The sequence below is a fragment of the Citrobacter sp. Cpo015 genome, assembly GCF_030333035.1.
Taxonomy (GTDB): Bacteria; Pseudomonadota; Gammaproteobacteria; order Enterobacterales; family Enterobacteriaceae; genus Citrobacter; species Citrobacter portucalensis.
In genome coordinates this window covers 690,988-806,330 of record NZ_JAOWGS010000019.1, presented here as the reverse complement: position 1 = coordinate 806,330, position 115,343 = coordinate 690,988, and the positions used below count along the sequence as shown (strand labels likewise).

Below are 115,343 nucleotides of genomic sequence, written 5' to 3'. Positions count from 1 at the left end.
GCCAGAGACATGGCGGCCAAAAGACCACCTACATACATCCTCATCAAACTGGCTAACGGCTATCTCTTCCACTAAGCCAAATTCAACGCTGAGTTTGCAAAGGTGGATTGTCAGGAGAGTTTCTTAATGATGGCCAGTATCGTGGTATGAACGCCGGTATTTGGTTTCTTCACGCTGAGTAAAAAAACATCATCTGCAGAAGGATGTGGACGCGCTGGCAGCTGTTAGTGCTGCTGACTGAGTCGTTGAAACACGAGCTAATTCGTTGTACAACCGGGCTTACCCATTGATTTCATAGTGACAAGGGGCTAATTTGTATCTCATTAAACATGATTATGACCCTCATTAAAGCCAGACTATGAACATCAGCGAAAAAACATATCATCAATTGAAGGCCAAAATCATCGCCAATGAGTTGGTGGGGGCTATCTCAGAAAATGAGCTATGTCAGGAACTTAATGTCAGCCGTACGCCGCTGCGCGAAGCTTTGTTTCGCCTGATGACTGAAGGCTGGATTGAGCCTTCCAAAAATAAAACGAAAACCATTAAACCCATTACGCTCAGTGAAATACGTGATATTTTCCAGATCCGAAAAGACATTGAAATTATGGTATTGAATTTGTCATGGGAGAACCAGGACCCGCAACGCTACCAGACAATTAAAGATAAAATTGAAGTCGGTTTTCATGATTCGAATGTGTCTTTATTACTCGAAGCTGATAACGAGCTACATGAACAAATGCTATCCGATTGCCACAACGCTATTGTGACTAAAACGCTGACCTTCATGTATGACCGGTTACGCATGCTGCGTTCAGACAAAATGAAAAATGATTCAATTATTGATTCATCCAAAGAACATTTGAAAATTTGCGCCGGTATTATTGCCCGCGATATAGAACAAACCCGTGAGGCCATTGCCCATCACGTCAACAACTCCTACAACCGCCTGTTCTCCAGCTTTAAATAGGCTATGCATATAACATGACCGGTATTTCTACCGGTCATGTGGAAAGTTAAAAATTAGTAGAGTTGTCGGTACAACGCCTTAATCTCTTCAATACAAGTATCTCGAGGGTTTCCACCTGTACAGACGTCCGCCATTGCCGCGGCTGCCAGAGCATCGATATCTTCATATTTCATGCCGATATCGCGCAGTCGGGCGGGAATATTTACGTCTCGGTTAAGCTGTGCCACGGCTTCAACGGCCGCCTGACGCGCCTCTTCGATCGGCATCACCATGGCCTGAGTATTGCCCAAAGCCTGTGCAATTTGGCGATATTTGTCTCCTGTAAACTCGGCGTTGTATGCCATGATATGCGGCAATAGCACTGCATTGGCGACGCCGTGTGGCGTACCATAGAATGCACCCAGAGGATGGGCCATCCCATGCACCAGGCCCAATCCGACATTAGAAAAGCCCATCCCGGCAATATACTGCCCCACCGCCATGCCTTCAGCGTCCTGGGCGATTCCCTGTATCGAACCGCGTAGCGAACGCCCTATCATCTCAATCGCCTTTAAATGAAGCGTATCGGTTAATTCCCATGCCCCTTTCGTAATATATCCTTCGATTGCATGAGTCAGTGCGTCAACACCGGTTGCCGCTTTTAAACTGGGCGGCATGCTGGCCATCATGTCAGCATCAATAATGGCAACGACCGGAATAGCATGAGGATCGTAGCAAACGAACTTACGTCGGTTCTCTACATCGGTAATCACATAGTTAATAGTCACCTCAGCTGCCGTACCCGCGGTCGTTGGAATGGCAATCATCGGTACAGCGGCATTTTTAGTGTCAGCCCCACCTTCGAGGCTGCGGACATCGGCAAACTCAGGGTTGTTAATGATTATCCCTACCGCTTTGCACGTATCCTGCGGTGAACCGCCACCAATAGCGACCAGGTAATCTGCCCCCGCCTGACGAAATGCCTCAACACCTTGCTGCACGACGTCAATCGTAGGGTTAGGTATGACCTTATCAAAAATTTGGTAAGGCAACCCTGCGCTATCAAGAATATCAAGTACCTTGGTCGCTACATTAAACTGGATAAGATCGTGGTCAGTAACTACCAGCGCTTTTTTAAAACCTCGCTTTTTAACTTCATCAACGATAGCGTTAATTGAACCCACGCCAAAATATGAGGTTTCATTTAATATCATTCTATAAGACATATTCTATACCTTATAACAGAGAGATATAACAGCAATACAGCATTGCCGTGGCATAATGTGTGCTGTTATTGATTTTTGATTATTGGATACTGAACATTATGTCAATCTGTTGCGATTCCTGACGAGTTAGTTCCCCCGCAAAGCTTCTTGATTTCTCTCCAGAATACTGAAACTTATGAGCCACCGCGGTTTTAATTGTAGTAACAAAATCATTACCAATATTATAAATAGCAGAAAGTCGGCTTATCTCACGCTGTATGCCAGTAAGCTGGGTAAGATCATTTTCATCCCAGGCTTTAATTGCCTGCACAAAAAGTTCGGGGCAAATATTATTTAATCCTGAAATAACTCCCGCGCCACCCGCGAGAAGATTTGGGATAAGATATTCATCATAACCGGACAGAACAACAAAATCGTCTCTAACGGACGCGACTTTCTGAATAATTGCGCGAGTATGAGAGAGACAATCAACAGTATCTTTAACACCCACAAAATTGGGAAATTCTGCCGCTAATTGCGCTACCAGTACCGCGTCCAGGTCGCATCCAGTTCGGGCAGGAAAGTTGTATGCGAACCATTTTCCATTCAGGCGCTGCCCCAGACCGCGGTAGTATGCCAATAGTTGGGCCGGCGTTTGTTGAAAATAGTAGTGAGGTAGAATCATCACTGCTTGATACCCGCAATGCCAGGCCTCTTCTGACAGACGTATCATATCCGCCATACAAGTAGCTGAGATATTTGCCACCAGCGGCAGCGATGACATTTTCCGTGCCTCACGGATAAGCATCAGTCGTTCATCCAGCGTTAATGCGGTGAACTCCCCAATACTTCCCATTAGCAATACGACATGAGTCCCAGCCTCTTCCAAACGTCGCAAATGCTGCTGCAGTGCCGATAAATCAATATTTCCTTGTTGATCAAAAGGCGTAATTGATGGGCACCATGCACCGTGAAATTGAGCATGATTTTCAGACATAATATATTCCTGAGAAAATAAAAATTGTTTTATTCAATGACATGGTAAACAACAGTATCAGCTTGTATTTTCTGCCAGTCCCACTGAATACCCAAACCAGGTTCTTCTGGTGGGAAAGCATATCCCTCGCTAATATTCACCTTATTCAGAGTAACACTATCGAGCTGTGGAATATATTCCAACCAACGGCTATTAGTAATGGCGCAACATAATGATATATGCAATTCCATCAAGAAATGCGGACAGACAATTTTATTAAAGCATTCCGCCATATGTGCAACTTTAAGCCATGGTGTAATACCACCAATACGAGCCACATCAACCTGAATAATATCTGCGGCATTATTCTGTAAATACTCTTTGAAGTGCTGGATAGAATAAATGGACTCACCCACCGCGACAGGAATGGTGGTTGACTCACACAATTTTTGATGAGAATCAACATCATGCGCCAGAAACGGCTCTTCAATCCATGAAAGATTAATATGCTCCAACAACGCTGCGCGCTGTTTGGCTTCCGAGAATTTAAACGCCTGGTTGCAATCAGTCATGATCACGTACTCATCACCCACCGCTTCACGTACAGCAGTCAAACGCTCGATATCACGCACCGGACTTTCAGAACCAATTTTGATTTTAGAACCGCAGAATCCCTGCGCCTTAACAGCCAGCGCATCATCAACTAATTCCTGAGTGCTTAAATGCAGCCAGCCCCCTTCGGTGGTGTATAACTTCATGCGCGACTTCGCACCACCTGCGACTTTATACAGCGGCAAATTCATGCGCTTACACTTCAAATCCCATAATGCGGTATCAATGGCTGCCAGTGCCAGAGACGTAATGGCGCCAACCGAGGTCGCGTGAGTTGAGAACAGCAATGATTCCCAGATGCCCTCAATCATCGTCGCATCCTGACCAATCAATTTCGGTAACAGGTGATCTCGTAACAGCGCAACCACAGATGAGCCGCCGGTGCCAATTGTGTAGGTATAGCCCTCACCAATTTCTCCACTCGATGTTGTTAAACGAATAATCGGCGTCTCTTGTGAGACAAAAGACTGAATCGCATCGACACGTTTTACTTTAGGTTTCAAATCAACCATAAAGATTTCGGCTTTAACTATTTTCATTACATCCTCAATATCTGTTAATTTTTTCGCAAAGTTACAAATGATGCTTACTGAATACCAATGCTGGCCAGTTCATCCCACAATTCCTGCGGAATATCCCAGTTAGCCCAGGCAAAATTAGTCAACGCTTGTTCTACGGATTGAACGCCGCAGGTTACAGTGACCACATTTTGGTTTCTTAATGGGAATTGCAGCGCCGCAGCACCAATCGGTACGGCATGTTTTGCGCATAGCGCTTCTATCGCATTTACTTTTTCAATAACCTGCGCTGGCGCGGAACCGTATTCATACAACGCCTTCGATTTATCTTTCGCGACTAAAACTCCGGTAGCGAAAGGTGCGGCAACTGCCACCGAAACATTGTTGCTTTCACATTTAGCAAAGAACGCCTGGCGGTCTGTTTCCAGCAGGTTGTAGCGGTTGGCGAGCATTAAGATATCCGGGGCAGCGTTATCCATCACCTCCATCAGGATTGCCTCTTCATTCGCGCCTGCGCCCCAGGCTTTGATATCACCATTGCGCTTAAGCTCTTCTAGTGCTTTCTGCCCTGACTCACAGAAGGTTTTAAAATGTTGGCGTTCCAGTTCCGTATTGCCGTAGGTATAAGTACCGAGATCGTGTACATAGAGAATGTCGATATAACGGGTTCCCAGCCGCTGGATAGAGTTTTCGTATGAGCGCATGATGCCCTCATAGGAGTAATCAGCCTGTCGGTTAAAAGGGTTCTCATCATAAAAAAATTCCCCTGCTTCAAGGCCTGGCTCTTGTTTCCGGGATTGCAGCAGGCGACCAACCTTGGTGGACAAAACATATTCGCTACGCTCCAGTCCACGTAATCCCAGACCTAAACGCAGTTCAGAAAGTCCGCTGCCATAATGTGGTGCTGTATCAAAGTAGCGCCAGCCAACCTGAATGGCCTTATCAACAATGTCCATGGCTTCGTTATTGCTCAGCGTTCTGAATAAATTAGCCAGGCTGGCTGCGCCGAAGGTTAAAGAAGGTACACTAAGCTCTACACTTTTAATTGTATTTTGAGTAATCATAATATTCCCCTGATGTTTATCAGTATTCTTAGTCAACTTTGTTAGCAGTTAATGAGGCCGCAGTCGTTGATTTATTATTAATATTGAAAATCAACTTCAGCACATAAATAATAATCCCGGTCACTACGATAGAAAAAAGACACAATAGTGCAGGATTCATCCCTTTTAACAGTTCGAACATTTTGTAGAAGATATAAGATATAGCGTGTGAGCCACCATCAATTGATGAGGCCATCATCTCTTTTGGCACATTCAGTTGCGCCTTTTCGGCCAAAGCCTGCGACACAACAGCGAGATCCGAACCAAACCACAGGATCCCGCACACGATGACAATGCCATTAATTAATCCACGGAACATGTTTCCGTTGCATGCAACCGTGCCAAAGACAACAAATATCGGCAGATAAGGAATATCGGCGAATGGCATCATGGTATTAAAAGGCAAAATAGTACTAATTAGGATCGTGAGTGGCACCATCAAAATACCTACAGACAATACCGCAGGATTTTTAAAAGCAATTTCACCACTGATACCAAAATAAAGTGACTTTGTTGGAAAACGTTTCTTTACCCATTCAGAAGCAATTTCAGTAATCGGTACCAGACCACTGACCAGCACTCCCGCCATCGTCGGTAATAACACCATGACCGCAGCAAAATTCATCCCACTCTTAATAATATCGCTGAACGGTAGCGCGCCAAGCATACCGATGATCACCCCCAGAATGGCCCCCATCGCTAACGGACTACCAAAAAACCCTAGTTTGGCTTCAATTTTGCTGAGATTAAGGTCAATTTTGTTAATCAACGGAATGCGATCAATTACACGGTCCATTAAAAATGCCAGCGGGGCCCATGCGACGATCTCCGCCTGAGTAATGGTCACGTTTGGCGTGTCACAGAATTTCTGCACATGTGGGGCAATGTAATCGGCGATTTTTAGCGTAATAATAAATGTGATCCAACTTGCAAAAATCCCCATCCAAAATGAACCCGTCACCTGTTCAACGATGATTCCGGCAAATACAAAGTGCCAGTAATTCCAAAAATCAACGTTAAGGGTTTTGGTGGTATTGGTTGAAATCATCAACAAATTAGTGGCAAAACATAACGCATAAACAATCGGCAGAGAAAGCGCAGCCAGACTGAAGGCGCTAATTAACGGCCAGCCCAGATCCAATACTTCATAATGAAGATTGAGGTTTTTTACCATCGCTTCTGTCGAACTGCTGAGTGATGTCACCATAAAACCGATCAGCAACGAAAGACCGAGAAAACCAATACCTACCGTCATTGCATTTTTCGCCGCATCGGCAAGTTTCGCGCCAAATAGCACGGCAAATAAAAACATAATCATTGGAATGACCACTGCCGGGCCAAATCCGAGGATATATTGAACGACTTCCATAAGTGTCCCCCTGTTACTTTAATGAGTAAACCTTCTCTGCCACGCGATAAAAAAAGTTATCGCTGGAAAGAGCCTGGTGAGATTGCAGGTAGTTCAGATAAAGCCCTAAAGTGTCGGCGTACGGTAATGCCAGTAGAGAAACAGGCCAGTCAGATCCATACATCACTCGCTCATCACCAAATGCGGCAAAAACCGAGCTAAAATAAGGTTCAAGCTCCTGGCTCGCCTGCTCAGGTCCCGTCCAGCGGGCATAATCTGCTTCCGTGACCAGGCCTGATAGTTTGCAAAAAACATTGCTGTAAGCCTCACCAATCAACATTAACTGTTCACGCCAGCGGGTAATTTCCCCATCGCGAACTGCGGGTTTTGCCGCATGTTCGATAACAAAGGTCACTTCCGGACAAGCAGAGATAAGCTGGCTTGCCGCCTCCAGCTGTTGGTGCGTAACCAGCAGTTCATACACCAGCCCCTGCTCTCCAACGCACCGTACCCCCTGGATAAATTGCGGGGTCACTAAATGGCTCTCAGGCAAGCCCTGAGACATATAGCGGATCCCTTTCAGATAGCGGGATTTTCTCTGCAGTCTCTGCAAATCCTCTGCGATCCCAGCCCCGCGGTTTATATCCACCCATCCCACAACACCTTTTACTTCATCGTGATGCTCAGCTATTTCCAGCAGCCATTCGGTCTCCTCAATTGAAGGGATGGCTTGTACTAAAATGGCGCCTTCGATGTGGTTTTCAGCCAATACGGTCTGCAAATCGTCAATAAGAAAATCACGGCGAATTGCCTCCAGATCGTCTGTGATCCAGGCAAAATGTTCTCCCTGGCAATGCCAAACATGGTTATGGGTATCAATCACTTTCATACTCACTCTCTTGTATTTTAATTGTATACAATGAGAATACAATAAAAGTCTATGGTTAAAAGGCAACCACGGAATGCACTATCTGAGTACGGGATCACAATTTTCACGGTTTATCTGTAGGCTAAAAAAGGGACGTAAAAGCCTATAACCGCCGTAGAATCCGATGTCACTGGCTGAACTATTGCATGTGGTTAATGTGGTGGACGCTTGTACGTCCCGCTGAAGTTACAGAAGCAGAATGAGCAGAGAAGAGCTATGGATGGGTAAGTACGAACTAAAATCTAAACGTTTCGTAAGTTACGATGTATTGATACGTTAACATTAATAAATAACGGTTATTTTTTGAAACCCTAAATTACGACGAGAGTTTAATACACGCCGCAGCTTTGAGCCTTGCGCGCTAAACAGTGACTTAACAGTCCCCCCACGTTTCAGTTTTGTAACATCCACCAGAAAATTAGCGATACCCCCACATAATTCACACATTCTTCCGGTTGATGAAACGAAGCAGTTAGGTTAATCATATTGAGGCGCGCGGAAGCCAGGGGCTGTCTACCCGCACGGTATCCCGGTGATCGAGCCCCTGGATAAGATGCAGCGCGCTAAGACGACCGATTTCATAGTGCGGCAGCTGTACCGTTGAGAGCGGCGGCAAAAAAAGCTCGCCGGTGCCCACCATATTGTCATAGCCCAGCACAGCGACGTCCTGCGGAATGCGCAGCCCTCGCCCCAGCAAGAGCTGGTAGATAACAAAAGCCACGCGGTCGTTACCACACACCACCGCATCGAACATCGGGCGCGCGGCGCTCAGGTAATGCCCTGCAATCTCCGCCGCATCAATATGGTGGCGCTCGCCCGGCGGAAGATAGTGGTGGAACATTGCATCAGGGTCGACACCCGCTTCACGACAAGCCCTCTCCATTCCCGCCCGACGGCGATCGGTCGCCACAATTCCTTTCGGCAGGTGGATGCACAGCAGTCGGCGATAGCCTGCGGCCAACAGCGCTTTCACACCAAGATATTGCCCTTGTTCATCATCCGGAATATAGGTGGGAAAAGGGCCGCTTGTGCTTTCACAGTTCGCCAGCACGCAGCGATACTTATGCAGCTTTTCCGGTACCGGTACCTGGCGCAGTCCCATCGCGGTGTAGATAATACCGTCCGGGCGATGCGCCAACAGCAGATCAACCATTTTCTCTGGCTTGTCATTGCTGAACATATTCACCACAAAGCTATTCCAACCATGTGCCCGCGCGGTCTCTTCGATAGAGAGCGTTATCTCCACGGAAAATGGCGTAGTCATGGTGTCCAGCGCCAGCACCCCAATCGTGTTAGCTGTGGTTTTCGCACCACGAATTTTTTTAGCGGAGAGATCGGAGACATACCCCAGCGCATCTACCGCTTCCATCACCTTTTTATAGGTTTCAGGCCGTAGTCGTTCGGGCTCGTTAATCGCCCGCGATACGGTCATTAACGAGACGTTAGCCCGCTGCGCCACATCCTTTAAAGATGCCATACCCTCTCCTTCGCCGATGTTCACTTTGCCGGGGTCTGAAAATGCGATCTCGATAACGCCCGCAAAATGTTAACGTTAACTTTTGTGATTAACATCGATATTACCATCAAATCTGCGAGAAAACCGAGAATGTTAACGTTATCTTTTGATCAATTCACTTACAGGGACAAGCAAATGACGTCACTACTTTCCAAAGCCAACGAAGCCTTAAGCCAGCAGAAAGACCTTGTAAACCCGCGCTGGTATCCACGCTATCACCTGGCGCCACCAGCGGGTTGGATGAACGATCCCAACGGTCTGTCCTGGTTCGATGGTTACTACCATGCGTTCTATCAGCACTATCCGTGGCAGCCGGTCTGGGGACCAATGCACTGGGGCCATGCGCGCAGCCGCGATATGGTGAACTGGGAGCACTTAGCCATCGCACTGGCACCAGAAGGGCCGGAAGATAAAGACGGCTGTTTTTCCGGTTCAGCGGTGGTTGAAGGCAATAAGCTGGCTCTGATCTACACCGGACATAAGTTTGACGGCGAGGCGAAAGAGGAAAACCTGTATCAGGTACAGTGCCTGGCCACCAGCACCGACGGGATTCACTTTGAACGCCAGGGCATGATTCTGGATACCCCGCGAGGCGTACACCATTTTCGCGATCCGAAAGTCTGGCAAGAGGGAGACAACTGGTACATGGTGGTGGGCGCCCGGGTCGATGACGTGGGCGAAGTGCAGCTCTATCGCTCGCAAGATCTACAGCACTGGCAGTTTGCCAGCACGCTCGGCAGGGCCGATGACGGCATGGGCTACATGTGGGAGTGCCCAGACCTCTTCCCACTCAACGATAAGCTCGTCTTCATGTTCTCGCCGCAGGGCATCGCCGCAGACGGATACGATTGCCGTAACCTGTTCCAGAGCGGCTATATGGTCGGCGAATGGCAGGATAATCTCCATTTTCACGTCACCCACGCCTTCCAGGAGATGGATCACGGGCATGATTTTTACGCCCCCCAGTCATTTACCACCCCGGATGGGCGCCGCATCGTGATTGGCTGGCTGTCGATGTGGGAATCGCCAATGCCAGAACAAGCCGACGGCTGGGCGGGCATGCTTACCCTCCCCCGCGAGGTGACGCTCGATACCGATCAGCGGCTGCGTTTGAACCCGGTGAAAGAGCTGGAATTATTACGCGGTGAGCTTCATGTCTGGCCGGTCAGCGAACTACACAATCGCACCCTGATGGTAGAGGAGCAGGCGCACGCTATTGAAGTCGAACTGAGCCTCGATATCGCCCGCAGCAGTGCTGAAGAATATGGTATCGCGCTGGGTGATGGACTACGGGTCTACGTCGATGCTCAGGCACAGCGTCTGGTGCTGGATCGTCGCTACCCGCAGCATGGTCTCTCTGGTTATCGCAGCGTGCCGCTGCCAGTTGGTGACCGGCTGGATCTGCGCTTATTTATCGACAGCTCCTCGGTAGAGGTATTTGTCAATCACGGTGAATATACCCTTAGCAGTCGTATTTATCCTGAACCGGACGATCGCCAACTGACCTTATTCAGCCTGAACGGACACGCCATTTTTAATCAAGGGCATGCCTGGCCGCTCAGCGCCAAATAAACACCCGTCTTACTGCTTTGGGGAAAAATAATGACTATCTGGACGCTCGGAGACGCTGTGGTGGATTTATTGCCGCGCGACAATATGCAGTTTGAAGCCTGCGCGGGAGGCGCTCCCTTCAATGTGGCAATCGGCGTGGCTCGCCTTGGCCACGCCAGCGGTTTTATTGGCCGTGTGGGCAATGACACTTTTGGTCGCTTTCTGCATCAGACGCTGGAAACAGCGCAGGTGGATACAGGAAGTCTGGAGTTTGATGCACATCAGCACACCAGTACCGTACTGGTTTCACTGGCTCCCAACGGCGAGCGGCAGTTTGAGTTTTTGGTCAATCCGTCTGCCGATCAATTTCTCAGCCCGGCGAGCCTGCCCGACTTTGGCGCCGATATTCTGCACTTCTGCTCGCTGGCGCTGGTTGCCCCTGACTGCCGCGCCACCCTCGCCCAGGCTATGGCCGCATTGCGACAGACCGGCGGTACTCTGAGCTTTGACATCAATCTGCGTCCGCAGATGTGGAGCAACGAGATGCAGATGTTTGACCTTGTCAACGAGTTTGCCCGGCAGAGCGACATTCTGAAGATGTCGGAAGAAGAACTGCTGTGGCTAACGCAGACCAACTGTCTCAGTAGCGCCTGCGAACGTCTGGTTGATTTTCCTGCACGCCTGAAAATCGTCACCCGCGGTGCCGACGGCGCTATCGCTTTCTGGCAAAACAGCAGGCTAACTTTAAGCGGCTATAACGTCGAAAGTATCGATACCACTGGCGCCGGTGATGCCTTTATGGCCGGGTTGCTGGCGGCACTCGCCGAGGAAGGCTGGCCCAAATCGACGTCAACGCTACTTCCACTTATCGAGCAGGCCAGCGCTTGTGGTGCTCTGGCGACCACCCGGCGTGGCGCGCTAAGCGCGTTTCCCGACAACCAACACCTGAGCAGCTTTATTCAGTCACAACCGTCGCTACGGAGGACGATTACCCCGTAATAAAGCGCACTCGTTACGTCGTATCAGAAAGACCTTACAATGACCTGATCTGGATTGGAAAAATCATGAAGATAAATATGCCGTTCAGTAATGACAAATATCGGTACTCGTCCGGGTATCTGCTTTTTTTCTTTGCCGCCTGGTCGTTGTGGTGGTCTTTTTATGCGATATGGCTAAAAAATAAACTTGGCCTGTCCGGAACGGAGCTGGGAATGCTGTATGCCGTAAACCAGTTCTTTAGCATGCTGTTTATGCTGGTCTACGGTTTTCTGCAGGATAAGCTCGGCACCCGTAAACACCTTATCTGGCTGATGGGGATAGTCATCACGCTCAGTGGCCCGTTCCTGATTTATGTTTACGAACCGCTGCTGACCTCCAACTTCAAACTTGGTATGGCGCTGGGAGCCATTTTCTTTGGCCTTGGCTACCTCGCGGGTTGTGGTCTGGTAGAAAGCTTCGTCGAAAAAGTGAGCCGCAAATTCAACTTTGAATTCGGCACCGCCCGCTTGTGGGGATCGCTTGGCTACGCCGCAGGGACATTTGTTGGCGGTATCTTCTTCAGCATCAACCCACACATTAACTTCTGGTGCGTATCGGTAATGGGGGTGTTATTCCTGTTGATTAACGTGTTGTTCAAAACCAACTCACCCGCCCCATCTTCTGTAAAAACGCGCGCTCCTGAACCCAACGCGCTGACCCGAAATGATTTTCTCACTATCTTTAAAGATACGCAGTTCTGGTTTTTCGTTATCTTTGTCGTCGGCACCTGGTCGTTCTATAGCATCTACGATCAGCAGATGTTCCCGGTGTTTTACGCCAGCTTATTTGACGATCCCGAACTGGCACCACGCGTATACGGCTATCTCAACTCGGTACAGGTCTTTATGGAAGCCGTCGGTATGGCGCTGGTTCCATTCCTGATTAACCGCATCGGGCCTAAATCCGCATTGCTGCTGGGTGGCACAATCATGACCTGTCGAATCCTGGGTTCAGCACTGTTCACCGATATCTATATTATCTCCTTGATTAAAATGCTTCATGCGCTGGAAGTTCCACTGTTTGTTATTTCAGTGTTTAAATTCAGCGTAGCGAATTTTGACAAACGCCTGTCATCAACGATATATCTCATTGGCTTCAATATCGCCAGTTCCATTGGCATTATCGTGCTGTCACTGCCTGTCGGTAAGTTGTTTGATAAAGTGGGCTATCAGGAAATCTTCCTGATTATGGCCAGCATTGTGGTAATAACGCTAATATTTGGCTATTTCTCGTTGAGCAAAAAGCATCATCAGCAGAAGATGGGAAATGAACTGGTGACAGAGTAGCGAAGTTTAAAATATATCGGACAGGGCCATTGGCCCTGTCGTATCCCCCAACAGTAAGTACGAACTGTCGATTTATTCAGGCATGTTCCAGCCAGTTGCGGAATATTTTCGCTCGCAGTATTCCCTGAAAATCAATCAGCCCAGAACAACCAAGCTTCTTGATCAGATTCTGCCTGGCCTGGTAAATCGTTTTTAAATGTAGATTTAACAAAGCGGATATCTCAAAAATAGTTCGCCCCTCCCCTAACTGCGTTAAAATATATTTATCTCACGCAGTCAGAGAAATATTTAGTTCCGACTGATTGTCGTGTATACCGCCAGAACGAGTAATATCAATAATAAATTGCTTGAATGTGGCAACGCTAACATCTATTGGCAGTCTGTAAAGTGATAAATCATTGAGATATCTGTACAGATGACCATCAATCAGCAGTACCAGACGATGCGTTTTCAGATCGTAATTTTGCCTTTTTACCGCCTCAAAGTGATTGGCGGTGAAAAAAACCAGATGCGTCTTATCATCTTCGAAAACAATATCTGCAAGAATATTCTTTAGCCCTTGCCTGATAAAAATATCATCAATCCATAACTCTGCGTTTCCAGTGTGTTCCTGAACGATGTTCATCATTATGGCCTCAATGAAAAATCACAATTGTTCTAGAGAGGGTGCTATGTATAGTCTTAATCAAAAAAATGCTCAGCATGAGTGCTTTCAGCATATAACAAAGGTACTGTACATATTATATTAACATGAAGACTTTTTAGACGTCGTCAGCTGTGTAGCGCAGCACTATTTCCAGGGTTTTTCTGATAACATCTGCCTGGACAACGTCAACTGTTGATTCCAGAGAACTAATCAGGCTTAAAATGATGTTTTTATTATTAACATTATCACCTGCCAGAATTACATTTGTTACCGCCTGTCCCAATACCACAGACTCATCTGCTAATAGCTCACCTGCATTATGGAAGTAACTTGATAAAGCTTTATCCGTCATTACACTGTGGACATTAATTTCATGAAGCATGGTAACCTCGCTTGTATAGTCTGGAAGATTATCTTTAATGTAATTTAGGGTTTTTGCTGGCACTGAAAGCACTCTCATCTCTGGTTTTATCCGGTTTTCTACTTATCTTCCCCGGATTAATGTTTGTAAAATCATTGATAACGCTGTCAATTAATTGCTTGCGTGTGCCATCTATTTCACTGGCCTGCATAAGTCGCAATTGCTTAATCACTGCGGCTAACGAAACGTCTGTATGCATTCGCAAAATTTCTAGCACAGCCAAACCTGTAATTTTATGTTTCAGGCGTTCACTATCAGTTTTCTTCATAACTCCTTCACTACTTACCCCTATAAGTAAGGGGTTTATTTTATTCAAAAAGCAGACCAATTAACGCATTGTAATGTTTCTGTTCTTTCTCCCCGGATGCTTTTTCAAGACGGCACAGAAGCTTGGTGCAAAGTGATTTGCGGTTCAGATTTCGTCCATCCTTGAGTATCTCAGTGACGATTTCTCCCAATGTTTCCTGTTGAGTTGGCAGATGCGCCTTCGCAAAGTAACGAGAAATCGCGCTTGCAGTATCAGTGCGAACGGTATGCTGCTGCATGTCATGCTCCTGTAACAAAATGCTGGTGAATATTAAGTTTTATAACAGTAGCAAAGTTGTACCAAAAATGTGTACAACACGAACCATCAATTTTTATCAAAAAGTGCTAAATCAATACAATCAGTAAGTTAGATAAATATCAATTTACATAAAATCAAATTCAGTTGTACAATTCACTTCGTTTAACGAATGAATTCGATCTGTTTGAGGGTCTTTGTTTGTAAAAATAAAGTTAGAATAATGTATTAAAATCAGGACATAAGCTGGTTTGTTTGATACTGTCCATATCTCTTCCCTTCCCTTGATCCCGGACTGTCCATGCTCACGACCATTATTTACCGTAGCCATCTACGTGATGACGCCCCCCTCAGAGCGCTTGAGGATATGGTGACAGCCGCAAATCTAAAAAACCGGCGATCCGATGTTACGGGGATTTTACTCTTTAATGGCCGCCACTTTTTCCAACTGCTTGAAGGACCTGAGGAGCAGGTAAAAGAGATTTATCGTTGTATATGTAACGATCCACGGCACCACAATATCGTTGAGCTGATGTGTGATTACGCGCCTGCGAGAAGATTCGGAAAGGTGGGAATGGAGTTATTTGATTTACAAAAACATGAACGCAATGACGTCCTGCAAGCGGTACTTAACAAGGGAACATCAAAATTTCAGCTCACCTATGATGACCGGGCATTACAGTTTTTCCGCACATTTGTCCTTGCGACGGAAAAATCGAGTTATTTTGAAATACCTGCGCCTGATTACTGGAGTTTTATTACCGACAACTCTTGTACTCTCCTGGATGAAAGCACACTCCAGTCCAGTATCGATTTCAGCTTTGCTTTTCAACCCATTATCGATCCTATGTCGCAGCGCGTCATTGCTCTGGAAGCACTTATTCGTGGTAGAGACGGTGAAACGCCCGCAACTTATTTTGGCAACTTAAATCCTGAAGAACTGTATACCGCGGATCTGCAGAGCAAAAAGACTGCTTTTGCAATGGCAAGCGCGCTGGGACTTAACGACAAAATGCTGTCAGTCAACCTGCTCCCCATGACCCTGGTAAACAAACCCGATGCAGTCAGCTTTCTGATAAACGAAATCGCGGCGCACGGACTGGTGCCTGAACAAATCATTGTAGAGTTTACCGAAAGCGAAGTTATATCGCGCTTTGATACGTTCGCGCAGGCCGTAAAGTCACTCAAGGCTGCGGGGATCTGTGTGGCGATAGATCATTTTGGGGCAGGTTTTGCCGGGCTTCAGCTTCTGTCTCGTTTTCAACCCGACCGAATTAAGATAAGCCGCGAGCTGATCACGGATGTGCATAAAAGTGGACCAAGACAGGCCATCATTCAGGCAATTATAAAATGTTGCACTTCACTGGAAATCATGATTTCCGCAGTCGGCGTTGAAAAACCTGAAGAGTGGATGTGGCTTGAGTCCGCAGGTATTGAAATCTTCCAGGGTAACCTTTTTGCACAAGCCTGCCTGAATGGTATTCCGTCTGTTGCATGGCCAGAGAAAAATGATTTCTCAGCGTCAAAATAACTAACACATTGTTATAAATAAACAATCACAACAACCGCCCTCATGCTGAACATAAAAATTCAGCATTTACTCCCTGCGTGATAGTAAAGTAAATCTTAATTTTGCTAGAATCCTCTGTATGTTTTGTACAATTTGATGCATGTTGTACAAAGTAACAGGAACCGCATATCGGTGACGGAGAATCAGGAGTGTCCGGGGGAACTATGGCTTATTACAGCATTGGGGATGTCGCAGAACGTTGCGGGATAAATCCTGTCACCCTTCGGGCATGGCAACGACGTTACGGTTTACTCAAACCTCAACGCAGTGAAGGTGGCCACCGACTCTTTGATGAAGAAGATATTCAGCGTATTGAAGAAATAAAACGTTGGATTAGCAATGGCATACCTGTTGGGAAAGTTAAGGCATTGCTGGAAACCAGTACCCGTCAAGCTGACGACGACTGGAATCAATTACAAGAAGAGATGATGAGCATTCTTCGCATGGCGCATCCACCGAAGCTGCGAGCCAAAATTACCGCACTCGGTCGCGTTCACCCCGTAGATGCGCTGATCGATCACGTTTATCTTCCCGTACGTCAACGGCTGATACTTGACCATAATACATCCCGCATAATGAACAGCATGCTTGATGGCGCATTGATTGAATATGTTGCCACACTGCTGTCTGAAACGCGGCGCAAGTCAGGAAAGGATGCCCTCCTGATGGCCTGGGATGTTGAAGACAGAACCCGTCTGTGGCTCGAAGCCTGGCGCTTATCGCAATCTGGTTGGCATATTGCCGTTCTGGCTGAACCCATTGAATCGCCAAGACCTGAACTTTTCCCTGGGCAAACCCTTTTTGTCTGGACCGGTATTACGCCAACCCGCAGACAAAATGAACTGCTCCAACACTGGAATGAACAAGGTTATAAGGTCATTTTCCACAGCCCGTAACCTACACGTAATACGTGTAAGATAAATCATACAACTCTCATTTTTTGGCTGGTTATTTTGAGTACCACCCAAGGAATATGTTGCCCTCTATCCTCCTGACTTAACCCCGGCCATAGCATAAAAATAAAACAATATACTAACTCATTGGTATTATTTTTTTGCAGACGACATCACCTTTTTCCTAAGTAAAATTCATTAGTTCAACTGGCGTACGTCTAATACTTATTCTAGGGTTAAATTATGTCTTCTTGTGCCACATTATTGTTTTTCTAAAGTAATAAATGTGGTTATTTGAAATAAGGTAAAGGATATGGCTCTAGTCTTAGACAAACGCTTAATTCTTTGTTGCTGCGCCTTTTCCATTATTTCTGTGGCAAATGCAGCAACCGTTAACGGAACATTTCAGGTGCTGATGACGATTCAAAAGGCCTGTACCGTAACTGCCGGTTCGGCTTCAAATATTACACTTGGTCCGGTGAATACCACGGCGACAAATACCAGTGCAAGCAACACTATTTCAATTAATTGCTCAAAAACCACGCCCTATTTTATCGGTCTGGCACCGTCGGCTGCCAATGGAGGGACGACAACGGGATCTGGCGCCATGTCCTCCGTAGCTAACGCTGCCACCAATACCGATAAAGTGCCCTATCAGCTAAATCGTACATCAGCAACAGGTCCGGTGTGGGGGAATACCGCCACCGACACCGCACCTGGAAATGGGGTAGCGGCGACGGGTACAGGTCTGGCGCAAACGTATACTGTTTATGCCACCGCACCGAGCGCCAACTTCACTCCTGACGACTATGCCGACACGGTAACGGTTAACGTTAACTACTAACTTCAGGAAGCCATATGAGAGTAAAACTGCCTGTAAAGCAGTGTGCCTGCGCATGCCTGCTAGGGATGGTTGCGAGCGTCAATCTTGCCACCGCCAGCGGACTGCAAATAGCCCCGGTCACGTTAACGTTGCAAGCGACGCAAAATGCCGATGGTATCTGGCTGAGTAACGCGGGTGAAAATGTGCTCAATGCCCAGGTTCGGGTTTTTCGCTGGAGTCAAAGCGCTTATGACGACAAACTCTCCCCCTCTCAGGGGCTGGTGATTAGCCCGCCGATGTTAGCATTAGCCCCTGGAGAACGACAGCTGATACGCGTTATTCGTACAAGCCCTCCCTCGGCACATGCCGAAGACGCTTATCGTTTGTCGATAGATGAGTTACCGCCTGCAAAAGTAGAAAAAAACAAGCTTCAGTTTGTGCTGCATTATTCTGTTCCCGTTTTCATTCAACCAACATCAGCGGCACAAACGCAGGCAAAACTGCAATGGAAATTACAGCAGCTGGATGGCAAAAAATTTATTGAAGTCAGTAATCAGGGAAATGGGCATGCACAGTTATCTGCTGCAACATTTATAAGCCCTGACGGTACTAAAAAAGTCATTACACCCGGACTATTAGGCTACGTTTTACCCGGATCAACAATGCGCTGGATAGTTTCCCCGTCAGCCAGGAATAATCATTACGGCGGGAAAGTTGAAGTCACAATCAATGGCCAAAAAACAGTACAAGATCTGTAACAGATCCTGGCTTCTGGTGAAATATTGCTTTCTCAATGGAGTATTAATATCGGGAATGGTTTGCGCACAAACGCTGAATAATAACCAGAACGAAAATGGTGTTATTAATAGCGCCTCGCAGATTAAGGGAGTCGATTTGTATCTCGACGTCACGTTAAATGGGAATCCCGTTGGGCTGGTTCATTTTGGCTACGATAATGGAAAGCTTTATGCAGGAGCAGATACTCTGCGTAAAATGGGCTTTCGCTTTGCTCCAGACGCCACTAACGCCGTCTGCCTGAACGATATCCCCCAGCTAACTATTGACTACAACGTTCAGTTGCAAACGCTCTCGCTTACTGCGCCACTCAGTTCACTCGATCTTGCGACAACGCAGCTTAACTCGCCCACCGAAACCGTGCCAACGGCAACAACATCACCCGGGGCGCTGCTCAATTATGATATCTATACGCAACAGGGGGATGAAAGCGCAATCAATACCTTCAGCGAAATTCGCGCCTTCAATGCGGCCGGCGTGCTCAGCACCACCCAGTTGACGCAGTACTCTACCGAGGAATATGCCGATAACAGCGTTGAGCGCCTCGACACCAGCTGGCGTACGTCATTTCCTGATTCGATGTTGGCGTTAACCGTGGGCGATACCCTGACTAGTTCACTCATCTGGTCCCGACCGACGCGAATCGGCGGCATTCAGATAGGCACCGATTTTGGGTTGCAGCCCTATATGCCAACCACCCCGCTTCCAGCATATCTGGGATCCGCGACGTTACCGTCAAACGTTGAGCTGTACGTCGACGGCGTCAGGTACTACAACGGAGAAGTCCCCGCAGGTAGCTTTCAGATCAACACAATGCCTAACATCAGCGGCGCGGGAACGGGTCAGGTGATGATGACAGATGCGTTGGGCAGAACGAGCGTACAAAATTTCTCGTTCTACAACGATCAGCAACTCCTGCGGGAAGGATTAACCGCCTGGTCGGCAGAATTAGGCACGGTACGCGAAAATTATGGTTACTCCTCTTTTGATTATGCCAGCGTACCGGTATTGAGCGCTACGTGGCGTCGCGGGTTTAGCAATACGTTCACCGCCGGGACTCACGCGGAAACCAGCGATGGACTGATTAACGCGGGCTTCAGTAACGACTGGATCCCCGGAACCCGCAGCGGCACGTTTTCGACCTCACTTGCCGCAAGTACCGACTCAGGAAAGAACGGGTTTTTGTACAGTTTTGGTTACCGTTGGTCCGGCGAACGGTTTAATTTCAGTACCAGTACCACGGCAACTTCCGGCGATTATCGCGATGTCGCCACCCATTACGGTGAGCCGCCCCCCACGCTTAACAGCAACACTGTCATTGGCTATTCGCTGGAAGCAGCTGGAAATGTCAGCCTGAGCTATTTGCAGTTTCGTTATCCACACGAAAATGCGGTGCGCTACGCCAATGCCAGTTGGTTTAAGTCTGTTACAGACAACATCTCACTGAATGCCGGATTCAACCAGAACATTGACGATAACCGCGATCGCAGTCTCTATTTGATGGTGACGATCACGACCGACAACAATCTGAGCGCCAGCAGCACCCTACAACGTACCAACGACGAAACCGGTTACCAGCTCAACGCCAGCCTGACGCCCCCTGCCGACGGCGGCTGGGGCTGGAATCTGGCTGCCAGTCAGCAGGCTTCCCGGCAAAGTGGCCAAGGAGAAGTGGGATATCTGGGACGTTATGGTAAAGCGTACGCGGGATTCAGCCGTTTACCGGATAACCATTACGGTTATGCAGGCGCAACCGGATCGCTGGTGACTATGGGAGGCGGCCTGTTTGCAGCAAGAGAAATCAATAATGGTTTTGCCGTCGTCTCAACTGACGGCGTGCCTGATGTTCCGGTCAAATTGCAAAATAATCTGATCGGTCGCAGCGATGACCAGGGACTACTGTTGGTCACCCCGTTGAACAGTTATCAAAAAAACCTGATCAGTATTGACCCGATGGATCTCCCTGCCAATATGCGGATCGCACGCGTTGAGACGAATGCCACGCCAGCCGATCGTTCCGGTACTTTGATTAGCTTTGGCATCACCCCCGTCCGCGCTGCGCAGATTATCCTCGTCGACAATCAGGGTAAGCCAATTTCTGAAGGTAGCATGGCTTACGCCATCAACGAAAAAGGACAATCGTCTGTCGTTGGCTTTGATGGAATGACATGGTTCGACACCCTTGAGCAGCACAACACGCTGCGCGTTGATACGGACACCGGTAGTTGTCGCGTGCAATTTGACTATCCCACGTCAGCAAAGGGGATTGTGCAAATAGGCCCACTGGTTTGTCGCCCACATTAACAGGAGTGCGCTCATGAGGTTAAGACATCTGCTACTCATCGCTGCCGTACTTTTTTGTCCGGCAATTAGCCATGCGGTAACCTGTTCGGTGAGCAATGTGCAAGCCATAAATTTAGGTTCGGTCAATCCACTGTCTGCGACAGGCGCTACGTCATCAATGACGTTCAGTTACACTTGCGCCAAAGAGCTTGGTGACACGTTGGCTGGGATCAATCTCTGTTTTAATATTGGCGCCTCGGCCGTCAGTGGCCAGGTGACACCGCGAAATATGTCATTAAGCGGAAACCCCGCCAGAACGCTGGCATACCAGCTTTACCAGGATAGCGGGCGCACCAAAGTCTGGGGCAGCCAGTATCAGTCGGGAACCACTTTTCCCATGGTACAGCTTAACCTGCTGAATTTGACGCCAGTGACAGGTTCACTCACGGTATCGGCGCAGATCGTCACGCCACAAACTTCAGCCGTCCCTGGAAACTATCAGGATAGCTATACGACGGCAACAGCCCTTGTCACCCTCAACCCCGGATTACTTTTCCCGCCGACCACCTGTGGTGATACCGTTGCCGCCAGGTTTCCTTTCACCGTCACAGCTGCTGTCAGCAAACAGTGTAATATCACCTCCGCGACTAACATCAGCTTTGCTCCCACCAGCGGAACGGGTCGTAATCTCACGGCGTCAAATAACGTAGGCGTAGCCTGCTCTAATAACACCCCTTACACCATCGGACTTCAACCCTCCAACGGCAATACGGCAGGCAGCGGCGTGATGGCAGGCACGGGGTCAAATACGGATAAAGTCCCCTACCAGCTTAGTTCGACGCCAGGTCCTTCCGGTACGATCTGGGGCAATACTGCGCTTAATACCGTTGCGGGCAACGGCACCGGGACAACGACTACCTACCCGGTTTACGCCACCGTCCCCAGCGCGAACTACACGCCAGACAACTATGCCGATACTGTCACCATCGCCGTGACCTACTGACGCCCAGCTTAACAGCAATAAAGCAAACACATTTTATTATCATATTATTTACTTTTAGAGGTGCGTCATAAATCTGACAAATTGCGATTTTTACAAGTTATGCATATTAAACTACATAAATCGCAAAAAAAACCGCGATGAAAGCCAAAATAAAGAATAACTATTCACCACCAAGCCAAAACCCACACTACTCATACCGATAATCCGTGTTAGCCAGGCAGGCTGTTCTATGAAAAAAATGTTAAATTTAGGTTTATATGGTGAGATTCACTGTATACCACGGCCAAATTAAGAACATATTACTTTTATAACTAAGGTTTATCATGGATAAGTTATCTTACGCTTCAGATAGCAGCACATCTGCCTGGAATACCTACCTGCAACAAATCGAGCGTGTGGCCCCTTACCTGGGCGAACTTTCCCATTGGGTGGACACCCTGCGCCACCCAAAACGCGCGCTGATTGTCGATATCCCGGTGCAGATGGATGACGGCACTATCCGTCATTTTGAAGGGTATCGCGTGCAACATAACCTTTCCCGCGGTCCGGGCAAAGGCGGTGTGCGTTATCATCCTGATGTTGATCTTAATGAAGTGATGGCCCTGTCTGCATGGATGACCATCAAATGCGCAGCGTTGAACCTGCCGTACGGCGGAGCCAAAGGCGGTGTGCGCGTCGATCCGTTCTCACTTTCTGAAGGTGAACTGGAGCGTTTAACCCGCCGTTATACCAGCGAAATCGGCATTATCATTGGGCCGCAGAAAGACATTCCTGCGCCGGATGTAGGTACTAACGGAAAAGTCATGGCCTGGATGATGGATACCTACTCCATGAACCACGGCACCACCGTGACCAGTGTGGTCACCGGTAAACCTATTCACCTCGGCGGCTCGTTAGGCCGTGATAAAGCCACCGGTCGCGGCGTTTTCGTCAGTGGTCTGGAAGTCGCGCGTCGTGCGAACATTGAAGTTGAAGGCGCTCGCGTGGCGGTACAAGGTTTCGGTAACGTCGGCAGCGAAGCCGCCCGCCTGTTCGCCGCAGCGGGTGCGCGTGTCGTCGCTATTCAGGATCACACCGCAACGCTGTTTAACTCCACGGGTATCGACATGACCGCGCTGTCTGCCTGGCAGTTAGAGCACAAACAGATTGCCGGTTTCCCAGGCGCTGAAACCATCGCCAGCGAAGCCTTCTGGAGCGTGGAGATGGATATCCTGATCCCTGCCGCGCTGGAAGGACAGATTACCCGTCAGCGTGCAGAAATGCTGACCTGCAAACTGGTACTTGAGGGCGCTAACGGCCCGACTTACCCGGATGCCGATGATATGCTGGCAAGCCGCGGTATCATCGTGGTACCTGACGTCGTATGTAACGCAGGCGGCGTAACCGTCAGCTACTTCGAATGGGTCCAGGACATGGCAAGCTTCTTCTGGAGTGAAGAAGAGATCAACAATCGCATGGACAAAATCATGACTGATGCGATGGTGCACGTATGGGAAAAAGCAGCTGAGAAATCCTGCTCCCTGCGTACCGCAGCCTACATTGTTGCCTGCGAACGCATTCTGCTGGCACGTAAAGATCGCGGAATTTATCCGGGCTAATACCGATAATTTTCCCTCGCATAAACCACCTGCCTGGCAGGTGGTTTTTTTTAGCAAAATCCTGCACGTAGTCTTTCCCCATTAAATACTGCCCGATCTCTCATTTTCGCTGTTTTATGCGCCACTACGTTTCAATATGGAACGTTATAAAATGATGGTGTTCCGTATTGAAACGCCCTTCACAGCAATTTTCTTTTGCGTACCCGTGTGCAAAATTACCTTATCGGCAGCGAGCGGTCGCCGTGACGTTGAACCAACCGATACCCTACATCAGATGCCTGCCCGAATTTGGCAGCCATCCAGGACTGTCTGCGGAGCATAAATAATGAAAAAATTGATCAACCGTGTTGAAGACGTACTGAATGAACAACTCGCCGGACTGGCGAAAGCGTATCCTTCCCTGGCACTGCATCAGGATCCGGTATATGTCACCCGCGCAGATGCGCCGGTGATGGGCAAAGTGGCTCTGCTTTCCGGTGGCGGCAGCGGACACGAACCTATGCACTGCGGCTACATTGGTCAGGGCATGCTCTCTGGCGCCTGTCCAGGTGAGATTTTTACCTCACCCACGCCGGATAAAATGTTCGAATGCGCCATGCAAATTGACGGTGGCGAAGGCGTGCTGCTGATAATCAAAAATTACACCGGCGACATTCTTAATTTCGAAACCGCCACCGAGCTGCTGCATGAAAGCGGTGTCAAAGTCACCACCATGGTGGTGGATGACGACGTGGCGGTGAAAGACAGTTTGTATACCGCCGGTCGACGTGGCGTGGCGAATACCGTATTGATCGAAAAACTGGTCGGCGCGGCCGCCGAACGCGGTGATTCGCTGGAAGCCTGTGCGGCGTTGGGCCGTAAGCTGAATAACCTGGGCCACTCCATTGGCATAGCCATTGGCGCCTGTACCGTTCCAGCCGCTGGACAACCGTCGTTCACGCTGCAGGATAACGAAATGGAGTTTGGCGTAGGTATCCACGGGGAACCCGGCATTGACCGTCGCCCCTTCACCTCTCTCGATCAGACCGTTGATGAAATGTTCGATACCCTGCTGGAAAACGGTAACTACAGCCGTACACTCCGCCACTGGGACAACGTCCAGGGCGCGTGGCAGGAAGGTAAAGAAAGCAAGCGTGCGTTACAAAGTGGCGATCGCGTTATTGCGCTGGTCAATAATCTCGGCGCGACGCCGTTGTCTGAACTCTTCGGCGTGTATAACCGCCTGGAAAGCCGTTGTCAGGATGCAGGCATCGTCATTGAGCGCAACCTGATCGGTTCTTACTGTACCTCTCTGGATATGACCGGTTTCTCGATCACCTTGTTACAGGTAGATGACGAAACGCTGAGCTTATGGGATGCACCGGTACACACCCCTGCTCTCAACTGGGGTAAATAAGGAGATTCATGATGTCCCTCAACAGAACGCAAATTGTTAACTGGCTCTATCGCTGCGGCGAGATCTTCACCACAGAAAGTGATTTTCTCACCGGACTTGACCGGGAGATCGGCGATGCCGACCACGGTCTGAACATGCATCGTGGTTTCAGCAAAGTCGTTGAAAAGCTGCCGTCCATCGCAGACAAAGACATCGGCTTTATTTTGAAAAACACCGGTATGGTGCTGCTCTCAAGCGTCGGCGGGGCCAGTGGGCCGCTGTTTGGCACCTTTTTTATTCGCGCCGCCCAGGTGACTCAGGCTCATCAAAGCCTGACGCTTGAAGAGCTGTATCAAATGATGCGTGATGGCGCAGAAGGTGTGATTAGCCGCGGTAAGGCTGAACCTGGCGACAAAACCATGTGCGACGTCTGGCTACCGGTTGTCGAGTCCTTACGCCAGTCCTGCGAGCAAAAGTTAAGCGTACAGGCAGCGCTGGAAGCGGCAAGCCAGCAAGCGGAAGCCGCAGCGCAAAGCACCATCACCATGCAGGCTCGCAAAGGCCGTGCCAGCTATCTTGGTGAGCGCAGTATTGGACATCAGGATCCCGGCGCAACGTCGGTCATGTTTATGATGCAAATGCTAGCTCAGGCGTCCAGAGAGTAAGGATAAAGCGATGGTAAACCTGGTTATTGTTTCTCACAGCGCCCAACTGGGCGAAGGCGTCGGGGCGCTGGCCCGGCAGATGTTAATGGGCGGTGATTGCAAAATCGCCATTGCCGCAGGCATTGATGATCCTGAGAATCCGATTGGCACCGATCCGATCAAGGTGATGGAAGCCATCGAGTCCGTGGCCGATACGGACCACGTGCTGGTGATGATGGATATCGGTAGTGCATTACTGAGTGCGGAAACCGCGCTGGAACTGCTCGACCCTGGCATTGCCGCCAAAGTGCGTTTGTGCGCAGCACCACTGGTTGAAGGCACACTGGCCGCGACGGTTAGCGCCGCCGCGGGTGCTGATATCGATCGGGTCATCCGTGATGCCATGAACGCCCTCGACGCCAAATGTGAGCAACTGGGTTTACCTTCGCCATCCGCAGCGAAACCCGCATCTGCTGCACTGTCTCCCGATGCAGATGCCCGTTCTGTTGCCATTGTGGTGAAAAACCCTAACGGCATCCACGTTCGCCCGGCTTCGCGGCTGGTTTCCGCGTTGTCTGGTTTTAACGCCGACATGTGGCTGGAGAAAAACGGCAAGTGTGTGGTTCCTGATAGCCTGAATCAGATAGCTCTGCTGCAGGTACGCTGTAATGACACGCTGCGCCTGATTGCCAAAGGCGAACAGGCAGAGGATGCGCTGGCCGCATTTAAACAGCTGGCAGCAGAGAATTTTGGTGAATCGCTCGAGTCCGCTAATGCTGATAACAAGGCAACTCAGGCTCCTTCAAAAGTCACGGGGACGGCATTCTGTCACACGCCGTTCTCGCCCGAGGTAAACCCGCAGCCAGCCGCATCACTCCAGGCTGAGCAACAGCGATTACAGACCGCCATCCAAAGTACGCTGAACGATCTGAGCGAACTCACTGCACTTGCTGAAGAACGATATTCCGCAGATATCGCCGCCATCTTCTCCGGTCACCATACGCTGTTGGACGATCCTGAACTGTTTGAAATGGCCTGCGATGTAATGCGCGAAAAGCAGTGCAGCGCCGCCTGGGCCTGGCAAAACGTGCTGAGCGATCTCAGCCAGCAGTATTTACAGCTCGATGATCCTTATCTGCAGGCGCGATACATTGATATTGAAGATTTGCTGTCCCGTTCACTGCAGCATTTGACGGGAGAGAGCGCACAAATTCCCGCATTCTTGCGCCCCACTATCCTGGTCGCAGATGTCATTTATCCGTCTACGGTACTGCAACTCGATCCGAAGACCATCAAAGGTATCTGCCTGCGGGACGGCAGCGAAGCCTCGCATCCGGCGATTATCGCTCGTGAAATGGGTCTGTGCTGGATGTGTCAGCAAGGCGCGGCTCTCGATAGCATCAAGATGGGCGATACTCTGACCATTGACTGTGTCACACAGCGGATAACCCGCGCAAACTGATACCGAAGCACACCCTTTCCAACAAAGGGTGTGCTTCTTCTCTATTCGCGTCGGGAAATGTCTGTTTATTCGCAAAATGGGGAGCCGATCACGCGAAACGGTCATTCCTGAACTAAGGTTTTCTCATGGTAAATGCCGCTACTTCGGCACGCCGCTAAGGAGATTAACCGATGATAACGCCAGCAACTCGCCATCCTGGCCTGCTCTCTGTTGCAATAAAACTGACGCTCGCAAGCACCTTTTTTGCCCTTTCCTCTTTTACCGTCAACGCCGAGGACGCACCAGCCGCTACGCCTGCGCCGCCTGATATTCTGCTTGGCCCCCTGTTTAACGATGTACAAACAGCCAAACTGTTTCCTGACCAGAAAACCTTTGCGGACGCGGTGCCAAACAGCGATCCATTAATGATCCTTGCCGATTACCGGATGCAGAAAAACCAGTCCGGATTCGACTTACGCCATTTTGTGCAAGTGAATTTCACCTTGCCGAAAGACGGCGAGAAATACGTGCCCCCGGCCGGGCAATCATTACGCGAACATATCGATGGCCTGTGGCCGGTACTCACCCGTTCGACAACCGACGCTGAAAAATGGGATTCGCTGCTGCCGCTCCCGGAACCGTATGTGGTACCTGGCGGGCGTTTTCGCGAAATATATTATTGGGACAGCTATTTCACCATGCTGGGGCTTGCCGAGAGCAATCACTGGGATAAGGTCTCGGACATGGTGGCAAACTTCGCTTACGAGATTGATTCCTGGGGACACATTCCTAACGGCAACCGCACCTACTACCTGAGTCGTTCGCAACCGCCGTTCTTTGCCTTTATGGTTGAACTACTGGCGCAGCACGACGGGAATGACGCGCTGAAAAAATACCTCCCACAGATGCTCAAAGAGTACAGCTACTGGATGGAAGGCGTCGAAACACTCCAGCCCGGTCAGCAAAATAAGCGCGTAGTTAAACTGGATGACGGCACCATTTTGAACCGCTACTGGGATGAGCGCGATTCGCCTCGGCCAGAGTCGTGGGTAGAGGATATCGCCACCGCTAAAAGCAACCCGAACCGCCCGGCCACAGAAATCTACCGCGACCTGCGTTCAGCTGCCGCGTCCGGCTGGGATTTTAGTTCCCGCTGGATGGACAATCCTAATCAGCTGGGCACTCTGCGCACCACCAGCATCGTTCCGGTCGATCTCAATGCGCTGATGTACAAAATGGAAAAAATGATCTCCCTCGCCAGCAAGGCTGCTGGTGATGATGCCAAAGCGGCGCAGTACGATGGCTTCGCTAATGCCCGACAAAAAGGGATCGAGAAGTACCTGTGGAACGACAAAGAAGGCTGGTATGCCGACTACGATCTGAAAAGCCACAAAGTACGCAACCAGCTCACGGCTGCCGCCCTGTTCCCGCTATATGTCAATGCAGCGGCAAAAGATCGCGCCAGTAAAGTCGCCACGGCCACCCAGGCACATCTGCTGCAACCGGGCGGCCTTGCTACCACGTCGGTGAAAAGCGGCCAGCAGTGGGATGCCCCCAATGGCTGGGCCCCGCTCCAGTGGGTAGCAGCATCCGGGTTACAGAATTACGGTCAGGATACTGTCGCCATGGACGTGACCTGGCGATTCCTCACCAATGTTCAACACACCTACGATCGCGAGAAAAAGCTGGTTGAGAAGTATGACGTGAGCACCACTGGAACCGGCGGTGGCGGCGGTGAGTATCCGTTGCAGGATGGTTTCGGCTGGACCAACGGCGTAACGCTGAAAATGCTCGACCTGATTTGCGCCAAAGAAAAGCCCTGTGACAACGTACCCGCATCACGACCTACCCCGGCAAGTACTGCGCCAGTCGAGTCTAAAAAACAGACTCAACCGACGCCATAACATCATAGCCTGAGCCGTTTTACTTCCTGAATCCGCGCTTCGTCGCGGATTTTTCTTTCTTATATTTCCCCCTTCCAGCTGTCTCTATGGCCTCTAGCCCTTATGGGGTATCCGGGGTTTTCATCCGTGAGAAATTGATTCTGAACATGTTTTTATTCGCTGTATATGTAAATATATAGCGATTTTGTAACCTTCAGGATAACAATAATGCCACTGACAAGACGGATGTTTGCCCAACTCGTGGCATCTGCACTGCTGCTACGCCATCTTCCCGCGTTTGCTCAAACCTCGCTGACTGTGGCCATTGGAGACTCTCCGAAGCCAGAAACGACCCAACGCGTGGTCAGCGCGGGCGCGCCTGCTGACATGCTGCTGCTGGCCGTCGCACCGGAAAAACTGGTGGGGCTTTCCTCCTTTGATTTCTCTCGCCAGACCGCCATCCCGTTTAACGATAACATTCGGACTTTGCCGAAACTCGGCAGGCTGGCGGGGCGCGCCAGCACGCTCTCGCTTGAAGCACTCCTGGCGCTTAAACCTGACCTGGTTATTGACTGCGGTAATGCCGATGAAACCTGGCTTTCTCAGGCCAGACAAGTGAGCGCACAAACACAGATTCCCTGGCTGCTGATTAACGGCGAATTGCGCCATACCCCAGAACAGTTTCGCGCAGTCGGTGAAGTATTGGGCGTCGTCTCGCGAACCGCAATGCAGGCCGCGCTGGCCCGTCGATTTATCGATGATGCAATAGCCTTCTCGCATTCACCCGCGGCGAATCTGCGTTTTTATGCCGCGCGCGGTGCCAGAGGACTGGAGACTGGTTTACAAGGTTCTCTGCATACCGAAGCAGCAGAACTACTGGGGTTGCACAATGTGGCGCACATCCCCGGACGACAGGGGCTCACACAGGTCTCAATGGAAAATCTGCTCAGCTGGCAGCCGGATATTATCCTGGTGCAGGATGCGGTGACAGCGCAGTTCCTACGAGAAGATCCGGTCTGGCAAGGGGTCAAAGCGGTTGCTGACCGGCGCATTCTGTTTCTCAGCGGTCTGCCGTTTGGCTGGCTGGATGCACCTCCTGGCATCAACCGTTTACTGGGGTTACGCCGCCTGCACGCCTGGCTTGATCCACAGGTTGAAGCGAGCTTTAAAACCGATATGCAGCGCTACAGTGAATTGTTCTGGCACACCACGCTAAGCGACGCACAGTATCAAAGGTTGGTGGCAGTCTGATGAAAACATCAACCCTCGGTTTTCTGATGATTGCTGCGGTGGTGCTTTGCGCGAGCGTCGCCGCGGTATCAGGCGCGTATCGCCTGGATGCACAACAGGTTTTGAATCTCGTGGCCGGTGCAGATGGCGTTCCAATGCAGGACAAAATCGTCTTCTGGCAAATCCGCCTGCCACGCATACTGGCTGCATTGCTGCTCGGCGCGGCGCTGGCGGGCGCAGGAACCACCTATCAGGGCATGTTCCGCAACCCGCTGGTCTCGCCGGATATTCTCGGAGTGGCGGCGGGTGCGGGTTTAGGTGCCTGTTTAGCAATCCTGTTAGGTTTACCGATCCTGTTTATTCAGCTGTATGCGTTCATAGGCGGTTTATTCGTGGTCGCCGGTGTCTGGTTAATTACCCGGCGAGTCAAGCGACACGACCCGGTGTTAACACTGGTGCTGGTCGGGATTGCGCTGGGCACGGTATGCGGCGCGGGAATTTCACTCATCAAAACGCTGGCCGACCCGTATACCCAACTCCCCTCTATCACTTTCTGGCTGCTTGGCGGTTTATCGACGATCACGCCGCACGATCTGTGGTTCTCGGCACCGCTGATCTTCGCAGGACTGGTCCCGCTATTGCTGCTGCGCTGGCGCATGAACCTGCTCACCCTGTCGGATGATGAAGCACGATCGCTTGGGATCAACGTCTCGCGATTGCGGCTGGGACTGATCGTCTGCGCAACGTTAATCACCGCCTCTACCGTCGCCATCGCGGGCATTATCGGCTGGATTGGGCTGGTTGTACCGCACATCGGCAGACTCATCAGTGGCAATAACCACCAGCAGTTGCTGCCCGTTTCTATGGGGATCGGCGCCATTTTGCTGCTGCTCACCGATACTCTTGCCCGCACGCTGAGCAGCACAGAAATCCCGCTGGGGATCCTGACGGCATTTATTGGCGCACCGTTCTTTTTGCTGCTTTTGCTACGGGGAAATCGCCCATGACGCTTCTGACCGTCCGCCATGCGTCGTTGGGATACCACAGTCACCAGCCCGTGTTACGCGATGTCTCATTTCAGGTTTCGCCCGGCTCCGTCTGTTGTCTGATTGGGGCCAACGGCAGTGGAAAAACCACCCTGATGCGCACCATTCTCGGCGTTCTTTCGCCGCTTCACGGTGACATTCTGCTTGATGGCGTCGCTATAAATCATCTCAGCGATCGGCAACGCGCCGCCGCTATCGCCTGGGTTCCTCAGGCACATGACGGCGCGTTTGCCTTCACTGCGCTGGACATGGTGATGATGGGGCTGGCCCCGCAACTGGCGGCATTTGCGGTTCCCGGCGCTAAAGAGCGTGAAAATGCGCACCAGCAGATGACGATGCTGGGAATCTCTCACCTGGCGCCCCGACGCTGGAACACGCTGAGCGGCGGAGAGCGGCAACTGGTGTTAATTGCCCGCGCGCTGGCGCAGCGTCCGCGTCTTTTGTTGCTGGATGAACCCGCTTCCAGCCTGGATTTTGGGCATCAAATCCGTCTGCTCGACACGCTAGTGACGCTGAAAAACTCGGGTATGGCCCTGCTGATGTCGACCCATCATCCGTTGCACGCCCGGGCAATCGCCGACAGCGTGGTACGCGTTGAACCGAACGGTGCAGTGTCGCAGGGGCTTCCTGAACAGCAGCTCGCCACCGATCGTCTGGCAGCGCTGTATCGCGTTACAGCGTCACAAATCGCCCATCACCTCTTTGGCTCACACAACTAAGGAATAAGAATGCTCATTGACGACATTGATTTTGCCGATCTTTACCGTAAACAGTTACAGCTGGCGAACAGAACCGAGAAAAAACCGGAGCACTGGGATAAGCGTGCGGAAAAAATGGCAGAGAATTGCGCCTCATTAACCGACAGCTATCTGCTACAGCTGTTGGGAAAAATCGACCTGAAAGGGGCGGAGTCGCTGTTTGATATGGGCTGCGGTCCCGGTACGGTTTCGCTGGCGTTGGCTAAAAAGATGCCAATAATTTACGGCGTAGATTACAGCCAGGGCATGCTTAGCGTAGCTACCCGCCGCGCTGCGCAAATGAACGCCCGTCACGTGCAGTGGGTGCAGCGGGCCTGGGAGGAACACTGGGATGATTTACCCCAGTGCGATATCGCCGTCGCTTCGCGCTCTACGCTGGTTGCCGATATGCGCCAGGCGATGACCAAACTGAATAATCAGGCCCGACTGCGGGTTTACACCACTCATCTCGTCAGTTCATCTTTCGTTTCCCCCACCATTCAGCGTGCACTGGGCCGCGAAGTGATTGAGCTTCCCAACTATATCTATGCGCTTAATGTCCTGTATCAGATGGGGATCCACGCGCATGTTGATTTTATCCGCGGACCCAACTGCCAGCAGGACAACAGCACCTGGACGCGTTTTCTGGAAAACGTGCGCTGGAGTATGGGTGAACTGAGCGCCGACGAGGTCGAGCGTCTGGAAACCTGGTATCAACAGCAGGATCCACGCGCGATTGCCCCCGCCAGCCGTGACTGGGCGCTTATCTGGTGGGACAGCGTTCCGCGGGAGGCGCTGCGATGATCTACTTTTCGCAGGCGCAAACCGACGCGCTGCTGCTGGAAGATATTCAGGGCGGCGACCTGACTACCCGCGCGTTGGGGATCGGCGCACAGCCGGGCGTTATGGCGTTTTACCATCGCCAGGGCGGATGCGTTAGCGGCACCGCCGTTGCCAGACAAATGCTCACCTCATTAGGGCTGACCGTCAGCGACATGGTGGCCGATGGTGAACAGGTAAGTGCAGGACAGCGATTGATTTGCGCACATGGGAATGCGGCGGCACTGCACCAGGGCTGGAAAGCGGTACAAAATGTCCTGGAGTGGAGCTGTGGGGTTTCGGGGTATCTTGAGAGCATGTTGAGCCAACTGCGCCAACGCTATCCTGATGGGCAGATTGCCTGTACCCGCAAAGCCATTCCCGGCACGCGTTTGTTGGCGACTCAGGCAATACTCGCCGCGGGAGGCATTATCCATCGCGGAGGATGCGCCGAAACGGTACTGCTGTTTGCTAATCACCGCCATTTTCTTACCAACCCAAACGACTGGTCAGGTGCGATTGCGCGCTTACGCCGCCATGCGCCAGAAAAAAAGATTGTGGTTGAGGCAGATACGCCAGATGAGGCATTAGCCGCGCTACGCGCCGCGCCCGATGTCCTGCAACTCGACAAATTTACCCCTGAGCAAGCAACAGAAATTGTCCGCCAGGCCCCTTCTCTGGCCCCCCATTGCACGCTGGCGCTGACTGGCGGCATTACCCTCGCCTCGCTGGCGAGTTATCTCGACTGTGGCATCAGACTTTTCATCACTTCCGCGCCTTACTACGCTCCGCCCGCGGATATCAAAGTTAGCCTGAGCCCGGACGCACGTGGCATATAACATTAATAAATGGACTAAAAATAATGAATTTCAACAAAAGTTGTCTTTACACAGCCCTGTCGTTTGCTTTCGCGCACAGTGCTTTTGCTGGGCAGGAAAGCGAAACCATGACCGTCTGGTCAAGTCCGGCCTCCGCCGCAACCACTACGGTTCTCGGCCAGGAAACGATGCAGCAACTGGATAAGCAAAACGTGGCGCAGGCACTGAGCGTTGTTCCCGGCGTCGTGCTGCAAAAGTCAGGCAACCGCAATGAACAGCAGGTGAAAGTCCGCGGTTTTGACAGCCGTCAGGTTCCCGTCTATTTTGACGGCGTGCCGGTATACATCCCCTATGATGGCAACCTCGATTTAGGCCGTTTTCTGACCTCCGATATCGCTTCGGTTGAAGTCTCCAAAGGCTACTCGTCGCTGTTACAAGGGCCGAACCAGATGGGCGGTGCCATCAATATCACCACCCAAAAGCCCACCAAACCGATTGAAGGCAGCATTGGCTATCGCCAGGGCTGGAGTCGTAGCAAAGACAATGCCCACGATATGCACGCTTCATTTGGCGCCAGCAACGATCTCGGCTACATCCAGCTCAGCGGCAGTCAGTTGAAGCAGGATTTCCTTGGCTTACCGCACGGCGTGGACAACCCTATTGCGGGCAGCAACGGCAAGATGATTAACTCCTCCGCTGATGACAAACGCGGCATCGTGAAGCTGGGCTTTACCCCACGTGGTAATGACGAATATGTGCTGACCTATATTAATCAGGACGGTGAAAAAGATAACCCGCCGTACGCTGGAACCAGCAGTCAGAAATCACGCTACTGGCAATGGCCACAGTACGATAAAGAGAGCTATTACTATCAGGGCACCACCCATCTGGGCGATCGTTTCACCCTGAAAAGCCGTCTGTATCGCGATACCTTTGAAAATACGCTGATGATGTACAACTCGCTTGCCGATCTGAAAAACAAAAAAGGCAGCTACAGTCATTATTCAGACTATAGCGATGGGGCTGGTCTGCAGCTCGCTGCGGATATGCGTGAAAACGACTTGCTCTCTTTCGCCGTGAACTGGAAGGATGATGTTCACCGCGAGAAAGGCGCACCTAATGCGTCTTACGACCGTTACGAAGACCGCACCTGGTCCGTTGCCAGCGAATACCAGTGGGCAGCAGCGGATAACGTCGATGTCGTGGCGGGAATAAGCTATGACTGGCGCGACAGTCTGGAAGGCATGAAGCACGAGAAAAATGGCAGCGTCACCCACTATGATGACAACAATCAGTCGGCCTTCAACTGGCAGATGATGACCAAATATCACTTTGAAAATTCAGACACATTAGCGCTGTCCTACTCTGACAGAACACGTTTCCCGACGTTGAAAGAGCGCTACACCACCTCGAAACCGGCCTATAACCAGGTGGCGCTGGTCAATCCGCAGCTTAAACCGGAACGCGCCCGCAGCGTGGATCTGACCTGGAATGGTTCACTTGGTAAAGACTGGGGATTCGAAGCCAGCGTCTATTACAACCGCATCAGCGATGCGATTCTTTCACACAATATTGATGCCGATACCATCCAGAATCAGAACAGCGGCCGAGTGGATTACACCGGTCTGGATGCAGGCGTTAAAGGTAAAGTCTTTGATATGCTGGATGTTGGGCTGAGCTATGGCCTGATTCATGCGGACGTCAAACGCAGCGACATCGGCAAAATAACCGATTTGCCGACGCAAACCCTCACCGCATGGATGACGCTGAAACCGTGGGATCCGCTGAGCATTACGCTGTCTGAAGAGGCCCGCTCATCGAGCTATAGCAATAGCGACGGCTCGCAGAAAGCCGCAGGTTTCGCCATTACCCATTTACGCGCCGACTACGCCATCGGTCACGGGTTTAGCGTCAACGCTTCGGTCAATAACCTGTTCGATACACAATACGTGTACAGCGAAGGATTTATCGAAGAAGGCCGTAATTACTGGGCGGGAATTGAGTATCAATTCTGATTTAACGATGCAAAGAAACGGCCCCACTCGGAGTAATGCTCTTCAGTTAACGCCTTAGTTTCAGAAAGTATCGCCGGTGTGGGTAGAAGTTTTGAATATGCACTCTCAGAAAAAGGGTTCCGTTCACCTCATGTTCATAGTTTCTCTGAAACGCCGATCCCTGTGAACGTGTAAAGGGCGTTCTCCGTCACGCCCTTTACAATCCCGACTCCCGGCGGGAAAATTGTTGCTGCGCAATACCCTCCGCTTATTCCTAAAGGCTACCGGGCCGGGCGCGAGGAAGCGTCCTTGCAAAGCGCGCCCTGAGCCAGCATCCATGCTGGCTCTCCCGGCCTTACGGAAACACGTCGGCAATTTTCAGCCGGACCAGTCCACACCTGACCATCTGTGTTTTTTGTTTAAACAGCAAAAAAGATTTAACTGGAAGTCAGTTCGCTGAAGCGATACCCCCGGTCCGGCTGAAAATCGATGAGGCGTTGACGGCTGACCGGGGCTGTCCGCAGGGATGCGGACAGAGGGGACGGCCTGCATGGACGCAGGCTCGGCCCCGACCCGACAGGCAGGCGGCATAAGACGAATGAATCGCGTAGCGACGATTTTCCCGCCGGGAGCCTGGGATGCAAGGGAGGTGGCGGCGAGCCTCCCTTGCACGTTCACGGGTGTTTGCGGTTCAGAGAAATGACACCGTTGAGGTGAACGGAACCCTGAACAAGAATCACATGTTCACCTTACATGCTTAACTGAACGGCATTACCGCTCGGGGGCCGTTCGATTAATCTCGTCGTACAAGCCGGAAGACACCCAGCACAACAATCGCGCCGACCACGGCCACCAGGAAGCTATGGAGATTAAATCCGCTGACATCGCCGCCAATACCAAACATCGTTGCCAACCATCCACCGACCACAGCACCGACAATACCGAGAATACAGGTCAGGATAAACCCACCGCCATCACGCCCCGGCATAATCAGTTTGGCGATAACCCCCGCAATCAGACCAAAAATAATCCAGGCAATAATTCCCATTTTCAGGCCCTCTTTCCAGTGAACGCACGCGCAAGACATTCCTGCGCCAGCACTTAAAGTATAGGCAAGCCATCACGACATGCTTTTATCACTCAGACTTAATTCATTGGGTTTGGTAAAAAATTTCATCCATTTGTATTAAGTTCCGTCGATTAATGCCGATAACCCAACGACAAACCAGGCATCCAGGAGTCATTAGGTGTGAGTAACTACAATGAGCAGTTCCTGAAGCAAAATCCGTTAGCGGTGTTAGGTGTACTTCGGGACTTAAAGTCGCAGCAGGTTCCACTGCGTATCTCCTGGTCAGGCGGCCAGTTCATCAGCAAAATTCTGACCGTCAGTCCCGATGAACTGATCATGGATTTTGGCAGCCAGGAATATGAAAACCAGGCCGTACAGCGGGCCAGCCAGATCTCAATTATCGCCGAAACGCAGGGAGCCAAAGTAGAATTCACCCTGCCACAGCTGAAAAAAGGTGAGTATCAGCAACTGCCGGCGTTTATCTCATCCTTGCCGCCTTCTCTGTGGTTTGTGCAGCGTCGGGAATATTTCCGCATCGGCGCTCCGCTGCATCCTCCCTATCGCTGCACGGCTAAAATGCCGGACAACAGCATTCTGCATTTTCGCTTATTCGATCTGTCTCTCGGCGGCATGGGCGGGCTGTTAGAAGTGGCAAAACCAGAGGGGTTGGCAGAAGGTATGCGCTTCTCGCAGGTTGAACTAAATATGGAGCAATGGGGGGTGTATCACGTTGACGCCCAGCTTATTTCCATTAGTGAGCGCAAGGTTATCGATGGGAAAAACGAAACGATTACCACTCCCCGCCTGAGCTTTCGTTTTCTCAACGTCGGCCCGGCGGTGGAGCGGAACTTACAGCGGATTATTTTTTCCCTTGAACGCGAGGCCCGGGAAAAGTCGAACAAGGTGCGCGATTAGCATCACCTGAATTACATCACATCCAGCGCTTGTTGAAGCTTCCAGATATAGCGCGGGGCCTGCGGCGCCGGATGATTGTCCGCAACATGTTCAATAAATTCATCCGGGCTGAGGTCGTTGATTTTATTGATCGCTTTTTTCCTGTCGGATGAGAACGTGCGTAACAGTGCGCCCGCACCGTTGGCGTACGATACTACCAGCGCGTACTGCATCACCTGCGGATCTTCAATCCCGGCCAGCGGCCCGGTTTCGAGAATACTCAGGTATGCGGCCCCCATCGAGATATTGCGCTCGGGGTTTTTCAACTCACTTGTCGACGGCTCTCCGCTCCAGCCCATGCGCCGATAAACATCGCGTCCTGAAGTTGAGGCTTTCAACTGCATCAGACCAATCGCATTGGACTTACTGACCGCATTCGGATTTCCGCCTGATTCAATGGCGATAATAGCGGTAATCAATTGTGGACTGACACCCCAGGCCGCACCGGCTTTTTCACTGATCGGCATCCATTGCATTGCGCGTTTAACCGGAACTTCAGCATTCCACGGCGGGTTTTTGTAATCCTGTTTTGAACTACAGCCCGCAAGTAATACAACCAAAAAAGCAAACCATCTCAATTTCACGTCATCTATCCTTATAGCCGGAACCTGTCGCTGAGGTGACAACGACATACCTACGCGGCATGATATACATTTGGTTTTAGTTGTAGCAAGGAAATGCCATGTCCCGGTTTCACTTAATTGCCCCATCGGGCTACTGTATCAATCAGCAGGCTGCCTTACGTGGGCTTGCGCGTCTTATTGAGGCCGGTCATCAGGTCGACAATTCAGCGGTCATTGCACGCCGCTGCCAGCGTTTTGCGGGGACAGAGGCAGAAAGGCTTGCTGATGTGAACTCGCTCGTTAATCTGAAAACCCCCGATACCATTGTGATGGCGGTACGCGGCGGCTATGGCGCGAGCCGTTTACTGGAAGATATTGACTGGCAGGGGCTGGCAGCCCGCCAGCAACAAGATCCGCTGCTGCTGTGCGGACACAGCGATTTTACGGCGATCCAGTGTGGTCTGCTGGCACAGGGGAATGTGATTAGCTTCAGCGGCCCGATGCTGGCGGCGAACTTCGGCGCCGAAGAAATGAACGCATTCACCGAGCACCATTTCTGGCAGGCTTTGCGTAATGCCCAATTTACCCTCGAATGGCAGGGTGACGGTCCACAGTGCGCAACTGAAGGTACACTGTGGGGCGGAAATCTGGCGATGATCATTTCGTTGATGGGTACACCGTGGATGCCGGCCATCAAAAACGGCATTTTGGTGCTGGAAGACATTAACGAGCATCCATTCCGTGTCGAGCGTATGCTGCTGCAGCTGTACCACGCCGGAATACTGGCCCAGCAAAACGCCATTATCCTCGGCAGTTTTAGCGGTAGCGCACCCAATGACTACGACGCTGGTTACAATCTTGATTCAGTTTGTGATTTTCTGCGCGCCAGATTGTCAGTACCGTTGATCTGCGGCCTCGATTTTGGCCATGAACAACGCACTGTCACCCTGCCTTTGGGAGCCAATGCGGTGCTGAAAAATGATAAAAACGGCACTCAGCTCACCTTAAGTGGGCATCCGGTACTAAAATCGTAAAAAAAGCGGCTAATGGGGCTAAGCAAAACGCTGTTTCTGTCGTTATTATGGTAGGGTTTATTAATACGAAACAGCGTAATTCAGGAGTAACCGAACGTTGGATGCCGCAGCAATTATTAGCCTTTTTATTTTGGGTTCCGTTCTCGTCACCTGCAGTATCTTACTCAGTTCATTCTCATCACGCCTCGGTATCCCTATCCTGGTGATATTTCTCGCTATCGGTATGTTAGCGGGCGTAGATGGTATAGGCGGCATACCTTTCGATAACTATCCATTCGCCTACATGGTGAGTAACCTGGCACTGGCAGTTATCCTGCTCGACGGCGGGATGCGCACCCAGGCCAGCTCTTTTCGCGTTGCGTTAGGCCCGGCGCTATCGTTGGCGACGGTCGGTGTGCTGATTACTTCCGGACTCACCGGCATGATGGCCGCGTGGCTGTTTCATCTGGATCTTATTGAAGGACTCCTGATTGGCGCGATTGTTGGTTCAACCGACGCCGCGGCGGTCTTTTCCCTGCTTGGCGGTAAGGGGCTTAACGAACGCGTTGGCTCTACGCTGGAAATTGAATCCGGCAGTAATGACCCGATGGCCGTGTTTTTGACCATCACGCTCATCGCCATGATCCAAAACCACGAAACCGGTTTAAGCTGGATGTTCGCGGTGCACATTATCCAGCAGTTTGGCTTAGGCATCGTTATCGGTCTGGGCGGTGGATATATGCTCCAGCAGATGATTAACCGCATTTCTCTGCCTGCCGGACTGTATCCGCTATTGGCGTTAAGCGGTGGGATCCTGATTTTTGCCCTGACCACTGCGCTGGAAGGCAGCGGTATTCTGGCGGTTTATCTGTGTGGTTTCTTGCTGGGTAATCGCCCTATTCGCAACCGGTTTGGCATTCTGCAAAACTTCGACGGTCTGGCCTGGCTGGCGCAAATCGCCATGTTCCTGGTGCTCGGACTGCTGGTTACGCCGTCCGACCTGCTGCCTATCGTGGTTCCTGCGCTGATTTTGTCTGCGTGGATGATTTTCATTGCCCGCCCACTTTCGGTTTTCGCCGGACTGCTGCCGTTTCGCGGCTTCAATCTGCGCGAACGCATTTTCATCAGTTGGGTGGGTCTGCGCGGTGCGGTACCCATCATCCTCGCCGTCTTCCCAATGATGGCGGGTCTGGAGAATGCACGCCTGTTCTTTAACGTCGCCTTCTTCGTGGTACTGATCTCGTTGCTGTTCCAGGGAACCTCTCTTTCATGGGCCGCTAAAAAAGCCAAAGTGGTGGTCCCTCCCGTCGGCTGGCCCGTGTCGCGCATTGGCCTGGATATTCATCCGGATAACCCGTGGGAGCAGTTTGTTTATCAGCTCAGCGCCGATAAGTGGTGCGTAGGAGCCGCATTGCGCGACCTGCATATGCCGGAAGAAACGCGAATAGCCGCCCTGTTTCGTGACAACGTGCTGTTTCACCCCTCCGGCAGCACACGTCTTCGCGAAGGCGACGTATTGTGTGTTATTGGCCGCGAGCGCGATCTCCCGGCTCTTGGCAAGCTGTTCAGCCAGTCGCCACCTGTGTCGTTAGACCAGCGCTTCTTCGGTGATTTTATTCTTGAAGCCAGCGCAAAATATGCCGATGTGGCGCTGATTTATGGCCTGGAAGATGGCACCGAGTATCGTGATAAGCAGCAAACGTTGGGTGAAATTGTCCAGCATCTGCTTGGTGCCGCGCCGGTCGTCGGTGACCAGGTGGAATTCGCTGGCATGATCTGGACCGTAGCCGAGAAGGAAGATAATGCAGTGCTGAAGGTCGGTGTTCGCGTTGCTGAAGATGAGGATGAGTAGAGCGGATGTTTTGCCGGGTGGCGGCTGCGCCTTACCCGGCCTACAAAATGCATTGACTCTGGAGGCCTGATAAACGCAGCAGCATCAGGCAATGCTATATAAAGTTACACCGTCACAACTGGCACGCGCAGCGCCAGAGAACACATTAACTCGTAGCCCACCGTACCTGCGGCGGCGGCCACATCGTCAATTTTAATCTCTTTGCCCCACAGTTCTACCGGCGTCCCGATCCCTGCCTGCGGGCACGGTGTCAGATCTACCGCCAACATATCCATTGAGACTGTCCCCACCGTTCCGGTACGTACACCATCCACCAGCACAGGCGTTCCGCTTGGCGCATGGCGTGGATAACCGTCTGCATAGCCGGTCGCTACAATGCCAATGCGCTGCTCGCCGCTGGCAGTGTAGCGTCCACCGTAGCCCACCCGATCGCCAGCTTTCAGCGTTTGTATGCCGATGATCTCACTGCTCAGCGTCATCACTGGCTTCAGGCCGGTGTTGGCGATGTCCTGCCATTGTCCTGAAGGCGACGCACCATACAAAATAATGCCTGGACGAACCCAGTCATAATGCGCTTCAGGGTGCCACAGCGTGGCTGCCGAATTCGACAGCGATCGTCTGCACTCCAGCCCTTCAGTTGCCTGCGCAATACGTGTCATAGCCTCCTGGATACCTTCCGGGTGCTCTGCATCGGCAAAATGGGACATCAGCGTCATTTCACCGACGTTGGGCATCGCCCGCAGCTGTTGCCAGACCGTGGGAACTCTTTCCGGTAAAAAACCAAGGCGGTTCATACCACTGTTCACCTTCAGGTAAACATCGAGCGGCGCCTTCAGGCGCGCATTCTGCAATGCTTTTAGCTGCCAGTTACTGTGTACACAGGTGGTGAGTCGATAATTGTCATATACCGTCAGGTCTTCGGCGTGGAAAAAACCCTCCAGCATGAGTATCGGGCCTTTCCATCCGCGCTCGCGTAGGGTTATCGCCTCTTCAAGATTGAGCATGGCAAAACCATCGGTTGTGCCCAGCGCATTCCAGACGCGTTCAATACCGTGTCCATACGCATTGGCTTTCACCACCGACCAGACGCGGGCGTCCGGCGCGGCCTGGCGGGTAATGGTCAGATTTTGTTTCAACGCCTGCAGGTCAATGCTGGCCAGTATCGGGCGGGTCATCTCACGTCCTTATCAGTTATGTGCGCCATGTAAGTGCCGTGGACGAGAGGGGGCAAACCCCGGACTGTAACGCGCCACGCTCAGATCGTCATAAGGTATGGCTGGCGTGCGGCCAGAAAGGATATCGCTCAGTAGCTGACCGGAGCCGCAGGCCATGGTCCAACCCAGCGTGCCGTGGCCGGTATTGAGCAGCAGATTCTTAAAGCGGGTGCGCCCCACCACCGGCGTTCCGTCCGGCGTCATCGGACGCAGTCCGGTCCAGAAGGTTGCCTGCTCCACATGACCGCCGCGCGGGAAGAGATCGCGTACGACCATTTCCAGCGTTTCACGACGAGGTTGTAGCAATTCTGTATTAAAGCCGACAATCTCCGCCATGCCGCCAACGCGAATACGATTGTCAAAGCGGGTAATAGCGATTTTATAGGTTTCATCAAGGATAGTAGAAACCGGCGCACCGTCGTCTTGCGCCACCGGAATGGTCAACGAATAGCCTTTGAGCGGATAGACCGGGATATCAACGATCCCTTTCAGCATTGCCGTGGAGTACGAACCAAACGCCATCACATAGGCATCGGCTTTAACTATCTCCTCGCCGCACTGGACGCCATAAATCTGCTCACCATCGCTCAGCAGCTTATCGACCGGGGTGTTAAAGCGAAACTTAACGCCTGCCTGCTCCGCCATCTGCGCCAGACGCTGGGTAAACAGCTGGCAGTCGCCGGTTTCATCATTCGGTAAGCGCAGACCACCGGTCAGTTTGTGCGCCACTTCTGCCAGTGCGGGTTCGACTTCCGCCAGACGGTTTGCTTCCAGCAGTTGATATGGCACGCCCGCATCTTCAAGCACGGCGATGTCGCGGGTAGCGTTCTCATACTGTTGAGCGGTACGGAAAAGTTGCAGGGTTCCGCCCTGGCGCCCTTCGTACTCGATACCGGTAGAAGCACGCAGCGCTTTCAGGCAATCACGGCTGTATTCCGCCAGTCGCACCATGCGTCCTTTATTTTCCATATAGTGGCTGGTGTCGCAGTTGCGCAGCATCTGCCACATCCATTTCAACTGGAACTGGGTTCCGTCAAGACGGACGGCCAGCGGAGCGTGGCGCTGAAACATCCACTTAATTGCTTTTAGCGGTACGCCTGGTGCCGCCCATGGTGCTGCATAACCTGGAGAGATTTGCCCCGCGTTCGCCGCACTGGTTTCCAGTGCCGGACCGGGCTCACGATCAATGACGGTGACATCGTGTCCAGCCTGACTTAAGTACCAGGCGCTGGTCACGCCAACGACACCACTTCCCAGTATGACAACTCGCATAGCCACTCCGTTAACAGTAAAAGAACAATCATCTAATTACATCTTGATAACTCAGTTGAAAATATTATTCAACATATGGCTTTTTTATGGTGACTTACCTCACATATAGCAGTGATGACTGGGGACTCTCCGCTTTGGCATCTCCTGCTGTGCGTTATTTTTATCCAGCATATAATTTTGCGGCCATGCCATTTTTCGACGCCTCGCTAACGTGAAATCGCAAAGAAAAAATTTCTGCCGCAGCACGTTTTTTAACACCATGATCTATGCTTGACATGAGGTACTCCAGACAGAGAGTGCCGCCAACAATGAGGGTGCGCGAATGGCTACGATTGATTCCATGAACAAGGACAGCACACGGTTAAGCGATGGACCCGACTGGACGTTTGATCTGCTGGATGTCTATCTGGCAGAGATAGACCGCGTGGCGAAACTCTACAGACTGGATACCTACCCGCACCAAATCGAGGTGATCACCTCCGAACAGATGATGGATGCTTATTCCAGCGTCGGGATGCCGATCAACTATCCTCACTGGTCGTTTGGTAAAAAGTTTATTGAAACCGAGCGCTTGTATAAACATGGTCAGCAGGGGCTGGCCTATGAGATTGTTATCAACTCCAATCCGTGCATCGCGTATCTGATGGAGGAGAACACCATCACCATGCAGGCGCTGGTGATGGCGCATGCCTGCTACGGACACAACTCCTTCTTCAAAAACAACTACCTGTTCCGAAGCTGGACGGATGCCAGTTCCATTGTCGATTACCTGATCTTCGCGCGAAACTATATTACCCAGTGTGAAGAGCGTTACGGCGTGGATGAAGTCGAAAAGCTGCTCGACTCCTGCCATGCGCTGATGAACTACGGCGTTGACCGTTACAAACGCCCGCAAAAAATTTCCCTACAGGAAGAGAAAGCCCGTCAGAAAAGCCGTGAAGAGTATCTGCAAAGCCAGGTGAATATGTTGTGGCGCACGCTGCCGAAGAAAGAGGAAGAGAAAACCGTGGCGGAAGCCCGGCGTTATCCCTCTGAGCCACAGGAGAACCTGCTGTACTTCATGGAGAAGAACGCCCCGCTGCTGGAGTCCTGGCAACGCGAAGTCCTGCGCATTGTACGCAAGGTCAGCCAGTATTTTTATCCGCAGAAACAGACGCAGGTGATGAACGAGGGCTGGGCCACTTTCTGGCATTACACCATCCTGAACCACCTTTATGATGAAGGTAAAGTCACCGAACGGTTTATGCTGGAGTTTCTGCATAGCCATACCAATGTGGTATTTCAGCCGCCCTACAACAGCCCGTGGTATAGCGGGATAAACCCTTATGCCCTGGGGTTTGCCATGTTCCAGGATATCAAACGTATTTGTCAGTCGCCGACCGAGGAGGACAAATACTGGTTCCCGGACATAGCGGGTTCCGACTGGCTGGAAACCCTGCATTTCGCGATGCGCGATTTCAAAGATGAGAGCTTTATCAGCCAGTTCCTGTCACCAAAGGTGATGCGTGATTTCCGTCTGTTCACCGTGCTGGATGACGATCGTCACAACTATCTGGAGATTTCAGCGATTCATAACGAGGAAGGATATCGTGAGATCCGCAACAGGTTGTCGTCGCAATACAACCTCAGCAACCTGGAGCCGAATATTCAAATCTGGAATGTCGATCTGCGTGGCGATCGTTCGCTCACCTTACGCTATATTCCGCATAACCGCGCACCGCTGGATAAAGGACGCAAAGAAGTGCTCAAGCACGTACACCGGCTTTGGGGTTTTGACGTGATGCTGGAGCAACAGAATGAAGATGGCAGCGTGGAGCTGTTGGAGCGTTGCCCGCCAAGGATGAACGGTCTGTAAATCTTATTGCCGGAGGCGGTGTAAACACCATATCCGGCCTACGAAGTGCACGTATTGTAGGCCGGATAAGACGCTTTGGCGTCGCCATCCGGCTTTGAGCAATTAACGACCCTGAATCGCCAAATCGCCCGGCAGGCTCTTTTGCATGCGATGCCAAATTTCGCCACTGTCGTGACCATAGCGACGCACCGTTTCATACACCTGCTCATGAGCGCCCTGCTCGCAGAGTTCTGACAGTTTACGGTAGAAGCTCAGCGCCAGCGCGCGCGCTTCCGGATTGGCAAAATAATGACGACCAATGCGGGTATATAATCCTTTCATACCGTTGAGGATCAAACCGTAAATCGGATTGCCGGAGGCAAATGCCAGGCCGCGGAAAATGTTATAGTCCAGATCGGCAAATGCGTCAGCGTGGTCGGCCACCTGATTTGCCGTCGCCAAAACCTCCTGTGCTTTATCAGGATGCTGGCGAAACGCAGTGCGAACAAAGATCGTCGAAATATTGGTACGCACGGACAGCAGATTATCAATCAACTGCGGGACACTCTCGTGATCGAGACGCGCCAGCGTTTCAAGAATATTCAGCCCGGAAGTTTCCCAGAAGTTATTCACCTTCGTCGGTTTGCCGTGTTGAATGGTCAACCAGCCATCTCGCGCCAACCGCTGCAATACTTCGCGTAGCGTGGTACGTGTCACCCCAATAAGTTCGGAGAGTTCACGTTCAGCGGGCAAAATAGTGCCAGGTGGGAAGCGGTTATTCCAGATACTTTCAATGATGTACTCTTCCGCGAACCCAGCCGGGCTTTGCGCCTTAATGACCATAGTAAAAATTCCATTACACAGCAAAACATAGTTACACACATCATACCAGATGGGTATCTTAGCTGATAGCTGACGCAATGAAGAAAAAGTGGATCAAGGCTTCATTTTCCAAATAACGCTACAGCACAGCCAACCTTGCCAGTCTCGTGAATAGCTTGCCTGTACTCCCTCCTCCCGCTAAGCTTTGCGGTCAAACATAAAAACATGATTTCATTTTTAAAGGTAGGGAAATCACCATGGAGCTATCATGGGGCCGCGCTATGTGGCGCAATTTTTTAGGTCAATCACCAGACTGGTACAAACTTGCACTGCTTGTCTTCTTAGTCGTTAACCCGATTATTTTTTTCATCAACCCTTTTATCGCCGGCTGGTTGCTGGTGGCCGAGTTCATTTTCACTCTGGCGATGGCGTTAAAATGCTACCCACTGCTGCCAGGCGGGCTGTTGGCTATCGAAGCTGTCATTATTGGCATGACCAGCGCCACGCATGTGCGTGAAGAGGTTGCCGCAAATCTTGAGGTGTTATTGCTGCTGATGTTTATGGTGGCAGGCATCTACTTTATGAAGCAGTTATTACTGTTTATTTTCACGCGTCTGCTGCTCACTATTCGCTCCAAGACGCTGCTGTCACTGTCTTTTTGTGTTGCAGCCGCTTTCCTCTCTGCGTTCCTCGATGCGTTGACCGTCGTTGCCGTGGTAATCAGCGTTGCGGTCGGGTTTTATGGTATCTACCATCGCGTTGCTTCTTCTCGCGCGGAAGACAACAACATGCTTGATGACAGCCATATCGATCAGCACAATAAAGTCGTACTTGAGCAGTTCCGCGGTTTTCTGCGTAGCCTGATGATGCACGCGGGTGTCGGTACGGCGTTAGGCGGCGTGATGACCATGGTGGGCGAGCCACAAAACCTGATTATTGCCAAAGCGGCTGGCTGGCATTTTGGCGACTTCTTCCTGCGCATGTCGCCAGTTACCGTCCCGGTACTGATTTGCGGCCTGTTAACCTGTGTACTGGTCGAGAAATTGCGCTGGTTTGGCTATGGCGAAACGCTGCCGGAGACCGTCCGTGATGTCCTGCAACAGTTTGACGATCAGAGCCGCCAACAACGTACCCGCCAGGACAAAATTAAACTGATTGTCCAGGCGATTATTGGCGTCTGGCTGGTCGTTGCTTTGGCCCTGCATCTGGCAGAAGTCGGATTGATCGGTTTGTCGGTCATCATTCTGGCAACCTCGTTGACCGGCGTAACCGACGAACATGCGATAGGTAAGGCCTTTACCGAGTCGCTACCCTTCACCGCGCTGCTGACCGTGTTCTTCTCTATTGTCGCGGTGATTATCGATCAACAGCTCTTTTCGCCGATTATTCAGTTTGTTTTGCAGTCGTCTGAACATGCACAACTGACGCTGTTTTATCTCTTCAACGGCCTGCTGTCTTCGATCTCTGATAACGTTTTTGTTGGTACGATTTATATCAATGAAGCCAAAGCCGCGATGGAACATGGGACCATCAGCCTTAACCAATTTGAGCTGTTGGCGGTGGCGATCAATACCGGGACCAACCTGCCTTCGGTGGCCACGCCAAACGGCCAGGCTGCATTCCTGTTCCTGCTGACCTCTGCACTGGCGCCGTTGATTCGCCTCTCTTATGGTCGCATGGTGTGGATGGCCCTGCCTTATACTCTCGTCCTGACGCTCGTCGGCCTGCTTTGCGTCGAGTTCACGCTAGTTCCGGTGACCGAGTGGATGACCCAAACGGGCTGGTTAGCTACACTTTCATAACAATTAACCGGGCAAATCACTGCCCGGTTTGACTTTTTGCATGATAAATATCCGATTACGCAAATTTTCAATTCCCGCTAGTGGCGCATAAAGTGAATTGGTTTAAACTGCGGTCTCTACGCATGTTGCAGGGAAATGATTATGTTGCGATTTTTAAACCAGTGCTCCCGAGGTCGTGGAGCATGGTTATTGTTGGCGTTAACCGCCTTTGCGCTGGAGCTCGTCGCGCTGTGGTTCCAGCACGTCATGCTGCTAAAACCTTGCGTGTTGTGTATTTACGAACGTAGCGCATTATTTGGCGTGATGGGTGCAGGGCTGGTGGGTGCTATCGCACCAAAAACACCACTGCGCTATGTGGCGATGATAATCTGGATTTACAGTGCCTGGCGCGGACTTCAGTTAGCGTATGAGCACACCATGATTCAGCTGCACCCATCCCCGTTTATGACCTGTGATTTTGCCGCACGCTTCCCAAGCTGGCTGCCACTGGACAAATGGCTGCCGCAGGTGTTTTTAGCGTCCGGTGACTGTGCTGAGCGCCAGTGGTCTTTTTTAACCCTGGAAATGCCGCAGTGGCTGTTGGGGATCTTCGCCGCCTACCTGGTGGTCGCCGTGCTGGTAGTGATAGCACAGCCGTTCAAACCGAAAAAACGTGACCTCTTCGGTCGCTAACAGAGACGCTCCTTCGGGAGCGTTTTTTTTGCCTTAAATTCATTGCCTGCTGGCATCTATAAGATGTATATTAAATACATCTTATAGATGCCACACCAAGGAGATGTCTTATGTCCCATTTACGCATCCCGGCAAACTGGAAAGTTAAACGCTCTACTCCCTTCTTCACGAAAGACAACGTCCCGGCAGCACTTCTTTCTCACCATAACACTGCAGCAGGCGTTTTTGGCCAGCTTTGTGTGATGGAAGGTACGGTAACGTATTACGGCTTTGCCAATGAAGACGCAAAAGAGCCTGAAGTAAAAGTGGTGATTAATGCCGGTCAGTTTGCGACCAGTCCGCCGCAGTACTGGCATCGCGTTGAATTAAGCGACGACGCCCAATTCAACATCAATTTCTGGATTGAAGATGACAACCATGGCGATGAGATGTATCAGGCGAAAAAGTCTTAAGCCTTAACGCCTGCTAATCGATGGGCGGCTTAGTCCGCCCATGAAGGTTTGTTCAAAATATGATCCTGCCAGTCACGCACTTCCGATTCTTTCACTGCAATATGACGTACTGAAATACGTTCACCGTGCATCGCCGCTTTTGATCCCGTCAGCAGTGGATGCCACTCCGGCAGCCCTTTACCTTCCGCTAGCAGACGATACGCACAGGTCATCGGCAGCCATTCAAAGGTGGGCAGATTATCGCGCGTCAGTTTGATACAGTCAGGCTCGTACTCGAATCGGCGTTCGTAATTACGGCACTGACAGGTTTTGATATTGAGCTGCTTACACGCGACGTTAGTAAAATAGATTTCGTCGGTGTCTTCATCCATCAGCTTATGCAGGCAGCATTGACCACACCCGTCACATAATGACTCCCACTCGGCATCGGTCATTTCATCCAGGGTTTTACTTTGCCAGAAAGGTATGTCGCTCATCAGGGTATCCGCTATTGCAATAAAGCTGCACCTTATAACCAGTCTGGCACGCTGATGCAAGTTTTGCCGCCCGAAAAGGCGGCAAGAAGAGATTACAGCACGCGTGTCGTCAGCGTTTGACCATGAAAACTGATAGCCAGTTCATCACCGCTGTTTAACGGCCCAACTCCTGCTGGCGTCCCCGTCAACACAACATCGCCCGCTTTGAGGGTAAAGAAACGACTCATATAGGCAATCAAAGGCACGATTTGATGGATCATATCCGCCGTGGTGCCGTGCTGGCGCTGCTCACCGTTAACCGTTAACCCGAGCATCGTATCCTGAGGATCACCATTAAATTCCGCCACCGGAATAAACCCTGACAGCGGGCAAGAGTTATCAAAGCCCTTCGCTTTTTCCCACGGTTGCCCCGCCTTCTTCATTTTGCCCTGAATATCACGCAGGGTCAGATCCAACGCGACGCCATAGCCCGCAATGGCTTTGCGCACATGTTCTTCCGTCGCCTGACGTAGGGTCGCGCCAATCAAAACAGCCAGCTCAACTTCATGGTGAACCGAACCCATATCAGATGGGATCACCAGCGGCTGGCGTAAATCGCACAGCGCGGTTTCCGGTTTAATAAACAGCACCGGTTCTTCCGGAGGCGTTCCACCCATCTCTTTAATATGGTTGGCATAGTTACTCCCTACGCAAACCACCTTACTCACCGGATAATCCAGCAGAGCACCATGCCAGTTATGATGTTGATACATTACTTTCCCCTAACGTAGTTATCAATTTCAGGTACTGCATCGATGGGGCGTGCTGCTGCCGGATGCAGTTTAACGTTTATCGTCTGGTGTATTTTGTTTCGTCGCGGCCAGATGCTGTTTAAGTAAATCTTCTGGCGGCGGTGGTATTTGTAAATAATAGCCCTGCTCGGTGAGTGCCTGTTTTACTTTTTCCAGATCGGCATTAACCAGCTTTTTACGGCCATCAAGCGGCAACATCATTGCCAGCGTCGGCTGACCAAATCCTTTCATCAGTTCTTCAGGAACTCGCGAGAAATCGTCTTTTTTTTCGACATATAAATAGGTCTGGTCACGTTTACTGCTTCGGTAGATCACACAAAACATATCTTTTACTCTGAATTCACGGAATGGTGGCTTGCCTCAATATAATACTGACTATAACATGCCTTATAGTCTTCGGAATATCACCCCGCGCTGGGGATGATAAATAGCAAATTGAGTAAGGCCAGGATGTCAAACACGCCAATCGAGCTTAAAGGCAGTAGCTTCACCTTATCAGTGGTTCATTTACATGAAGCAGAACCCGAGGTTATTCGTCAGGCGTTGGAAGACAAAATCGCGCAGGCACCTGCTTTTTTAAAACATGCTCCCGTAGTGGTTAACGTGAGTGGTCTTGAAAGCCCGGTAAACTGGTCAGCGCTGCAGAAGGTTGTCGCGTCTACCGGATTGCGCATTATCGGCGTTAGCGGATGCAAAGACGCCAGACTCAAGGCTGAAATCGACGAAATGGGTCTTCCTTTACTGACTGAAGGTAAAGAAAAAGCTATTCGTCCTGCGCCCGTTGAGGCCCCGGCTCCCGTCGCTCCGCCACAAAACGTTACTCCCATCACAAAAACACGATTAATAAATGTGCCGGTTCGTTCCGGTCAGCGCATTTATGCACCACAATGTGATCTGATTGTTACAAGCCACGTCAGTGCAGGCGCAGAGCTTATCGCTGATGGCAATATTCATGTTTATGGAATGATGAGAGGCCGTGCGTTGGCAGGCGCAAGCGGTGACCGGGAAGCGCAAATTTTTTGTACCCATCTGACGGCAGAACTGGTGTCTATCGCAGGTGTTTATTGGCTGAGTGATAAAATCCCAGCAGAATTTTATGGCAAAGCGGCACGTCTGCAATTAGCAGAGAACGCTTTGACAGTTCAACCGTTGAATTGATCCCTTTTTAACAAGGAATTTCTATGGCACGCATTATTGTTGTTACTTCGGGTAAAGGGGGCGTTGGCAAAACCACCTCCAGCGCGGCCATCGCTACAGGTTTGGCCCAGAAGGGAAAGAAAACTGTCGTTATTGATTTTGATATCGGCCTGCGTAATCTTGATCTGATTATGGGTTGTGAACGCCGCGTCGTTTACGACTTCGTCAACGTTATTCAGGGCGATGCGTCGTTAAATCAGGCGCTAATCAAAGATAAGCGTACCGAAAATCTATTTATTCTTCCGGCCTCACAAACTCGCGATAAAGACGCGCTGACGCGTGAAGGCGTCGCGAAAGTTCTGGACGATCTGAAAACGATGGAATTCGACTTCATCGTCTGCGACTCTCCGGCGGGTATTGAAACTGGTGCGCTGATGGCCCTGTATTTTGCCGATGAAGCGATTATTACCACCAACCCGGAAGTCTCCTCTGTACGTGACTCTGACCGTATTCTGGGTATTCTGGCGTCGAAATCTCGTCGCGCGGAAAACGGTGAAGATCCAATTAAAGAGCATTTGTTGCTGACGCGCTACAACCCTGGCCGCGTAAATAAAGGTGACATGCTGAGCATGGAAGACGTACTGGAAATTCTGCGAATCAAGCTGGTTGGCGTGATTCCTGAAGATCAGTCAGTCCTGCGCGCGTCTAACCAGGGTGAGCCGGTTATTCTCGACATCAATGCTGATGCCGGTAAAGCCTATGCTGATACCGTAGACCGTCTGTTGGGAGAAGAACGTCCTTTCCGCTTCATTGAAGAAGAGAAGAAAGGTTTCCTCAAACGCCTGTTCGGAGGATAAGTTATGGCATTACTGGATTTTTTTCTCTCGCGGAAAAAGAGCACAGCGAACATCGCTAAAGAGCGACTGCAGATTATTGTTGCGGAACGTCGTCGTAGTGACGCCGAGCCACATTATTTACCGCAGCTGCGTAAGGATATTCTCGACGTTATCTGTAAGTATGTACAAATTGATCCCGAAATGGTCACAGTACAACTTGAACAAAAAGACGGCGATATTTCGATCCTCGAACTTAACGTGACATTACCTGAAGCGGAAGAGTCTAAATAAGCTCTTTTGTCGCTAAATCATGGTTACGAAAAAGGCAGATTATTCTGCCTTTTTTATTTTCTGTCTCTGACTAACCTATCGAGCATTTATTCCAAAGTAAACTTTGGGTAGTTTTCGGCAAAATAGCGGCGTAAATACTCAACCGTAATACGGATTTTTGCCGACGTCGCCAGCCGGGAGACATAAACCGCCCATATATTGGCGGGTTGATAATACTCAGGCAATATATGCACCAGATGTCCGCTGGCAATGTTGTCGCAAACGTCCCACCACGAACGCAAAGCAATTCCCTGCCCATCCAGACACCATTGATGTACCACTTCGCCATGGTTAGACGACAGCGGCCCCGTAACCTTTATTGAGTGTGCGCCCTCTTTATTACGCATTTGCCAGATACCAAACGGATGGTCACGTTCTTTAATAACCAGGCAGGGGAAAGTAGAAAGATCGTTCAGTTGTTTCGGCACTCCATGCCGCGCCACAAATTCCGGCGAGGCGCACAGAATACGATAGTTAGTCGCCAGCTTGCGGGCAATCAGGTTCGGCGCGATATCATCCCCGATACGAATATCGAGATCGACGCCCTCATTGACCATATCTACCAGACGGTCTTCAACATCGAACCTCAGTTCTAACTGCGGGTACTCTTTTGCCAGCGCAGACAGCGCCGGAGCGACCACCCGGCGGCCAAAACCAAAGCTACTGATAATTCGTAGCATCCCCTGCGGGATCTGCCTGGCATCGGACAGCTCGTCCATCATCTGATCGACATCCTGCAGGATCCGCTGTGCCCATTCGTAGATCCGCTCCCCCTCTTCCGTGATGGTTACGCGCCGCGTTGTTCGGTGCAACAGCACCACGTTCAGCGTTTGCTCCAACAGGGCAACGCGCTTACTGATAAAAGCCGGAGATACGCCCAGCTCTTCGGCAACGGCGGCAAATCCCGCACGACGGGCAACCAGCATAAAGACGCGTAAATCATTTAGCAGCGGCAGATTATTCATGATCTGTGTTTTATGTTTCACCAGTTAGGGGGATTAACTATTAATCAGTCAATTATAGGATACGGGGAAAGTCAATTTTGATGGCGTACAAGTGAGAGCTGCTATGAAGAAAACCTGTCGTATTGCCGCTATCCCCGGAGATGGCATTGGTAAAGAAGTCCTGCCTGAAGGCATTCAGGTGTTGCAGGCAGCCGCCGAGCGTTGGGGGTTGTCACTCAGCTTTGAGCAAATGGAATGGGCCAGCTGCGAGTACTACGCCCATCACGGAAAGATGATGCCGGATGACTGGCATAAGCAGTTACAATCCTTCGATGCTATCTATTTTGGTGCCGTTGGCTGGCCGGAAACCGTACCGGACCACATCTCATTATGGGGTTCACTGCTTAAGTTTCGCCGCGAATTCGACCAGTATGTCAACCTGCGCCCGGTACGCCTGTTTCCGGGCGTACCTTGCCCACTGGCAGGTAAGCAGCCTGGCGACATCGATTTCTATGTGGTGCGCGAGAACACCGAGGGAGAATACTCTTCACTCGGCGGACGCGTAAGCGAAGGTACAGAACACGAAGTGGTTATCCAGGAGTCGGTCTTCACCCGTCGCGGTGTGGATCGAATTTTGCGTTACGCTTTCGAGCTGGCGCAAAACCGCCCGCGCAAAACCCTGACCTCGGCGACCAAATCCAACGGCCTGGCCATCAGCATGCCGTACTGGGACGAGCGTGTAGAAGCAATGGCGGCTCACTATCCCGAGATCCGTTGGGATAAACAGCATATTGATATACTCTGCGCCCGCTTTGTGATGCAGCCGGAGCGTTTTGACGTGGTGGTTGCCTCCAACCTGTTTGGCGACATCCTCTCCGATCTCGGTCCAGCCTGTACCGGAACGATTGGCATTGCGCCTTCAGCCAACTTAAACCCGGAACGCACCTTCCCGTCTCTGTTCGAGCCAGTACACGGTTCGGCCCCCGATATCTACGGCAAGAACCTCGCCAACCCTATAGCGACTATCTGGGCTGGCGCCATGATGCTCGACTTCCTTGGCAACGGTGATGCTAACTATAAAGCCGCCCACGACGGTATTCTGGCGGCAATTGAGCAGGTTATTGCCAGCGGCCCGAAAACACCGGATATGAAAGGCAATGCCACCACCCAACAGGTTGGCGAGGCCATCTCTCGGGCATTGCGTTAGAGGTCAAACCACGGAATATGAGCCGCGTCACTGACGCGGCTTTTTTATGCTTTTTATGGCACCAATAACCTGCGCCAATTCACCTTTTATTATTTCCGTTCTGTGTTTTATTGCTTCACGCATCGAGCAATTGTTTAATTCATGTAAAGAACAAATAATAAAATTGTTAAATACAAGATCACTGATTCCCTACAGCATGATAACAACGACAGGCTAATGCCATACGCGGGCAACTGTGCCCAGGAGATCCCATGTTGAGCAACGTTAAGAAAAAAGACATGCCGCTGATAGCCATCAGTCTGGTGGCTATTCTTTTCATCGCCGCCACACTTAGTCTCTTCCCTCAGCAGTCTGCACAAGTCGCAAATACCCTTTTTAACGGCGTTACCCGGATGCTGGGTTCCGCCGTGCAGATCCTCGTTCTGATGGCGATGGGTCTGGTCGTCTGGCTGGCCACCAGCAAATACGGCAACATTCGTCTGGGAGAAGGAAAAGCGGAATACAGCACGCTGTCCTGGCTGTTTATGTTTATTTGTGCCGGACTAGGTTCCTCCACGCTCTATTGGGGCGTTGCTGAGTGGGCCTATTATTACCAGACCCCAGGTCTGAATATCGCTCCGCACTCGCAAAAAGCGCTGGAATACAGCTTACCCTACTCTTTTTTCCATTGGGGAATCAGCGCCTGGGCGACCTATACGCTGGCTTCATTAACCATGGCCTACCACTTTCATGTGCGGAAAAACAAAGGGCTGAGCCTGTCCGGAATAATCGCCGCTATCACCGGCGTGCATCCGCAGGGCGTCTGGGGCCGGCTGGTTGATTTGATGTTCCTGATCGCCACAGTTGGCGCGTTAACCATCTCTCTGGTTGTCACCGCCGCCACCTTTACCCGTGGTTTATCTGCTCTCACAGGTTTACCGGATAACTTCACCGTACAGGCGTTTGTTATCCTGTTCTCTGGCGGCATTTTCTGTCTGAGCTCCTGGATTGGCATCAACAACGGCTTGCAACGTCTGAGCAAAATGGTCGGCTTGGGGGCGTTTTTACTGCCGCTGCTGGTGCTGATTGTCGGCCCGACCGAGTTCATCACCAACAACATCATTAACGCCATCGGTCTGACGACACAAAACTTTTTGCAGATGAGTCTGTTCACCGACCCGCTCGGCAACGGTGAGTTCACCCGCAACTGGACGGTGTTCTATTGGCTGTGGTGGATCTCCTACACCCCTGGCGTGGCAATGTTTGTCACTCGCGTATCCCGTGGTCGCAAAATCAAAGAGGTTATCTGGGCGTTAATCCTGGGTAGTACCGTTGGCTGCTGGTTCTTCTTTGGCGTGATGGAAAGCTACTCCATTCACCAATTTGTGAACGGTGTGATCGACGTACCGCAGGTTATGGCCACGTTAGGCGGCGAAACAGCCGTACAGCAAGTGTTGATGTCGTTGCCTGCCGGGAAACTGTTCCTGGTGGCGTATCTGGCGATCATGATTATTTTTCTCGCCTCGCATATGGATGCCGTCGCCTACACCATGGCGGCCACCAGCACGCGTAACCTGCAGGAAGGGGAAGATCCGCAGCGTAGCTTACGTCTGTTCTGGTGCGTGGTCATCACCCTGATCCCATTATCAATTTTGTTCACCGGCGCGTCCCTGGAAACCATGAAGACCACGGTGGTTCTGACCGCACTTCCCTTCCTCGCCATTCTGTTGGTGAAGGTTGGCGGTTTTCTTCGCTGGGTACGGCAGGACTATGCCCACGTTCCTGCACATCAAATTGAAGGTCATCTCCCCGAAACGCCAGTGGACGTCCCCGTCGCACCACCGGCCGGGACATTACTCAAAGGCGACAATTAAGCGCCAGTAAAAAATCCTCTTACTCACAAATTAAAGGTATTCCAATGAGCAATCTGAGCCCTGAGTTTATTCTGCCGCAAAATTTCTGTGCCAACCCGCAGGACGCCTGGACTATCCCTGCCCGGTTCTATACCGACCATCAGGCCTTCGAGCACGAGCAGGAGAAAGTGTTCGCTAAGAGCTGGATTTGTGTAGCCCACAGTAGCGAACTGGCGAAACCCAATGACTATGTAACCCGGGAAGTGATTGGCGAGAACATCGTGCTGGTACGTGGTCGCGATAACGTGCTGCGCGCGTTCTACAACGTTTGCCCGCATCGTGGTCATCAGCTGTTGAGCGGCGAAGGGAAAGCGAAAAATGTGATTACCTGCCCTTACCACGCCTGGGCATTCAAGCTTGACGGTAACCTGGCGCATGCACGTAACTGCGAAAACGTTGCCAACTTCGACAGTGAGAAAGCACATCTCACCCCGGTACGGCTGGAAGAATATGCCGGATTCGTGTTTATCAACATGGATCCGAACGCGGGCAGCGTAGAAGAACAACTCCCAGGTCTTGCAGACAAAGTTATCGAAGCCTGCCCTGATGTGCATGACCTGAAGCTGGCGGCGCGCTTTACGACCCGAACTCCAGCCAACTGGAAGAATATTGTCGATAACTATCTGGAGTGCTACCACTGCGGCCCGGCTCACCCTGGTTTTTCCGACTCGGTTCAGGTTGATCGTTACTGGCATACTATGCACGGCAACTGGACGCTACAATACGGTTTCGCCAAACCGTCAGAGCAGTCATTTAAGTTCGAAGAAGGTGTTGATGCCGCCTTCCACGGTTTCTGGCTGTGGCCGTGCACCATGCTCAACGTTACGCCAATCAAAGGCATGATGACCGTTATCTACGAATTTCCAGTGGATGCAGAAACTACGCTGCAAAACTATGACATCTACTTCACCAATGAAGAACTGACCGAAGAGCAGAAACAACTGATCGAATGGTATCGCAACGTCTTCCGCCCTGAAGATTTACGTCTGGTTGAAAGCGTCCAAAAAGGGTTGAAATCGCGCGGGTATCGCGGTCAGGGCCGCATTATGGCCGACACCAGCGGCAGCGGTATCTCCGAACATGGCATTGCCCATTTCCATAATCTGGTCGCGCAGGTGTTTCAGGAATAACCAGAGGCTGTAACGACAGGTTCCGGCGTATCGTTAAGCAGCGCCGGACAGATTTTTTAGGGAGTGCCGCAATGTCTGATTATCAAATGCAAGAAGTCCGGGTCAGCCGGATTGAGACGATTACCGCGCAGGTAAAACGCTTTACTTTAACGGCGACATCAGGCGAGCCGTTGCCCGCGTTTCAGGGTGGCAGCCATATTATCGTGCAGATGCGCGATGGCGAGAATCTGTACAGCAATGCTTACTCGCTGATGAGTTCCCCCTTTGATACGAGCGCCTGGCAAATCGCCGTACGACTGGAGGAAGCATCCAAAGGCGGCTCACGATATCTGCATCAAAACGTGAAACCCGGCGACACGCTCACGATCTCCACACCAAACAATCTGTTCGCCCTCGCCCCTCAGGCACAACAACATCTGTTGATTGCCGGAGGTATCGGCATCACACCGTTTTTATCGCATATCCCGGAACTGGAACACTCTAAGGCGCAATGGCAACTGCATTATTGCTCTCCCAGTCAGGACAACTGCGCGTTTTATGACGAACTTCTGCAACACCCCAGCGTCGATCGTATTCATCTGCATCTGTCAAGCGCAGGGACCCGCCTTGATTTATCTCGCCTGCTGGCCGATGTCGAACCCGGAACACATATTTACACCTGCGGTCCAGCAGTGCTCAACGATGCCGTCAGAGAAGCGGCTTCCCTCCATAGACTGGACAGCAATACGCTACATTTCGAACAATTTGCGCTGGAAGATAAAAGCGGTGATGCCTTTACCCTGATTCTGGCGCGTTCCGGACGCGAGTTTGTGGTCCCGGAAGAGATGACCATTTTGCAGGTTATCGAAAATAACAAAGCCGCGCGCGTTGAGTGCCTGTGCCGGGAAGGTGTTTGCGGCACCTGTGAAACGACGATTCTTGAAGGGGAAGCGGATCACCGCGATCAGTATTTCAGCGACGACGAAAAAGCCAGCCAGCAAAGCATGCTTATTTGCTGCTCACGCGCCAAAGGTAAGCGCCTGGTGCTTGATTTGTAGCGTTGCGCAGGCCGGGTTAGCAATGGCGCAACCCGGCGAGCCTGGTGACTTACTGCGGATATTCCTGCAGCAGCGCGTTGAGACGATCGGACATCAGTTCGCCACGCCAACCGGAAACCAACTCCGGCAGGGTCTGCTGCGGCTTTAATTTCCAGTGCCAGTTGAGTAGCTGGTTGATTTGACGGCGTGAAGCCAGCAGTTCGACGCTAAGATTATGCTCAGTACTTACCTCGGCAACCAGCGCCTTAATAGCTTTAAACGCTTTGCGGTATCCAGGCATATCCATCAAATTCAGCAGCGGCTGTGGCAGTGATTCTTCCGGTAAAGCCTGCGCTTTTTCTACCAGAGAAATCAGCGTTTTGCCGTGGAAGCGAATTTCACTACCGGAAAGGCCGAGGCTGTCCAGTTCACCCAGACTCCCTGGCATATAACGAGCGACCGCCCACAGGTGTTCTTCACGCACCACAAAGTTCACCGCCAGATCGCGCTCACGCGCTTTACGCAGTCGCCAGTCGGCAAGCAGTTGCAGGCAGGCCAACTGACGAGTACGCAACTGCCAGGCGTTAGTGATATCGCGCCATGCGTCTTCAGGCGCCAGAACCTCCTGGCGACGCTGCTGCATTAAGCGACATTCGTCCAGTGCGGCTGGCAGCCAGCCGCTGGCTTCAGTTTCAACCATCAGTTTTGTGGTGATCGGTAATAGATACCAGACATCAGCCGCCGCGTACTCACACTGACGCTCGGTCAGCGGTCTGGCCAGCCAGTCGGTGCGGGATTCGCTTTTGTCCAGCGCCACCCCCGTAAACTCTTCCACCATCGAGGCAAACCCCCACGACATCGGACGACCGCAAAAAGCAGCCAGAATTTGTGTATCAATCAACGGCTGCGGCAGTTCGCCAAAAGCGTTGAGAAACACTTCCAGATCTTCGCTACCTGCATGCAGGAATTTGGTGATGGCAGTATCACGCAGAATATCGCGCAGCGGCGACCAGTCGGTGATCCCCTGCGGATCAATCAGAGCAACGTGTTTGCCATCAAACAGCTGGATCAGCCCCAACTGCGGATAATAGGTACGCGTGCGAACAAATTCTGTATCCAGGGCTATCGCCGGAAATTCACGGACGGCTTCGCACAGCGTGGCCAACGCGTCGTCCGTGGTGATCATTTGATAATTCAAATCGTGCTCTCTTAGGTTTGCGCCAAAAAAAACGCCGGATTTCCCGGCGTTTTCTACTGGCTGACTTAACGCTCAGCCTTTATTGTCCACTTTGGCACGCGCTTCGTCACGTAATTCTCGTCGCAAAATTTTACCAACGTTAGATTTCGGCAACTCATCGCGAAACTCCACCAGCTTTGGTACTTTATAGCCCGTCAGGTGACGACGACAGAAAGTGACCAGCGCGTCATCGGTTAACGAGGCATCTTTCTTCACCACGAAAATTTTCACCGCTTCACCGCTGCTGCCGGACGGAACCCCAACAGCAGCCACTTCCTGCACGCCAGGGTGTTGCATAACCACGTCTTCAATTTCATTAGGGTAGACGTTAAAGCCGGACACCAGGATCATATCTTTCTTACGATCGACAATACGCAGGAAGCCTTCATCATCCATCACCGCAATATCGCCGGTGTGCAACCAGCCGTCTTTGATGATTTCGTCAGTGGCGTCTGGTCGCTGCCAGTAGCCCAGCATCACCTGTGGACCTTTCACACACAGCTCACCCGGTTCTCCCGGCGGCACTTCGTTGTCGTCGTCGTCCACCAGCTTGACCTCAGTGGAGGGAACCGGTAAACCGATACTTCCGCTGTGGTAGTCAATATCGTGAGGGTTGACACTCACCAGCGGCGCGCACTCCGTCAGGCCATAGCCTTCCAGCAGATACTGCCCCGTAAGCTTCACCCAACGTTCAGCTACCGCCTGTTGAACCGGCATTCCGCCACCTGCTGAAAGGTGCAGTGACGAGAAGTCCAGTTGCTGAAACTCTTTGTTATTCAGCAGCGCGTTAAACAGCGTATTTACGCCGGTCATCGCGGTAAACGGATACTTCGCCAGTTCTTTGACCAGTCCTGGGATATCACGCGGGTTAGTAATCAGCAGGTTTTGACCACCCAGCTCAATAAACAGCAGGCAGTTCATCGTCAGCGCAAAAATGTGATACAGCGGTAGAGCCGTTACCACCAGTTCTTTGCCCGGATGCAGCAATGGGCCGTAGGTGGCGTTAACCTGCTCCAGGTTAGCCAGCATGTTGCGGTGCGTGAGCATCGCGCCTTTCGCCACGCCGGTTGTCCCGCCGGTATATTGCAGAAACGCCAAATCTTCCGACACCACTTCGGGCTTCACATACTGCATGCGATAGCCGTTTTGCAGCGCACTGCGAAATGAGATGGCATCCGGCAGGTGATACTTCGGCACCAGGCGCTTGATGTACTTCACGACAAAGTTAACCAGCGTTCCTTTGGCGGTAGACAGCTGATCGCCCATACGCGTCAGGATCACGTGTTGCACCGACGTTTTGTCGACCACCTTTTCCAGCGTATGAGCAAAGTTAGATACGATGACAATCGCCGACGCGCCGCTGTCGTTGAGCTGATGTTCCAGCTCGCGAGGCGTATACAACGGGTTCACGTTCACGACGATCATGCCGGCACGTAAAATCCCAAACAGTGCGACCGGATATTGCAGCAGATTCGGCATCATCAGCGCGACGCGATCGCCCTTTTTCAGCCCGAGCCCCTGTTGCAAATATGCGGCAAACGCACGGCTACGCTCTTCAAGCTTGCGGAAGGTCATCACCTCCCCCATGTTTACAAACGCGGGCTGATCGGCATACCGTCTTACTGAGTGTTCAAAGAGTTCCACCAGGGATTGATAACGGTCAGGATTGATCTCCGCAGGAACACCAGCGGGATAACGGTTAAGCCAAACCTTTTTCAATACATCACCTCTAAAATGCGTATTCGTCGTCATCACAACCCCAGGCAATAAACAAACTGTTAACATAATATTAACTCAGCGTACCAGTTTGTTTATTACACAACGACAAGGTTGCGAAGCACGTCACTATTTATTTTTCTTATATCCACGTTAATGCAGAAACAGCGGACGAGCCGCTGTTTCTTTTACCATTAAAACAAAGAGTTACTCTGTTACTATGGTCTGAACCTGTGCCGGGCCGGGATTGTACCAGCCCCATCCGCCGTAGCCACCGTAAGGCCAGCCACGCGCACCGTAGAACCAGGGGTCGATAGGCTGAGGCGGCATGACAATCTGCTGAGTAATATGCCAGCGTTTATAACCAGTTACCTGCATCAGCATGAATTTATACGGCGTATTACCGATTTTTCCGTCCACTGTACCGCTTATCGGGCCGACGACGGTGACCAGTTGCCCGCGAAAGTCCACCGGGTCAAGGAAGCCATTTACATCAGCATATATCCGCCCACGAGAGGCTTCACCCAGCACGGGGCGTGCACCGCTATCGAGCGGAACGGTGGCAATTTCCAGACGGGATTTTCCCTGCTGGTTCTGAATATCCACCACTTTGCCGCCGAAACGCGCTTCCTGTCCGACATACAGCTGCGGCGCATTCATCACCCGCACCAGATCCTGCTGCGGCATCGGGCTCGAACCTTTAATCGCATCCGGGATGGTGACGCAGCCGCTAAGCATTAACGCTAAGGCCCCCGCCAACACACCTTTCAATAACTGCTTTTGCACCGCCATATTGTGACTCCCTTTTCTTAGCTTCTGCCCCGGCCTGTTCACAATGCTGTGCACTGACGACTGTACGTCTTAGCCGGGGTTCTACTACTAAGATTCATTCTTTACCGGGAAGTTTCTTCCACGCCACGGTGTTACGTAAATAAACCGGTTCAGCGTGTTCGACTGCTACGGTCTCACCCGCAGCCAGCATTTGCGTGGCGATGGGCAGCATGTCTTCAGCCGCTGGAAGCAGCACGTCACCATCGCTGAGCGTCAGCCCGCTGTCTTTACCAAGCTCTGGCCATGCCGGCCAGCCCGTCCCGACCGTCACCCACTCGCCAGACAGCTGCAATAAACGCTCATGTACCTGCTCGGGGGTTAACACCGCTTCGGTTTCTTCACCGTGCCAGTTACCGTTGTCATCACGCTGGTATTCGGCCCAGTAGACTTCGCCCATTCGCGCGTCAATCGCCGCCAGCACGCGAGTCGCGCCCGACTTACGCCAGGCGCCCTGCGCCATGGTCGCCAGGGTGGAGACGCCGATCATCGGTAAGTTTGCGCCTAACGCCAGCCCCTGAGCAATGCCAATACCGATACGCACGCCGGTGAAACTGCCGGGACCGCGACCAAACGCCAGGGCGTCGATATCGGTTAACGTGAGATCGCCAGCGGCCAGGATTTCCTGAACCATCGGTAAAATTCGTTGGGTGTGTTCTCGTGGGCAAAGCTCAAAGTGAGCCTTGATAGTACCGTCATTCCACAGGGCAACAGAGCACGCCTCTGTGGCGGTATCGATAGCCAGAATTCGCATGGGTGTTTGTGATCAGATCAATAAATTTGGCGCGCATCTTACCACACTCCGTAACAAATTACTCAGTCGTTGGTATGGCAAGAAAGCGAACCGCGCGAGCGATGTCACGCGTCCGCGGCGCAGGAGGAAGACTCGCCAGGAAGGTGGCGCCGTATGGCCGCATAACCAGACGATTGTCGCAAATCACCAGCACGCCGCGATCGTCAGCATCACGTATCAGACGCCCTACACCCTGCTTCAGGGTGATTACCGCATCCGGCAACTGGACGTCTTCGAACGGATCGCCGCCGCGCAGTCGACAATCCTCCATTCGGGCTTTTAACAGCGGGTCGTCCGGCGAGGTAAACGGCAGTTTATCGATTATCACCAGCGACAGCGTATCGCCGCGCACGTCCACGCCTTCCCAGAAGCTGCTGGTGGCAACCAGTAGCGCATTACCTGCGCTGACAAACTGCTGTAGCAGTTGTCCTTTGCTGGTTTCGCCCTGCAGCAGTACGGGAAGCGTCATAGTAGCGCGGAATTGTTCCGCCAGATCGCGCATCATCGCGTGCGAAGTGCACAGCATAAAACAGCGACCGTTGTTCGCTTCGATAATAGGTCGCAGCATGGATGCCAGCTGACGCGCAGCCCCCGGCTGGTTGGTTTGCGGGAGATTACGCGGCACGCACAGCAGCGCCTGGCGCGTGTAATCAAATGGGCTCGGCAGCAGCATCGACTCGGCATCTTCAATACCCAGTCGTGCAGTGAAATGATGCAGGTCATCGTTTACCGACAGCGTCGCGGAAGTAAAAATCCAGCAGCCCGGCTTTTGTTCCATCACTTCTTTGAATTTATCCGCCACCGTAAGCGGCGTCAGCGCGAGGGTGAAATGGCGGGAGGTGCATTCATACCAGTAGCTGAAGCCTGGCTGGTTGATCTCTTTCAGGCGCTTCAGACGCGCACGATAAAGCGTGGCGCGCTCAAACGCGGCATCCAGCAATGCCGAACGTCCGAGAGACAGCTTCGCCACGTCATAACACAGCTCCAGCGTGTCATCGAGCAGCAAAAACGCGCGCTGTACGCGCTGGTCGGCCAGCAGTTCCCGCAGGTTTCCGCGATAGCCCGGCTCACCAAGCTGCAAGCGGAAGTCCTGAGCGCTTTGTGCAAGGCGATCGGCGCACTTTTGCAGCTGCTGAGTGTCTTTCAGCTCGGTGCGATAGGCAATGGTGATGTCTTTCGCCAGGTCTAACAGCTGGCGACTGGAGAGCGATTGACCAAAGTACTGGCTGGCGATATCCGGTAACTGATGCGCTTCATCGAAGATCATCACATCAGCTTCCGGGATCAGTTCGCCAAACCCGCTCTCTTTTACCACCATATCGGCGAGAAACAGATGATGGTTAACCACGACGACATCCGCATCCATCGCTTTTTTACGCGCTTTAACGACAAAACACTCTTTATACAGCGGGCAGTCGCTGCCCAGACAGTTGTCATTAGTGCTGGTCACCAGCGGCCAGGCCTGAGAGTCTTCCGCCACGCTGACGCAGGTGCTGATGTCCCCATCAAGGGTTTGATTTGACCAGGAGCGCAGCAGAATGACGTCGCTTAACGTTTGTACCGGCAAGTCGCCACCCGCCAGCGCCTGCTGTTCGAGACGCTCAAGGCACAGATAGTTTGAACGCCCTTTCAGCAGCGCCAGTTTACCGGTGAACTTCAGTGCTTTCGCGACGGTCGGGAGGTCGCGGCTGTATAGCTGATCCTGCAACGCCTTCGAGCCCGTGGAGACAATGACCTTCTTTCCGGCACGCAGCGCTGGGGCAAGATAAGCGTAGGTTTTACCCGTTCCGGTTCCGGCTTCTACCACCAGCGGTTGTGATTTTTCGATGGCATGACTGACGGCGATGGCCATCTGCCGCTGTGGTTCTCGCGGTTTAAAACCCGGTATCGCTTTAGCCAACTGACCGTCTGCTGCAAAATCGTCCGTCACACTGCCCCCTGTTCATTTGAACAGGGATTATGTCAGGCCAGCGGGTCTTTCGCCAGTTGAAGAGGTGACGTGGGCACAACATTATGGCAGTCTTGGCGCAACCCAAAGCTATTATGAAAAAACGTAAACGAGGAATGATTTATGACGATTGTGCGCATTGATGCCGAAGCGCGTTGGTCCGACGTGGTAATCCACAACAACACGCTGTATTACACCGGCGTGCCGGAAAATCTGGATGCAGACGCCTTTGAGCAGACGGCAAATACGCTGGCGCAAATTGATGCGGTGCTGGAAAAACAAGGCAGTAACAAGTCACGTATTCTTGATGCCACCCTGTTTTTGGCAGACAAAAACGATTTTGCCGCCATGAACAAAGCCTGGGACGCGTGGGTCGTTGCTGGCCACGCGCCGGTACGTTGTACCGTTCAGGCCGGATTGATGAACCCGAAATACAAAGTTGAGATTAAGATAATCGCTGCAGTTTAAGCGGCGTTATTCGTCTTCATCTTCAAAACGCGCCACGATCCGCTCGCCGGTATGACTGGCGCGTAACTCTTCAGCAACCAGAGCAATGGCTTGTCCGCTGCTCATCCCCTGCGACATCAGCTCCTGAATACGCTCTACCGCTTTTTGCTGCTGCTCATGACTGAGTGAAGGTAAACCTGCAAACATTGTTAACTCCTGCTAAATTGTCTGCGCTAATTATTTCATGCTACCGGGCAGTTAGCCAGTAGAGTAGCAACGAGTCAGGACTGATGAAGACGTTATCTCCCGCAGTAATCACATTACCCTGGCGTCAGGACGCCGCTGAACGCTATTTTTCGACATTAAGCCATCTGCCCTGGGCGATGCTGCTGCATTCAGGTCAAGCCGACCATCCGCATAACCGCTTTGATATTCTGGTGGCGGATCCCGTCACCACGTTGGTTACACGTGCTGAAGAGACCGTAGTGCAGGACGGGCACGCAATCACGCGCTCGCTTGATGATCCAATGACGGTATTACATTCCGCGCTAGCTGCACACAAGATTCACCCCGAGTATCACCCGGATCTGCCGTTTCAGGGCGGCGCGTTAGGTCTGTTTGGCTACGACCTTGGCCGACGCTTTGAATCTCTGCCCACTATTGCTGAGCGCGATATTACGCTACCGGATATGGCCGTTGGCATTTACGACTGGGCGCTGATTGTTGACCACAAGTTGCAGACCGTATCGCTGCTCAGCCATACCGATGTCGAGGCTCGCCTGAAATGGCTCGACGCGCAACAACCGCCAACGCGTGAGCCGTTTACATTGACCTCGGCGTGGCAGTCCAATATGAGCAGCGCCCGGTATGGCGAAAAATTCCGCCAGGTACAGGGCTATCTGCACAGCGGCGATTGTTACCAGGTCAACCTCGCGCAGCGTTTTCAAGCGCGTTACGAGGGGGATGAGTGGCAGGCATTTGTCAAACTCAATCACGCTAACCGCGCCCCGTTCAGCGCGTTTATTCGTCTTGAGGAAGGCGTTATCCTCAGCCTTTCGCCAGAACGTTTTATTCTGCTGGAGAACCAGCATATCCAGACCCGTCCTATTAAAGGTACGTTGCCCAGGCTTGAAGATGCCGATGCCGATCGTGAGCAGGCCCGGCGGCTGGCGAATTCGCCGAAGGATCGTGCGGAGAACCTGATGATCGTCGATTTGATGCGTAATGATATTGGCCGCGTTGCCGTACCGGGTTCGGTACAGGTTCCGGAGCTGTTTGTCGTCGAACCGTTCCCTGCCGTTCATCATTTGGTCAGCACCATTACCGCACGTCTGCCAGAGTCATTACACGCCACCGATCTGCTACGCGCCGCCTTCCCCGGCGGCTCTATTACCGGTGCGCCGAAAGTGCGGGCGATGGAAATTATTGACGAACTGGAGCCACAAAGACGTAATGCCTGGTGCGGCAGCATCGGTTATCTGAGTTTCTGCGGCAATATGGATACCAGCATCACCATTCGCACGCTGACAGCCACAAACGGACAAATTTATTGTTCCGCTGGCGGCGGCATAGTGGCGGACAGTCAGGAAGACGCTGAATATCAGGAAACATTTGATAAAGTGAATCGTATTTTGCACCAACTGGAGAACTGAGACGTGGAATACAGCAGCCTGACGCTTGATGATTTCTTATCGCGCTTTCAACTCCTGCGCCCGCAGGTCAATCATGCCGCGTTAAACCAGCGCCAGGCCGCCGTACTGATCCCCGTCGTGCGTCGTCCACAGCCGGGGTTGTTGTTAACCCAGCGTTCCGTTCACCTGCGCAAGCACGCCGGACAGGTCGCCTTCCCCGGTGGGGCGGTGGATAGCAGTGATGCCTCGTTAATTGCCGCCGCCCTTCGCGAGGCACAGGAGGAGGTGGCGATCCCACCTTCATGCGTAGAAGTGATCGGCGTTCTGCCGCCAGTCGACAGCGTGACCGGTTTCCAGGTCACCCCAGTGGTAGGCATTATCCCGCCTAATCTGCCGTATCGTGCCAGTGAAGATGAAGTTTCAGCCGTGTTCGAAATGCCGCTGGCCCAGGCCCTGCATTTAGGTCGTTACCACCCGTTGGATATTTACCGTCGTGGCGATTCACATCGCGTATGGCTTTCCTGGTATGAGCAATATTTCGTCTGGGGAATGACTGCCGGAATAATTCGTGAGCTGGCGCTGCAAATTGGCGTCAAGCCCTGACTATACTTATCTTTACGCGCGCCATAGACAACTTGAAACTCAGGTCACAACATTAGTAAAACCGCGGTTATCTATTAGTTTAATTCATGTGAATAGTTAAGCCGATCGCCGCGTTCCCTCTTACACTATGCGCAGTTATAACATCGTTACTGGAAAGCCCAGTCGCCCTGTAGGAGTATTATCGTGATTAGTCTATTCGACATGTTTAAGGTGGGGATTGGTCCCTCATCTTCCCATACCGTAGGGCCTATGAAGGCGGGTAAACAGTTCGTCGATGACCTGGTCGAAAAAGGATTACTGGACAGCGTTACTCGTGTCGCCGTCGACGTGTATGGTTCACTGTCGCTCACGGGTAAAGGTCACCACACCGATATCGCCATTATTATGGGTCTGGCGGGCAATGAGCCTGCTACCGTGGATATTGATAGCATCCCCGGATTTATCCGCGACGTAGAAACGCGTGGACGCCTGCTGCTTGCACAGGGGCAGCACGAAGTGGATTTCCCGCAGAATGACGGGATGCGTTTTCACAACGGCAACCTGCCGCTGCATGAAAACGGAATGCAGATCCATGCGTACAATGGCGAAACCGTCATTTATAGCAAAACCTACTACTCAATCGGCGGTGGATTCATCGTTGATGAAGAACATTTTGGTCAGGATGCCGCGGGCGAGGTCAGCGTGCCTTATCCGTTCAAATCCGCGACTGAAATGCTGGAGTACTGCAATAGCACCGGCCTGTCTCTCTCTGGCATGGCGATGCAGAACGAACTTGCTCTGCACAGCAAAAAAGAGATTGAAGAGTACTTTGGCCACGTCTGGCAAACCATGCAGGCCTGTATCGATCGTGGCATGAACACCGAAGGTGTGTTGCCGGGTCCGCTGCGCGTTCCTCGTCGTGCTTCAGCTCTGCGTCGTATGCTGGTTTCCAGCGATAAGCTGTCCAACGATCCGATGAACGTGATCGACTGGGTGAACATGTTCGCGCTGGCCGTTAACGAAGAAAACGCCGCGGGCGGTCGCGTGGTGACAGCGCCAACCAACGGTGCCTGCGGTATCGTGCCTGCGGTATTGGCCTATTACGATCATTTCATCGAGTCCGTCAGCCCCGATATCTATACCCGCTATTTCCTGGCGGCCGGTGCAATTGGCGCGTTGTACAAAATGAACGCCTCAATCTCTGGTGCAGAAGTAGGTTGTCAGGGTGAAGTGGGCGTAGCCTGCTCCATGGCTGCCGCTGGTCTGGCTGAACTGTTGGGCGCGAGCCCTGAGCAGGTGTGTGTTGCTGCCGAAATCGGCATGGAACATAACCTCGGCTTAACCTGCGATCCGGTTGCCGGTCAGGTACAGGTTCCGTGCATTGAGCGTAACGCCATTGCTTCAGTGAAGGCGATCAACGCTGCGCGTATGGCAATGCGCCGTACCAGCGCGCCGCGCGTCTCGCTGGATAAAGTCATTGAGACCATGTACGAAACAGGTAAAGACATGAACGCCAAATACCGCGAAACGTCACGCGGTGGCCTGGCAATCAAAGTTCAATGTGACTAATACTTAATTTTCGCCCATCTGCGACGGATGGGCGAATTTGCCCCCTCTCCCTCGTCTACTGTAATTTTCCCCACTACACTTGCTCTGTTGCTGTTGGCTTCTGTGACCAACGGCTTATCGGGCGGCCCGCATGCAAACAGCACAACGGATCATTAAAAATTATCGCCGGAATCGCTTAATCGTTTGCACAGTATGTGCACTACTGACGCTCATCCTCACATTAACTGTTCGATTTATTTCGGAGCGTAATTTAAATCACCGAAATATCGTCACCTTTGCCAACCATGCTGTAGAAGAACTGGATGACGTACTTTTACCCTTGCAGACCGGACGTGATGTATTGCTGCCGTTAATTGGCCTCCCCTGCTCAGTGGCACGTTTACCGTTAAGCAAACATGCCGCAAGACTGCAAACGGTGCGTTCTATTAATCTGATTCAAAGCGGGATCCTCTATTGCTCCAGCATTTTTGGGTATCGCAATGTCCCCATTCGTCAACTACAGCCCGAATTACCCAGCAGGGAACCGCAACTGCTGCTGTCTACTGACCATTCGCTGATAAAAGGCAGCCCGATTCTGACGCAATGGTATCCATCCTCTGCCGATGGTGAAGATGGCGTGCTGGAAATCGTCAATATTGATTTATTGTCGTCTATGTTGCTTGAACCCCAGCCGCCGCAGATCACCGATGCCAGCTTAACCGTTGGTAATCGGCATCTACTGTATGATCAAGGTGTGGTCGATACTCTGCCTAAGCTAAATGATGAAAAACGCTACCAGCTGTCATCTCAACATTTCCCGTTTACCATTAGCGTCACCGGCCCCGGTCCCAGTGAACTGGCGATTAAACATCTGCCAACACAGCTGCCGCTGGCGGTGATCCTAAGTTTATTAGTGGGTTACCTGGCATGTCTGGCGACCGCCAGCAGAATGAGTTTTTCCTGGGAGATTAATCTGGCCCTTGCTGCTCGGGAATTCGAGCTATTTTGCCAGCCGCTGCTTAATGCGCAAACCCAGCAATGCATGGGCGTGGAGATTCTTCTACGCTGGAATAACCCACGCCAGGGTTGGATCTCTCCGGAAGTGTTTATTCCCATCGCTGAGGAGCACAACCTGATTGTGCCGCTAACCCGTCATGTCATCGCAGAAACCATTCAGCAAAGACACGTTTTCCCGATGAGCAGTCAGTTTCATATTGGGATTAATGTCGCCGCCAGCCATTTTCGTAACGGCACGCTGCTAAAAGATCTTAATCAGTACTGGTTCAGCCAGCACCCAATCCAGCAGTTGGTTATCGAACTGACCGAACGAGATGCGTTACTGGATGTGGATTATCGGGTCGTACGCGAATTAAATCGTCTTGGCGTAAAACTGGCGATTGATGATTTCGGTACCGGTAACAGCTCGCTCTCCTGGCTGGAAAAACTCCGCCCGGATGTGCTGAAGATCGATAAATCATTTACTTCGGCAATAGGAACAGACGCCGTGAACTCAACCGTCACAGACATCATTATCGCTTTGGGGAAAAAATTGAATATAGAACTGGTGGCGGAAGGCGTTGAAACCCAGGCGCAGGCTCAGCATTTGCGCCGACACGGCGTACATTTGTTGCAAGGTTTTTTGTACGCAAAGCCAATGCCGCTGCGTGATTTCCCAAAATGGCTGGCGGGCAGCACGCCGCCGCCCACCCGACATAACGGGCGACACAGTATGCCCGTCATGCCGTTTCGCTAAACCCGATTACTCGTCTTCGTCGTGAGCGGGTTGTTCTTTAACAATGCGAACTAAATCCACACGATAGTCATTCGCTTCGACAATCGTAATGCTCAGCGGTGCAACCTCGATAACATCACCTACGCGTGGAATATGGCCGTTAGCCGCAATGACTAAACCTGCCACCGTGGCGATATCTTCGTCTTCATTCACTAACGTATCCACGTCCAGCGCCTGTTGCAACGCATGCAGATCGGTACCGCCTTTGACCAACCAACCACCTGCATCAGCAATAATTTCAGGTGTTTCATCGGCATCCGGGAATTCACCGGCAATGGCTTCTAATACGTCCAGCGGCGTGACCAGACCCTGTACTACGCCAAACTCGTTAGTGACGATAACGAAGCTACCGCGGGCACGACGCAGTACGCCTAACAGATTGATCGGATCCAGCGTCTCCGGAACAACAATAGCCGGAGAAGCAGAGGCAATCGCCGCCACATCCACACCGTCTTCCAGCGCCACCAGCAGCTCTTTAGCACGCACGATACCGATGATTTCATCCAGTTCGCCACGACACACCGGGAACAGGCTGTGAGGTGAAGAGAGCAACTGCTCGCGAATTTCTGCCACGCTCAGGTCGGCATCAACCCAGCTGATTTCACCACGAGGCGTCATAATCCCGCGTAACGAACGCGACGCCAGGGAGAGGACGCCGTTGATCATATAGCGTTCTTCTTCCACAAACGCGCCTTCCGGGACAGGAACAGGCACCGGGTTATCGGATTCCATCTGCACGCTGGCCTGACGTTTACCGCCCATCAGACGCAGGATTGCATCGGCAGTACGTGCACGCAGCGGCAGCGTCGACTGGTGGCGAATAAAGTTACGACGGGCAATCTGGTTAAACAACTCGATGATGATCGAGAAACCAATTGCCGCATACAGATAACCTTTCGGAATATGGAAGCCAAACCCTTCGGCAACCAGGCTCAGACCAATCATCAACAGGAAGCTCAGACATAGCACCACCACCGTCGGGTGTTGGTTCACAAATCGTGTCAGCGGCTTAGAGGCCAGCAGCATCACGGCCATGGCAATCACTACTGCCGCCATCATCACTGGCAGATGGTTGACCATGCCGACCGCCGTAATCACGGCATCCAGCGAGAACACCGCATCGAGGATGACAATCTGCGTTACGACAACCCAAAAGCTCGCATACCCTTTCGTCTGGCCGGTATCATGTTCACGGTTTTCCAGCCGCTCATGCAGCTCTGTCGTAGCCTTGAACAAGAGGAAAATACCCCCCAGCAGCATAATCAGATCGCGCCCCGAGAACGCATAGTCCATTACCGTGAACAGCGGCTTTGTCAGCGTCACCATCCACGAAATCACGGACAACAAGCCCAGACGCATAATCAGTGCCAGTGACAAACCGATTAAACGCGCTTTATCACGCTGTTTCGGCGGCAGCTTATCAGCCAGGATCGCAATGAAGACCAGGTTATCAATACCCAGAACAATTTCGAGAACGACAAGCGTGAGCAAACCCACCCAAATCTGCGGGTCCATTAATAATTCCATGACAAGCTCCTGCTTAAGGAATGACCAAACTGCGCGCTGAGGATCTCAGGCGTTAAAGCGATATGCAGAGAAAATTTGTGGCAAAAAGTGCCAATCTGACAGGCTTGATACGGCCTGAAGGTGAAATGACGTCGGTGACGATCCATATGGTGGGCTACTGCCCTATACTCCTGAGTAATTAAACAGATGCTAAACATAACAGAGAGAAGCTGTTTTTAGCAAAGATTTACCTTCCTTTGCAATAAGTTGTTTCGGAGATATTTTACCCTTCGAAATTTCTTTTAATCGGAAGTTAAATTACGGATCTTCATCACATAAAATATTTTTTTCGATATCTAAAATAATTCACGAAAATCATAGGTTTTTCTTTGTAACCCTTATCTGAATCGATTCGATTGCGGACGACGATTCAAATACATCTTCACGTTGATGTGTTAACGATAATAAAGGAGGTAGCAAGTGACCATTGCTATTGTAATAGGCACACATGGTTGGGCTGCAGAGCAGTTACTTAAGACGGCAGAGATGCTGTTAGGCGAGCAGGAAAACGTCGGCTGGATCGATTTCGTTCCAGGCGAAAATGCTGAAACGCTGATCGAAAAGTACAACGCTCAGTTGGCAAAACTCGATACCAGTAAAGGCGTGCTGTTTCTCGTTGACACATGGGGAGGCAGCCCGTTTAACGCTGCGAGCCGCATTGTCGTCGATAAAGAGCATTACGAAGTAATCGCCGGTGTGAACATTCCCATGCTGGTTGAGACCTTCATGGCGCGTGATGACAACCCAAGCTTTGATGAATTAGTGGCACTGGCCGTTGAAACCGGCAGCGAAGGCGTGAAAGCGCTGAAAGCAAAACCGGTGGAAAAAGCCGCTCCTGCCCCCGTCGCGGCACCGAAAGCAGCAACCCCCGCGAAACCGATGGGGCCGAACGATTATATGCAGATCGGCCTGGCGCGTATTGATGACCGCTTAATCCATGGTCAGGTAGCAACTCGCTGGACCAAAGAAACCAACGTAACGCGCATTATCGTCGTCAGTGATGAAGTTGCCGCCGATACCGTGCGTAAAACGCTGCTGACTCAGGTAGCACCTCCGGGTGTGACGGCGCATGTGGTTGATGTCGCGAAAATGATCCGCGTCTACAACAACCCGAAATATGCAGGTGAGCGTGTGATGCTGTTGTTCACCAACCCAACCGACGTAGAACGTATCGTTGAAGGTGGTGTGAAAATTACCTCCGTGAACATTGGCGGTATGGCTTTCCGTCAGGGTAAAACGCAGGTAAACAACGCAATTTCTGTCGATGACAAAGACATCGAAGCCTTCAAGAAACTCAACGAACGCGGTATTGAACTTGAGGCCCGTAAGGTTTCTACCGATCAGAAACTGAAAATGATGGATTTGATTGCCAAGGTGAAATAATTCCCTGGCATTTACTTAGTTTTCACACTTAAGTCTGTATAGCAATAGGAGAAGTACAATGGAGATTACCACTCTTCAGATTGTGCTGGTGTTCATCGTCGCATGTATCGCGGGTATGGAGTCGGTACTCGATGAATTTCAGTTCCACCGTCCGTTGGTGGCCTGTACGCTGATTGGTGCCGTTCTTGGGGATATGAAAACCGGTATTATCATCGGTGGTACCCTGGAAATGATCGCCCTGGGCTGGATGAACATCGGTGCTGCGGTTGCACCAGATGCCGCACTGGCCTCAATTATCTCTACCGTTCTGGTTATCGCGGGTCATCAAAGCATTGGTGCCGGTATCGCGCTGGCTATCCCACTGGCAGCAGCAGGCCAGGTACTGACCATTATCGTTCGTACAATCACCGTAGCATTCCAGCACGCAGCGGATAAGGCAGCCGAAAACGGTAACCTGACTGCGCTCTCCTGGCTGCACGTATCCTCGCTGTTCCTGCAGGCTATGCGTATCGCTATCCCGGCGGTAATCGTAGCGATTTCTGTTGGTACCAGTGAAGTTCAGAGCATGCTTAACGCCATTCCGGAAGTCGTAACCGGTGGTCTGAACATCGCAGGCGGTATGATCGTAGTGGTTGGTTATGCGATGGTCATCAACATGATGCGCGCAGGCTATCTGATGCCATTCTTCTACCTCGGCTTCGTCACCGCGGCATTTACTAACTTCAACCTGGTTGCTCTGGGTGTGATTGGCGCAGTCATGGCCATCCTCTACATTCAGCTGAGCCCGAAATATAACCGCGTAGCCGGTGCACCTGCTGCGGCGGCTGGCAATAACGATCTCGATAACGAACTGGACTAGCAGGTGAGCGAAATGGTTGATATGACTAAAACTACCACCGAGAAAAAACTCACTCCGAGTGACATTCGTGGCGTGTTCATTCGTTCTAACCTGTTTCAGGGTTCATGGAACTTCGAACGTATGCAGGCGCTGGGTTTCTGTTTCTCCATGGTACCGGCTATCCGCCGCTTGTACCCGGAAAACAACGATGCACGTAAGCAAGCGATTAAGCGTCACCTGGAATTCTTTAACACCCATCCGTACGTAGCGGCTCCAGTACTGGGCGTTACGCTGGCAATGGAAGAACAGCGTGCAAACGGCGCAGAGATTGACGATGGTGCCATCAACGGTATCAAAGTTGGTCTGATGGGTCCGCTGGCAGGCGTCGGTGACCCGATCTTCTGGGGTACCGTACGTCCGGTCTTCGCCGCACTCGGCGCAGGTATTGCGATGAGCGGCAGCCTGCTGGGGCCACTGCTGTTCTTCATCCTGTTTAACCTGGTTCGTCTGGCAACCCGTTATTACGGTGTGGCATATGGCTACCGTAAAGGTGTCGATATCGTTAAAGATATGGGCGGCGGCTTCCTGCAGAAACTGACCGAGGGGGCGTCAATTCTCGGCCTGTTTGTCATGGGGGCATTGGTTAACAAGTGGACGCACGTAAACATCCCGCTGGTGGTTTCCACTATCACCGGTCAGGATGGTCAGACTCGTGTTACCACCGTGCAGACTATCCTTGACCAGCTGATGCCGGGTCTGGTTCCTCTGCTGCTGACATTCGCCTGTATGTGGCTGCTGCGTAAGAAAGTGAACCCGCTGTGGATCATCGTTGGCTTCTTCGTCATCGGTATTGCGGGCTACGCTGTCGGACTGCTCGGCCTGTAAGACTGTTGTGCATCACCGGGGGCTTGCCCCCGGTTTTTCTATTTAGAGGGTTGAGGATTCATGACTATCACGGACCTGGTGCTGGTTCTATTTATCTTTTCGCTGCTGGCGTATGCCATTTACGATCAGTTCATCATGCCCCGCCGTAATGGCACTACTCTGCTTACTGTCTCCCTGCTTCCCCGCAGCAGAGTTGACAGCGTTATCTTCCTTGGCTTGGTAGCTATTCTTATCTACAACAACATCACCAGCCACGGCGCGCAATTTACCACATGGTTATTATGTGCACTGGTATTGATGGGGTTGTATCTGTTCTGGATCCGTACGCCAAAAATCATCTTCAAGCAGAAAGGTTTTTTCTTCGCCAACGTCTGGATTGAATATAACCGCATTAAAGAGATGAATTTATCTGAAGACGGTGTATTAGTGATGCAATTAGAACATCGAAGATTGTTGATCCGCGTACGAAATATAGACGATCTTGAGAAGATATATAAACTTTTAATTTCAAATCAATAACTTATAAATATAGCCTGAACTATGTTTTTTATATATCAGTATAAAAACTAACATAGCCAAGGCTATATTTAACTGTCCACAATGTTATTTATTTTAACGTTTTATTTATAAACAAATCTAAATGAAAATCGTTTTCAATTAGAAGTCAAATATTATTTCTGCGTTTCTTGTTTTATATTCTCAAAATATGTTAAGGTTGCGCCCGTCGTTGGGGAGTAGCCGATTTCCAGACTCCGGAAATGTACGTGTCAACATACTCGTTGAAAAACGTGGCGCGTACGGACTGAATTTACAGGTTCAGTCAGGCGAGACCATAGGCACATCAACTGCAATGCATATCTGAATGGCGCTGTATTTACAGTGATTCCGGCCTGTATGCATGGTTACTGGGGGCAGTGATGTGTTTTATGGATACCCCGGTCAGGACGCTGTTATGAATCTCACCGCTACCGTTCTTCTCGCTTTCGGCATGTCGATGGATGCTTTCGCTGCATCAATTGGCAAAGGTGCCACCCTGCATAAACCCAAATTTTCTGAAGCATTGCGCACAGGTCTGATATTCGGCGCAGTTGAAACGCTTACGCCGCTGATTGGCTGGGGCATGGGTATGTTGGCCAGCAAATTCGTGCTGGAGTGGAACCACTGGATCGCCTTCATTCTGCTGATCTTTTTAGGCGGGCGAATGATAATCGAAGGTTTTCGCGATAACGGTGATGAGGATGAAGAACCGCAGCGCCGTCATGGTTTCTGGCTGCTGGTTACCACCGCCATTGCCACCAGTCTCGACGCAATGGCCGTCGGGGTGGGTCTGGCTTTCCTGCAGGTCAATATTATTGCCACTGCGCTGGCCATCGGCTGCGCCACATTGATTATGTCCACGCTCGGCATGATGATTGGTCGTTTCATTGGCCCGATGCTGGGCAAACGAGCAGAAATTTTGGGTGGGGTGGTGCTGATTGGTATCGGTGCCCAGATCCTCTGGGCACACTTCCACGGTTAATTCAGACGCTGCCAGACATGAATACTAAAGTCGGTCTGGCAGTCAAACGTCGTTTTCTCCGCTAACGTTTCCCACACCTCCGGCTTTGCCCGCCAGGCGAACGGCGTCATTTGCAGTAACGCAACGGCCTCGCTGCCCTGAAGCTGCATCTGATACCCCAGCGCAATACTCTGTTGCAGAACAAAACCGTCCAGTTGCTCTGTGTGCGGCGCATGCAAACGCACCTCATCATAAATAAGCCCTTTCAGTTCCATTAAATGACTCGGTCCCGGCGTGGCGGTGATAACCCATCCCCCCGGTTTAACCACGCGTGCCAGCTCTTGCGCTTTACAGGGCGCGTAGATCCTGATGATGGCATCCATTGACTCATCTGCGAACGGCAGACGATGGCTGGAGGCAACGCAAAAGGTCACCTGCGGATAGCGTCTGGCTGCAGCTTTAATTGCCACTTTGGAGACGTCAAGACCAAAGGTTGTACAACCCGTCAGCGCGTCGGCAAACGCATGGGTGTAATACCCTTCCCCACAGCCAATATCCAGGATCGCTGCATCTTCTGAAGTCGACTTCTCTTTCAGCACATTCACAATCGCATCACGCAACGGTTGATAGTGCCCGGCATCAAGAAATGCCCGTCGCGCCTGCATCATCTCAGCGCTGTCACCCGGATCGCGCGATCGTTTATGCTGAACCGGCAGTAAGTTGACATACCCTTCTTTCGCCACGTCAAACTGGTGCAGCCCGGGGCAGACAAAACTGTTATTCGCTTGAGTAAGAGGCTGGTGGCAAAGAGGACAGGAAAACGACATGACAACTCCGGCAGGTGACTTAAGGGCGCAAGTGTAACGCGAATTGCGCCCTGGGAAAATAACTTACAACGACGGCGAGGATACGTTGCTGCCGTGCATCACCAGCAGATGATCGGAGTCAGCAGGCATGCCATCCGGTTTAACGTTCTCCAGACGCAGGACATCACCCATTATCTGGCTGAAGACAGGCGCAGAGACAGCCCCACCATAATAAGCACCGTTTTGCGGATTATTGATGACGACCACCAGTGCAAATTTCGGGTCGCTCGCTGGCGCAACGCCTGCCGTGTAGGCCACGTATTTATCGACATACTTACCGTCATCACCAATTTTCTTTGCCGTTCCTGTTTTAACCGCCACGCGATAATCCCTGACCGCGGCTTTAGTTCCCCCACCACCGGGTAACGCAACGCTTTCCATCATATGTTCAACCTGGTGAACCAGCGCCTCCGGCATCACTCGGGTACCGATTACCGGCGGGTCAATACGGGTAATCGAAAGGGGCCGATAGATACCAAAACTACCAATGGTTGCATATACGTGCGCCAACTGCAGCGGCGTTACCATTAACCCATAACCAAATGCAAAGGTCGCGCGATCCAAATCGCTCCAGTAGCGGCGCTGAGGCATCAAACCGCTGCTTTCACCGGTTAATCCCAGTCCGGTTGGATCGCCAAAACCAAAGCTTTTATAGGTATCCAGCAATTTTTGGACAGGCATAGCCAATGAAAGGTGCGACACGCCGGTATCGCTCGATTTCTGCAAAATTCCGGTCAGCGACAGTTCCGGGTAAAATCCGACGTCACGAATACGATGCCCATCAAGGTAAAAAGGATGGGTATCAATCACGCTGTCGGGTTGTACTATCCCCTGCTGGAGTGCAGTCATGATCACCAGCGGTTTAACGGTTGAACCGGGTTCAAACGTATCGCTAATTGCACGGTTACGAAAATCATCCAGTACCGCGCCATCACGATTATTGGGGTTGAAGTCAGGAAAGCTCGCCATGGACAGTATTTCACCGGTAGCAATGTTGACCAGCACTGCGGCTCCTGATTCTGCTTTATTCCACGTAACGGCATTGTCCAACGCATCTTCGGTGACCGTCTGCAGACGCTCGTCGATGCTGAGCTGTAATTCGTGTGCAGGTACAGGCGTAACTTCGGTGATATTCTCAATGACATGGCCAAATTTGTCTTTACGTACCAGACGGGAGCCAGGTTTACCCATCAGCTGGTTATTAAAGCTCTTTTCCAGCCCTTCAATGCCTTGTCCATCAATGTTGGTAAAACCAATGAGATTCGCCGCTACGTGGCCTGCGGGATAGAACCGGCGGGATTCCTCGCGCAGGTTGATGCCCGGGAGATTAAGATCATCGACCCACTCAGCCTGCTGAGGGGAAATTTGTCGTGCCAGATAAATAAAACGTCCGCCAGGATTACTGTTAACGCGTTCCGCCAGCGTACTCAGTGACAAATGCAGAGTCCTTGCCAGAGCCTGCCAGCGTTCGTTGTAACCCACGCCTCCCTTGCTGATGATGGTCTTAGGATCGGCCCATACGGCGTTAACCGGAACACTTACCGCCAGCGGTCGCCCTTCTCTGTCGGTAATCATCCCGCGCGGCGAGGCAATAGTTACCTCACGTAACGAACGCATGTCTTCCTGTTTCACCAGACTCGTCGGCGTGACAATTTGCAGCCACGCAACCCGACCCAGCAGCAACCCCAGACTCAATAATATTGCCACACAAAGCAGGGCAAAACGTACGGGAGTAAAATTGCGCGCGTCGCCGTCGTTTTTCTTTTTCACCTGGTCTCCAGCAAGATAGTTTTTCAGGTGTCTGATTTAACGAGAAATGTCGTAAGAAAGCGGGGAAAACTATGCTACGAACATCACGCCTTTGCAACAAAGCGCTAATGGAAGGGCATTTAGAAATATTTAGACGTATTTTGAATTAAAAAGCCCCGCATAGGCGAGGCTTTATATCTGAGATGGTTGCGCATATGCGCTTCAAATCAGTGGTGTCGATCAGATAGCTGTTACGTTAACAGCAGCCGGACCTTTCTGGCCGTCCTGAATTTCGAACTCAACGTTCTGGCCTTCAGCCAGAGTTTTGAAGCCGTTACCCTGGATAGCGGAGAAGTGTACGAACACGTCTTTGCTGCCATCAGCCGGAGTAATGAAACCAAAACCTTTAGACTCGTTGAACCACTTAACTTGACCTTTAATCTTTGCCATTTGCAAAATTCCTTAGAGTATTTTCTTCGCCCGCAGGCATAACATAGATAAAACTGAGACATTACTGCTTGAGGCACTAATATAAGGTTCGGCAGAGAAGCGGTATTCAACGTCAACGTGTTTACTCAGGACTTCTTTACTGAAAATGCCACACATAAACAGAACTGTACCTCGTTTAACCCAAAACGTGTTATCACATACAACGTTAATAATGGCAAGCCATTTTTAAACGTGTCTCGATCGGTCGCACAAATCCCGTCGTTCATCAAACAGCAACTGCACAGTTATGCGCCACACCGAGTAGTGTTATATTCCCGCCGCTCGCCCCATCCCCCGCCTGGCTTGCACCATAGCCGGGACATTTCTACCATAGCTCAATAGCTTCGGTTGTTCCAGATTAGCTGTTACAGGGTGTGCCGGATATCATTTTTTATGCTTAGTAATGCATAAAATGTCACAAGCGTAAAAATGAGATCCGCCTTCTGCTTTTGCACCAAAATAATGAAAGAATGATGACAATGCACAAAAAAAGTAAGAGAAACGTTTCGCTGTTAATAAAACGATCGCTATCACAAAAATGACATAATCATATTTTTATCGTATGGGAAATTATATTTATATCAGACCGGGGATAAGATATTAATTGGTTGGAGCATCTGAAAATACTGAGTTTACACGCGTATCAGAGTGCTAATTACACGACATATACAGAAGAAAATAATCTGGCACGTTGGTGACAGGATGAAACATCTGAGAACAAAAGCAACAGATCCTCACCCTGTCATACCGTTTTTACCGCTCAGCTACCAGGCGGATGATGTCATCATCTTCATCCTTCGCTGTGACCGCAGCAGGCTCTGCTGCTTTTTCAGGTTCGTTAGCTTCGCAAAGGCGACGGAGCAATGCGTTCTGTCTTTTTTGCTGATCTAACAATGCTTCAAGCAGCTCAATCTGCTCATTAGTACGCGAACTTGCCCGATTGACGAAAAACCACAGTACAAGCCCGACAACCAGAATCACCACCGATACAGCCAAAGACGCCAAACTCAACGCGCCAGAATTCAAAACTTCGTTCATTTCACCACCTCAATGTAGACAGCGTAGTTTACCACTGCCGCACAAGAAGGTAATCAACTGTGGCAAAAATGCGCTTACCAGGGAATAAATTTATTGATGGCACAAATACCGCTGAAAAATTGTACATCCTGATCGCACATGATGTTGAACACTTGCGCCCACATCAGTATGCATACCAGCACGACAACTATCAGCACTACCCAGCGAATTTTTTTCACTCCAGCTCCACTCTTCGAATCTACATCTTATGTCTATAAATTATCATGCGTTACCTAAACCCAGCGTTAACTGTATCGGCATTCAATCTTTTTAGGAATGATTCACTTGTTTCATCCCATGTACAGGCTAATCTAATAATAACGAGAAAAGATAAGAGGTTGTAATGCGTCTGATAATCCGCGCTATTGTGTTGTTAGCTCTGGTTTGGATCGGTTTATTACTGAGCGGCTACGGAATTTTGATTGGAAGTAAGGAGAATGCAGCGGGTCTGGGCTTGCAATGCCAATATCTGACCGCCCGCGGAACCAGCACCGCACAATACGTCCACACAAACAGCGGTATCATTGGCCTGTCGGATTGTCCCTTGTTAAGAAAAAGTACGGTCATTATTGATAACGGTTAATATAGCAACAATACATACGCTACGTTATTTGCATCAACTAACGTTATGACTGTTCATAAAAAACCCCAGATACAAAAATACCTGGGGTTTTTAAGTTGACGCTATTACGCCAGATTAGAACGGATAGTCGTTATAACCCATTTGTTCTGAAATTTTACGCGCAGCCGTATGCAGCATCGCCACATACTCGTGCAAACGTTCCTCTGAGAAACGCAGCGTCGGGAATGAAATACTCAAGCCTGCAATCACCACACCGAAACGGTCAAACACCGGCACACCGATGCAGCGCAGACCTTCTTCCTGTTCTTCGTTGTCTTCACCGTAGCCCTGCTCACGGACTTTATCCAGCAGTACCAGCAATTCATCAGTATTGGTAATAGTACGGTCGGTACTGCGTTTGTACTCAATACCATCCAGAATTTGCTTCACTTCATCGCGGTCACGCCATGCCAGCAGAACTTTACCGATAGCCGTGCTGTACAGTGGATTACGGCGACCTACGCGAGAATACATGCGCAGATTGTACATGGAGTCGATTTTATGAATGTAGACGATGCTGTCTTCATCCAGTGCGCCAAGGTGTACTGTCTCTTTGGTCAGGCGCGAAAGTTCGCGCATCTGAATATCAGCGCTACGGATAAGATCGACGTTTTGTAACGCGCGAGCACCCAGCTCGAATAGTTTCAGGGTCAGTGAGTATTTCTCAGACTCCCCTTCTTGTGCCACATAGCCCAGCGTTTTCATGGTCTGCAAAAAGCGATAAACGGTGCTTTTCGACATCATGACGCGTTGCGACAACTCGGTAATACCAATTTCGCGCTCTTCACCCAGCGCCTGCAGGATGCCAAAAACCTTCAGCACGGAAGATACAGAATCGGGTTGTTTATCCAGATCTGCGATTGCCATTTATCACCCCTTTCGAGTGTTTTATAAAAATCAGAACCGGTTTTTATTATAATTTCACGTATCAGCCCTCGCAATCGCTCTTTGCTTACTTAGTTACAAATCTGCGACCTAACGCCTGAATATCAATGCTAAAATTATTATTCTCATCATAAATTCCGACAATATTGACTTCCTATGGAAAAAACTCAGACCGATGGTCTGCCATTGCCCCAGCGATATGGCGCAATTTTAACCATTGTTATTGGCATCTCTATGGCAGTACTCGACGGCGCAATAGCGAACGTTGCCCTCCCCACTATCGCCACCGATCTTCAGGCCTCACCCGCCAGCTCAATCTGGATTGTGAACGCCTACCAAATTGCGATCGTTGTTTCGCTGTTATCGCTCTCTTTTTTAGGTGATATGTTTGGCTACCGACGCATTTATAAGTGTGGTCTGGTCGTGTTTCTGTTGGCGTCGCTGTTTTGTGCATTATCAGACTCGCTGCATATGCTGACGTTAGCGCGCGTGGCTCAGGGGTTTGGCGGCGCGGCGCTGATGAGCGTTAATACGGCATTGATCCGACTCATTTATCCTCAGCGCCAGCTTGGCCGCGGAATGGGTATTAACTCCTTTATCGTGGCTGTATCCTCGGCAGCGGGTCCGACTATTGCGGCGGCTATTCTTTCTATTGCCTCGTGGAAATGGCTATTCCTGATTAACGTTCCACTGGGGATCATCGCCCTGCTACTGGCTATGCGTTTTTTGCCACCCAATTCATCACGTGGCAATAAACCGCGCTTCGATCTGCCCAGCGCAGTGATGAACGCCTTAACATTCGGTTTGTTAATCACGGCACTCAGCGGATTTGCACAGGGACAGTCGCTAAAACTGATTGGTGCTGAACTTGTGGGTCTTCTTGTGGTAGGGTTTTTCTTTATCCGCCGCCAACTCGCATTGCCAGTGCCGTTATTACCGGTTGATCTGCTACGCATTCCGCTGTTTTCACTCTCTATTTGTACCTCAATCTGTTCATTCAGCGCGCAAATGCTGGCAATGGTTTCCCTGCCCTTTTTCATGCAAACGGTTCTCGGGCGCAGCGAGGTTGAAACGGGCCTGCTGCTGACGCCGTGGCCGCTGGCAACCATGGTGATGGCCCCACTGGCGGGATATTTGATTGAACGTGTTCATGCGGGTCTGCTGGGCGCGCTGGGCATGGCAGTAATGGCGTGTGGGCTGTTTTCTCTGGTGTTGCTGCCCGCATCACCTTCTGATTTTAATATCATCTGGCCAATGATTTTGTGCGGTGCGGGTTTTGGCTTGTTCCAGTCACCGAATAATCACACCATCATCACCTCCGCACCGCGTGATCGTAGCGGAGGCGCGAGCGGTATGCTTGGAACGGCGCGTTTACTGGGCCAGAGTACCGGGGCCGCACTGGTTGCGCTGATGCTAAATCAGTTTGGCGACAGCGGAACACACGTTTCGCTGATAACAGCGGGTATTCTGGCTTCGCTAGCCGCAATCGTGAGTGGCTTACGTATCACACAACCGCGAGTTCAGGCATAAAAAAAGCGCGTCTGTCGACGCGCTTTTTATTTTAAGTCTGCTGCCAATTATTTCAGGTATTCACCGCTGCGCAGCGCTTCAATACGTTTGTCCAACGGCGGGTGAGTCATAAACAGCTCACTCAACGATTTGGATTTACCGTTGATGCAGAACGCCATCATGCTGGTCGCTTCCTGCGGCTCATAGCTGGTTTTCAGGCGCTGTAGCGCGGCGATCATTTTTTCACGACCCACCAGTTTCGCTGAGCCTGCATCCGCATGGAATTCACGATGACGTGAGAACCACATCGTAATAATGCTCGCCAGAATACCAAATACCAGCTCCAGTACCGTCGCTACCGCAAAGTAGATTAACGGGTTACCGTTGCTACCCTCTCCCTCATCGCGGTTGCCGCCCATAAACCCAGCGGCAATCTGCGCCAGAATACGTGAGATAAAGATAACGAAAGTGTTCACCACACCCTGAATTAACGTCATGGTAACCATATCGCCATTAGCTATGTGGCTGATCTCATGCGCGATAACCGCTTCGGCTTCATCCGGACTCATGTTTTGCAACAGGCCAGTACTTACAGCCACCAGCGAGGCATCCCGGCGCGCACCGGTAGCAAACGCGTTAATATCTGGCGCATGGTAGATTGCAACCTGCGGCATAGCGATCCCGGCCTGGCGGGCCTGATTCGCGACTGTATTCATCAGCCAGCGTTCTCTTTCATTGCGAGGCTGTTCGATCACTTCCCCGCCAACGGACTTTAACGCCATCCATTTGGACATCAGCAGCGAAATGAAGGAACCACCAAAACCAAACAGCAGTGCCATGATCAACAAGCCTTGAACGCTGCTTGACTGAATCCCTGTCAGGCTCAATACCAGCCCGAAAACGACCATCACAGCCAGGTTCGTCAGCAGGAAGAGCGCGATTCGCATCATAATTTTCTTTTAACCTCAATTTAACAAAACGCACTATGCGATTACCCATATCGTATGGGTCTTATGACTATTTTCAAGCATCCATAGGTGCTAAGTCACCAGAAAGACACAACTTTACATTTTATCGTATCAGACTGACGTCTTCATGCACTTGTTAAAAAAACAGGCACAATTTCTTGTGCCTGTTCGAGGTTATTGACTGGTTGCGGGCTGTTCCGCTGGCTTTTCTTTTTCAAGATGCGCCAGGTCGAGCGCGATTTTTACCGTTTCATCCAGATACGGATCCGGCTCCTGGTAATCCTTCGGCAGATCGTCCAGTTTCTTCAGCAACGGTTTGCCTTCTCGCTTGAATCGATCGTTAATACGCGCCAGACGCATTGCGTCATCTTCGTTATTCTCTTTTTCACGCTGAGCGTAATTCAGAGAAGCGATGTTGCGCTTATCCTTCATCGCATTGAAACGCGCAATGTCCTTCATGATGTACTGGAACTCAGGATCGTTCGCAATACGTGCATTGTGCTCTTTCAGCAATTCAGGTCCGAACGGCGTCAGATTATCTGACTTGGTGTAGGTCGCAGCATCAATGCTGTCCCACGGCAGCGCGTTATCTTCAAACTTCTCGCCGGTTTCAGTTTCTTCATTACCTGTCGGCATGATGATATCTGGCGTAACACCCTTACGCTGCGTGCTGCCACCGTTTACGCGGTAGAATTTCTGGATCGTGTACTGAACAGAACCCAGCGCTGGCCATTCCGGACGCAGCATCTGATCGTAAATACGGTTCAGGGAGCGATACTGCTGAACTGTGCCTTTACCGAAGGTTGGTTCACCAACGATCAGCGCTCGGCCATAATCCTGCATTGCCGCAGCGAAAATCTCTGATGCTGAGGCGCTGAAGCGATCGACCAATACCACCAGCGGGCCTTTGTAGTACACAACGCCGTCGGTATCGCTGTCTTCACGCACTTTACCGTTATTGTCACGAACCTGAACCACCGGGCCGGATGGAATGAACAGACCGGAAAGCGAAACCGCTTCAGTCAGTGCTCCACCGCCGTTGGTACGCAGATCGATGATGATGCTGCTGACGTTCTGTTTTTCCAGTTTCTGCAACTGGACTTTGACATCATCAGTCAGGCCAACATAGAAACCAGGAATATCCAGTACGCCGACTTTTTCTTTGCCAACGGTTTTCACGGACATTTTAACGGCACGGTCTTCGAGACGGATACGTTCACGCGTTAGCGTCACGGTGCGCGTCTTGGTACCTTTACCGGCAGGCAGAATTTCAAGGCGCACCTTGCTGCCTTTAGGTCCTTTGATCAGTGCTACGACATCATCCAGACGCCAGCCAATCACATCGACCATGCCCTTGCCCGTCTGCCCGACGCCGACAATACGATCGCCAACGCTGATCGCTTTGCTCTTGGCTGCCGGACCACCTGCCACCATGGAGTTAATGACGGTGTAGTCATCATCCATCTGCAGAACCGCGCCAATACCTTCCAAAGACAAGCTCATTTCAGTATTGAACTGCTCGGTATTGCGCGGAGAGAGATAGTTAGTATGCGGGTCGATTTCACGGGCGAACGCTGTCATCGCCAGTGAGAACACATCTTCGCTGTTGGTCTGCGCCAGACGGCGAATCGCAAATTTGTAGCGGCGCGTCAGCGTTTCGCGGATTTCCGCATCGGTTTTACCGGTCAGCTTCAGGCTGAGTTCGTCAAATTTAACCTTGCCGTCCCACAGCGCATTAAGCTCTGCTTCGCTCTTCGGCCACGGCGCTTTGCTTCGGTCGAGGTTAAAGGTGTCGTTACCGGTGAAATCCATTGGACGTGCCAGTACGCTTAATGCGTACTGATAACGTTCAAATCGGCGTTTTTGCGCCAGATTATAGAGATCGTAAAAGACATCCAGCTTGCCGGTGCGCAGTTCATCGCCGAGGACCGTTTTCTTTTTTGCATACTGTTCGATATCGCTCGCCAGCAGCACGTTGTGGCTGTAGTCGAGCAAATTCAAATAGCGGTCAAAAATTTTTGCCGAAAACGCTTGATCCAGATCGAACTGGCGATAGTGTGATCGCGTAAAACGCGACGTCACACGTTCGCTTACCGTCGCATGCTGGGTTTCTTCCTTTAAAACGGGGATTTGATCGGCACGCGTGATGTCTTCCACAGCAAGTGCCTGGCCTGCTAATGCAAGCAGACCAGCTAACGCAGTAAGCCTAAAAAAAGTGTTCATGCCAGGCCTGGCCTCCGTTTCAGAACACCAGGTGTTCTGCGCGTACAATCAAAGACATACCCGAATTCAGCTGTACACGGACGCCATCTTTGGTGATTTCTAATACGGTGGCATCCATCGCATTATTTCCTGCTTTCACCTTCAGAGACTGCCCTACCGTCAGTACTGAAATATCAGATACCGGGGTATGCTGTTCTTCGCGAGGAGCACGCGGTGCTTTTGCTGCTGGTTTTTCAGCGCGAGGTTTACGCTCAGCACCTTCTTTACGACGCGGTGCAGGACGCGGCTTACGCTCGCGACGCGGGGCGTCTTCTTTTTCACCGGCGGCAGCGGCCGCTTCGCGTTTTTTCGCCTGTTGCTCTGCGCGTTGCGCCTGAACACGGGCTTTAGCTTCTTCCAGCTGTTTGCGAGCATGTTCAACATGTTGTTCATCCAGCTCACCACAAGGGTTGCCGTCGAGATCAACACGCGTTGCGCCCAATTTAACGCCATACAGATAGCGCCAGCTTGAAGTATAGAGACGTAAGGCAGAACGGAGCTGAGTCTTGCTGAGGTTCATTTCACCCTCAACACGCTCTACCAGATCCTGAAAAATGCCAATTTTCAGTGGGCGCGCTTCGCCTTCCGCACTAAAACACTGCGGGAAGCGTTCGGCCAGAAACGCGATGACTTCTTTACTGCTATTCAACTTAGGTTGATTTTCCATGAAATTTCCTGATTACAACGGACGTAGCCAACAAGCGCAGGCATGAACAGGCGACATTATAATGACGTCATCAGTAATTGCTACGTTATCCGTTGATTATCCTGCGACGCGCGCAAAGAATTTTTTGTAATCCGTCGTTGCAAGCACGGTTTCAAGCTGTGCCACAAGCGTACGCAGACCTTGTTCATCTTCTTCAGTAAAGCGGCCAAATGCCGTGCTATCAATATCCAGCACGCCGATTATCTGATTATCGACAGCGATCGGCAGGACGATTTCAGCGTTGCTGGCGGCATCACAGGCGATGTGCCCATCAAAAGCATGTACGTCCTCAATACGCTGAACCTGGTTCTGCGCCACTGCGGTACCGCACACACCGCGCCCTACCGGGATCCGCACGCAGGCAATTTTGCCCTGGAAGGGACCAAGCACCAGCGTATCGTCCTCAAGCAGGTAAAAACCGGCCCAATTCACTTCTGCAAGACGCTCGTACAACAATGCGCTGGTATTTGCCAGCGTTGCCAGAAAACTGGTTTCACCTGCCATCAATGCCTGAAAATCACGGTTCAGATCCGTGTATAGCTCTATTTTGTTCATTATATAATCACTTAGTTGTCTTACTTAAAACTGCAGCCTACTAAAATAAACATTAAATGCGTTAATGCTCAAGATCATTCCCGTCATGAGTTAAGATAACATTACTTCAACAATTTGATTCGCGATACATGGCCTTAACGACACCACGCATCACGCCAACTAAAAAAATAGCCATCAGGTCCATCGGTGAGGCACTACCTCGTGCACATTATCATCGCTGCCCTGAATGTGACCTGATATTTAGCTTGCCTAAAATGCGTTCGCACCAAAGTGCCTTTTGCCCACGCTGCCAGGCAAAAATTCGTGACGGACGCGACTGGTCGTTAACGCGACTGGCGGCAATGGCTTTCACCATGTTGCTGCTGATGCCCTTTGCCTGGGGAGAGCCACTCCTGCACATCTATTTATTAGGTGTGCGCATTGATGCCAATGTGATGCAAGGCATCTGGCAAATGACCCGACAAGGTGATCCCCTCACCGCCTCCTTCGTGCTTTTTTGCGTCGCTGGTGCGCCACTAATTCTCGTGACCTCAATCGCTTATCTGTGGTTTGGTAATATTCTCGGGATGAACCTGCGCCCGGTGCTGCTGATGCTGGAAAGGCTCAAAGAGTGGGTGATGCTCGATATTTACCTGGTGGGTATCGGCGTCGCATCAATCAAGGTTCAGGACTATGCTTTTTTGCAGCCTGGCGTGGGGCTGTTTGCTTTTATTGCGCTGGTGATCCTCAGTATTTTGACGCTGTCACATCTTAACGTTGAGCAGCTTTGGGACCGTTTCTACCCGCAAAGACCGGCTCGTCGGCCCGATGAAAAGCTCCGCGTCTGCCTCGGCTGCCATTTTACAGGTTATCCGGATGCCCGCGGTCGCTGCCCTCGCTGCCATATCCCGTTGCGCTGGCGCAGAAATCAAAGTATCCAAAAGTGTTGGGCGGCACTGCTGGCCTCGATTGTCCTGCTTTTGCCCGCTAACCTACTGCCCATCTCAATAATTTATGTCAACGGCGGCCGACAGGAAGACACAATCCTGTCAGGCATAATGTCTTTGGCAAACAGTAATGTCGGCGTAGCGGCGATCGTGTTTATCGCCAGTATATTAGTGCCATTCACCAAAGTGATTGTGATGTTTACGTTGCTATTCAGCATCCACTTTAATTGTGAACAAGGGTTGCGCACCCGTATAAAACTACTGCGTATGGTGACCTGGATTGGCCGCTGGTCAATGCTCGATCTCTTTGTTATCGCGTTAACCATGTCGCTGATAAATCGCGATCAGATACTTGCTTTTACTATGGGACCGGCTGCGTTTTATTTCGGCGCAGCGGTAATATTGACTATTCTTGCTGTGGAATGGCTGGACAGCCGCTTACTTTGGGATGCACATGAGTCAGGAAACGCCCGCTTCGCAGACTGAAGCGCAGATTAAAACAAAACGCCGTATCTCCCCGTTCTGGCTGCTGCCGTTCATCGCGCTGATGATCGCAGGATGGCTTATCTGGGGAAGCTATGAAGATCGCGGCAATACCGTGACCATCGACTTTATGTCTGCTGACGGCATTGTGCCAGGCCGTACTCCCGTTCGTTATCAGGGCGTTGAAGTGGGCACGGTGCAGGATATCAACCTCAGCAAAGATCTACGCAAAATTGAAGTCCGCGTCAGCATCAAATCGAGCATGAAAGATGCTCTGCGCAAAGATACCCAGTTCTGGCTGGTCACGCCGAAGGCGTCGCTGGCTGGGGTTTCTGGTCTGGATGCGTTGGTTGGCGGCAACTATATCGGCATGATGCCCGGTACTGGCGAGGCCGAGGATCATTTCGTCGCCCTCGACACCCAGCCCAAGTATCGTCTGGATAATGGCGATTTAATGTTGCATCTGCGCGCCCCTGATCTCGGATCGCTTAATAGCGGTTCACTGGTTTATTTCCGTAAGATTCCGGTGGGCAGGGTCTATGACTACACCATCAACCCGAACCATCAGGGCGTAACCATCGATGTATTGATTGAACGTCGCTTCACCAATCTGGTGAAAAAAGGCAGCCGCTTCTGGAACGTCTCCGGTGTAAATGCGGATGTCAGCCTTAGCGGTGCGAAGGTAAAACTGGAGAGTCTGGCGGCGCTGGTCAACGGTGCCATTGCTTTTGATTCACCCGAAGACTCAAAACCTGCTGCGGCAGACGACACGTTTGGTCTATATCAGGATCTCGCGCACAGCCAGCGTGGAGTAATCGTCAAGCTTGATTTACCCAGCGGAGATGGACTCAAAGCAGGCTCAACATCGCTGATGTATCAAGGATTAGAAGTCGGTCAGCTCACAAAACTGGATTTAAACCCAGGCGGTAAAGTCACCGGCGAAATGACGGTCGATCCCAGCGTCGTAACGCTGCTGCGTGACAACACACGAATTGAGTTACACAGCCCTAAATTATCGTTAAGCGATGTGAATCTCAGTTCGCTGCTAACAGGTAAAACTTTCGAGCTGGTACCTGGCGAAGGCGAGCCGCGTAACCAGTTCGTCGTTATTCCCGCTGAGAAGTCGTTGTTACACGACCCAGGCGTCATGACGTTTACACTGACCGCGCCGGAGAGTTACGGTATTGATGCTGGCCAGCCGCTAATTCTTCACGGCGTACAGGTCGGTCAGGTGATTGAGCGTACGCTTTCCAGCAAAGGCGTCTCATTTACCGTTGCTGTTGAACCACAGCATCGTGACCTGGTGCAGGGTGACAGTAAGTTCGTGGTGAACAGCCGCGTGGATGTCAAAGTCGGACTTGATGGCGTGGAGTTCCTTGGCGCCAGCGCCAGTGAGTGGCTCAGCGGCGGCATTCGTATTTTGCCCGGTACTAAAGGTGAAATGAAAAAAAGCTACCCGCTTTACGCTAACCTGGAGAAAGCGATTGAAAACAGTCTGAGCGATCTGCCAACCACTACGGTCAGCCTTAGCGCCGAAACGCTGCCTGATGTGCAGGCCGGCTCGGTGGTGCTTTACCGCAAATTCGAGGTCGGTGAAGTGATTAGCGTTCGTCCTCGCGCCGATGCGTTTGATATCGATCTGCATATCAAACCGGAATATCGCAACCTGTTGACCAGCAACAGCGTGTTCTGGGCCGAAGGCGGAGCAAAAGTTCAGCTTAACGGCAGCGGATTAACCGTACAGGCATCTCCCCTTTCACGCGCGCTTAAAGGGGCGATTAGCTTCGATAATTTAAGCGGTGCCAGCGCCAGCCAACGTAAAGGCGACAAGCGTATTCTGTATGCTTCGGAAACCGCCGCGCGTGCGGTCGGCGGCCAGATAACGCTGCATGCGTTCGATGCCGGTAAACTCGCTGCAGGCATGCCGATTCGCTACCTGGGAATCGATATCGGACAGATCCAGACGCTTGAGCTGATCACCGCCCGTAACGAAGTTCAGGCAAAAGCGGTTCTGTACCCGGAATACGTACAAACCTTCGCGCGAAGCGGTACCCGTTTCTCCGTGATCACCCCGCAAATTTCGGCAGCGGGCGTGGAGCATCTGGATACAATCCTGCAGCCGTATATCAACGTTGAACCAGGACGCGGTAATCCGCGCCGTGATTTTGAGCTGCAGGAAGCCACCATTACCGACTCTCGTTACCTCGATGGTCTGAGTATTGTGGTTGAAGCACCAGAAGCAGGTTCGCTGAATATCGGAACCCCGGTTTTGTTCAGAGGTATTGAAGTGGGGACCGTCACCGGGCTGACGCTGGGCTCGCTTTCCGATCGTGTGATGGTTGCCATGCGCATTAGCCAACGCTATCAGCATCTGGTACGCAACAACTCCGTGTTCTGGCTGGCATCCGGCTACAATCTCGACTTCGGCCTGACCGGCGGTGTCGTGAAGACCGGTACCTTCAATCAGTTCATCCGCGGCGGCATCGCCTTCGCGACTCCACCGGGTACACCGTTGGCTCCGAAAGCGCAGGCAGGTAAACACTTCCTGTTGCTGGAAAGTGAACCTAAAGAGTGGCGTGAATGGGGAACCGCCCTGCCACGTTAACCTCTCCACTTGCTCCGGCGTACTCGCGCCGGAGCACTTATGCTACACTGCGCACCTGTTTTTTTGCCGGTGGTACCAAGTGGCTTATTTTCCCGACGCCTTTCTGACTCAAATGCGTGAAGCAATGCCTTCCACGCTCTCATTCGATGAATTTCTCGCTGCCTGTCAGCGCCCGTTGCGCCGCAGCATTCGCGTCAATACGCTGAAAATCTCCGTTGCCGATTTCCTCGCGCTGACAGCACCTTACAACTGGTCTCTCACCCCGGTTCCCTGGTGTGCTGAAGGCTTTTGGATCGAGCGCGATGATGAAGAGTCAGTGCCGCTCGGCAGCACCGCAGAACATTTAAGCGGCCTGTTTTATATTCAGGAAGCCAGTTCAATGCTGCCAGTCGCAGCACTGTTCGCCGAAGGCAATACCCCGGAACGCGTAATGGATGTTGCGGCAGCCCCCGGCTCCAAAACCACGCAAATTGCCGCAAAAATGAATAATCGAGGCGCCATTCTGGCGAATGAGTTTTCTGCCAGTCGCGTCAAAGTCCTGCATGCCAATATCAGCCGTTGCGGGATAGCCAACGTCGCCCTGACCCATTTTGACGGACGCGTATTTGGCGCTGCGTTGCCGGAGTCATTTGATGCCATATTGCTCGACGCACCGTGTTCCGGTGAAGGTGTGGTGCGGAAAGACCCCGATGCGCTAAAAAACTGGTCTGTAGAAAGTAATCTGGAAATTGCCGCGACCCAGCGCGAATTACTCGACAGCGCCTTCCACGCCCTGCGTCCCGGTGGCACATTGGTTTACTCGACCTGTACGCTTAATCGTGACGAAAATGAAAATATCATGCAGTGGTTGATTGAGGCCTACCCTGATGCCGTCGAGTTTTTACCTCTGGGCGATTTATTTCCGCAGGCCGAACGCGCCCTGACGCCGGAAGGATTCCTGCATGTATTCCCGCAGATTTACGATTGCGAAGGTTTCTTCGTTGCGCGTTTGCGCAAAACAGCTGCAATCCCTGCACTACCTGCGCCGAAGTACAAAGTCGGTAACTTCCCGTTTAGCCCGCTTAAAGGGCGCGAGTCTGCGCTAGTCACGCAAGCCGCGAGCGCTTGTGGACTGCAGTGGGAAGATAATTTGCGCCTGTGGCAGCGCGATAAAGAGATCTGGCTGTTCCCAACTGAAATTGAACCTCTAATTGGCAAGGTTCGCTTTTCTCGACTTGGGATCAAACTGGCCGAAACCCACAATAAAGGGTATCGCTGGCAGCATGAGGCCGTTATCGCCCTCGCCGACCCGAACCACAGCCATGCATTCGAACTGACCCTTGCCGAAGCGGAAGAGTGGTATCGCGGTAGAGATGTTTACCCGCAAACCGCACCGACGACTGATGACGTACTGGTTACGTTCCAGCATCAGCCGATCGGTCTGGCAAAACGCATTGGATCGCGACTGAAGAATAGTTACCCGCGCGATCTTGTCCGGGATGGCAAACTCTTTACGGGATAACGCACGTTTTTACTGGCGCTTTTGCTAACGTTGACTACGCTGAAAAATGGACGGCCTAACTGGTCGTACCACAACCAGCAAATTAACGGAGAGCACGATGATGAAAACCAGTGTGCGCATTGGCGCTTTTGAAATCGACGACGCCGAGTTACATGGCGAATCGCCGGGGGACCGAACGTTAACCATTCCGTGTAAATCCGATCCGGATTTATGTATGCAACTGGATGCCTGGGATGCCGACACCAGCGTCCCGGCCCTGTTGAACGGAGAACATTCAGTACTATTTCGCGAACACTACGATCGTAAGTCAGATGCCTGGATCATGCGCCTTGCCTGATTCAAAAAGAACCCGTCGCCAGACGGGTTATTTCTTGGTTAATTTCCCTCATCTATCAACATCTTCTACACTACAGGTATGGCTTTACCATTTGAGGATGGAATGTTCACGCTGGTTCTTTTTGTGTGCTATCTGGATGGCGGTTGTGAAGATATCGTGGTTGATGTCTACAAAACTGAGCAGCAGTGCCTGATATCGATGGACGATCAACGTATTCGTAACGGCGGATGTTTACCTGCGGACGACTACATCGACAGTTTCTGGCATCCGGCCCAGGAATACAGCGATTTTTGATTATTGCAGTTGTACCAGCGTTAACTCGCCGCCGAATACAGCACCGGTATCAATATAGTGTAGATTCTCGCGATCCAGCCGATGGCGCAACGGCGTGTGACCAAACCAGAAGTGATCCGCGCCGTGAATCGCACAACCACTGTTCATCAGTCTCGAGCGGTCCCACAGCACGCGCTGTAAATCGATCTCTTTTAGCCACTGATAATCATCATCCGGGTAATCGGCATGAGCAATAACGTGTATACCGTTCTGACAATGCAGCTCCAGAATCCAGGGTAACTGCCAACACGCTTCAAGAGCAAATTTCGCTGCCGGTTGCTCCGCCTGCTCGAACCACGAGCCTCCATTCATAAACCACATGAATTGATCCCCCGTCGCCAGCGCGTCCAGCGCCATCTGTTCATGGTTCCCCCTGACCGCGACAATCCAGCGTTTACGCAGTAGTTTCAGACAACGCAAACTGTCTGGTCCACGGTCGATAACATCCCCCACTGAAACCAGCAAATCCTGCCAGGGATCAAAACGGTACTGGCGAAGTTTAGCCATCAGCATCGAGAAGCATCCGTGGATATCCCCAACCACCCAAACGTGGCGCCACTGCGTACCGTCGATTCGTTGATAGATATTGCCAGGTCGTCCCATGTCGCCTCCAGAATACAAGGGTACCTGGTTATAATTTTAGCAATGATGGCAAAAAAGCCTGGACGATCGTGGGCAGGAGTATGGTATGGTTTATGGAGAATGCAGCATGCGATACGCCGTGTTTTGCCCTGGATGGCATCGCATTCGCCACATAAAAAGAGACCGAATACGATTCCTGTATTCGGTCCAGGGAAATGGCTCTTGGGAGAGAGCCGTGCGCTAAAAGTTGGCATTAATGCAGGCTAAGTTACCCTGCCATTTAAGAATAGATGACAGCGCCAGGTTTTCCAGTCCGCGACTAAAGTGGCCGGAAAAAAAGGACGTCTGTTACGCATCCAAACGCGAAAACCGCAAGTTCTCCTGCGAGATCCTTGCGGTTTTTTATTGGAAATCAGAGCGCTACATCTGGCAATTAGCAGAGCTTTTCTGCACGCTCTACAAACGGTGCCAGGCTCATTTTTTCGCCCGGTTTCGCAGGATCATCGATCTGGATAATCTCGATCGGCTTTGCCGTGACTTTTCCGCTCTCCACCTGCTGTCTGGCGACATCATTCAACGGGTATTGCACCAGCGTACTGGGATTGATGACATACAGCGCGTTACCTGGACGGCAGGTCAGCATCACCTCTTCCCGATTAAACGCCCACTTATCTTTGCCAACCTCAAAACGGCTGACGGTAATGACCTGCGGCGCAGCCAGCGCGGTTCCGGTACTTGCCAGGAGTAATAAAGAGATAATGATTTTTTTCATGCGTTTCGCCAGTCCATCAATCAGAAAGGTTCAAGGGGTGCAAACAAGCTGACAATCGCCAGCACAACGGCTCCTATGCCCCATTCCAGCTTGGTCATCCAAATAAAATAGAGAGTCATGCCGCGGTTATCCTGCCGCATGCGTGGTACCAGAACATACCGATTCACCAGCGCAATCGCCACCATTAACATGACCAGGGCACCTTTTAACAAAAGCAGTCGCCCGTAAGCCATGTGCCAGGGAACAGAAAAACCGACAATAAACAGCGCATTCATAATACCGGTTAGTAAAACACCGATAACGAAAAGATGCCCATAGCGTGAGAAGCGCATCATGGTACTGATGGCCTGTTCCCGCCAGCGACCTTGCGCCATTCGCATACAGTAAAGTACGGGCAGCAAACCGCCGAACCAGGCGGCAGCGCATACCAAATGTAAGGCGTGGTTAACCTGCTGGATTGCGCCAGGGATACCGCTGTGCAGCGTCGCATGTCCGACGCCAGCCAGCAAAATAAACTGCGCAATTGTCAGCATTAACAGCAGTCGCGGCATACTGCGCGGCACCATGATGGTCACCACCAGCGTGACCAACGCGAGGATAATCTGCCATAACCAGACGCCGCCAAATTGCGTTTGCAACACGGCGAGCCAAACATCTGGAGAGACAACATCCCTCCAGCCTGAGCCCATTAACCCACCCTGAATCGCCAGCATCAGCGTCGCGCTGATAAAGCTCCACGTTGCAGCATGCCGTTGCAGACGTAAAAAACGACGCATCATTAAACGACGAACCGAAACGGGGGCCAGCCATGCGCCGTAAAGCGCACAGCCAAACACCAGCATCAAAGCGGTAAAATGGATAAACCGTAGTGCAACCCAGGTAAATGCCAGCATTGGTTATTTCACGCTAAAGGTATATTGCCCCTTCGTCTTGTGACCATCCACGGAGACAACGTGCCAGTCGACCGTATATTTTCCTGCTTCAAGCGTTTGATCAAGCGGAACAATCAGCTGCGTTTTGTCCTGCTCACTGCGCGATGCCTTGCCCGTTTTGATCTGTTCTTTGTTAGGACCGGTCAGCGTTGCACCGCTGAATCCCGGCTCTACGCCTTCAGAAAAATTCAGCGTCAACGCCTGAGGAGATGCCGCCACTTCAGCGTTAGCCGCCGGACTTTGTTTTGTGAGGTGGGCATGCGCCAATGCCGCAGGTGTTGCCAGAACGCTGGCGAGTACGATGAGCGCGTTGCGAAGCATAGATGCAGATGAAGCCATTTCAACTATTCCTTTTTGTTATGTCTAACCTGTAGAGAATAACCTTCTACAATGGTCGAGTCGAGAATCATCATTTCTGTCTTGCCATTAACGCACACTCTTAGTAACTTTGCGCGCCGAAAGACAGAGAAAAGGAGAAGCCCATGAACATCAATCTGGCCAAACTTGAGCAAGCGGAAATGGATAAGGTCAATGTCGATCTGGCTGCGGCTGGAGTGGCATTTAAGGAGCGATACAATATGCCAGTTGTTGCAGAAGTTGTTGAACGCGAACAGCCAGAGCATTTACGCGACTGGTTCCGCGAAAGACTCATCGCGCACCGCCTGGCATCCGTTTCGCTTTCACGTTTACCTTACGAGCCTAAAGTTAAATAAAACTTATATTACGTTACGATTCCTTACATGACGCCTGCTACAGTATAAGCATATTCTTAATCCACACATTAAGGATGGTTGTAGACACTATGAAAAGGAAATCATTATGTCATACTGGAAAATCGCAGCAGCACAATACGAACCTCTTCACACCTCAGTTACCGAACATGTCGCGCATCACCTGCAATTCATTCATGCGGCAGCTCAATGCCAATGTGAATTGCTGGTCTTCCCTTCCCTCTCATTGCTGGGTTGTGTTGATGAGAATGACGCGCTTCCTGCCCCACCCGATGAAGCGCTGTTAGAACCTCTCGCACATGCCGCCGCGACTTATCGCATGACGATAATTGCGGGACTACCGGTAGAACATAACAACCGGTTCGTGAAAGGCATTGCACTTTTCTCTCCCTGGATGACTTCGCCACTAACCTTCCATCAGAGCCACGGGGCCTGTATTGCCAGACAGCGAAATGCCATCAGCGTTGTAGATAGCCAACCGGAAGGCATTGATATCGACCCGGCCTATTCGCTGTTCACCAGCTGCCAGTCAGTCAGTGAACCGGAACTGCTCTCCTCTACATCTCGCCTACAAAGTTTCTCACATAAATTCGCCATCGCGGTATTAATGGCCAATGCGCGGGGTAGCAGTGCGTTATGGGATGAACGAGGTCGATTGATTGTTCGCGCAGACAGCGGTTCGTTACTGTTAACCGGCCAACGCACGCCACGGGGTTGGCAAGGTGATATCATTCCATTACGCTAGTCGTTTTGGGTCAGGAGCATGGCATGTTGCGCATAATAGATACAGAAACCTGTGGTCTACAGGGAGGCATTGTTGAAATTGCTTCTGTCGACGTGGTTGATGGAAAAATAGTCAACCCCATGAGCCACCTGGTACGCCCCGACCGCCCCATCAGCCCACAGGCGATGGCTATCCATCGCATTACTGAAGCAATGGTGGCCGATAAGCCATGGATTGAAGACGTCATCCCGCAGTATTACGGCAGCGAATGGTACGTTGCGCACAATGCCAGCTTTGACCGCCGCGTATTGCCCGACATGCCCGGGGAATGGATTTGCACCATGAAGCTCTCCCGTCGGTTGTGGCCGGGGATCAAATACAGCAACATGGCGCTGTATAAATCGCGCAAGCTGAGCGTCCAGACGCCAGCGGGTCTCCACCATCACCGCGCCCTGTACGATTGCTACATCACTGCGGCACTGCTGATCGACATCATGCAGACGTCAGGCTGGACAGCCGATCAAATGGTCGATATTACCGGCCGTCCCGCGTTACTCACTACTTTCACTTTTGGTAAGTACCGCGGAAAACCGGTATCAGAAGTGGCTGAGCGCGATCCGGGCTATCTGCGCTGGTTATTTAATAACCTTGACAATATGAGCCCGGAACTGCGATTAACGCTAAAACACTATTTGGATCACGCCTGAGCAGGCAGTGTTCCCTGCGCCAGTCCAATCAAAAAAGCGTACTCAAGGGCCACGCCTTCGTAAGATTTAAAACGCCCGGATTTACCGCCGTGTCCGGAATCCATATCCGTGCAAAGTAGCAGCAAACGATCGTCCGTTTTCAGCTCACGCAGTTTTGCCACCCATTTTGCTGGCTCCCAGTATTGCACCTGGGAATCGTGTAATCCCGTCGTGACCAGCAGATGTGGGTATGCCTGCGCGGTTACATTGTCATACGGGCTGTAGCTTTTCATATAGGTGTAATACTCTTCGTCCTGCGGATTCCCCCACTCTTCAAACTCACCGGTCGTCAGGGGAATTGATTCATCGAGCATTGTGGTTACCACATCGACAAACGGCACCTGAGCAATAACACCATGGAAGCGTTCCGGGCGCTCATTAATGGCGACGCCCATTAACATGCCTCCGGCGCTTCCGCCCATGCCATAACATAACTCAGGCGCGCCATAGCCCATTTTTAGCAACGCATCACAGACGTCGAGGTAATCATTAAAAGTATTTTTCTTGTGCAGAAACTTACCGTCCTCGTACCACTGTTGTCCTAATTCACCACCACCACGCACATGGGCAATAGCATAAACAAAGCCACGATCCAGTAAGCTCAAACGGCTGCTGCTGAAATCGGCATCCATGCTGGCGCCATATGATCCATAGCCATAAACCAGTAACGGATTTTTTCCTTTCAGAAAATACTTTTGATGATAAACCAGCGAAACCGGAACCTCGGTGCCATCACGCGCAGTTATCCATAGGTGTTCGCTACGGTAATTCGCCGCATCAAATCCGGGGACCTCCGTCTGCTTAAGCACACGACGTTCCCCGGTGTCCATATCCAGTTCAAACAACGTGTCCGGGGTGGTCATGGAGGAATAGCCATAGCGCAGACGCGATGTCTCCGGCTCTGGATTATAGGCAAGCCAGGTCACATAAGCCGGATCGTCAAAGGCGATCCCGACCACTTCGCGCGTTTTACGATTAATCTGTCGTAGGCTGGTTAAGCCCCGCTGACGCTCTTCTACCACCAGCCAGTCAGTGAATAGCGTAAAGCCCTCGAGCATCACGTTGTCGCGCGCAGGGATCAGCGTCTCCCAGGCTTGCTCATCACGAACGCGGGTACGATACAGGCCGAAATTTTTCCCCTGACGGTTGGAGCGCAGATAAAAATTGTGTTGATAGTGATCGAGACTGTATTCATGGTCTTTGCGTCGCGCTAAAAAGACCAACGGTTCGGCATCCGCCAGTTCTGCGTCAAGCAGTAAAACCTCACTGGTGGTCGCGCTGGCGATATGAATAACCACATAGTGTAGCGAGGTGGTTTTATGCAGGCTGACATAAAACATATCATCGGCTTCTTCATACACCAGCTCATCCAGTGACGATGGCGAGCCGACCGTATGTCGCCACACCTGATACGGCAATAACGTTGTTTCGTGCTTGCGCACGTAATAGAAAGTCTGAGAATCATTCGCCCAGACCAGATCCGCCTCGACGTTTTCCAGCACTTCCGGATACCAGTTGCCGCTTTGCAGGTTGCGAAAACGCACGCCATATTGCCGGCGAGATAGATAATCTTCCGCCAGCGCCATGATGGTGTTATCCGGAGATATCGCCAGTCCTCCCAGCGTATAAAACTCGCTGTGTGCCGCGCGCTGGTTCCCATCCAACAGAGTATCCCAATCATCCCACTCTTCATTGAAAGCAGACTGACGCTGATAAATCGCATATTCGCACCCCGGTTCATAAATATGCCGGTAGCGATAACCATTCTTCACATAGGGGGCGGAAGCATCCTGAGGCGGGATACGGTCGATAATTTCTTTCAGGACGCGATCCTGTAAAGCCTGCTGCGAGGCCATAACCTGGCGGCCATACGCATTTTCTTGTTGCAGATAATCCAGCACTTCTGGCTGCGAGCGGCTGTCATCTCGCAGCCAGTAATAATTATCAACACGAGTATCGCCATGCTGCGTCATGGCGTGGGGAATACGAGAAGCTTTTGGTAGCATGTCATTGTTCTTTTGCTTAAACATCCTATAAGGGTGGCAAAAGACAGCAATGATGCAAGCGAAACATGCGCCTTAGCGGTAAGTAATTAACCCGGTAAAGCCTGTTTTTGTTCTTTGAGATCCTGTTCAATGCCTTCACGAACATCCTGCGGGATCTTCAACGCATCGCCCAGCGCATTGAGATAGCTACGCTCCATAAAGTGGTCGATATCAATCGCCGCACAGCTCAGGAAGTAAATTTCTAGCGCTTCTTCTTCGTTGCGGATCCCTTGCGCCAGGCGCTGGGGATCTAACGGTTGTTCAATGGCTCGTTCAATCAGAACACGGCCCTGCTCTTCCACGCCCGCTTCACGAAGCTGCTGCTCAATGGCCGCTCGTTCTTTAGCATCAATATGACCGTCGCTTTTCGCCGCAAAAACCAGCGCCAGGATCAGACGCTCGGTTCGCTCATCCAGCGGTGAGCTTTGTACGCCGAACTGCGGCTCATCCTGATGCGCAGCGCGAACTTTATCTTTGTATTTGTTCCATAATACGGTACCGGCAACCGCGCCGCCGCCCACCAGAAGCGCGCTGGTGCCGTATTTACTCAGTAATTTACGTGAAGATTTGTTGGCAACCAGTAATCCTGCCAGACCGCCTAACGCGCCTGGAACCAGAAGTTTACTCAGCCCTTGCTCGCCAGAAGATGACGTGGAGGATCCTTTTTGCCCAAGAAGAGATTGTAGTTGATTCAGCCAATTAGCCATTTTGCCCCTCAAGTACAGACGAATAATCATCAAAGCGTACCCGAGGGGATGTCAGGAAGTGTTCAGGTCATCAAAAGATGTGCAAATACCTGCGTTACTGCGGCTGATATTCCGCCGTTCCGGCTTTGCAGTCGACTTTTACCTGATAGTGAATATCCGCGCTTTTACCGCGAACCGTCAGGGGAACTGACCATTTCCCGTCTTTGCCCGTAATATCGGGCGTGTTGACCCAGGCGACAGGGTCGGCTTGCCCGACGAGTTTTTGATCGTCAGCCCAGCGCGCGATGCGATTTTGCTGATAGTCACGTTTCACGCTTGCCGCAATACCGTCAGCATCCAGTCCTTCGCACTTGGGGAACTGAACATTCTTGCTTTCCATATTTGCCGCAAATACCGATACGCTGGCAGACAATAACAGCAGGCTCAATAACGCTCTTTTTTTATACATTCTTTTCTCCTTAATCTCCCCTTCGTCCTTCAGGTTGCCTGCGGCAACGTGAAATAACGTCAGGGATTGCACAATGATTCAGGGAAAAGCATGGTACAAAACGTCAGGAGCGCAAGTCGTTTCAGGCAGCCTGAGTATCATCCTCAGTGTGTACATCGTTTTCGACAGCCTGTGGCGAAGGCAGCTTGCCGTTTTTCAGAATGGCGCTCAGCACATCTTTTTGCTCAGCCAGCCACAGGGAAAGAGCTTCACGCTGCTCGTCTTCGAGCGCTACCGGCGATTGCTCCAGCCATGTGTCGAGCAGATCTGCTGTATCCAGCATTTTGTCATACGCATCGGCTTCCTTTTTGCTGGTAAACGACATTTTTTCCTCACCTTCCCGAATGACTACGTATTTAACTTCAACCGCCATTTTTGCAGCCTCTTAAATTACCTGTATTTATGTACAGTATATTCTTTTTGAGCCCTGAAATCAACCTGGTAATAAAGACAGACGCAAACGTTTTCGTATATACTGCGCCCAGATAAAACAGGGGATTAATTTATGACGTTATTAGGCACAGCGCTGCGTCCCGCAGCAACGCGAGTGATGTTATTAGGTTCAGGTGAACTGGGTAAAGAAGTGGCGATTGAATGCCAACGCCTGGGTGTGGAAGTCATTGCCGTGGATCGTTACCCCGACGCGCCAGCCATGCACGTTGCCCATCGCTCCTACGTAATTAACATGCTGGATGGCGAGGCATTACGCCAGCTTGTCGAACGTGAAAAACCACATTACATCGTGCCGGAAATAGAGGCGATTGCCACGGATATGCTGATCAAACTGGAACAGGAAGGTCAACACGTTGTGCCTTGCGCACGAGCGACCCAACTGACCATGAACCGGGAAGGAATCCGTCGCCTCGCCGCCGAAGAATTGTCTTTACCCACATCATCTTTCCGTTTTGCAGACACCGAAACACGCTTTCGTGAGGCCGTTGCCGAAATCGGCTATCCCTGCATTGTGAAGCCGGTCATGAGTTCTTCCGGCAAGGGGCAGAGCTTTATCCGTTCAGCCGATCAGCTCACCGAGGCGTGGAACTATGCTCAACAGGGAGGCCGGGCAGGTGCCGGGCGCGTTATCGTCGAAGGCGTAGTGAATTTTGATTTTGAAATCACCCTGCTAACCGTCAGCGCCGTTGATGGTGTGCATTTCTGCGCGCCGGTAGGTCATCGCCAGGAAGATGGCGATTATCGCGAGTCCTGGCAGCCGCAGCAGATGAGTGACCTGGCGCTTGCGCGCGCGCAGGAGATTGCCCGCAAGGTGGTACTGGCGCTGGGCGGTCACGGACTGTTTGGCGTGGAGCTGTTTGTCTGCGGTGATGAGGTGATTTTCAGCGAAGTCTCCCCTCGCCCTCACGACACGGGTATGGTGACCTTAATTTCGCAGGATCTGTCTGAGTTTGCCCTGCACGTACGTGCATTTCTCGGTCTGCCCGTTGGCGAAATCCGCCAGTATGGACCTTCTGCTTCCGCCGTTATTCTGCCGCAACTTACCAGCCAGAATATCACGTTTGATAACGTGCAAGCCGCTGTAGGTGCGGGTATGCAAGTGCGTTTCTTTGGCAAGCCGGAAATCGACGGGAGCCGTCGTCTGGGCGTTGTGCTGGCCACAGCGCAGAGCATTGAAGATGCGGTGATACGCGCAAAAGACGCAGCCGCACAGGTGAAAGTCGCAGGATAAAAACCAGACCCGCAGGCCGGATAAAGCATTGATGCCATATCCGACCTACGGTTTACGCATTAACGGCTTACTGCTTCGCGCCTTCTACTGCTTCACGAGCCAGCTTGGTAACACGATCGTAATCACCCGCTTCCAGCGCATCCGCCGGAACCAACCAGGAACCACCGATGCACAGCACGCTTTTCAGTGCCAGGTAGTCACGGTAGTTCGCCGGAGAGATACCGCCGGTTGGGCAGAAACGCACCTGAGAGAACGGACCCGCAATTGCCTGCAGCGCTTTGGTACCACCATTTGCTTCAGCAGGGAAGAATTTGAACTCTTTCAAACCGTAGTCCATACCCAGCATCAGTTCAGACACGGTGCTGATACCAGGGATCAGCGGAATAGTGCCTTCCGTTGCGGCTTTCAGCAGCGGCTCGGTCAGGCCCGGGCTGATAGCAAACTGCGCACCGGCTTCGGTTACTTCAGCCAGCTGTTGCGGATTCAGTACAGTACCTGCACCAACGATAGCGTCCGGAACTTCTTTTGCGATCGCGCGAATGGCATCCATCGCACATGCGGTACGTAAGGTCACTTCCAGAACGCGCACGCCGCCTGCAACCAGCGCTTTTGCCATCGGCACTGCGTGTTCCAGTTTATTAACCACGATAACCGGTACAACCGGGCCAGTGGTCAGGATTGCTTCTGCACTTGTCTTCCAGTTTTTCATCAGAGTTTTCTCTCGCCTGATTACAAAATAAGTCTTAAAAAGTGATACAGGTTGCGCCCTGTTCCGCACCGGACAGCTTTTCACGCAACGCGCTGAACATTTCACGGCCTGTGCCCACGCGCGATGCGCTGAGGTCAGGAATGTGAGGCTGACGAGAAGCAAGTTCCTCTTCATCAACCAGCAGCGTCAATTCACCTGTCTGTCCATTCACACGAATGATGTCGCCATCGCGTACTTTTGCCAGCAGCCCGCCATCGTAGGCTTCTGGGGTTACATGGATTGCTGAAGGCACTTTACCTGAAGCACCTGAAAGTCGTCCATCGGTAACTAACGCAATTTTGAAACAACGGTCCAATAATACACCAAGTGGCGGCATGAGTTTATGTAATTCTGGCATTCCGTTTGCTTTTGGTCCCTGATGGCGCACAACGACTACGCAATCACGGTCGAGCAGTCCCGCATCGAAGGCCGGCAATACATCATGCTGACTTTCAAAAACAACCGCGGGCGCTTCAATTACCTGATTTTCTACCGGAACCGCCGACGTTTTCATCACAGCACGTCCGAGGTTACCGCTCAGCACTTTGGTACCGCCGTGGTGGGAGAATGGCTGATCGATGGTAGCAATCACATTGCTGTCCAGCGACTTCGCTGCCCCTTCGCGCCAGTCCAGTTCACCATCGTTGAGCCAGGGTTCCATGGTGTAACGAGACAAACCAAACCCGGCAACGGTGTTCACATCTTCATGCAGCAGACCCGCATTCAGCAGTTCGCGCATTAACACCGGCACGCCACCCGCTGCCTGGAAGTGGTTAATATCTGCCGGACCATTCGGATACAGACGCGCCATCAACGGCACGATATCGGACAGATCGGAGAAGTCGTCCCAGTTAATCAGAATCCCGGCTGCGCGCGCCATCGCAACCAGGTGCATTGTATGGTTGGTTGACCCCCCGGTCGCCAGCAGCGCGACAATACCGTTCACCACTACTTTTTCATCGATCATTTTACCGATCGGCATCCATTCATTGCCGTTGCCGGTCAGACGCGTTACCTGACGAGCAGCCGCGGCGGTCAACGCTTCGCGCAGCGGGGCATCCGGGTGTACGAATGAGGACCCTGGCAGTTGCATCCCCATAAACTCCACCACCATCTGGTTGGTGTTTGCCGTGCCATAGAACGTACAGGTCCCCGGTGCGTGATAAGACGCCGCTTCGGATTCAAGCAGCGCCATGCGATCGACTTTGCCTTCAGCATACAGCTGACGGATACGCACTTTTTCTTTGTTCGCCAGACCGCTCGCCATCGGGCCGGAGGGAATAAAGATCGAAGGCAGATGACCAAATGACAGTGCCGCCATCACCAGACCCGGGACAATTTTGTCGCACACGCCAAGGAATAACGCGCCGTCGAACATATTGTGTGATAGGCCGACAGCAGCCGACATCGCAATCACTTCGCGACTCAGTAACGAAAGCTCCATCCCATCCTGTCCCTGGGTCACACCGTCGCACATCGCAGGAACACCGCCAGCGACCTGGCCTACCGCATTGGCTTCATGCAGCGCTTTACGAATGATGTCGGGATAATGTTCGTACGGCTGATGCGCGGAAAGCATGTCGTTATAGGAAGTAATGATCGCGATATTGTTACGCAGCATGCTTTTCAGCGAGGCCTTGTCATCCGGCTGGCAGGCAGCAAAACCATGCGCCAGGTTACCGCACGCCAGTTGTGAACGATGAACGGTAGTCGATTTCGCTTGTTCAATACGGGCAAGGTAGGCGGAACGCGTGTCGCGAGAACGTTCGACAATTCGTTTTGTTACGCGTAACAAATTCGGATTCATAGAGGCTCCTAAAATTTATCTGTCAGAGCGTTGGATCAACAATGTGTTTCAGTTGGGTTAAAAGCAGCTGAATCGCTTGTTAGCCGTAGCTCAGGGGCAAAATCGTTTCAGGCAGTGTAATAAAAAAAGCCCCGCGGGTGAATCCACGCGGAGCTTAAAAGTGCAAAAATTATTCTACAATCTGTGTTAGATCATGTTACCGGTAAAATAACACCTATGGGCTAGATGATATTTTACTCGAATTCGTTCCATGAACGACCATCACGGGTAATCATGGCCACAGAGGCAACCGGTCCCCAGGTGCCGGCCTGATACGGCTTCGGTGCGTCGTTGTCCATTGCCCAGGCTTCGGTAATAGAATCGACCCACTTCCATGCTTCTTCAACTTCATCTCGACGCACAAACAGCGCCTGAATGCCGCGCATAGTTTCAAGCAGCAGGCGCTCATAAGCGTCGGCCAGATGCGTTTGGTTGAAGGTTTCGGAGTAGCTCAGGTCAAGTTTGGTAATTTGCAGGTTATGCTTGTGATCCAGTCCCGGCACTTTGTTCAGTACCTGGATATCGACACCTTCATCAGGCTGCAAACGGATAGTCAGCTTGTTCTGCGGCAGGTCCTGCCAGGATTCTCTGAACAGGTTCAGCTCAGGCGTTTTGAAGTAAACCACCACTTCAGAGCACTTGGTCGGTAAACGCTTACCGGTACGCAGGTAGAACGGTACCCCCGCCCAGCGCCAGTTATCGATATCCACACGGATCGCCACAAACGTTTCCGTGTTGCTGCTCTTGTTCGCGCCTTCTTCTTCCAGGTATCCCGGAACTTTTTTGCCCTGGGCAAAACCGGCGGTGTACTGACCACGAACTGTCTTTTCACGTACGTTCGAACGATCGATACGACGCAGTGATTTCAGTACTTTCACTTTTTCATCACGGATGCTGTCTGCGCTCAGATCGGACGGCGGAGACATCGCGATCATGCACAGGATCTGCAGCAGGTGGTTCTGGATCATGTCGCGCATTTGACCGGCCTGGTCAAAGTAGCCCCAGCGCCCTTCAATGCCCACTTCTTCCGCCACGGTAATTTCTACGTGGTCAATAGTGCGGTTATCCCAGTTATTCACAAACAGGGAGTTGGCAAAACGCAGTGCCAACAGGTTCAGTACCGTCTCTTTGCCGAGATAGTGGTCGATGCGGTAAACCTGGCACTCTTCGAAATACTCGCCAACCTGATCGTTGATTTCACGAGATGTTGCCAGTGACGTGCCCAGCGGTTTTTCCATCACCACGCGGGCAGGCTTAGCATTCAGCTTTGCTTCACCCAGACCTTTGCAGATCGCGCCAAAGGTGCTTGGCGGCATTGCGAAATAGTTGATGGTGGTACGCGATTTTTGATCCAGCATTTTGCCCAGACGCTTAAACGCGGCGGTGTCGTTGACGTCCAGGTTACAAAACTCAAGACGACCGCTGAGGGTTTCCCACAACCTTTCATCAATTTTTTCTTTCATGAAGGTTTCGAGCGCTTCGCGCACAACCTTGGTATAGGCTGCTTTGTCCCAGTCGGCACGCCCAACCCCAATGATGCGGGTATCCGGGTTAATCTGGCCGGCCTTTTCCAGTTGATACAGGGAAGGCAGCAATTTCCGTCGCGCCAGGTCGCCCTTCGCGCCGAAAATGACCAGATCACATGCCTGGGCTGTTTGCGTTACCGCCATGTCATTCTCCTCAATTAAGTGCCTGGTGCTTTTGCCAGACACTGGTTGTAATTTTATTACAGTGCACTGTACTGCTTTTACGTGAATCCGGAAACCGTAAACGCTTATCCAGCCGTGCTGTTACCGCGAACAGCCGCTTTATTGGCGTATAACCCATCAAAATGGATAAAAAAGTCGTCTTTTTCGTACCCATGAAGAAGTATGAAAATCCGACTCCGATCATGTAATGAAAAAAAACAACAACTATTTTGTCCATTTTGCCCCGTTGCTGCACTAGCAGGGGTACTATCTACCAGAGTTACCACTCGATTTCCCCTTATCGTTGAAATCGTTTTTGCCCATGACCCATGAGCCTACCTACATCATGAATATGCTGGAAAAAATCCAGTTAAAACTGGAACATTTGAGCAAGTCAGAGCGTAAAGTCGCCGACATTATTCTTGCCTCTCCCGAGCAGGCAATTCACTCAAGCATCGCTGCGCTTGCTGTAGAAGCCAACGTCAGCGAACCGACGGTGAACCGTTTCTGTCGTAGCATGGATACGCGTGGCTTCCCTGATTTTAAACTGCATCTGGCACAAAGTCTGGCAAATGGTACCCCTTATGTTAATCGCAATGTGGATGAGGATGACAGCGTAGAATCTTATACGGGGAAAATCTTCGAATCGGCGATGGCAAGCCTTGACCACGTTCGTCAGTCGCTGGATAACGCGGCGGTAAACCGGGCGGTAGATTTGTTAACCCAGGCAAAGAAAATCGCCTTCTTTGGTTTAGGTTCTTCCGCCGCGGTAGCGCACGACGCGATGAACAAATTTTTCCGCTTTAACGTACCGGTAATCTATTCCGACGACATTGTCCTGCAACGTATGAGTTGTATGAATTGTAGCGACGACGACGTCATTGTGCTTATTTCTCATACTGGAAGAACCAAAAGTCTGGTTGAACTGGCGCAGTTAGCAAGGGAAAACGACGCTATGGTTATCGCCCTCACCTCTCCCGGCACGCCACTGGCGCGTGAAGCCACGCTGGCTATTACCCTCGATGTACCGGAAGATACTGACATTTATATGCCCATGGTCTCTCGACTTGCTCAACTGACCGTGATAGATGTGCTGGCTACAGGATTTACTTTGCGCCGAGGGGCAAAATTTAGAGATAACTTGAAGCGTGTCAAGGAAGCGCTCAAGGAATCGCGTTTTGATAAAGAATTACTCATCAAGAGTGATGACCGCTAAAAGCAATAACAATGTTCTACCCTTTTATCATCCGGGTCGTTCATTTTAACGTTAATATTTGAGAACGGCCGGATTAATGTTCACGCAACACCTAGTTGTTTCAGTCAACGGAGTATTACATGTCCAGAAGGCTTCGCAGAACCAAAATCGTTACCACGTTAGGCCCGGCAACCGACCGCGATAACAACCTTGAGAAGATTATCGCCGCGGGTGCGAACGTCGTACGTATGAACTTTTCCCACGGCTCTCCAGAAGATCACAAACTGCGGGCGGATAAGGTCCGTGAAATTGCCGCAAAACTGGGACGTCATGTAGCTATTTTGGGTGACCTGCAGGGACCTAAAATCCGCGTATCTACCTTTAAAGAAGGTAAAGTTTTTCTTAATGTTGGCGACAAGTTCCTGTTAGACGCCAACCTCGGTAAAGGCGAAGGCGACAAAGAAAAAGTCGGCATTGATTATAAGGGACTGCCTGCAGACGTCGTGCCTGGCGATATCCTGCTGCTCGACGACGGTCGCGTACAGCTTAAAGTGCTGGAAGTTCAGGGCATGAAAGTCTTCACCGAAGTCACTGTCGGTGGCCCGCTGTCCAATAACAAGGGCATCAACAAACTGGGCGGCGGTCTCTCTGCTGAAGCCCTGACCGAAAAAGACAAAGCCGACATCATTACCGCAGCGCAAATCAGCGTTGACTATTTGGCTGTCTCCTTCCCGCGCTGCGGCGAAGATCTAAACTATGCCCGCCGTCTGGCGCGCGACGCCGGTTGCGATGCGAAAATTGTCGCCAAGGTAGAACGTGCAGAAGCCGTCTGCGACCAGAATGCGATGGATGACATCATCCTGGCTTCTGACGTAGTGATGGTAGCCCGTGGCGACCTGGGCGTTGAAATCGGTGACCCTGAGCTGGTAGGTATTCAGAAAGCGTTGATTCGCCGTGCGCGTCAGCTGAACCGTGCGGTCATCACCGCCACACAGATGATGGAGTCGATGATCACCAACCCAATGCCGACTCGTGCGGAAGTGATGGACGTTGCTAACGCCGTCCTCGACGGCACCGATGCCGTAATGCTCTCTGCCGAAACAGCAGCAGGTCAGTACCCGGCGGAAACCGTCGCGGCAATGGCGCGCGTTTGCCTGGGTGCAGAGAAGATCCCAAGCATCAACGTCTCTAAACACCGCCTTGACGTGCAGTTTGATAACGTTGAAGAAGCGATTGCGATGTCAGCGATGTACGCTGCTAACCACCTGAAAGGGGTCACTGCTATCATCGCTATGACGGAGTCCGGTCGTACTGCGCTGATGACTTCTCGTATCAGTTCCGGTCTGCCAATTTTCGCGATGTCTCGTCATGAACGTACGCTGAATCTGACCTCTCTGTATCGCGGTGTCACCCCGGTTCACTTTGACAGCGAAACAGATGGCGTCGTTGCCGCCAATGAAGCAGTGAACCTGCTGCGCGATAAAGGCTATCTGGTTTCCGGCGATCTGGTGATCGTGACACAGGGCGATGTGATGAGCACTATTGGCTCAACTAACACCACGCGTATCCTGACCGTCGAGTAACACCAGCGTTTGATGTAAAAAAGCCTCTCGTTTGAGAGGCTTTTTTTTATTTCTTCGGATAGAGATCTTTGCGCTTATAGGGCTCAATCTCGCCGGGTTTACGCGTCTTAAGCAGTTTCAGTATCCAGGTGTATTGTTCGACATGAGGCGTGACAAAAATTTCCACCTCTTCGTTCATTCGTCTGGCAATGGTGTGGTCATCCGCTGTCAGGATGTCATCCATCGGAGGACGGACCTTTATCGTCAGGCGGTGAGTTTTACCGTCATACACCGGAAACAGCGGCACTACTCGCGCGTGGCAGACCTTCATCAAGCGACCAATTGCCGGTAACGTTGCTTTATAGGTAGCAAAAAAATCGACAAACTCGCTGTGCTCAGGCCCATGGTCCTGATCCGGCAGGTAGTATCCCCAATATCCCTGACGTACAGACTGAATAAACGGTTTGATGCCATCATTACGCGCATGTAATCGACCTCCGAAACGACGGCGTACCGTGTTCCAGACGTAATCAAATACCGGGTTTCCCTGATTGTGGAACATTGCTGCCATTTTCTGTCCCTGGGAAGCCATCAGCATCGCCGGGATATCTACGCCCCAGCCATGAGGAACGAGAAAAATCACTTTTTCATCGTTGCGGCGCATCTCTTCGATGATTTCAAGGCCCTGCCAGTCAACCCGATTCTGAATTTTCTCCGGCCCGCGCAGGGCGAGTTCCGCCATCATGACCATCGCCTGAGGGGCGGTCGCGAACATCTCATCGACAATGGCTTCGCGCTCAGCTTCGCTGCGTTCAGGAAAACAAAGGGATAAATTGATCAGCGCTCTGCGACGTGAGCTTTTTCCCAAGCGTCCAACCATCCGTCCGAGCTTTGCCAGAATAGGATCGCGAAATGACGCTGGCGTTAACGCAATCCCAGCTATCGCCGCTACACCCAGCCAGGCGCCCCAGTAGCGCGGGTGGCGAAATGATTTATCAAACTCAGGGATATACTCAATATTCTTTTTTTTCGTTTCCATGCTCTTCCAGTGTCTGGTGCCGCGAAAAGTAAATCTGCTGATAGTGTAGCGGCGCACCGTGCGCCGTACAAAATAAAAAAGCCGGCACGCATCGCGTACCGGCTTTATCAGTGTGCTAATTAATCAAAACGTAGCTGAGGCATAACTTCTTTCACCTGCGCCAGATAATCGGTGCGATCCGAGCCGGTCAGACCTTCTGTACGCGGCAGTTTCGCCGTCAGAGGGTTCACGGCCTGCTGGTTGATCCACACTTCGTAGTGCAGATGCGGACCTGTTGAACGCCCGGTGTTACCTGACAGCGCGATACGATCGCCACGTTTCACTTTTTGACCTGGTTTCACCAACAGCTTACGCAGGTGCATATAACGGGTGGTGTAGGTGCGACCATGACGTACCGCAACATAGTATCCGGCAGCGCCGCTACGCTTCGCTACAACCACTTCACCATCGCCTACCGACAGTACCGGCGTCCCCTGCGGCATCGCAAAGTCGACACCTTTGTGTGGCGCTACGCGTCCAGTCACCGGATTCAGGCGACGCGGGTTAAAGTTCGAGGAGATGCGGAACTGTTTCGCCGTCGGGAAACGCATGAAGCCTTTCGCCAGCCCGGTACCGTTACGGTCATAGAACTTACCGTCTTCAGCTCGGATGGCGTAATAGTCTTTGCCTTCAGAACGTAAACGCACGCCCAGCAGCTGGCTTTGCTCGCGCTTACCGTCCAGCATTTCGCGAGACATCAGCACTGAGAACTCATCGCCTTTTTTCAGTTTGCGGAAATCCATCTGCCACTGCATGGCCTTAATCACCGCGCTGATTTCAGAGCTGGTCAGTCCGGCCTCTTTGGCGCTGGCGACAAAGCTTCCGCCCACCGTGCCTTTGATACGGCTGTTAACCCAATCGCCCTGCTGCATTTCGCTGCTCATTTTGAAACCTGTCGCAGTGCGATCGTAAGTGCGGGTTTCACGGCGGGACACTTCCCAGGTCAGACGCTGCAGGTCACCTTCCGCGCTTAAGGTCCAGGATAACTGCTGACCAATTTTCAGATTGCGTAGTTCTTTATCGGAAGCAGCGAGCTGACTGATGTCGCCCATATCGATGCCGTACTGATTCAGAATACTGCTCAGCGTATCGCCTGTGGAGACGACATACTCATGCACGCCGGCTTCACCAGACGTTTTGTCATCCAGTTCATCCTGCGGAATGGCTTCGTCTTCCTGCGCGGCCTGATCGATAGGTTCACTGGCCTCAGGCAACAGTGAACGAATCTCGCTTTTTTCCAGCTCGATAGTTTTAACGATGGGTGCAGAATCGGGATGGTAAACATAAGGCCGCCAGACGGCGACGGCCAATGTCAGTACGGTAAGCGACCCCAGCATAACGCGATGGGGTCGCGGCAGATTATTAAATGCCAGAGCGACAGAGCGGGCTATCTGTTGCACGTATTCACTTCCTCATTAATCTCCTTTCAGGCAGCTCGCATACTGGTTGGCTAATTGGTTCAAAAACGCTGAATAGCTTGTTTTACCCAGTTTGATATTCGTTCCGAGCGGATCCAACGTTCCCATTCGAACGGATGTCCCTCTCGCGACGGCTTCAACGACCGCTGGCCTGAACTGTGGCTCAGCAAAAACGCAGGTTGCTTTTTGCTCAACCAACTGTGTTCTTATTTCATGTAAACGCTGCGCACCAGGTTGAATCTCAGGGTTCACGGTAAAGTGACCAAGCGGAGTTAGTCCGTAGTGTTTTTCGTAGTAGCCATAGGCGTCATGAAAAACGAAATAACCTTTTCCCTTGAGCGGTGCGAGCTCGTTACCTACCTGCTTATCGGTTGCGGCTAATTGTGCCTCAAAATCCTTCAGGTTGGCGTCAAGTTTGGCTCGACTTTGCGGCATAAGTTCCACTAATTTTTCATGGATTGCAACCGCTGAGGCCCGCGCTATCTCTGGGGAAAGCCAAAGATGCATGTTGTAATCGCCATGATGGTGATGCTCGTCACTTTTTTCACCGCCAGCATCATTGTGTCCATGATCGTCATCGTCGTCATCGGCACCTTTCATGAGTAACGGTTTCACGTCATTGAGCTGCGCAATCGTTACCTGTTTCGCGTTAGGAATATTCTTGACTGACTTTTCCATAAACGCTTCCATCTCAGGTCCAATCCAAACAACTAAGTCCGCGCCCTGTAAGCGTTTTACGTCTGATGGACGCAGTGAATAGTCATGTTCGGAAGCCCCGTCAGGCAGGAGAACCTCAGTGTCTGTTACCCCGTCTGCAATGGCTGAAGCAATAAACCCCAGCGGCTTGAGCGAGGCCACCACAGCGGCATTTGCTGCCTGTGTTGCACTACCCCAAAGAGCAGCGGATAATGCTGCGAAAAGAAGCGTATTTTTATGTAACATAA

110 protein-coding genes and 1 pseudogene are annotated in these 115,343 nt (G+C 51.5%); 58 read left to right on the top strand and 53 right to left on the bottom strand.

Annotated elements, in window-relative coordinates; genetic code table 11:
* Positions 1 to 358: 358 nt before the first annotated feature.
* Positions 359 to 970 (top strand): GntR family transcriptional regulator, encoded by a 612-nt coding sequence (locus OGY67_RS03960; protein WP_048216229.1) that lies wholly within the window; start codon positions 359 to 361, stop codon positions 968 to 970.
* Positions 971 to 1,023: 53 nt separating this feature from the next.
* On the opposite strand, the gene fucO is transcribed toward OGY67_RS03960, so the two are convergent.
* The 7 genes from fucO to OGY67_RS03925 all read right to left on the bottom strand — a co-directional run bounded on the left by fucO (position 1,024) and on the right by OGY67_RS03925 (position 9,116).
* On the bottom strand, positions 1,024 to 2,175 hold the full coding sequence (gene fucO, locus OGY67_RS03955) for a lactaldehyde reductase (protein ID WP_048224064.1): 1,152 nt from the start codon (positions 2,173 to 2,175) through the stop codon (positions 1,024 to 1,026).
* 79 nt (positions 2,176 to 2,254) lie between these two features.
* Entirely contained in the window at positions 2,255 to 3,151 is an 897-nt protein-coding gene (locus OGY67_RS03950) for a dihydrodipicolinate synthase family protein (RefSeq protein WP_195994711.1), read from the bottom strand.
* 29 nt (positions 3,152 to 3,180) lie between these two features.
* Positions 3,181 to 4,281: a mandelate racemase/muconate lactonizing enzyme family protein gene (locus OGY67_RS03945; RefSeq protein WP_267440248.1), complete on the bottom strand. Its 1,101-nt coding sequence runs from the start codon at positions 4,279 to 4,281 to the stop codon at positions 3,181 to 3,183.
* A gap of 47 nt (positions 4,282 to 4,328) precedes the next feature.
* Positions 4,329 to 5,324 carry an aldo/keto reductase gene (locus OGY67_RS03940; RefSeq protein WP_048216225.1) on the bottom strand — a complete coding sequence of 332 codons (996 nt, stop codon included), beginning with the start codon at positions 5,322 to 5,324 and terminating at the stop codon, positions 4,329 to 4,331.
* 28 nt (positions 5,325 to 5,352) lie between these two features.
* The gene (locus OGY67_RS03935; RefSeq protein WP_053069329.1) at positions 5,353 to 6,732 is read right to left on the bottom strand and encodes a PTS transporter subunit IIC; all 1,380 of its coding nucleotides are present in this window, start codon (positions 6,730 to 6,732) and stop codon (positions 5,353 to 5,355) included.
* 13 nt (positions 6,733 to 6,745) lie between these two features.
* Positions 6,746 to 7,600 (bottom strand): amidohydrolase family protein, encoded by an 855-nt coding sequence (locus OGY67_RS03930; protein ID WP_286573520.1) that lies wholly within the window; start codon positions 7,598 to 7,600, stop codon positions 6,746 to 6,748.
* Positions 7,601 to 8,120: 520 nt separating this feature from the next.
* Entirely contained in the window at positions 8,121 to 9,116 is a 996-nt protein-coding gene (locus tag OGY67_RS03925) for a LacI family DNA-binding transcriptional regulator (protein WP_032943717.1), read from the bottom strand.
* 174 nt (positions 9,117 to 9,290) lie between these two features.
* Here OGY67_RS03925 and OGY67_RS03920 point away from each other — a divergent pair, with 174 nt between their 5' ends.
* From OGY67_RS03920 to OGY67_RS03910, 3 genes are all read left to right on the top strand, one after another.
* A complete protein-coding gene (locus OGY67_RS03920) occupies positions 9,291 to 10,727 on the top strand; it encodes a glycoside hydrolase family 32 protein (RefSeq protein ID WP_286573518.1) in 1,437 nt (478 codons plus the stop codon).
* A gap of 30 nt (positions 10,728 to 10,757) precedes the next feature.
* Complete coding sequence (locus OGY67_RS03915) at positions 10,758 to 11,705, top strand: PfkB family carbohydrate kinase (RefSeq protein ID WP_286573515.1); 948 nt, start codon at positions 10,758 to 10,760, stop codon at positions 11,703 to 11,705.
* 65 nt (positions 11,706 to 11,770) lie between these two features.
* Positions 11,771 to 13,030 (top strand): MFS transporter, encoded by a 1,260-nt coding sequence (locus tag OGY67_RS03910; RefSeq protein WP_239605288.1) that lies wholly within the window; start codon positions 11,771 to 11,773, stop codon positions 13,028 to 13,030.
* 76 nt (positions 13,031 to 13,106) lie between these two features.
* Here the strand turns inward: OGY67_RS03910 and OGY67_RS03905 are convergent.
* From OGY67_RS03905 to ycgZ, 4 genes and pseudogenes are all read right to left on the bottom strand, one after another.
* Positions 13,107 to 13,658, bottom strand: a pseudogene (locus OGY67_RS03905) (LuxR C-terminal-related transcriptional regulator).
* Between the two features lie 133 nt (positions 13,659 to 13,791).
* Positions 13,792 to 14,058 carry a biofilm development regulator YmgB/AriR family protein gene (locus OGY67_RS03900; RefSeq protein ID WP_008784990.1) on the bottom strand — a complete coding sequence of 89 codons (267 nt, stop codon included), beginning with the start codon at positions 14,056 to 14,058 and terminating at the stop codon, positions 13,792 to 13,794.
* Positions 14,059 to 14,092: 34 nt separating this feature from the next.
* The gene (locus OGY67_RS03895; protein ID WP_286573509.1) at positions 14,093 to 14,365 is read right to left on the bottom strand and encodes a hypothetical protein; all 273 of its coding nucleotides are present in this window, start codon (positions 14,363 to 14,365) and stop codon (positions 14,093 to 14,095) included.
* A 40-nt stretch (positions 14,366 to 14,405) separates the two neighbouring features.
* Positions 14,406 to 14,642 carry a regulatory protein YcgZ gene (ycgZ, locus tag OGY67_RS03890; protein ID WP_003833500.1) on the bottom strand — a complete coding sequence of 79 codons (237 nt, stop codon included), beginning with the start codon at positions 14,640 to 14,642 and terminating at the stop codon, positions 14,406 to 14,408.
* Between the two features lie 318 nt (positions 14,643 to 14,960).
* Between ycgZ and OGY67_RS03885 the strand changes: the two genes are divergently transcribed.
* The 17 genes from OGY67_RS03885 to OGY67_RS03805 all read left to right on the top strand — a co-directional run bounded on the left by OGY67_RS03885 (position 14,961) and on the right by OGY67_RS03805 (position 35,632).
* A complete protein-coding gene (locus OGY67_RS03885; RefSeq protein WP_286573507.1) occupies positions 14,961 to 16,190 on the top strand; it encodes a diguanylate phosphodiesterase in 1,230 nt (409 codons plus the stop codon).
* A 203-nt stretch (positions 16,191 to 16,393) separates the two neighbouring features.
* A complete protein-coding gene (locus OGY67_RS03880; RefSeq protein WP_008784993.1) occupies positions 16,394 to 17,125 on the top strand; it encodes a MerR family transcriptional regulator in 732 nt (243 codons plus the stop codon).
* Between the two features lie 310 nt (positions 17,126 to 17,435).
* Positions 17,436 to 17,966 carry a Csu type fimbrial protein gene (locus tag OGY67_RS03875; protein WP_003833507.1) on the top strand — a complete coding sequence of 177 codons (531 nt, stop codon included), beginning with the start codon at positions 17,436 to 17,438 and terminating at the stop codon, positions 17,964 to 17,966.
* Positions 17,967 to 17,980: 14 nt separating this feature from the next.
* Positions 17,981 to 18,703: a fimbrial biogenesis chaperone gene (locus OGY67_RS03870; RefSeq protein ID WP_003833508.1), complete on the top strand. Its 723-nt coding sequence runs from the start codon at positions 17,981 to 17,983 to the stop codon at positions 18,701 to 18,703.
* A gap of 55 nt (positions 18,704 to 18,758) precedes the next feature.
* Complete coding sequence (locus tag OGY67_RS03865; RefSeq protein ID WP_286573503.1) at positions 18,759 to 21,044, top strand: fimbria/pilus outer membrane usher protein; 2,286 nt, start codon at positions 18,759 to 18,761, stop codon at positions 21,042 to 21,044.
* 13 nt (positions 21,045 to 21,057) lie between these two features.
* Complete coding sequence (locus OGY67_RS03860; protein ID WP_267452158.1) at positions 21,058 to 22,026, top strand: Csu type fimbrial protein; 969 nt, start codon at positions 21,058 to 21,060, stop codon at positions 22,024 to 22,026.
* Positions 22,027 to 22,349: 323 nt separating this feature from the next.
* On the top strand, positions 22,350 to 23,624 hold the full coding sequence (locus OGY67_RS03855; RefSeq protein WP_020996616.1) for a Glu/Leu/Phe/Val family dehydrogenase: 1,275 nt from the start codon (positions 22,350 to 22,352) through the stop codon (positions 23,622 to 23,624).
* Between the two features lie 325 nt (positions 23,625 to 23,949).
* Positions 23,950 to 25,020 carry a dihydroxyacetone kinase subunit DhaK gene (dhaK, locus tag OGY67_RS03850; RefSeq protein ID WP_008784998.1) on the top strand — a complete coding sequence of 357 codons (1,071 nt, stop codon included), beginning with the start codon at positions 23,950 to 23,952 and terminating at the stop codon, positions 25,018 to 25,020.
* Positions 25,021 to 25,031: 11 nt separating this feature from the next.
* On the top strand, positions 25,032 to 25,664 hold the full coding sequence (dhaL, locus tag OGY67_RS03845) for a dihydroxyacetone kinase subunit DhaL (protein ID WP_020996617.1): 633 nt from the start codon (positions 25,032 to 25,034) through the stop codon (positions 25,662 to 25,664).
* A 10-nt stretch (positions 25,665 to 25,674) separates the two neighbouring features.
* A complete protein-coding gene (gene dhaM / locus OGY67_RS03840; RefSeq protein ID WP_286573500.1) occupies positions 25,675 to 27,105 on the top strand; it encodes a dihydroxyacetone kinase phosphoryl donor subunit DhaM in 1,431 nt (476 codons plus the stop codon).
* Between the two features lie 170 nt (positions 27,106 to 27,275).
* Positions 27,276 to 28,988, top strand: a complete 1,713-nt coding sequence (locus OGY67_RS03835) for an alpha,alpha-trehalase (protein WP_191215702.1) — start codon at positions 27,276 to 27,278, stop codon at positions 28,986 to 28,988.
* A gap of 207 nt (positions 28,989 to 29,195) precedes the next feature.
* Complete coding sequence (locus OGY67_RS03830) at positions 29,196 to 30,218, top strand: ABC transporter substrate-binding protein (RefSeq protein ID WP_079934752.1); 1,023 nt, start codon at positions 29,196 to 29,198, stop codon at positions 30,216 to 30,218.
* A gap of 26 nt (positions 30,219 to 30,244) precedes the next feature.
* Entirely contained in the window at positions 30,245 to 31,204 is a 960-nt protein-coding gene (locus OGY67_RS03825; RefSeq protein ID WP_462561833.1) for a FecCD family ABC transporter permease, read from the top strand.
* Positions 31,201 to 31,962, top strand: a complete 762-nt coding sequence (locus tag OGY67_RS03820; protein ID WP_286573494.1) for an ABC transporter ATP-binding protein — start codon at positions 31,201 to 31,203, stop codon at positions 31,960 to 31,962. The genes OGY67_RS03825 and OGY67_RS03820 overlap by 4 nt, the downstream gene beginning before the upstream one ends.
* A gap of 9 nt (positions 31,963 to 31,971) precedes the next feature.
* The gene (locus tag OGY67_RS03815; protein WP_286573493.1) at positions 31,972 to 32,784 is read left to right on the top strand and encodes a class I SAM-dependent methyltransferase; all 813 of its coding nucleotides are present in this window, start codon (positions 31,972 to 31,974) and stop codon (positions 32,782 to 32,784) included.
* Complete coding sequence (gene modD, locus OGY67_RS03810; RefSeq protein WP_286573491.1) at positions 32,781 to 33,638, top strand: ModD protein; 858 nt, start codon at positions 32,781 to 32,783, stop codon at positions 33,636 to 33,638. The genes OGY67_RS03815 and modD overlap by 4 nt, the downstream gene beginning before the upstream one ends.
* A gap of 23 nt (positions 33,639 to 33,661) precedes the next feature.
* On the top strand, positions 33,662 to 35,632 hold the full coding sequence (locus OGY67_RS03805; RefSeq protein ID WP_286573489.1) for a TonB-dependent receptor plug domain-containing protein: 1,971 nt from the start codon (positions 33,662 to 33,664) through the stop codon (positions 35,630 to 35,632).
* Between the two features lie 772 nt (positions 35,633 to 36,404).
* Here OGY67_RS03805 and OGY67_RS03800 read toward each other — a convergent pair.
* Positions 36,405 to 36,659, bottom strand: coding sequence for a GlsB/YeaQ/YmgE family stress response membrane protein (locus OGY67_RS03800; protein ID WP_048212573.1), 255 nt, complete (start codon positions 36,657 to 36,659; stop codon positions 36,405 to 36,407).
* A gap of 201 nt (positions 36,660 to 36,860) precedes the next feature.
* Between OGY67_RS03800 and ycgR the strand changes: the two genes are divergently transcribed.
* Positions 36,861 to 37,595 (top strand): flagellar brake protein YcgR, encoded by a 735-nt coding sequence (ycgR, locus tag OGY67_RS03795; protein WP_048235228.1) that lies wholly within the window; start codon positions 36,861 to 36,863, stop codon positions 37,593 to 37,595.
* Between the two features lie 11 nt (positions 37,596 to 37,606).
* Here the strand turns inward: ycgR and emtA are convergent, their stop codons facing one another.
* Complete coding sequence (gene emtA / locus OGY67_RS03790) at positions 37,607 to 38,218, bottom strand: membrane-bound lytic murein transglycosylase EmtA (protein ID WP_016153365.1); 612 nt, start codon at positions 38,216 to 38,218, stop codon at positions 37,607 to 37,609.
* A 98-nt stretch (positions 38,219 to 38,316) separates the two neighbouring features.
* Here emtA and ldcA point away from each other — a divergent pair, with 98 nt between their 5' ends.
* Both ldcA and OGY67_RS03780 read left to right on the top strand, forming a co-directional pair.
* Positions 38,317 to 39,231 carry a muramoyltetrapeptide carboxypeptidase gene (gene ldcA, locus OGY67_RS03785; RefSeq protein ID WP_060682085.1) on the top strand — a complete coding sequence of 305 codons (915 nt, stop codon included), beginning with the start codon at positions 38,317 to 38,319 and terminating at the stop codon, positions 39,229 to 39,231.
* A 97-nt stretch (positions 39,232 to 39,328) separates the two neighbouring features.
* A complete protein-coding gene (locus OGY67_RS03780; RefSeq protein ID WP_008785011.1) occupies positions 39,329 to 41,062 on the top strand; it encodes a potassium/proton antiporter in 1,734 nt (577 codons plus the stop codon).
* 104 nt (positions 41,063 to 41,166) lie between these two features.
* Here OGY67_RS03780 and dadX read toward each other — a convergent pair whose 3' ends face one another.
* Both dadX and OGY67_RS03770 read right to left on the bottom strand, forming a co-directional pair.
* Positions 41,167 to 42,237 (bottom strand): catabolic alanine racemase DadX, encoded by a 1,071-nt coding sequence (gene dadX, locus OGY67_RS03775; protein WP_234096206.1) that lies wholly within the window; start codon positions 42,235 to 42,237, stop codon positions 41,167 to 41,169.
* Between the two features lie 12 nt (positions 42,238 to 42,249).
* The gene (locus OGY67_RS03770; protein ID WP_234692017.1) at positions 42,250 to 43,548 is read right to left on the bottom strand and encodes a D-amino acid dehydrogenase; all 1,299 of its coding nucleotides are present in this window, start codon (positions 43,546 to 43,548) and stop codon (positions 42,250 to 42,252) included.
* Positions 43,549 to 43,870: 322 nt separating this feature from the next.
* Between OGY67_RS03770 and OGY67_RS03765 the strand changes: the two genes are divergently transcribed.
* A complete protein-coding gene (locus OGY67_RS03765) occupies positions 43,871 to 45,403 on the top strand; it encodes a SpoVR family protein (protein ID WP_003833557.1) in 1,533 nt (510 codons plus the stop codon).
* A gap of 102 nt (positions 45,404 to 45,505) precedes the next feature.
* On the opposite strand, the gene fadR is transcribed toward OGY67_RS03765, so the two are convergent.
* On the bottom strand, positions 45,506 to 46,225 hold the full coding sequence (fadR, locus tag OGY67_RS03760; protein WP_003833559.1) for a fatty acid metabolism transcriptional regulator FadR: 720 nt from the start codon (positions 46,223 to 46,225) through the stop codon (positions 45,506 to 45,508).
* Positions 46,226 to 46,461: 236 nt separating this feature from the next.
* Between fadR and nhaB the strand changes: the two genes are divergently transcribed.
* The 3 genes from nhaB (at position 46,462) to OGY67_RS03745 (ending at position 49,130) form a co-directional block, all read left to right on the top strand.
* Entirely contained in the window at positions 46,462 to 48,006 is a 1,545-nt protein-coding gene (gene nhaB / locus OGY67_RS03755) for a Na(+)/H(+) antiporter NhaB (protein ID WP_008785014.1), read from the top strand.
* A gap of 141 nt (positions 48,007 to 48,147) precedes the next feature.
* Positions 48,148 to 48,678 (top strand): disulfide bond formation protein DsbB, encoded by a 531-nt coding sequence (gene dsbB / locus OGY67_RS03750; RefSeq protein ID WP_003844060.1) that lies wholly within the window; start codon positions 48,148 to 48,150, stop codon positions 48,676 to 48,678.
* Between the two features lie 110 nt (positions 48,679 to 48,788).
* Complete coding sequence (locus OGY67_RS03745; RefSeq protein WP_286573482.1) at positions 48,789 to 49,130, top strand: TehB family protein; 342 nt, start codon at positions 48,789 to 48,791, stop codon at positions 49,128 to 49,130.
* Positions 49,131 to 49,159: 29 nt separating this feature from the next.
* Here OGY67_RS03745 and ycgN read toward each other — a convergent pair whose 3' ends face one another.
* The 3 genes from ycgN to OGY67_RS03730 all read right to left on the bottom strand — a co-directional run bounded on the left by ycgN (position 49,160) and on the right by OGY67_RS03730 (position 50,721).
* Complete coding sequence (gene ycgN / locus OGY67_RS03740; protein WP_003020944.1) at positions 49,160 to 49,606, bottom strand: cysteine cluster protein YcgN; 447 nt, start codon at positions 49,604 to 49,606, stop codon at positions 49,160 to 49,162.
* A gap of 92 nt (positions 49,607 to 49,698) precedes the next feature.
* Positions 49,699 to 50,358: a fumarylacetoacetate hydrolase family protein gene (locus OGY67_RS03735; RefSeq protein ID WP_003833734.1), complete on the bottom strand. Its 660-nt coding sequence runs from the start codon at positions 50,356 to 50,358 to the stop codon at positions 49,699 to 49,701.
* Positions 50,359 to 50,427: 69 nt separating this feature from the next.
* Positions 50,428 to 50,721 (bottom strand): YcgL domain-containing protein, encoded by a 294-nt coding sequence (locus OGY67_RS03730; protein WP_003833735.1) that lies wholly within the window; start codon positions 50,719 to 50,721, stop codon positions 50,428 to 50,430.
* A gap of 126 nt (positions 50,722 to 50,847) precedes the next feature.
* Between OGY67_RS03730 and minC the strand changes: the two genes are divergently transcribed.
* From minC to minE, 3 genes are read left to right on the top strand one after another with little or no spacing between them, the layout of a single operon-like run.
* Entirely contained in the window at positions 50,848 to 51,555 is a 708-nt protein-coding gene (minC, locus tag OGY67_RS03725) for a septum site-determining protein MinC (protein WP_003833736.1), read from the top strand.
* Positions 51,556 to 51,578: 23 nt separating this feature from the next.
* Positions 51,579 to 52,391: a septum site-determining protein MinD gene (minD, locus tag OGY67_RS03720; RefSeq protein ID WP_003020956.1), complete on the top strand. Its 813-nt coding sequence runs from the start codon at positions 51,579 to 51,581 to the stop codon at positions 52,389 to 52,391.
* A gap of 3 nt (positions 52,392 to 52,394) precedes the next feature.
* The gene (gene minE, locus OGY67_RS03715; RefSeq protein WP_003833739.1) at positions 52,395 to 52,661 is read left to right on the top strand and encodes a cell division topological specificity factor MinE; all 267 of its coding nucleotides are present in this window, start codon (positions 52,395 to 52,397) and stop codon (positions 52,659 to 52,661) included.
* A gap of 86 nt (positions 52,662 to 52,747) precedes the next feature.
* Here minE and OGY67_RS03710 read toward each other — a convergent pair whose 3' ends face one another.
* The gene (locus tag OGY67_RS03710; protein WP_020996618.1) at positions 52,748 to 53,665 is read right to left on the bottom strand and encodes a LysR family transcriptional regulator; all 918 of its coding nucleotides are present in this window, start codon (positions 53,663 to 53,665) and stop codon (positions 52,748 to 52,750) included.
* 103 nt (positions 53,666 to 53,768) lie between these two features.
* On the opposite strand from OGY67_RS03710, the gene OGY67_RS03705 reads away from it, so the two are divergent.
* From OGY67_RS03705 to OGY67_RS03690, 4 genes are all read left to right on the top strand, one after another.
* Positions 53,769 to 54,851 (top strand): tartrate dehydrogenase, encoded by a 1,083-nt coding sequence (locus tag OGY67_RS03705; protein WP_234692018.1) that lies wholly within the window; start codon positions 53,769 to 53,771, stop codon positions 54,849 to 54,851.
* Between the two features lie 251 nt (positions 54,852 to 55,102).
* Entirely contained in the window at positions 55,103 to 56,704 is a 1,602-nt protein-coding gene (locus OGY67_RS03700; protein ID WP_234692019.1) for a BCCT family transporter, read from the top strand.
* Between the two features lie 44 nt (positions 56,705 to 56,748).
* Positions 56,749 to 57,873 carry a carnitine monooxygenase, oxygenase subunit YeaW gene (gene yeaW / locus OGY67_RS03695; RefSeq protein ID WP_003833746.1) on the top strand — a complete coding sequence of 375 codons (1,125 nt, stop codon included), beginning with the start codon at positions 56,749 to 56,751 and terminating at the stop codon, positions 57,871 to 57,873.
* Between the two features lie 71 nt (positions 57,874 to 57,944).
* A complete protein-coding gene (locus OGY67_RS03690) occupies positions 57,945 to 58,910 on the top strand; it encodes a PDR/VanB family oxidoreductase (protein ID WP_032943752.1) in 966 nt (321 codons plus the stop codon).
* Between the two features lie 49 nt (positions 58,911 to 58,959).
* On the opposite strand, the gene rnd is transcribed toward OGY67_RS03690, so the two are convergent.
* The 5 genes from rnd to yoaA form a co-directional block, all read right to left on the bottom strand.
* Positions 58,960 to 60,075 (bottom strand): ribonuclease D, encoded by a 1,116-nt coding sequence (gene rnd / locus OGY67_RS03685; RefSeq protein WP_234692177.1) that lies wholly within the window; start codon positions 60,073 to 60,075, stop codon positions 58,960 to 58,962.
* A gap of 84 nt (positions 60,076 to 60,159) precedes the next feature.
* On the bottom strand, positions 60,160 to 61,845 hold the full coding sequence (fadD, locus tag OGY67_RS03680; RefSeq protein ID WP_125362605.1) for a long-chain-fatty-acid--CoA ligase FadD: 1,686 nt from the start codon (positions 61,843 to 61,845) through the stop codon (positions 60,160 to 60,162).
* 204 nt (positions 61,846 to 62,049) lie between these two features.
* On the bottom strand, positions 62,050 to 62,634 hold the full coding sequence (locus tag OGY67_RS03675; protein ID WP_003020975.1) for a Slp family lipoprotein: 585 nt from the start codon (positions 62,632 to 62,634) through the stop codon (positions 62,050 to 62,052).
* 94 nt (positions 62,635 to 62,728) lie between these two features.
* On the bottom strand, positions 62,729 to 63,424 hold the full coding sequence (tsaB, locus tag OGY67_RS03670; RefSeq protein WP_100272289.1) for a tRNA (adenosine(37)-N6)-threonylcarbamoyltransferase complex dimerization subunit type 1 TsaB: 696 nt from the start codon (positions 63,422 to 63,424) through the stop codon (positions 62,729 to 62,731).
* A gap of 58 nt (positions 63,425 to 63,482) precedes the next feature.
* A complete protein-coding gene (gene yoaA, locus OGY67_RS03665; protein WP_003020980.1) occupies positions 63,483 to 65,393 on the bottom strand; it encodes a DNA repair helicase YoaA in 1,911 nt (636 codons plus the stop codon).
* Positions 65,394 to 65,534: 141 nt separating this feature from the next.
* On the opposite strand from yoaA, the gene OGY67_RS03660 reads away from it, so the two are divergent.
* Complete coding sequence (locus OGY67_RS03660; RefSeq protein ID WP_003020984.1) at positions 65,535 to 65,879, top strand: RidA family protein; 345 nt, start codon at positions 65,535 to 65,537, stop codon at positions 65,877 to 65,879.
* Between the two features lie 6 nt (positions 65,880 to 65,885).
* On the opposite strand, the gene OGY67_RS03655 is transcribed toward OGY67_RS03660, so the two are convergent.
* The gene (locus OGY67_RS03655; protein WP_003020986.1) at positions 65,886 to 66,065 is read right to left on the bottom strand and encodes a YoaH family protein; all 180 of its coding nucleotides are present in this window, start codon (positions 66,063 to 66,065) and stop codon (positions 65,886 to 65,888) included.
* An 83-nt stretch (positions 66,066 to 66,148) separates the two neighbouring features.
* Between OGY67_RS03655 and pabB the strand changes: the two genes are divergently transcribed.
* The 4 genes from pabB to pdeD all read left to right on the top strand — a co-directional run bounded on the left by pabB (position 66,149) and on the right by pdeD (position 71,372).
* Positions 66,149 to 67,510 carry an aminodeoxychorismate synthase component 1 gene (gene pabB, locus OGY67_RS03650; protein ID WP_020996620.1) on the top strand — a complete coding sequence of 454 codons (1,362 nt, stop codon included), beginning with the start codon at positions 66,149 to 66,151 and terminating at the stop codon, positions 67,508 to 67,510.
* A gap of 3 nt (positions 67,511 to 67,513) precedes the next feature.
* On the top strand, positions 67,514 to 68,092 hold the full coding sequence (locus OGY67_RS03645) for a CoA pyrophosphatase (RefSeq protein WP_003020991.1): 579 nt from the start codon (positions 67,514 to 67,516) through the stop codon (positions 68,090 to 68,092).
* A gap of 183 nt (positions 68,093 to 68,275) precedes the next feature.
* Positions 68,276 to 69,640 (top strand): L-serine ammonia-lyase, encoded by a 1,365-nt coding sequence (gene sdaA, locus OGY67_RS03640; RefSeq protein WP_003833765.1) that lies wholly within the window; start codon positions 68,276 to 68,278, stop codon positions 69,638 to 69,640.
* A gap of 130 nt (positions 69,641 to 69,770) precedes the next feature.
* Positions 69,771 to 71,372 (top strand): cyclic di-3',5'-guanosine monophosphate phosphodiesterase PdeD, encoded by a 1,602-nt coding sequence (gene pdeD / locus OGY67_RS03635; RefSeq protein WP_286573477.1) that lies wholly within the window; start codon positions 69,771 to 69,773, stop codon positions 71,370 to 71,372.
* A 6-nt stretch (positions 71,373 to 71,378) separates the two neighbouring features.
* Here the strand turns inward: pdeD and yoaE are convergent, their stop codons facing one another.
* Both yoaE and OGY67_RS23760 read right to left on the bottom strand, forming a co-directional pair.
* Positions 71,379 to 72,938 carry a CNNM family cation transport protein YoaE gene (gene yoaE, locus OGY67_RS03630; RefSeq protein ID WP_008785026.1) on the bottom strand — a complete coding sequence of 520 codons (1,560 nt, stop codon included), beginning with the start codon at positions 72,936 to 72,938 and terminating at the stop codon, positions 71,379 to 71,381.
* On the bottom strand, positions 72,926 to 73,084 hold the full coding sequence (locus OGY67_RS23760) for a protein YoaL (RefSeq protein ID WP_370766360.1): 159 nt from the start codon (positions 73,082 to 73,084) through the stop codon (positions 72,926 to 72,928). The genes yoaE and OGY67_RS23760 overlap by 13 nt, the downstream gene beginning before the upstream one ends.
* A 313-nt stretch (positions 73,085 to 73,397) precedes the next feature.
* On the opposite strand from OGY67_RS23760, the gene manX reads away from it, so the two are divergent.
* From manX to mntP, 5 genes are all read left to right on the top strand, one after another.
* Positions 73,398 to 74,360 carry a PTS mannose transporter subunit IIAB gene (gene manX, locus OGY67_RS03625; RefSeq protein ID WP_003833768.1) on the top strand — a complete coding sequence of 321 codons (963 nt, stop codon included), beginning with the start codon at positions 73,398 to 73,400 and terminating at the stop codon, positions 74,358 to 74,360.
* Positions 74,361 to 74,418: 58 nt separating this feature from the next.
* On the top strand, positions 74,419 to 75,219 hold the full coding sequence (locus OGY67_RS03620) for a PTS mannose/fructose/sorbose transporter subunit IIC (RefSeq protein WP_003021004.1): 801 nt from the start codon (positions 74,419 to 74,421) through the stop codon (positions 75,217 to 75,219).
* 12 nt (positions 75,220 to 75,231) lie between these two features.
* Entirely contained in the window at positions 75,232 to 76,083 is an 852-nt protein-coding gene (locus OGY67_RS03615) for a PTS mannose transporter subunit IID (protein ID WP_003833769.1), read from the top strand.
* A 60-nt stretch (positions 76,084 to 76,143) separates the two neighbouring features.
* Positions 76,144 to 76,602 carry a DUF986 family protein gene (locus OGY67_RS03610; protein ID WP_008785029.1) on the top strand — a complete coding sequence of 153 codons (459 nt, stop codon included), beginning with the start codon at positions 76,144 to 76,146 and terminating at the stop codon, positions 76,600 to 76,602.
* A 433-nt stretch (positions 76,603 to 77,035) separates the two neighbouring features.
* On the top strand, positions 77,036 to 77,602 hold the full coding sequence (gene mntP, locus OGY67_RS03605) for a manganese efflux pump MntP (RefSeq protein ID WP_020996621.1): 567 nt from the start codon (positions 77,036 to 77,038) through the stop codon (positions 77,600 to 77,602).
* Here mntP and rlmA read toward each other — a convergent pair.
* From rlmA to mgrB, 6 genes are all read right to left on the bottom strand, one after another.
* Positions 77,599 to 78,408, bottom strand: a complete 810-nt coding sequence (gene rlmA, locus OGY67_RS03600; RefSeq protein WP_286573475.1) for a 23S rRNA (guanine(745)-N(1))-methyltransferase — start codon at positions 78,406 to 78,408, stop codon at positions 77,599 to 77,601. The two genes, mntP and rlmA, sit on opposite strands and share 4 nt — an antisense overlap.
* Positions 78,409 to 78,471: 63 nt before the next feature.
* Positions 78,472 to 80,217 carry a peptidoglycan DD-transpeptidase FtsI2/PBP3(PARA) gene (ftsI2, locus tag OGY67_RS03595; RefSeq protein WP_003833773.1) on the bottom strand — a complete coding sequence of 582 codons (1,746 nt, stop codon included), beginning with the start codon at positions 80,215 to 80,217 and terminating at the stop codon, positions 78,472 to 78,474.
* A gap of 219 nt (positions 80,218 to 80,436) precedes the next feature.
* Positions 80,437 to 80,646 carry a transcription antiterminator/RNA stability regulator CspE gene (gene cspE, locus OGY67_RS03590; protein WP_001062678.1) on the bottom strand — a complete coding sequence of 70 codons (210 nt, stop codon included), beginning with the start codon at positions 80,644 to 80,646 and terminating at the stop codon, positions 80,437 to 80,439.
* Between the two features lie 12 nt (positions 80,647 to 80,658).
* Complete coding sequence (locus OGY67_RS03585) at positions 80,659 to 80,802, bottom strand: DUF2627 domain-containing protein (RefSeq protein WP_003034983.1); 144 nt, start codon at positions 80,800 to 80,802, stop codon at positions 80,659 to 80,661.
* Positions 80,803 to 81,438: 636 nt separating this feature from the next.
* On the bottom strand, positions 81,439 to 81,723 hold the full coding sequence (locus OGY67_RS03580) for a YebO family protein (RefSeq protein ID WP_003833774.1): 285 nt from the start codon (positions 81,721 to 81,723) through the stop codon (positions 81,439 to 81,441).
* A gap of 74 nt (positions 81,724 to 81,797) precedes the next feature.
* The gene (gene mgrB, locus OGY67_RS03575) at positions 81,798 to 81,941 is read right to left on the bottom strand and encodes a PhoP/PhoQ regulatory lipoprotein MgrB (protein ID WP_003034977.1); all 144 of its coding nucleotides are present in this window, start codon (positions 81,939 to 81,941) and stop codon (positions 81,798 to 81,800) included.
* A gap of 164 nt (positions 81,942 to 82,105) precedes the next feature.
* Here mgrB and OGY67_RS03570 point away from each other — a divergent pair, with 164 nt between their 5' ends.
* Positions 82,106 to 82,345 carry a YobH family protein gene (locus tag OGY67_RS03570; protein ID WP_003034975.1) on the top strand — a complete coding sequence of 80 codons (240 nt, stop codon included), beginning with the start codon at positions 82,106 to 82,108 and terminating at the stop codon, positions 82,343 to 82,345.
* Positions 82,346 to 82,459: 114 nt separating this feature from the next.
* Here OGY67_RS03570 and kdgR read toward each other — a convergent pair whose 3' ends face one another.
* On the bottom strand, positions 82,460 to 83,251 hold the full coding sequence (gene kdgR, locus OGY67_RS03565) for a DNA-binding transcriptional regulator KdgR (protein WP_003833778.1): 792 nt from the start codon (positions 83,249 to 83,251) through the stop codon (positions 82,460 to 82,462).
* 174 nt (positions 83,252 to 83,425) lie between these two features.
* On the opposite strand from kdgR, the gene OGY67_RS03560 reads away from it, so the two are divergent.
* Entirely contained in the window at positions 83,426 to 84,799 is a 1,374-nt protein-coding gene (locus OGY67_RS03560; RefSeq protein ID WP_148361872.1) for an MFS transporter, read from the top strand.
* A 47-nt stretch (positions 84,800 to 84,846) separates the two neighbouring features.
* Here the strand turns inward: OGY67_RS03560 and htpX are convergent, their stop codons facing one another.
* The 4 genes from htpX to msrC form a co-directional block, all read right to left on the bottom strand.
* The gene (gene htpX / locus OGY67_RS03555; protein ID WP_003034964.1) at positions 84,847 to 85,728 is read right to left on the bottom strand and encodes a protease HtpX; all 882 of its coding nucleotides are present in this window, start codon (positions 85,726 to 85,728) and stop codon (positions 84,847 to 84,849) included.
* 192 nt (positions 85,729 to 85,920) lie between these two features.
* Complete coding sequence (prc, locus tag OGY67_RS03550; RefSeq protein ID WP_048235216.1) at positions 85,921 to 87,969, bottom strand: carboxy terminal-processing peptidase; 2,049 nt, start codon at positions 87,967 to 87,969, stop codon at positions 85,921 to 85,923.
* 19 nt (positions 87,970 to 87,988) lie between these two features.
* Entirely contained in the window at positions 87,989 to 88,675 is a 687-nt protein-coding gene (gene proQ, locus OGY67_RS03545; protein WP_003833781.1) for an RNA chaperone ProQ, read from the bottom strand.
* 96 nt (positions 88,676 to 88,771) lie between these two features.
* Positions 88,772 to 89,269: a free L-methionine (R)-S-oxide reductase MsrC gene (msrC, locus tag OGY67_RS03540; RefSeq protein ID WP_003833782.1), complete on the bottom strand. Its 498-nt coding sequence runs from the start codon at positions 89,267 to 89,269 to the stop codon at positions 88,772 to 88,774.
* Between the two features lie 128 nt (positions 89,270 to 89,397).
* Here msrC and yebS point away from each other — a divergent pair, with 128 nt between their 5' ends.
* The 5 genes from yebS (at position 89,398) to OGY67_RS03515 (ending at position 95,415) form a co-directional block, all read left to right on the top strand.
* Positions 89,398 to 90,681, top strand: coding sequence for a membrane integrity lipid transport subunit YebS (yebS, locus tag OGY67_RS03535; RefSeq protein ID WP_048216185.1), 1,284 nt, complete (start codon positions 89,398 to 89,400; stop codon positions 90,679 to 90,681).
* A complete protein-coding gene (locus tag OGY67_RS03530) occupies positions 90,650 to 93,283 on the top strand; it encodes a PqiB family protein (protein ID WP_063940870.1) in 2,634 nt (877 codons plus the stop codon). Before yebS ends, OGY67_RS03530 begins: the two co-directional genes overlap by 32 nt.
* Positions 93,284 to 93,362: 79 nt before the next feature.
* Positions 93,363 to 94,784: a 16S rRNA (cytosine(1407)-C(5))-methyltransferase RsmF gene (gene rsmF / locus OGY67_RS03525; protein ID WP_075552803.1), complete on the top strand. Its 1,422-nt coding sequence runs from the start codon at positions 93,363 to 93,365 to the stop codon at positions 94,782 to 94,784.
* A 100-nt stretch (positions 94,785 to 94,884) separates the two neighbouring features.
* Positions 94,885 to 95,121, top strand: a complete 237-nt coding sequence (locus tag OGY67_RS03520) for a YebV family protein (RefSeq protein ID WP_029139506.1) — start codon at positions 94,885 to 94,887, stop codon at positions 95,119 to 95,121.
* A gap of 102 nt (positions 95,122 to 95,223) precedes the next feature.
* Positions 95,224 to 95,415 carry a YdfD/YebW family protein gene (locus OGY67_RS03515; RefSeq protein ID WP_003034941.1) on the top strand — a complete coding sequence of 64 codons (192 nt, stop codon included), beginning with the start codon at positions 95,224 to 95,226 and terminating at the stop codon, positions 95,413 to 95,415.
* Here OGY67_RS03515 and pphA read toward each other — a convergent pair whose 3' ends face one another.
* The 4 genes from pphA to yobA all read right to left on the bottom strand — a co-directional run bounded on the left by pphA (position 95,416) and on the right by yobA (position 98,079).
* A complete protein-coding gene (gene pphA / locus OGY67_RS03510) occupies positions 95,416 to 96,057 on the bottom strand; it encodes a protein-serine/threonine phosphatase (protein WP_048235214.1) in 642 nt (213 codons plus the stop codon).
* A gap of 412 nt (positions 96,058 to 96,469) precedes the next feature.
* Positions 96,470 to 96,808, bottom strand: coding sequence for a YebY family protein (locus tag OGY67_RS03505; protein ID WP_048235206.1), 339 nt, complete (start codon positions 96,806 to 96,808; stop codon positions 96,470 to 96,472).
* 20 nt (positions 96,809 to 96,828) lie between these two features.
* Complete coding sequence (copD, locus tag OGY67_RS03500) at positions 96,829 to 97,701, bottom strand: copper homeostasis membrane protein CopD (protein ID WP_286573472.1); 873 nt, start codon at positions 97,699 to 97,701, stop codon at positions 96,829 to 96,831.
* A 3-nt stretch (positions 97,702 to 97,704) separates the two neighbouring features.
* Complete coding sequence (yobA, locus tag OGY67_RS03495; protein ID WP_003833799.1) at positions 97,705 to 98,079, bottom strand: CopC domain-containing protein YobA; 375 nt, start codon at positions 98,077 to 98,079, stop codon at positions 97,705 to 97,707.
* A 143-nt stretch (positions 98,080 to 98,222) separates the two neighbouring features.
* Here yobA and OGY67_RS03490 point away from each other — a divergent pair, with 143 nt between their 5' ends.
* The 3 genes from OGY67_RS03490 to exoX all read left to right on the top strand — a co-directional run bounded on the left by OGY67_RS03490 (position 98,223) and on the right by exoX (position 99,902).
* Positions 98,223 to 98,453, top strand: coding sequence for a DNA polymerase III subunit theta (locus OGY67_RS03490; protein ID WP_003034925.1), 231 nt, complete (start codon positions 98,223 to 98,225; stop codon positions 98,451 to 98,453).
* 106 nt (positions 98,454 to 98,559) lie between these two features.
* The gene (locus OGY67_RS03485; RefSeq protein ID WP_008785043.1) at positions 98,560 to 99,216 is read left to right on the top strand and encodes a carbon-nitrogen hydrolase family protein; all 657 of its coding nucleotides are present in this window, start codon (positions 98,560 to 98,562) and stop codon (positions 99,214 to 99,216) included.
* 23 nt (positions 99,217 to 99,239) lie between these two features.
* Positions 99,240 to 99,902 (top strand): exodeoxyribonuclease X, encoded by a 663-nt coding sequence (exoX, locus tag OGY67_RS03480; RefSeq protein ID WP_003833802.1) that lies wholly within the window; start codon positions 99,240 to 99,242, stop codon positions 99,900 to 99,902.
* On the opposite strand, the gene ptrB is transcribed toward exoX, so the two are convergent.
* The 4 genes from ptrB to yebG all read right to left on the bottom strand — a co-directional run bounded on the left by ptrB (position 99,893) and on the right by yebG (position 103,553).
* Complete coding sequence (ptrB, locus tag OGY67_RS03475; RefSeq protein WP_234692054.1) at positions 99,893 to 101,947, bottom strand: oligopeptidase B; 2,055 nt, start codon at positions 101,945 to 101,947, stop codon at positions 99,893 to 99,895. The two genes, exoX and ptrB, sit on opposite strands and share 10 nt — an antisense overlap.
* A gap of 86 nt (positions 101,948 to 102,033) precedes the next feature.
* Positions 102,034 to 102,693 carry a tellurite resistance TerB family protein gene (locus OGY67_RS03470; protein ID WP_048235202.1) on the bottom strand — a complete coding sequence of 220 codons (660 nt, stop codon included), beginning with the start codon at positions 102,691 to 102,693 and terminating at the stop codon, positions 102,034 to 102,036.
* Between the two features lie 94 nt (positions 102,694 to 102,787).
* Positions 102,788 to 103,141, bottom strand: coding sequence for a protein YebF (gene yebF, locus OGY67_RS03465; RefSeq protein WP_020996626.1), 354 nt, complete (start codon positions 103,139 to 103,141; stop codon positions 102,788 to 102,790).
* A gap of 121 nt (positions 103,142 to 103,262) precedes the next feature.
* On the bottom strand, positions 103,263 to 103,553 hold the full coding sequence (gene yebG / locus OGY67_RS03460) for a DNA damage-inducible protein YebG (protein WP_234692055.1): 291 nt from the start codon (positions 103,551 to 103,553) through the stop codon (positions 103,263 to 103,265).
* Positions 103,554 to 103,685: 132 nt separating this feature from the next.
* On the opposite strand from yebG, the gene purT reads away from it, so the two are divergent.
* A complete protein-coding gene (gene purT / locus OGY67_RS03455; RefSeq protein ID WP_079934737.1) occupies positions 103,686 to 104,864 on the top strand; it encodes a formate-dependent phosphoribosylglycinamide formyltransferase in 1,179 nt (392 codons plus the stop codon).
* Between the two features lie 67 nt (positions 104,865 to 104,931).
* Here purT and kdgA read toward each other — a convergent pair whose 3' ends face one another.
* The 3 genes from kdgA to zwf all read right to left on the bottom strand — a co-directional run bounded on the left by kdgA (position 104,932) and on the right by zwf (position 109,128).
* Entirely contained in the window at positions 104,932 to 105,573 is a 642-nt protein-coding gene (gene kdgA, locus OGY67_RS03450) for a bifunctional 4-hydroxy-2-oxoglutarate aldolase/2-dehydro-3-deoxy-phosphogluconate aldolase (protein WP_208744183.1), read from the bottom strand.
* Positions 105,574 to 105,607: 34 nt separating this feature from the next.
* Positions 105,608 to 107,419: a phosphogluconate dehydratase gene (gene edd / locus OGY67_RS03445; protein ID WP_008785050.1), complete on the bottom strand. Its 1,812-nt coding sequence runs from the start codon at positions 107,417 to 107,419 to the stop codon at positions 105,608 to 105,610.
* Between the two features lie 233 nt (positions 107,420 to 107,652).
* Entirely contained in the window at positions 107,653 to 109,128 is a 1,476-nt protein-coding gene (zwf, locus tag OGY67_RS03440) for a glucose-6-phosphate dehydrogenase (protein WP_048216177.1), read from the bottom strand.
* A gap of 364 nt (positions 109,129 to 109,492) precedes the next feature.
* Here zwf and OGY67_RS03435 point away from each other — a divergent pair, with 364 nt between their 5' ends.
* Positions 109,493 to 110,362 carry a MurR/RpiR family transcriptional regulator gene (locus OGY67_RS03435; RefSeq protein WP_008785051.1) on the top strand — a complete coding sequence of 290 codons (870 nt, stop codon included), beginning with the start codon at positions 109,493 to 109,495 and terminating at the stop codon, positions 110,360 to 110,362.
* A 119-nt stretch (positions 110,363 to 110,481) separates the two neighbouring features.
* The gene (gene pyk / locus OGY67_RS03430; protein WP_003034890.1) at positions 110,482 to 111,924 is read left to right on the top strand and encodes a pyruvate kinase; all 1,443 of its coding nucleotides are present in this window, start codon (positions 110,482 to 110,484) and stop codon (positions 111,922 to 111,924) included.
* Positions 111,925 to 111,970: 46 nt separating this feature from the next.
* Here the strand turns inward: pyk and lpxM are convergent, their stop codons facing one another.
* From lpxM to znuA, 3 genes are all read right to left on the bottom strand, one after another.
* Positions 111,971 to 112,942 (bottom strand): lauroyl-Kdo(2)-lipid IV(A) myristoyltransferase, encoded by a 972-nt coding sequence (gene lpxM, locus OGY67_RS03425; protein WP_071446178.1) that lies wholly within the window; start codon positions 112,940 to 112,942, stop codon positions 111,971 to 111,973.
* A gap of 119 nt (positions 112,943 to 113,061) precedes the next feature.
* Positions 113,062 to 114,381 carry a murein DD-endopeptidase MepM gene (mepM, locus tag OGY67_RS03420; protein WP_003833825.1) on the bottom strand — a complete coding sequence of 440 codons (1,320 nt, stop codon included), beginning with the start codon at positions 114,379 to 114,381 and terminating at the stop codon, positions 113,062 to 113,064.
* Positions 114,382 to 114,396: 15 nt separating this feature from the next.
* Positions 114,397 to 115,341, bottom strand: a complete 945-nt coding sequence (gene znuA, locus OGY67_RS03415; protein ID WP_048225779.1) for a zinc ABC transporter substrate-binding protein ZnuA — start codon at positions 115,339 to 115,341, stop codon at positions 114,397 to 114,399.
* Between the last annotated feature and the right edge of the window lie 2 nt (positions 115,342 to 115,343).

Excerpts from the sequence above, each read along its gene's own strand:
- OGY67_RS03960 (WP_048216229.1), top strand. The coding sequence starts at position 359 with ATGAACATCAGCGAAAAAACATATCATCAATTGAAGGCCAAAATCATC.
- fucO (WP_048224064.1), bottom strand. The coding sequence starts at position 2,175 with ATGTCTTATAGAATGATATTAAATGAAACCTCATATTTTGGCGTGGGT.
- OGY67_RS03950 (WP_195994711.1), bottom strand. The coding sequence starts at position 3,151 with ATGTCTGAAAATCATGCTCAATTTCACGGTGCATGGTGCCCATCAATT.
- OGY67_RS03945 (WP_267440248.1), bottom strand. The coding sequence starts at position 4,281 with ATGAAAATAGTTAAAGCCGAAATCTTTATGGTTGATTTGAAACCTAAA.
- OGY67_RS03940 (WP_048216225.1), bottom strand. The coding sequence starts at position 5,324 with ATGATTACTCAAAATACAATTAAAAGTGTAGAGCTTAGTGTACCTTCT.
- OGY67_RS03935 (WP_053069329.1), bottom strand. The coding sequence starts at position 6,732 with ATGGAAGTCGTTCAATATATCCTCGGATTTGGCCCGGCAGTGGTCATT.
- OGY67_RS03930 (WP_286573520.1), bottom strand. The coding sequence starts at position 7,600 with ATGAAAGTGATTGATACCCATAACCATGTTTGGCATTGCCAGGGAGAA.
- OGY67_RS03925 (WP_032943717.1), bottom strand. The coding sequence starts at position 9,116 with ATGGCATCTTTAAAGGATGTGGCGCAGCGGGCTAACGTCTCGTTAATG.
- OGY67_RS03920 (WP_286573518.1), top strand. The coding sequence starts at position 9,291 with ATGACGTCACTACTTTCCAAAGCCAACGAAGCCTTAAGCCAGCAGAAA.
- OGY67_RS03915 (WP_286573515.1), top strand. The coding sequence starts at position 10,758 with ATGACTATCTGGACGCTCGGAGACGCTGTGGTGGATTTATTGCCGCGC.
- OGY67_RS03910 (WP_239605288.1), top strand. The coding sequence starts at position 11,771 with ATGAAGATAAATATGCCGTTCAGTAATGACAAATATCGGTACTCGTCC.
- OGY67_RS03900 (WP_008784990.1), bottom strand. The coding sequence starts at position 14,058 with ATGCTTCATGAAATTAATGTCCACAGTGTAATGACGGATAAAGCTTTA.
- OGY67_RS03895 (WP_286573509.1), bottom strand. The coding sequence starts at position 14,365 with ATGAAGAAAACTGATAGTGAACGCCTGAAACATAAAATTACAGGTTTG.
- ycgZ (WP_003833500.1), bottom strand. The coding sequence starts at position 14,642 with ATGCAGCAGCATACCGTTCGCACTGATACTGCAAGCGCGATTTCTCGT.
- OGY67_RS03885 (WP_286573507.1), top strand. The coding sequence starts at position 14,961 with ATGCTCACGACCATTATTTACCGTAGCCATCTACGTGATGACGCCCCC.
- OGY67_RS03880 (WP_008784993.1), top strand. The coding sequence starts at position 16,394 with ATGGCTTATTACAGCATTGGGGATGTCGCAGAACGTTGCGGGATAAAT.
- OGY67_RS03875 (WP_003833507.1), top strand. The coding sequence starts at position 17,436 with ATGGCTCTAGTCTTAGACAAACGCTTAATTCTTTGTTGCTGCGCCTTT.
- OGY67_RS03870 (WP_003833508.1), top strand. The coding sequence starts at position 17,981 with ATGAGAGTAAAACTGCCTGTAAAGCAGTGTGCCTGCGCATGCCTGCTA.
- OGY67_RS03865 (WP_286573503.1), top strand. The coding sequence starts at position 18,759 with ATGGTTTGCGCACAAACGCTGAATAATAACCAGAACGAAAATGGTGTT.
- OGY67_RS03860 (WP_267452158.1), top strand. The coding sequence starts at position 21,058 with ATGAGGTTAAGACATCTGCTACTCATCGCTGCCGTACTTTTTTGTCCG.
- OGY67_RS03855 (WP_020996616.1), top strand. The coding sequence starts at position 22,350 with ATGGATAAGTTATCTTACGCTTCAGATAGCAGCACATCTGCCTGGAAT.
- dhaK (WP_008784998.1), top strand. The coding sequence starts at position 23,950 with ATGAAAAAATTGATCAACCGTGTTGAAGACGTACTGAATGAACAACTC.
- dhaL (WP_020996617.1), top strand. The coding sequence starts at position 25,032 with ATGTCCCTCAACAGAACGCAAATTGTTAACTGGCTCTATCGCTGCGGC.
- dhaM (WP_286573500.1), top strand. The coding sequence starts at position 25,675 with ATGGTAAACCTGGTTATTGTTTCTCACAGCGCCCAACTGGGCGAAGGC.
- OGY67_RS03835 (WP_191215702.1), top strand. The coding sequence starts at position 27,276 with ATGATAACGCCAGCAACTCGCCATCCTGGCCTGCTCTCTGTTGCAATA.
- OGY67_RS03830 (WP_079934752.1), top strand. The coding sequence starts at position 29,196 with ATGCCACTGACAAGACGGATGTTTGCCCAACTCGTGGCATCTGCACTG.
- OGY67_RS03825 (WP_462561833.1), top strand. The coding sequence starts at position 30,245 with ATGATTGCTGCGGTGGTGCTTTGCGCGAGCGTCGCCGCGGTATCAGGC.
- OGY67_RS03820 (WP_286573494.1), top strand. The coding sequence starts at position 31,201 with ATGACGCTTCTGACCGTCCGCCATGCGTCGTTGGGATACCACAGTCAC.
- OGY67_RS03815 (WP_286573493.1), top strand. The coding sequence starts at position 31,972 with ATGCTCATTGACGACATTGATTTTGCCGATCTTTACCGTAAACAGTTA.
- modD (WP_286573491.1), top strand. The coding sequence starts at position 32,781 with ATGATCTACTTTTCGCAGGCGCAAACCGACGCGCTGCTGCTGGAAGAT.
- OGY67_RS03805 (WP_286573489.1), top strand. The coding sequence starts at position 33,662 with ATGAATTTCAACAAAAGTTGTCTTTACACAGCCCTGTCGTTTGCTTTC.
- OGY67_RS03800 (WP_048212573.1), bottom strand. The coding sequence starts at position 36,659 with ATGGGAATTATTGCCTGGATTATTTTTGGTCTGATTGCGGGGGTTATC.
- ldcA (WP_060682085.1), top strand. The coding sequence starts at position 38,317 with ATGTCCCGGTTTCACTTAATTGCCCCATCGGGCTACTGTATCAATCAG.
- dadX (WP_234096206.1), bottom strand. The coding sequence starts at position 42,237 with ATGACCCGCCCGATACTGGCCAGCATTGACCTGCAGGCGTTGAAACAA.
- OGY67_RS03770 (WP_234692017.1), bottom strand. The coding sequence starts at position 43,548 with ATGCGAGTTGTCATACTGGGAAGTGGTGTCGTTGGCGTGACCAGCGCC.
- OGY67_RS03765 (WP_003833557.1), top strand. The coding sequence starts at position 43,871 with ATGGCTACGATTGATTCCATGAACAAGGACAGCACACGGTTAAGCGAT.
- fadR (WP_003833559.1), bottom strand. The coding sequence starts at position 46,225 with ATGGTCATTAAGGCGCAAAGCCCGGCTGGGTTCGCGGAAGAGTACATC.
- nhaB (WP_008785014.1), top strand. The coding sequence starts at position 46,462 with ATGGAGCTATCATGGGGCCGCGCTATGTGGCGCAATTTTTTAGGTCAA.
- dsbB (WP_003844060.1), top strand. The coding sequence starts at position 48,148 with ATGTTGCGATTTTTAAACCAGTGCTCCCGAGGTCGTGGAGCATGGTTA.
- OGY67_RS03745 (WP_286573482.1), top strand. The coding sequence starts at position 48,789 with ATGTCCCATTTACGCATCCCGGCAAACTGGAAAGTTAAACGCTCTACT.
- ycgN (WP_003020944.1), bottom strand. The coding sequence starts at position 49,606 with ATGAGCGACATACCTTTCTGGCAAAGTAAAACCCTGGATGAAATGACC.
- OGY67_RS03735 (WP_003833734.1), bottom strand. The coding sequence starts at position 50,358 with ATGTATCAACATCATAACTGGCATGGTGCTCTGCTGGATTATCCGGTG.
- OGY67_RS03730 (WP_003833735.1), bottom strand. The coding sequence starts at position 50,721 with ATGTTTTGTGTGATCTACCGAAGCAGTAAACGTGACCAGACCTATTTA.
- minC (WP_003833736.1), top strand. The coding sequence starts at position 50,848 with ATGTCAAACACGCCAATCGAGCTTAAAGGCAGTAGCTTCACCTTATCA.
- minD (WP_003020956.1), top strand. The coding sequence starts at position 51,579 with ATGGCACGCATTATTGTTGTTACTTCGGGTAAAGGGGGCGTTGGCAAA.
- minE (WP_003833739.1), top strand. The coding sequence starts at position 52,395 with ATGGCATTACTGGATTTTTTTCTCTCGCGGAAAAAGAGCACAGCGAAC.
- OGY67_RS03710 (WP_020996618.1), bottom strand. The coding sequence starts at position 53,665 with ATGAATAATCTGCCGCTGCTAAATGATTTACGCGTCTTTATGCTGGTT.
- OGY67_RS03705 (WP_234692018.1), top strand. The coding sequence starts at position 53,769 with ATGAAGAAAACCTGTCGTATTGCCGCTATCCCCGGAGATGGCATTGGT.
- OGY67_RS03700 (WP_234692019.1), top strand. The coding sequence starts at position 55,103 with ATGTTGAGCAACGTTAAGAAAAAAGACATGCCGCTGATAGCCATCAGT.
- yeaW (WP_003833746.1), top strand. The coding sequence starts at position 56,749 with ATGAGCAATCTGAGCCCTGAGTTTATTCTGCCGCAAAATTTCTGTGCC.
- OGY67_RS03690 (WP_032943752.1), top strand. The coding sequence starts at position 57,945 with ATGTCTGATTATCAAATGCAAGAAGTCCGGGTCAGCCGGATTGAGACG.
- rnd (WP_234692177.1), bottom strand. The coding sequence starts at position 60,075 with ATGATCACCACGGACGACGCGTTGGCCACGCTGTGCGAAGCCGTCCGT.
- OGY67_RS03675 (WP_003020975.1), bottom strand. The coding sequence starts at position 62,634 with ATGGCGGTGCAAAAGCAGTTATTGAAAGGTGTGTTGGCGGGGGCCTTA.
- tsaB (WP_100272289.1), bottom strand. The coding sequence starts at position 63,424 with ATGCGAATTCTGGCTATCGATACCGCCACAGAGGCGTGCTCTGTTGCC.
- OGY67_RS03660 (WP_003020984.1), top strand. The coding sequence starts at position 65,535 with ATGACGATTGTGCGCATTGATGCCGAAGCGCGTTGGTCCGACGTGGTA.
- OGY67_RS03655 (WP_003020986.1), bottom strand. The coding sequence starts at position 66,065 with ATGTTTGCAGGTTTACCTTCACTCAGTCATGAGCAGCAGCAAAAAGCG.
- pabB (WP_020996620.1), top strand. The coding sequence starts at position 66,149 with ATGAAGACGTTATCTCCCGCAGTAATCACATTACCCTGGCGTCAGGAC.
- pdeD (WP_286573477.1), top strand. The coding sequence starts at position 69,771 with ATGCAAACAGCACAACGGATCATTAAAAATTATCGCCGGAATCGCTTA.
- yoaE (WP_008785026.1), bottom strand. The coding sequence starts at position 72,938 with ATGGAATTATTAATGGACCCGCAGATTTGGGTGGGTTTGCTCACGCTT.
- OGY67_RS23760 (WP_370766360.1), bottom strand. The coding sequence starts at position 73,084 with ATGGATCGTCACCGACGTCATTTCACCTTCAGGCCGTATCAAGCCTGT.
- OGY67_RS03620 (WP_003021004.1), top strand. The coding sequence starts at position 74,419 with ATGGAGATTACCACTCTTCAGATTGTGCTGGTGTTCATCGTCGCATGT.
- OGY67_RS03615 (WP_003833769.1), top strand. The coding sequence starts at position 75,232 with ATGGTTGATATGACTAAAACTACCACCGAGAAAAAACTCACTCCGAGT.
- OGY67_RS03610 (WP_008785029.1), top strand. The coding sequence starts at position 76,144 with ATGACTATCACGGACCTGGTGCTGGTTCTATTTATCTTTTCGCTGCTG.
- mntP (WP_020996621.1), top strand. The coding sequence starts at position 77,036 with ATGAATCTCACCGCTACCGTTCTTCTCGCTTTCGGCATGTCGATGGAT.
- rlmA (WP_286573475.1), bottom strand. The coding sequence starts at position 78,408 with ATGTCGTTTTCCTGTCCTCTTTGCCACCAGCCTCTTACTCAAGCGAAT.
- cspE (WP_001062678.1), bottom strand. The coding sequence starts at position 80,646 with ATGGCAAAGATTAAAGGTCAAGTTAAGTGGTTCAACGAGTCTAAAGGT.
- OGY67_RS03585 (WP_003034983.1), bottom strand. The coding sequence starts at position 80,802 with ATGTGTGGCATTTTCAGTAAAGAAGTCCTGAGTAAACACGTTGACGTT.
- OGY67_RS03580 (WP_003833774.1), bottom strand. The coding sequence starts at position 81,723 with ATGAACGAAGTTTTGAATTCTGGCGCGTTGAGTTTGGCGTCTTTGGCT.
- OGY67_RS03570 (WP_003034975.1), top strand. The coding sequence starts at position 82,106 with ATGCGTCTGATAATCCGCGCTATTGTGTTGTTAGCTCTGGTTTGGATC.
- kdgR (WP_003833778.1), bottom strand. The coding sequence starts at position 83,251 with ATGGCAATCGCAGATCTGGATAAACAACCCGATTCTGTATCTTCCGTG.
- OGY67_RS03560 (WP_148361872.1), top strand. The coding sequence starts at position 83,426 with ATGGAAAAAACTCAGACCGATGGTCTGCCATTGCCCCAGCGATATGGC.
- htpX (WP_003034964.1), bottom strand. The coding sequence starts at position 85,728 with ATGATGCGAATCGCGCTCTTCCTGCTGACGAACCTGGCTGTGATGGTC.
- prc (WP_048235216.1), bottom strand. The coding sequence starts at position 87,969 with ATGAACACTTTTTTTAGGCTTACTGCGTTAGCTGGTCTGCTTGCATTA.
- proQ (WP_003833781.1), bottom strand. The coding sequence starts at position 88,675 with ATGGAAAATCAACCTAAGTTGAATAGCAGTAAAGAAGTCATCGCGTTT.
- msrC (WP_003833782.1), bottom strand. The coding sequence starts at position 89,269 with ATGAACAAAATAGAGCTATACACGGATCTGAACCGTGATTTTCAGGCA.
- yebS (WP_048216185.1), top strand. The coding sequence starts at position 89,398 with ATGGCCTTAACGACACCACGCATCACGCCAACTAAAAAAATAGCCATC.
- OGY67_RS03530 (WP_063940870.1), top strand. The coding sequence starts at position 90,650 with ATGAGTCAGGAAACGCCCGCTTCGCAGACTGAAGCGCAGATTAAAACA.
- OGY67_RS03520 (WP_029139506.1), top strand. The coding sequence starts at position 94,885 with ATGAAAACCAGTGTGCGCATTGGCGCTTTTGAAATCGACGACGCCGAG.
- OGY67_RS03515 (WP_003034941.1), top strand. The coding sequence starts at position 95,224 with ATGTTCACGCTGGTTCTTTTTGTGTGCTATCTGGATGGCGGTTGTGAA.
- pphA (WP_048235214.1), bottom strand. The coding sequence starts at position 96,057 with ATGGGACGACCTGGCAATATCTATCAACGAATCGACGGTACGCAGTGG.
- OGY67_RS03505 (WP_048235206.1), bottom strand. The coding sequence starts at position 96,808 with ATGAAAAAAATCATTATCTCTTTATTACTCCTGGCAAGTACCGGAACC.
- copD (WP_286573472.1), bottom strand. The coding sequence starts at position 97,701 with ATGCTGGCATTTACCTGGGTTGCACTACGGTTTATCCATTTTACCGCT.
- yobA (WP_003833799.1), bottom strand. The coding sequence starts at position 98,079 with ATGGCTTCATCTGCATCTATGCTTCGCAACGCGCTCATCGTACTCGCC.
- OGY67_RS03490 (WP_003034925.1), top strand. The coding sequence starts at position 98,223 with ATGAACATCAATCTGGCCAAACTTGAGCAAGCGGAAATGGATAAGGTC.
- OGY67_RS03485 (WP_008785043.1), top strand. The coding sequence starts at position 98,560 with ATGTCATACTGGAAAATCGCAGCAGCACAATACGAACCTCTTCACACC.
- exoX (WP_003833802.1), top strand. The coding sequence starts at position 99,240 with ATGTTGCGCATAATAGATACAGAAACCTGTGGTCTACAGGGAGGCATT.
- ptrB (WP_234692054.1), bottom strand. The coding sequence starts at position 101,947 with ATGCTACCAAAAGCTTCTCGTATTCCCCACGCCATGACGCAGCATGGC.
- OGY67_RS03470 (WP_048235202.1), bottom strand. The coding sequence starts at position 102,693 with ATGGCTAATTGGCTGAATCAACTACAATCTCTTCTTGGGCAAAAAGGA.
- yebF (WP_020996626.1), bottom strand. The coding sequence starts at position 103,141 with ATGTATAAAAAAAGAGCGTTATTGAGCCTGCTGTTATTGTCTGCCAGC.
- yebG (WP_234692055.1), bottom strand. The coding sequence starts at position 103,553 with ATGGCGGTTGAAGTTAAATACGTAGTCATTCGGGAAGGTGAGGAAAAA.
- purT (WP_079934737.1), top strand. The coding sequence starts at position 103,686 with ATGACGTTATTAGGCACAGCGCTGCGTCCCGCAGCAACGCGAGTGATG.
- kdgA (WP_208744183.1), bottom strand. The coding sequence starts at position 105,573 with ATGAAAAACTGGAAGACAAGTGCAGAAGCAATCCTGACCACTGGCCCG.
- edd (WP_008785050.1), bottom strand. The coding sequence starts at position 107,419 with ATGAATCCGAATTTGTTACGCGTAACAAAACGAATTGTCGAACGTTCT.
- zwf (WP_048216177.1), bottom strand. The coding sequence starts at position 109,128 with ATGGCGGTAACGCAAACAGCCCAGGCATGTGATCTGGTCATTTTCGGC.
- OGY67_RS03435 (WP_008785051.1), top strand. The coding sequence starts at position 109,493 with ATGAATATGCTGGAAAAAATCCAGTTAAAACTGGAACATTTGAGCAAG.
- pyk (WP_003034890.1), top strand. The coding sequence starts at position 110,482 with ATGTCCAGAAGGCTTCGCAGAACCAAAATCGTTACCACGTTAGGCCCG.
- lpxM (WP_071446178.1), bottom strand. The coding sequence starts at position 112,942 with ATGGAAACGAAAAAAAAGAATATTGAGTATATCCCTGAGTTTGATAAA.
- znuA (WP_048225779.1), bottom strand. The coding sequence starts at position 115,341 with ATGTTACATAAAAATACGCTTCTTTTCGCAGCATTATCCGCTGCTCTT.